The following is a 109,235-nucleotide window of genomic DNA, read 5'->3' as shown; positions in this document are numbered from 1 at the left end:
AATTATGAAGACATCATGAGCAGCGTCTGCGAGGCCTGGAACACCTTTATTGAAAGTGCCGAACGCGTGACACAAATGTGCTCCAGAGAGTGGATAAATCTGACCAGTTAATTTTACAGAATGGTATAAATATTTGTTCTATTGAAAATCTGCATAAAAGAGGAAACTGAGCTACCTCCCACGACACGCCACTGGGCTAGCCATCTTTGCTGGGTATGGCTGCGAATATTCACTGGATATTCGTTCCATTACCCAATAAAGATACACGCCAGCAAGCTGGCCCATACGGGCTCGGGAAGTGCCGTCCATGGCATTTCACGGTCATGGGAGCCGATCTCAGTCGCCTCTTATTGAGCTCTGCGTTGTCAATGAGGCCGCTAATAGGCGACTCAGTGGCTGATGGCCGGATAAAGGGAGTGACTCCACCGACCATCACATGACAGGGATGTCATGTGTTGAGCGTTACAGGGAGGTACTTGCAGCGTGTCGGTGGCGTTACCCCTTTGTTTGGCTTTTACAGGAAGTACAAACTGACTACTTAATTAGTACGATTGGTATAAATTTGACTCGGCTCACAATTTTTACTGTAATGGCTGCTCATTTTTAAAGAGAAGGAAGTTAGGATGCCGATTCTTAATATCGCGTTAATTGAAGGGCGCAGTAAAGAACAAAAAGAAGCGTTAATTAAAGAAGTAACGGATGCTTGTGTAAAAGCATTAGAAGTAAAGCCTGAAACAGTACGCATTTTGCTACAAGACATTGCTACTCAAGACTTTGGGGTAGCTGGTGAGTCGGTACAAGCTAAGCGTGAACGTTCAGCCTAACGATTTTATCATTGGCAGGGTGACTACCCTGCCGGTGGTATACTAGCCAGTTACCCCGCATCCCACCTCAAGCTCCTCTCTTCGCTGTCAATGCTATTAGGCTTTTCTCTGGCCTAAGCGTAAACTAAGCAAAATATTTATCGTTATTTATTCTCTGGCTTAACAGATGCAGAATTTATTGATTATTGCGTTAGGTGGCGCCTTAGGAGCCGTATTACGTTTTGGCATTACCGATATTATGGCGCGTGCGCTGGGTCGTACTTTTCCTTATGGCACACTCACGGTCAATGTACTGGGCTCTTTAATCATGGGGTCTGTATTTGTATTAGTACAGCAGCAAGTTTTGCATGAAAATAGTTGGCGACCTTTCTTAATGGTCGGCATGTTAGGGGCGCTGACGACTTTTTCGTCTTTCTCACTCGATAGTTTACTACTCCTTGAGCAAGGTCAATGGCTTAAGGCGATGTTGAATGTGTGCCTTAATGTCGTTTGCTGTATCATGGTGACCTACTTAGGTATGCAGTTAACGGCCAACATATTGGCGTCTCGTTAATTTAGGTTGCATATTTGCGCTACACTCACTTACTTTGACTTTATAGGTGCTCCCAGCATGTCAGAACAAGATAAGTCGACCACTCACTTTGGTTACAAAACAGTAGAAGCCAACGAGAAAGAGCAGATGGTTGCCGGCGTATTTCATTCGGTAGCAGCTAAATATGATTTGATGAATGATCTGATGTCGTTTGGTGTTCATCGCTTATGGAAGCGCTTTACCATTGATTGCTCCGGTGTTCGTAAGGGCCAGAAGGTGTTGGATTTGGCGGGCGGAACCGGTGATTTAACCGCTAAGTTTTCGCGTGTAGTGGGTGAAACTGGTCAAGTTGTCTTAGCTGATATCAACGATTCTATGCTAAAGGTAGGGCGCGATAAATTAAGGAACAAAGGCTTAGGGTGTAATATCTCTTATGTGCAAGCCAATGCGGAAGCTTTGCCCTTTCCTGATAACCATTTCGATTTAATTACTATTGCTTTTGGTTTACGCAACGTAACCAATAAAGATAAAGCGCTGGCTTCTATGCAGCGAGTGCTTAAACCTGGCGGTCGTTTATTAGTACTGGAATTTTCTAAGCCACAGCACGAAGTTATGAATAAGCTTTATGATTTTTATTCATTTAACGTATTGCCTAAAGTAGGCAGCCTAGTGGCAAAAGACAGCGACAGCTATCAATATTTGGCTGAGTCTATCCGTATGCACCCTGATCAAGAAACGTTAAAAGGCATGATGGAAGAAGCCGGTCTTGAACAAGTAGAGTACTTTAACCTCACCGATGGCATAGTGGCATTGCACCGCGGGTTTAAGTTCTGATGAAAGCACTGTTACACCCTTTGGTTAATGGCACCCTTGAACTGGCATTTAATCGCTTTATTCAGCAAGATGCTGAGCGACTAAAAAAAATGGCGCCCCTGCAAGGCAAAGTATTACAGCTAACGGTTACTGGCATCGTCAGTGTGTACATGGTCTTTGCTGATGATCAGCTGGTGCTGCTACAAAAATATGAAGGCAGTGCAGATAGTCACCTAAGTTTGTCACTAAATGCGCTAGGTTTGCTAAAAGACAAGAGTCTCTTGATGCAATACATACGTGATGGACGCATCGACCTGCAAGGTGATCCCATGCCTTGGCAAGACTTTTCTGCCTTAGTGAAAGATCCCAGTATTGATATTGAAGGTTGGTTGGCCACTTATACGGGAGACATTGCCGCACATTTATTGTGCCGTCATGCAGGCGAGCTAACAGCGGCGATTACGCAAAGAGGCATTAGCTTGCGCAATCAACTGAGCGATTATGCGCTAGAAGAAGCACGCTTGGCCGTTGGCCCTTTAGAGCTTGCTGACTTTAATGATGACGTAGGTGAGCTATATAACCAGGTGTCGCAGTTAGAGGTGCGCTTAGCGACGCTAATAGATAAAGTGAGACATTCATGAAGAAGTGGCGCGAATTAGTTCGGCTCTATCAGATTGGTAAAACCCTGTTCGACTACGGATTGGATGAGCTTGTTCCTGCGCGATTACAAATATGGCCGGCACGAATTGCGCGAAAAAGCTTATTTTGGTTGAAAAATCGCCACCCTAACTTATCCCGTGGTGAACGTATTCGGTTAGCATTGGAAGAGCTGGGCCCGGTATTTATTAAATTTGGTCAAATGCTATCGACACGCCGTGATTTATTGCCTCCTGATATCGCCGAAGAACTGGCGATGTTACAAGATAGAGTACCGCCTTTTGATGGTCGTTTAGCGCGCGAACAAATAGAAGCCAGTTTAGGCGCCCCAATTAATGAGCTCTTTGATAATTTTGATGAAAAACCGCTAGCCTCAGCCTCCATTGCCCAAGTACATACCGCTCGCTTGCATACGGGTGAAGAAGTGGTGGTTAAGGTGATCAGACCCAGCATTTATACCGTTATCGATGCAGATGTGAGCTTAATGAGTTCGGTGGCAGGTTTAGTGGCGCGTTTAGTACCAGAGCGCAGCAGCCGCTTTCGCCCAGTTGAAGTGGTTGAGGAATATCGTAAAACCTTATTTGATGAGCTAAACCTGTTGCGCGAAGGGGCGAATGCCATTCAATTGCGTCGTAACTTCGAGGGCTCAGGTACTTTGTATGTGCCTGAAATATACTCAAGTTACTGCCGTGAAAATGTGTTGGTTATGGAGCGCATTTACGGCATTCCAGTGTCGGATATTGCCGCATTAGAGGCGAACGGCACCAATATGAAGCTGCTAGCTGAACGTGGCGTTGAAGTGTTTTTTACTCAAGTATTTCGCGACAGCTTTTTTCACGCAGATATGCACCCGGGCAATATTTTCGTTTCTTATGAGCACCCAGAGGATCCTCAGTGGATTGGCATCGACTGCGGTATTGTGGGGACGCTAAATAAGGATGATAAACGCTATTTAGCAGAAAACTTCTTGGCGTTTTTTAATCGTGATTACCGCAAAGTTGCCGAGTTACATGTGGAATCTGGTTGGGTTCCTGCCGAAACCAAAATAGAAGAGTTTGAGTCAGCTATTCGTACCGTATTAGAGCCCATATTCGAAAAGCCGCTGTCAGAGATTTCATTTGGTCATGTGCTGCTTAATCTCTTTAGTACGGCACGCCGTTTTAATATGGCGGTACAGCCACAGTTGGTGCTATTACAAAAAACCTTGTTGTATGTGGAAGGCGTTGGACGTCAGTTGTATCCGCAGCTAGATTTATGGCAAACAGCTAAGCCCTTCTTAGAAGAGTGGATGCAGCGTCAAGTAGGTTACAAAGCCGTGATTAATGCGGTAAAAGAAAAAGCGCCGTATTGGGCAGAAAAACTACCTGAATTGCCTGAGTTAGTGTATGACGCTTTACGTCAAGCCAAAATGCAGCAGGGGCAAATGCAGGGGTTGTATCAAGAATTTGCACAGCATAATAAGCGTCAAGGAAAAGGACGTTTTTTATTAGCCATAGGGGCGTCATTGTTGTTAGCCAGTACCTTATTGCTCGGAATGGATAAAACCGAGTTAGCCATGTCTGGTCTAGTACTCACTTTGGTTGTATGGTTGTTTGGCTGGCAAAAAATAGCGCATTAATTTGATCTAACAGCAAAGCATTGGCATTAAGCTAAGATATTATACCGTTTTATATTATTGCAGAGGAAGAAACGACTATGGGTGGAATCAGTGTTTGGCAGCTACTTATTGTAGTGTTAATTGTTGTACTCTTGTTTGGAACCAAAAAGCTGCGCGGCCTGGGTGGAGACTTAGGCTCTGCGGTAAAGGGCTTTAAAAAAGCCATGAGTGATGATGAGAAAGACGGGGATAAGGATCAGCAAGATGCTGACTTTAAACAAGAGTCCTTATCTGCCAAAAAAGAGCAGTCAGAGACGGTTAACCCTGAGCATCAGGAAAAAACCAAAGATAACGATCGAGTGTAGTCATGTTTGATATCGGTTTCTGGGAGCTTGTGGTGATCGCTGTGATTGGACTATTGGTATTAGGGCCAGAGCGCCTACCGGTAGCGATCAGAACCGTCTCTCGATTTTTTAAAACGGTCAAAAGTACGGCCAATGCAGTCAAAACTGAGCTTGCTCAGGAATTGCGGCTAGATGAATTGCACCAAGACTTAAAAAAAGCCGAGCAGCTTGATATGAAAAAATTAAGCCCCGAGCTACAAGAGTCTATGGAGCAGCTAAAGGATGCCGCTGATTCTGTGACCCGCCCTTATGAGAAAAAGGCGGCGTCTACACAGATCAGCGAACCCACATCTTCCTCTAATTCAGAGCAGGATAAGTCTTAAATGAACAAAACACATCAGCCGCTGATCAGTCATCTGGTAGAGCTGCGCAGTCGTTTATTACGCGCATTTGCTGCTATTTTACTGGTGTTTTTGGCGTTAGTTTACTTTGCCAATGACATTTACAGCATATTAGCCGAGCCTTTGCTACGACAGTTGCCAGAAGGCACAAGTATGATTGCCACGGGCGTTGCGACCCCGTTTTTAACCCCCATGAAGCTCACCCTGATAGTGTCACTGTTTTTAGCTATCCCTTATGTGCTTTATCAAGTGTGGGCGTTTATTGCACCCGGTTTATATAAGCACGAAAAAAAGCTGATCTCACCTCTGGTGTTTTCCAGTGCCTTGCTATTTTATGCGGGTGCTGCGTTTGCTTACTTTGTGGTGTTTCCGCTAGCGTTTGCGTTTTTTACCAAAATGGCACCAGAGGGCGTGACCATTGCCACTGACATTGCCAGCTACCTCGATTTTGTATTGGGGCTGTTTGTGGCTTTTGGTATTGCCTTTGAAATACCCATTGCCACCATTTTGTTATGTTGGACCGGTGTCACTACTCCTAAAGACTTAGCCAGTAAACGCGCTTACGTGATTGTAGTGGTGTTTGTGGTGGGGATGTTGCTAACCCCGCCCGATATTATTTCTCAAACACTGCTCGCGATTCCCATGTGGTTACTGTTTGAGTTAGGGGTGTTTTTTGCTCGCTTTTATACACGAAAAACAGACGATGAAAGTGATGAAGCAGAGCAGGACGCATCATGATTGATATTGGCGTAAACCTGACTAATAACCAATTTGATCAAGACCGAGACCAAGCCATAGTGCGAGCGAAAGCTGCGGGTGTAACAGGCTTGATCTTAACCGGTACCAGTCTAGCTGAAAGCCAAGCGGTGGCTGATTATGCTGCCACTGAGCCCGGTTTTTGCTATGCCACTGCGGGTGTGCATCCTCATGATGCCAAAACCTTTAATGAACAGAGTATGGCGGAGCTTCGCAAGCTCGCACAGCGTCCTGAGGTAGTGGCAATAGGCGAGTGCGGCCTTGATTTTAACCGCGACTTTTCACCACGACCGCAGCAAGAAGCAGCCTTTGAAGCACAACTCGCTCTGGCCGCTGAGCTACAGTTGCCAGTCTTTATGCATTGCCGTGATGCCCATCAGCGCTTTATGGATATTCTTAAGCCTTGGCGCGCTAAATTGCCGGCGGCAGTCTTGCATTGCTTTACAGGCAGTGAGGTTGAGTTACGCGATTGTTTAGCCCTTGAATTACATATTGGTATTACCGGGTGGATTTGCGATGAACGTCGTGGAAAAGTCTTGCAAAGCATTGTTTCTTTGATCCCTAGTGATCGCTTAATGATAGAAACCGATAGCCCCTATTTATTACCTCGTGATCTGACGGCTAAGCCAAAAAGTCGTCGTAACGAGCCTGCTTATTTACCTCATATAGCCGAGCGCGTTGCCGCCCATCGTGGGGACAATCCCGATCAGTTAATGGCTGAAACGACCGCGACCAGTCGCGCCTTTTTCCGTATTTAGTTTTTGCTAGGAGCAGTTATGACTCAACAAATATTTGGTGGTTTCCCTTCACGCCGCCTGCGCCGTACCCGTAAGCATGATTTTAGCCGTCGCATGGTACGCGAGAATACGCTAACGGTGGACGATCTTATTTACCCGGTGTTTGTATTACCGGGTGTAGGGCGCCGTCAGGCTGTTGAGTCTATGCCAGGCATTGAGCGTTTATCCATTGATTTACTGCTAGAAGAAGCCGCTGAGTTGGTGAAACTTGGGGTGCCGTTAATTGCATTATTCCCTGTGGTGGATGCCAGCCAAAAGACCTTGATGGCGGAAGAGGCTTACAACCCTGAGGGGTTAGCACAAGAAGCAGTGCGCGCGCTTAAAGAAAACTTCCCTGAGCTAGGTGTCATGACAGATGTGGCGCTCGACCCTTTTACTGTACATGGTCAAGACGGCATCTTAGACGATGATGGTTATGTGCTGAATGACATTACCACTGAAGTGCTGGTGAAGCAGGCATTAAGCCACGCTCAAGCGGGTGCCGACATTGTTGCACCATCAGATATGATGGATGGCCGTATTGGCGCAATTCGCGAGGCGCTAGAAGACGCAGGCTTTATTAACACCCAAATTATGGCCTACTCGGCTAAATATGCCTCTAATTACTACGGCCCATTCCGCGATGCAGTGGGCTCTGCAGGTAACTTAAAAGGGGCGAATAAAGCCACTTACCAAATGGATCCGGCCAACAGTGATGAAGCGCTACAAGAGGTGGCCTTGGATATTGAAGAGGGAGCCGACAGTGTCATGGTGAAGCCCGGTATGCCGTACTTAGATGTGGTGCGCCGTGTTAAAGATCAGTTTGGTGTGCCGACTTTTGCCTATCAGGTGAGTGGTGAATACGCTATGCACATGGCAGCTTTTCAAAACGGTTGGTTAAAAGAGCGCGAAACTGTCATGGAGTCGTTAATGTGCTTTAAGCGCGCCGGTGCCGATGGCATTTTGACTTACTTCGCCAAACGGGTAGCTATTTGGCTTAAAGAAGAGCAAATGGCTAAATACGCTGATAAGTAACTATCAAAACCCGTTGTACGCCTTACGCTGTACGTATAGCGTAAGGCGTACCGCTTGGTTAGCCTTCTGCAATCACTAACGGCCAGCCCATTTCGGTTTGGCGTTGGGCTTCTTGTTGTAATTCACTGGCGCGTAAATGGTGAGTTTGGCGCCAATGAGCGGGAAGGGTGAGGGTGAGTTGCTGGCCTTGTGCAGAAATCTTAAAATCAGGCACTGTGCCTTGGGTGCGACGTAGGCATAAAATAATTGCTAAGCGTAATAACCGCGCTAGTAAAATTGCCTGATCAGCTGCAATCGCACTTTGTTTAGTAAGAGGCTCAAGCTGAAAATCCCCCCGCTGATTGAGTAACAAGGCGCCCAACAGCTGTTGTTGTGGGTGGGTAAAACCGGGTAAATCGATATGATGAATAATATAGGCGGCATGCTCAGGGGCACGCTTATATTCAATCCACAACCCTAACTCATATAACATACAAGCCCAAGCCAACATCGGCTTGGCGCTTACATCCAATGCTTGATTGTTAGCGACTTGCGCTAAAGCGTTCAGCGCGGTATTACGCACGCGCTCGGCTTGCTCTCTGTCTAGCTGATAGCGCTCAATTAAGCTGTTTGCCGTACGCTCACGGGCATCGCACTCTTGGCGATCACTTAATAACATGCCATACATTAATCCCTCGCGCAGGGCACCACCGGCCAACACCATATCGTTGATGGCGAGTAGATCAAATAACGCAATAAGGATTGCTAAACCCGATGGAAACACATGGCTGCGCTCAAGGGTTAACCCTGGCAAAGTAAGCTGATTAATATGCTGACAAGCAATGGCGTCTTGTTTAAGTTGCAGCAGCTTTTTGAGGGTGATTTGTTCATCTTGCCCCTGGCTTATCATGATCTCTTGAATCGCCTGTATAGTGCCAGAAGCACCAATGCAGGTTTGCCAACCGAGTGCGAGATACGCTGCGGCCACAGGCGTTAACACTTCACGTGCTGCGGCTATGGCGTTATCGAAGTTAGCGTCATTCAGTTGCTCATCACTAAAATAACGAGATAACCAAGTCACACACCCCATATTCAAGCTATTTAACAGCTGAGCTGATACACCTTCACCCACCACTAACTCTGTGCTGGCGCCACCAATATCAATCACTAACCGTCGGCCGGTGCCAGAAGAGGTCCAAGCTACGCCCTCATAAATAAGTCCGGCCTCTTGCTCGCCCGAAATAATGCGCACTGGGTGTCCCAGAATAGCCTCAGCCTTAGCTAAAAACACATCAATATTGCGAGCCAGACGTAAGGTGGCGGTGCCCACAATGCGAATATGATCGGCAGGAATATCCTGCAATTGTTCGGCGAACAATTGCAGGCAGTCCCAGCCCCGTTGTAACGAGGCGTCATCTAGGTTGCCATCCGCTTGTAAGCCAGCGGCAAGGCGCACCTTGCGCTTTACTTTCGCTAAGGTGCGACAAGCACCAGCCACCTCGTCTACCACCAGCATATGAAAGCTGTTTGAGCCCAAATCGACAGCGGCATAGAGGGCGGCATTATTCATTTGTTACTCCGTTAACGTTACGAACGCCGCCGGTAAGGGGCGGATCCTGAGCGGCCTTGTGCACCGGGTTTGCGATGGCTGTGCGCTCTGTGATGATGAATACGCTTGGGTGGCGTGACATCGTCTAATAGATTATTACGATCGTAATTACTCACTGCAATAGAGTGCTCAATATAAGCCTCTATTGCCGGTAAGTTAAATACATACTCTTCACAGGCAAAGCTAATAGAGTAGCCGCTAGCACCGGCCCGACCAGTACGGCCAATACGGTGTACATAGTCTTCTGCATCATCGGGTAAGTCGTAGTTAAATACATGACTAACATCAGGAATATGTAAGCCGCGCGCGGCTACATCCGTGGCCACTAAAATATCGAGTGAGCCTTGGGTAAAGTCATCTAAAATGGCGCTGCGTTTGCGCTGAGGCACATCACCGGTTAGCAAGCCGACACGATGACCATCGGCGGCAAGCCAAGCATGCACTTTTTCGCAACTGTGTTTGGTATTCGCAAATACGATGGCTTTATCTGGCCATTCATTTTCCATTAAGGTGAGCAATAATAAGAGCTTATCTTCTTGTGCAGGATAAAACAGCTCTTCTTTGATGCTAACGCCAGTTTTACGTTCAGGTTCAACTTCAACGTGCTCTGGGCTATTCATATGCTCATAGGCCAGCTCCTGCACCCGCAGTGATAGCGTGGCAGAAAATAGCATATTAATGCGTTGAGCAGCCGGCGGCATACGACGAAATAAAAACCGAATATCTTTAATAAAGCCTAAATCAAACATGCGATCAGCTTCATCTAGCACCACTACTTGAATGGCGCCCATGTCGATCACTTGTTTCTTTAAAAAATCGATAATACGGCCAGTGGTGCCTATTAAAATATCGACACCTGCATCTAATACGGCAGTTTGTTCTTCGTAACCTTCACCGCCATAGGCCAGGCCTAACTTTAAGCCGGTGCTGGCGCTGGTGGTGTCGGCATCATTATAAATTTGTACCGCCAGCTCTCGGGTTGGCGCCATTATGATGGCTCTAGGCTGGTTAAGTTTTCGTGACTCAGGGGCCGGAGTGGTTAATAGGTGATTAAAAGTGGCGGCTAAAAAAGCAATGGTTTTGCCGGTACCGGTTTGGGCTTGCCCTGCGATATCTTTGCCAGCAATTAAATGGGGTAACGACAACGCCTGTATTGGCGTGCAGTTGCGGAATCCTTTTGCATCTAAACCGGCTACAACCTGCGGCTGTAAACCCAGTTCGGCAAACGTGGTATCAGTTAAGTGTGTTTTGCTCATAACGTTCAGAATATCAGGTTAGGCTTGCAATAATAAACAGGATCATTTGAAATAGGGCAACTAAATTACCTCAACTTGCGTGTTGAGACAGAAAATAACGGATTGGAGTTGGAGATGAGTGATAAAATTATTCAGCTGACCGATGCCAGCTTCGAAGCTGACGTGGTTAAAGCAAGCGCCCCTGTACTGGTTGATTTTTGGGCTGAGTGGTGTGGTCCTTGTAAAATGATTGCGCCTATTCTGGCTGAAGTGGCTGATGAATATGCAGGTAAAGTGACTGTGGGCAAACTGAATATCGATGAAAATGCTGAAACACCACCTAAGTTTGGTATTCGTGGTATTCCGACTCTGTTACTGTTTAAAAATGGTGAAGTAGCGGCAACTAAAGTAGGTGCGCTGTCTAAGAATCAGTTAAAAGAGTTTTTAGACGCCAATCTGTAATGCTAAAAAGAGGTGCGCAACGCGCCTCTTTTTGTTTTTGCTAGACGTCACCATATTTTGATGCTAGTTTATTGCTCGTTTGCTAACCTACATTTGTGCCAATTAGTGGCCCTGCAATTTTAAGTCTCAACTCCAGCAGACTTTTTCCTCCTATTTTACATATCCTGGTTGATAGAAACCCACCACTATGAATCTGACTGAACTTAAGAATACCCCTGTTTCTGAGCTGGTTAAGCTCGGAGAAAAAATGGGCTTAGAGAACCTAGCTCGTTTACGTAAACAAGACATTATTTTCGCAATCCTTAAGGCTCATGCTAAAGGTGGCGCTGATATTTTCGGCAACGGTGTGCTGGAGATATTACAAGATGGTTTTGGTTTTTTACGTAGCGCCGACTCTTCGTACCTAGCTGGGCCCGACGATATTTACGTCTCGCCAAGCCAAATTCGACGCTTTAACTTGCGTACCGGCGACACCTTAGCCGGCAAAATTCGCCCACCTAAAGACGGTGAACGTTATTTTGCCCTGCTAAAAATCAACGAAGTTAACTTTGATCGCCCTGAAAATGCCCGCAGTAAAATTCTCTTTGAAAACCTGACCCCTCTACATGCCGACGAGCGCATGAAAATGGAGCGCGGTAATGGTTCTACAGAAGATATTACCGCCCGAGTACTCGACTTAGCCTCGCCGATTGGTAAAGGGCAACGTGGCTTAATTGTGGCACCGCCTAAAGCCGGTAAAACCATGCTGCTGCAAAATATTGCACAAAGCATCGCTTACAATCACCCCGAGTGCGTATTAATCGTGTTATTGATTGATGAGCGCCCAGAAGAAGTCACCGAAATGCAGCGCATGGTTAAAGGCGAGGTTATTGCCTCTACCTTTGATGAGCCAGCCCAGCGCCACGTACAGGTGGCCGACATGGTAATAGAAAAAGCCAAGCGTCTGGTTGAGCATAAAAAAGACGTGATTATTTTACTGGATTCTATTACCCGTTTAGCGCGTGCCTACAACACAGTTGTGCCTTCTTCTGGCAAGGTGCTTACCGGTGGTGTAGATGCGAATGCTTTGCACAGACCGAAGCGCTTCTTTGGTGCGGCTCGTAATGTAGAAGAGGGTGGCAGCTTGACTATTATTGCCACCGCCTTGGTAGAAACCGGCTCTAAAATGGATGATGTTATCTACGAAGAGTTTAAGGGTACCGGTAATATGGAGTTGCACTTGTCGCGTAAAATTGCCGAGAAGCGTATTTATCCTGCTATCGACATTACTCGCTCAGGCACCCGCCGTGAAGAGCTGCTTACCACGGCAGATGAGCTACAAAAAATGTGGATCTTACGCAAAATTGTGCACCCTATGGGCGAAAGCGACAGCATTGAATTTTTGATCGATAAATTGGCGATGACCAAAACTAACGACGAATTCTTTGATGCCATGAAACGTCAACAAAAGTAAGTATCCCCTTTATAAAACCGCGGCGCGCCCGCGGTTTTTTTATTGGTCAATACAAGCTAAGACGAAACGGGGTATACTCGAAATATTAGTCGTTGCTCTTGGAATAAACCTATGAAATATAAGGATTTGCGTGATTTTATTGCGCAACTTGAAGCTCAGGGCGAACTCAAGCGTATTCAGCATGAAATTGACCCCTATCTAGAAATGACCGAAATTTGTGATCGCACGCTAAAAGCGGGCGGTCCGGCACTGCTATTTGAAAACCCCAAAGGGTTTGATATGCCTGTGCTAGGCAACTTATTTGGCACCCCTAAACGTGTGGCCATGGGCATGGGCCAACAAGACGTGGATGCGTTGCGTGAAGTTGGGCGCTGGTTATCCTATTTAAAAGAGCCAGAGCCGCCCAAAGGCTTGAAAGAGCTAATGGAAAAGCTGCCTATTTTTAAGCAAGTGCTGAACATGCCCACCAAGCGGCTAAAAAAAGCACCTTGCCAAGAAGTGGTATTAGAAGGCGAGCAGGTAGATCTTACTCAGTTGCCAATTCAACATTGCTGGCCGGGTGATGCAGCCCCCTTGATCACTTGGGGACTGACCATTACGCGTGGCCCGCATAAAAAACGACAAAATCTCGGCATTTATCGCCAACAGTTGCTGGGCAAAAATAAAGTCATTATGCGCTGGCTGAGCCACAGAGGCGGTGCACTCGATTTTCGAGAGTGGCAAGAAGCCAACCCCGGAAAACCGTATCCAGTAGCGGTGGCGTTAGGGGCGGATCCGGCGACCATATTAGGTGCGGTAACACCGGTACCCGATACCTTATCGGAGTATGCCTTTGCGGGCTTATTGCGAGGCAGCCGTACCGAAGTGGTGCAATGCATTGGTAGCGATTTAGAAGTGCCGGCCAGTGCCGAAATTGTACTAGAAGGCTATATTTATCCCGATGAAATGGCACCTGAGGGCCCTTATGGTGATCACACCGGTTATTACAACGAGATAGATGAGTTTCCGGTATTAACCGTGGAGCGCATTACCCGTCGTAGTGATGCTATTTATCACTCAACCTATACTGGGCGGCCACCGGATGAGCCGGCGATTTTGGGCGTGGCACTTAATGAAGTCTTTGTCCCTATCTTGCAAAAGCAATTTCCCGAGATTGTTGATTTTTACCTGCCGCCCGAAGGCTGTTCATATCGGATGGCGGTGGTCACCATTAAAAAGCAATATCCCGGACATGCCAAGCGAGTGATGCTGGGTGTATGGTCATTTTTACGCCAGTTTATGTACACTAAGTTTGTCATTGTGTGTGACGATGACATTAATGCGCGCGACTGGAATGATGTGATCTGGGCCATTACTACCCGCATGGATCCAGCGCGAGATACCACCTTAATCGAACATACCCCTATCGATTACTTAGACTTTGCATCACCTGTATCGGGCCTTGGCTCTAAAATGGGCATGGATGCCACTAATAAGTGGCCGGGTGAAACCGACAGAGAGTGGGGCACTCCCATAGTGATGCCTGATGAAGTGATCAGCAAAGTTGATGGCTTATGGGAGCAGCTGGGCATTTTAGACACTCAGCATCAGCGCTAATACCCTTAAAGGGAGTTAAATCTAACTTGAATACAGGTTAGTCTAAAGAACAGTCAATATTAAATGAGCACTCAATAGAATAAACTCAAAGGATAGTCATGCAGAACGTAACATGTAGTGTGCAAGCCCTCGAAGAAATGGCCGATACCCTCTGGTATGTACGATTAAAGCCAGAAGTGCCGGTGGATTTTCTTCCGGGTCAGTATTTATTGGTAGTGATGGCAGAAGACGATAAACGCCCCTTTTCTATTGCCAATACCATGAATGATGAAGGCATTGTTGAGCTGCACATAGGGGCAACACCAGACAATACCTATGCCATGCAAGTGTTAAAACGCATGCAAGATCTCGGTGAAATTGAAGTACAGCTGCCAGCTGGTAAAGCGCACTTGCGTGAAGACGCTCACCGCCCTGTTATTTTAATGGCAGGTGGCACAGGGTTTGCGTATACCCGCTCTATTTTAAAGCAGCTAATTGCAGATGACTTCAAGCAGCCAATATTTTTATATTGGGGCGTGCGTCATACCGAGCATTTATATGCCGATCAAGAAATGAACGCTTGGGCGCAAGAGCATGAAACACTCACCTATATTCCCGTAGTACAAACCGGCGGTGACGATTGGCAAGGGCGTACTGGCTTGGTACACGAAGCCATTATGGAAGATTTTGTAAGCTTGTCTGATTATGACGTTTATATTGCCGGACGCTTTGAAATGGCGGGTGTTGCGCGTGAAGCCTTTAAAGAAAAAGGCATAGAGCCCGAGCAGCTGTTTGGTGATGCGTACGAGTTTATTTAAGTAAATCTAAGAATAGCGCAATAAAATAGGGAAGCTGGCTTCCCTATTTTTATGCCTGCTGCGTGTCAGCAGGCGGTGGCTGAGTGAGCGACGCCACATCGAGCGCGGCAATGGCATCCATGGCCAGCTCAAACCGACCTTGCTGGCATAACCCTAATAAGCCGCCTTCTTCGTAGGCCGCATATGCGGCTTGCAAACAGGCCTGTTGTACTTGCTTGGCCAGTAATACCGAAGAATTATTGATCATAATCCCGTGGCTGTTCTAATTTAGCTTGAGTGTCACCATTTAGCTGTTGCTCTAGCTTTGCCAAGGTTGCTTCCATTGCATTAAGCTTTTCACGGGTGCGCAGCAATACCTTAGTTTGCACATCAAACTCTTCTCGCGTCACCATATCTAACTTGCCCAATTGCGACTGTAATACGGTACGAAAGCGCTTTTCTGCTTCTTCCCCCATATTTTTAATGCTACTGGGCAGGCTGTTTTGGATCTGTTTTGCGATGTCTTCTAACTTTTTAGGGTCTAACATTATCGTCTCCTTAGGCTATGGTGGCATTCTAGCCTTAAATGACCCACCACGTCAGCCTTTAAGGCAGCTTTAAGCCGTAAGCTGTCAGCCGTAAGCTAGAAGCAAAAGACTAAAGATTTCTTCGCCACGGAACCCACGGAATTCACAGAAAAATTAAGGTGGGTTAAGAGTAAAAAATTTTGGGGTATGATTGATAATATAACGTCGATATTTGCCTTGTCCGTGCTTTCTGTGTATTCCGTGGCTAAATGTTTTTTTCTGATAGCTGACAGCTGACAGCTATGTTTAAACCGGTTCGAGTGCGGTTTGTTGGAAGGCTTGAATAAAGGGATCATCTAAACGCTTTTTCAATAAGCACACCCCCACTTCAATTGACCTAAGTGCCGGAGTGGGGGATAACACCCGAACCTTATCTCCCATAGGGCTGTGATCAATCACGGCTTTAGGCACCACACCAATACCAAACCCAAGTGCGACCATGCCAATAATGGCCTCGTTACCTGCCACTTCTGCATAAATATTGGGGTTAATTCCTTTCGCTTTAAACCACTGGCTGGCACGCTTTCGGGCTACCCCTTGCTCAGATAAAATCACCGGCAATGTCCGCCAGTCTAATGGTCGTTGCTCTAATAGCTCGCTTACCGGCCCAGCTAATGTGGGGGCAATAAATACCATGGGCACAGTTTGTAAGTTAATAAAGTGCACTTTAGCGGGCAGGGCATCGGGGCGTGCTGCAATGGCGAGCTCACTTTCATCACTTAATATCTTTTCGATAGCTAATGCCGGATCGCCGGTTTCTAAGCGAATTTCTAACCGCGGATAACGGCTGCGAAAACGGTCTAAAATACCGGGCAGTAAAAAGTAGCTGGCGGTAACCGAGCAATAGACACGCAACCGACCTTGCAGATTATTCTCACCGTGCTTGAGCTCTTGTTTAAGATGCTGCCAGTCACTTAGCCAGTTTTGGGCAAATAATTGCAAGCGAGCGCCTGCCGGTGTGAGTACCACAGTGCGGTTATCACGCACTAACAGCTCACAACCAGTATCTTGCTCTAAGCGCTGAATGGCGCGGCTTAAAGTAGAAGGGCTCACCGCCATGGCATCGGCGGTGTGGCCAAAGTGTAAACTCTGGCTTAAATGTACAAACAATTCCAGATGACGAAAATCCACGGCCCTTTCCTAAAAAATGAAAATATTTCTGCCACGGAACCCACGGAAGAACACGGAACAATCAAGCTAAGATAAAACCGAAAAAGGATCTTATTAGTAAAACCTAAGCTATAAGGTCAGCGATTTTTAACCTAGCTGTATTTCAGATTTGCTCACTATTTTTCAGTGGGTTCCGTGTTCTTCCGTTGCAGAATCGCTTTAGGTTTAGGCGTTTGAACTTATCTTGTCCGCTTTACCCTTCACGTTGCGGAAGATGCAACACTCTATTTCGAATATATCATTTTAAGCAATGACAAGCTTAAGGTATAGTAATCTTGTCGTCATCGCAGCTTTAAGTGCAGCGGTGCAGGAATTTATATTAAATGGATTAATAGGAAGATCATTCATGGCTAACAATTACTTTAATACCCTGACGTTGCGCGAGCAGTTAGAGCAGCTGGGCAAGTGTCGTTTTATGAACCGCAACGAATTTACCGACGGCTGTGATTTTCTAAAAGGAAAAAAAGTTGTCATCGTAGGTTGTGGCGCACAGGGTTTAAACCAAGGTTTGAACATGCGTGATTCAGGCCTAGATGTGGCTTATGCATTACGTGACGAAGCCATTGCTGAAAAGCGTGCATCATTCAAGCAAGCGACTGAAAACGGCTTTAAAGTAGGTACTTACAAAGAGCTGATCCCCACCGCCGACTTGGTAATGAACCTGACGCCAGACAAGCAGCACACCTCTGCCGTTAACGCTGTTATGCCGTTAATGAAAGAAGGCGCGGCATTAGGTTATTCTCATGGCTTCAACATTGTTGAAGAAGGCATGGAAATTCGTAAAGACATTACAGTAGTCATGGTTGCGCCTAAGTGCCCAGGTACTGAAGTACGTGAAGAATATAAGCGTGGCTTTGGTGTTCCTACCCTGATTGCCGTACACCCAGTAAACGACGCTAAAGGCGAAGGCTTAGCCATTGCTAAAGCTTGGGCTTCTGCTACCGGCGGCGACCGTGCTGGTGTATTAGAGTCTTCTTTTGTTGCTGAAGTTAAGTCTGACTTAATGGGCGAGCAAACCATTCTGTGTGGCATGCTGCAAGCGGGCGCGATTTTAGCCCACGACAAAATGCTGGCCGACGGTATCGACGCCGGTTACGCAGGCAAGCTTATTCAATTCGGTTGGGAAACCATCACCGAAGCATTGAAGCAAGGCGGCATCACCAACATGATGGACCGTTTGTCTAACCCTGCAAAAATTAAAGCCTTCGATCTGTCTGAAGAACTGAAAGAGCTGATGCGTCCCCTGTTCAACAAGCACATGGATGACATCATTCAAGGCAACTTCTCTGCCGGCATGATGGCTGACTGGGCGAACGACGACAAAGACCTGTTAACTTGGCGTGAAGAAACTGCCGACACTAGCTTCGAGCAGTATCCTGCCACTGACGTTGCCATTGACGAGCAAGAATACTTCGACCACGGCATTTTGTTAGTTGCCATGGTTAAAGCCGGTGTTGAGTTGGCGTTTGAAGCCATGACCGCATCTGGCATCATTGATGAGTCTGCATACTATGAGTCACTGCACGAGTTGCCACTGATTGCCAACACAGTTGCCCGTAAGCGTCTGTACGAAATGAACGTAGTTATCTCTGACACTGCAGAGTACGGTAACTACCTGTTCGCTAACGCCGCCGTGCCATTGTTGCGCGAGAAGTTTATGCCAAGCATTAGCACAAACGTAATTGGTAAAGGCTTCGAAGTTGAAACTAACTCAGTAGACAACCGTCGTCTAATTGAAGTGAACGAAGCGATTCGTAACCACCCAGTTGAAATCATCGGTAAGACCTTGCGTTCTTACATGACCGACATGCAAAACATCGCCGTTGGTGGTTAATTTCCGCTTTAACTAGCGTGAGATAAAAAAGGGAGCTTCGGCTCCCTTTTTGTTTTTTTAAATAAGCCCATTTGCAACGGAATCCGCTGAACCCACGGAAAAATAAAGATCAGATCTGAAAGAACCAAAACTATCTAAATTGTAAGGGCTAAGCACCAGAGCTGTTAGAGAGCAGCTCTTACCATTGATAGGATCTTGTTACTCGTCGATCTTATTTCAGATTAATTTTTCCGTGTAGTCCGCGTTCTTCCGTTGCAGATAGGCTCTGGTCTTAGCTCTTAATCATGGTGTGGTACACCAGACTTCCCCATTCCCCATTCCCTAATCACTAATCCCCATTCCCTGATATACTAACCGCACATTTAGGGGAGTAAATAATGAGTTTTGAGCAGCGTTTTGGGGGCATTGCCCGATTATACGGTAATACAGCCTTGGCCCACTTTAGCCAAGCCCATGTGTGTGTGATCGGTATTGGCGGAGTAGGATCTTGGGCGGCAGAAGCGCTGGCGCGATCAGGCATTGGTGCCATTACCTTGATCGATATGGATGATATTTGTATCACCAATACCAACCGCCAGATCCACGCGCTCTGCAACCAGATCGGCCAAGAGAAAACCCAAGCCATGGCGGATCGGATCAAGCTTATTAACCCCGACTGCAAAGTGACGATCGTCGATGACTTTATCAGCAGCAATAATCAGGCGGAGTATTTACTGCAAGATTTCGATTATGTGCTAGATGCCATCGACTCAGTTAAAGCCAAGGTGGCCTTGCTGGCCTTTTGTAAGCGCAATAAGATCCCGGTGATTACCGCAGGTGGTGCAGGCGGGCAAACCGATCCCAGTCAGATCATGATCCGCGATCTGAGCAAAACCATTCAAGATCCGCTAGCCGCTAAAGTACGGGGTGATCTGCGTCGTTTTCATCATTTTAGTAAAAATCCTAAACGCAAATTTGGCATCGATTGCGTATTTTCTACCGAGCAGCCTAAATACCCAGATGGCGACGGCGGCATTTGTAATGCCAAGCCAGATCTCGATGGCACTATGAAAATGGATTGTGCCTCCGGCTTTGGTGCTATCACCCACATCACCGCCACCTTCGGCTTCTTTATGGTCAGCCGAGTACTTTCAAAGCTTGCTGCGCAAGCGGTTGAAAGTAAGCTGTAAGCGATCAGCTTTAAGCTGTCAGCGTGGACTGACAGCTGACAGCTTACGGCTGACAGCTTTGTTTTATAGCGCTAACCACAGCTCTTAAGCCGTTGCCGCGTGAGGGGCTTAAATGATTAAGCAGCTGTAACTCAGCGAAATAGGCTTCCATATCAAATGCTTGGATCTCTGGCGCTGTCTTATTATTCAGCGCCGCTAGCACCACTGCCATTAATCCTTTAACAATGCGCGCATCCGAATCGCCGTGCAGTTGCCAATGTTCTGTATCATCCATTGTTGCCACCAACCAAGCTTGGCTTTCACAGCCGTGAATGGCATTAGCCTCGGTTTTATCGGCATCTGCCAATGGCGGTAACTGTTTTGCCAATTTGATCAGCGCTTTATAACGGGCTTCCCAGCCGTTTGCGGCGACAAATAATCCGCGAATATCAGTGTCGGTAATGGTATGGCCAAATGGTTGCATTAAAAAAACTCCCGTGCTTTATCTATGCCGGTCAATAAGGCGGTAATGTCGTGAGGCGTATTATAAAAGGCAATGGACGCACGAAGGGTGCCCTGTGGTAAACCTAGCGCTTGCATCAATGGCATGGCGCAATGGTGGCCAGTACGCACCGCTATACCTTGCATATCCAATAAGGTGGCCATATCTTGCGGGTGCACATCATCCATAATAAAAGACACAGCCCCCGCTTGTGGGCGGCCAATAATATGCACCTCGGGCAGGGCACTTAAGCCTGCCACTAATTGCTGCATTAACTGATGCTCGTGTGCCGCAACAGCGTTGCGATCTAGGCCTGAGATATAGTCGATTGCTGCGCCTAAGCCAATAGCACCGGCAATATTTGGGGTGCCCGCTTCAAACTTAAAAGGCAGTTCGCTAAAGGTGGTTTGCGCAAAGCTGACGTGTTTTATCATCTCGCCCCCGGTTTGCCAGGGCGGCATTTTTTCTAATAATTCTCGCTTGCCATATAAAACGCCGATACCGGTGGGGCCAAACATCTTATGACCCGAGAATACATAAAAATCACAATCTAGCGCCTGTACATCTACCGGCAAATGGCCCACCGCCTGGGCGCCATCAATCAGCGTGATAGCATCCACAGCTTTGGCCATGGTAATGAGTTCTTTAATCGGGTTGATCACCCCCAGCGCATTAGATACCTGACTGACTGCCAGCAGTTTAGTGCGCTCGCTAAATAAATCAGCGGCGGCTGCTAGATCTAATTCGGCATGTTCTGTTAATGGGATCACCTTAATGCTGGCGCCAGTGGCGGCCGCCACTTGTTGCCAAGGTACGATATTGGCGTGATGCTCCATGGTCGACAGCAAAATTTCATCACCGGCTTTAAGGTGGGGCATACCAAAGCTATAGGCCACTAAGTTAATGGCTTCGGTGGCGCCGCGGGTCCAAATGACTTGTTTGGAATCTGGCGCATTAATAAAGGTCGCCACCTTAGTACGCGCATCTTCAAATTCTTGGGTGGCTTGACCACTTAAGGCATGAGCAGCACGATGCACATTGGCATTTTGGTGTTGGTAATAATGCTGAAGCGCATCCAGCACGCTTTGCGGCTTTTGTGTAGTGGCAGCGTTATCTAAATACACCAGCGGCTGGCCATTCACAGTTTGGGCCAAAATAGGAAAGTCGAGTCTAAGTTTGTCTATATCGAGTGGCATCATCAATTCAGGTAAATAAGCGACAGGTAAGATCATGTGCGGTTAAGCAACAAGAGTAAAGCATAAACATAGCTATGCGCCATACGCTATACGCCGACCGCTGTACGAAAAATAAAAACCGTATTTTTGTTTAACGTAAGGCGTACCGCGTTGGTTTACACGGCTGATAGCTTGGTTCAATAAATTGGACCCTACAAAACTCCAAACACTTGTTTAGCTCTGATCTTTTGTAGGGTCGATTTCAATCGACCAAAAACTATAGTGCGGCCTAAAGAGGTCGCTATTTTCGGTGTGGTTTGTCTTTAACTGATAGCTGACGGCTGATGGCTTAAAGCTGTCCGAAGAAGGGCTTTCGCCTTTCCCCTAAGGTCGTCAACCGTTAGAATAGCGCTTTTGTTTTACTGTCGGAGTGCCTTATGAAACTCAATCCAGCCCAAGACCAAGCCGTGCACTTTATTGGCGGCCCTTGCCTAGTGCTGGCGGGCGCCGGCAGTGGTAAAACCCGGGTTATTACCAATAAAATCGCCTATTTAGTGCGAAAATGTGACTATAAAGCACGAAACATCGCCGCCGTTACTTTTACCAATAAAGCGGCGCGCGAGATGAAAGAGCGGGTGCTGCAAACCCTAAGCAAGAGTGAAGCCCGTGGGTTAATGGTATCGACTTTTCACAGTCTTGGGCTAGATATTATTCGGCGCGAGCATAAAACGCTGAACTTAAAAGCCGGCTTTACCTTGTTTGACGATCAAGATCAGCTGGCGCTATTAAAAGATCTTACCGAGCAAGAGTTAGACGGTGATAAAGAGGCGCTGAGTCGTTTAGTCAGCACTATTTCTAACTGGAAAAACGACTTGGTATTGCCCACCCGTGCCGCACGCATTGCCCAAGATCCCGAGCAAGTACTGTTTGCCGAGTGTTACGCTCGCTATCAGCGGCAAATGAAAGCTTATAATGCGCTGGATTTTGATGACTTAATCTTAATGCCCACCTTATTACTTAAAACCAACGATGAAGTGCGCCAGTTTTGGCAAAATAAAATTCGTTATCTGTTGGTGGATGAGTATCAAGATACTAACGCCAGCCAATATGAACTGGTGAAACTGATAGCCGGAGAGCGAGCACGCTTTACCGTGGTCGGAGATGACGATCAGTCCATTTACTCGTGGCGCGGCGCAAGACCGCAAAACTTGGTGTTGCTAAAAGACGATTACCCGCAACTTAAAGTCATTATGCTAGAGCAGAACTATCGCTCTCGCGGGCAAATATTGCAGTGCGCCAATATTTTGATTGCCAATAACCCCCACGATTTTGAAAAGAAGCTGTTTTCTGACATGGCTTATGAAGCTCCGGTGCGGGTGTTATTTGCTAAAAACGAAGAGCACGAAGCAGAGCGAGTAGTGGCCGAAATTATGGGCCATAAGTTTATGAATGGCGCTAAGTTTGGCCAATATGCCATTCTTTATCGGGGCAATCATCAATCCCGCTTGCTAGAAAAACAGCTGATGACCAACCGTATACCGTATAAAATTAGTGGCGGCACGTCGTTTTTCTCGCGCACCGAAGTTAAAGACATGATGGCGTATTTACGCTTGCTGGTTAACCCTGACGATGACAACGCTTTTTTGCGAGTGGTAAATACCCCACGTCGCGAAATAGGGCCTACTAGCCTCGAAAAGCTAGGAACCTATGCCAATAGTCGAGGAAAAAGTCTGTTTGCTGCCAGTTTTGAGATTGGCTTAGAGCAAACCTTAGATGGCCGAGGCTTAATGGCGGTGCGGGCCTTTTGTAATTGGTTGGTGCGCCGTGGCGAAGAGGCAGCCCGGGGTGGGGCGCAAGACGCAGTACGCGACATGATCAAAGATATTAACTACGAAGAGTGGTTATATGAAAGCTCCCCCAGCCCCCGCGCCGCTGAAATGCGCATGCAAAATGTGTCAACTATTTTCAAGTGGGTCAGCCAAATGCTGGAAGGTTCAGAGCTAGAAGATGCCATGACCTTACCCGAAGTGGTTATTCGCTTAACATTACGCGATATGATGGAGCGCGGTGAAGACGAAGATGATGGCGAACAAGTGCAACTAATGACATTGCACTCGTCAAAGGGTTTGGAGTTTCCTTATGTGTTTATGGTAGGCATGGAAGAGGGTTTATTGCCGCACCAAAGCAGCATAGATGAAGATAATATTGAAGAAGAGCGCCGCCTTGCTTATGTGGGCATTACTCGTGCTCAGCAAGCGCTTACCTTTACGCTGTGTCGCGAACGTCGCCAATATGGCGAGCAAATACGGCCAGAACCGAGTCGTTTTTTACTGGAATTACCACAACAAGAGTTAGACTGGGAACATAACCGCAAGCCCCCCAGTGAAACCGAACGCATGGAAAAAGGCCAAGCGAGTGTGGCAAACCTCAGGGCTATGTTTAAGAAGTAAGCCCTTCGGGCAGCGGTAAGTCGTCAGCTATAAGTGGTCAGTTAAAGGGCGAATGAAAAACAAAAAAGCCGCAGTAAGCGGCTTTTTTAATCGTAACGCATCGCTTAATGCTTAGATGGCATCCAGCATGTAGTCCACGGCGGCAATGACTTCTTCATCTGAACAGTCAACACAGGCACCACGAGCAGGCATTGCATTAAAGCCCTCTAGCGCATGCTTTACTAAGGTGTCGTGGCCTTTAGCGACATGAGAAGCCCATTGCTCGGCATTCCCTTTAATAGGCGCACCAGCGGCTCCGGTACCATGACACGCAGAACAAGATGCAGTGTACACGGCCTCACCAGAGCGCGGGCCGGCTGGCTCGTCATTGCTCTTAGCTGTACCTGAATCAATAATGCCTTCGAGATCGGCTGCGGTATAAACGTTTCCTACCGGCTTGGTACGCTCACTAATCGCTTCTGGCGACATTTCGTTGGCGGCATAAGCCATACCACTTAACGCGGCGGCGGCAGCACCGGCCAGCAATAGGTTCTTTAACAGGCTCACCTTTTTTATTCTCCCAGTTGGCTTATTTATATCATTTTTGCTAAACCAGCAGAGTATAACGCAACTATCACGGTCATTAAACGATCAGTGCAGGCCTTAGGCGACTTTCGGTGATTTTTATCTGTACGAGAAACCTGTCTCTTTACTCAGCCATGCGATTGTTTATGCTAAAATTAATGGATTTTGATATAAAAGCAGCAACACCATATAGCCCAGTAGCTAATGACAACGGATGATCATCAAATGCAAAATGTTTCTGAAAATGGACAAGATGAAAAGCTACCTTCTGAAAAGCAAGCGCTCTCTGTGCTTCAAGAAGATCAAATTGATCGTATTGTTACCTTATGGAAATCAGCTCGGCCCGATCTAGCGCTAAACAGTACCGAAGTGATTGGACGCATTGTGCGCTTAGAATACTTTATTACGCGTCGAGTACTGCAGGATTTGGCTCACTACGATCTTAACGTGGGTGAGTTTGACGTATTAGCCGCCTTACGCCGTCATCCACCTAGTTTTCAGCTATCGCCTAATCAATTGCAAACCATGGTACTTATCTCATCCGGTGCGCTTACTAATCGCATTAACCGACTTGAAAGTCGAGGGCTGGTCAACCGAACGCAGGCAGAGCATGATCGCAGAGGTGTGATTGTGACCTTAACTGAGCAGGGATTTAAGGTAATAGAAGAAGCCGTTAAGCATCACCTAGCTGCGGAATCTGAATTGGCTAATACCTTGTCAGATGATGAACAGCGACAAATAGCGGCCTTGCTAAAGAAAATGTTGCTGGTAATAGAAGACTAAATATAGCGACCGAGCTTAACAGTAATGTTTAGCGGCCTAAAGGAACTAGGAGACAATAAATTTGATTACACTATATTACAGACCCGGTACTTGCTCGCTGGCTACCCATATTATGCTGGCATGGATGGAAGTTCCTTATGAGTTGCAATTGGCAGACACTCGAGATCCTGAGTTTATAAAAATTAACTACTTGGCTACCGTTCCTGTGCTGTTCACCGAAGAACTCGGAGCCTTGTATCAAAGTAGTGCCATTTTGCGTTATTTAGCTCGGTTACCTGCAGGTGAACATTTAGGGCCAGGCTCTGATCCTATTATGCAAAGTCAGTGCGACTATTGGTTAAGCTTTTTTAATGCTGATCTCTATCGTGCCTTTGCACCTTTTTTTAACCCAGAAAAATACACTACAGACACCAGCCTAGAGGCAAAAAAAGCCATTAAAGCCGCGGTGCCTGCTCAAGTTGCGCCTTTGCTAAAGCGCATGGATATTCATTTAGCCAGCCGCGATTACTACTTAGAAGATGAACGTGGCATTGTGGATGCTTGTGCCTTTGTTTACTGCTACTGGGCAACTAAGGTGCTTAAAAATGACCTAACCGATTACCCAAATGTTGCGCGACACTTTACGCAAATGAAGGCCGATCCTGTGGTGCAAAAAGTGATGGCCATTGAGGGATTAGCGTAATATTTTTTGAAGCTTAAAAGGAAAAGCACGGCGGTTAAGAGCCGTGCTTTTTTAATAACCAATACTTAACTTTAATAACCAAAACTAGGCTGTGACAGGGTCTTGGGTTTTAAGAGCTCCACTGCGCACTAATTGATCGGTGACTTTATGCACGGCTTTTTCGGTGCGCTCGACTATGTCGTCTATATCGTCTTTGCTGACCACTAACGGGGGTGCAAAGCCCAAAATATCGCCGTGAGGCATGGCGCGGGCAATAAGGCCTTGCTCTAAGCAGGCGGCAGCAATCTGTGGGCCTACTTTTAATGTTGGATCAAAGCCTTGGCGCTGACGTTTGTTGCTAGAAAACTCCAAAGCGTGCATTAACCCCACACCCCGAGTGTCGCCAACTAACGGATGATCAGCAAAAGTTTGCTGCATACGTTGCTGAAGATACGCGCCTGTCACGCGGGCGTTGTCGGTTAAATTTTCTCGAGCAATAATATCTAAATTACATAAGGCTGCCGCGGCTCCCATAGGGTGGCCAGAGTAAGTGTAGCCGTGACCGATAGCGCCCCAAGCATCTGTGCCATCTTCTAGTACTTTCCAGACTTTATTGCCGACAATCACTCCAGATAAAGGCTGGTAAGCTGAAGTTAACCCTTTGGCAATGGTCATTAAATCAGGCTGCATATCGTAGTGTAAAGAGCCAAAATCGGATCCTAGCCGGCCAAAGCCACAGACGACTTCGTCGGCAATTAATAAAATATCGTATTTATTTAGCACCTGATTAATGGCAGCCCAATAGCCTTCGGGGGGTGGCACTATGCCGCCTGTACCCAGTACCGGCTCGCCTATCATGGCGGCTATGGTGTCTGGCCCTTCAGCCAAAATCATTTTTTCTAGCTCATTAGCGCAGTGCTGAGAAAATTCACCTTCACTCATATCGTGATCGGCTCTGTGATAATAAACAGGTGCGAGAGTGTGCTTTACCCGTGGCAAAGGTAAATCAAAATGAGCATGAAAGGTGTCTAACCCTGTTAGTGAGCCCGCAGCAATAGTCGAGCCGTGGTAGCCACGGTCTCGAGAGATAATTTTCTTTTTCTGTGGCAAGCCGCGCACATTGTTGTAGTACCAGACTAATTTCATTTGTGTTTCGTTGGCATCACTGCCCGACATGCCGTAATAGACTTTGCTCATGCCAGCGGGGGCCATTTTGATGATGCGCTCTGAAAGCTCTATCAGGGCCTCATTAGTGTGACCCACATAAGTGTGGTAGTAGGCCAGTTTTTTGGCCTGCTCGTATAAGGCTTCGGCCATTTCAAGACGGCCATAGCCAATGTTCACACAGTAGAGTCCTGCAAAGGCATCGATAAGCTCGATACCGGTGGAGTCGGTAATACGAATGCCTTGTGCACCGGTAATAATGCGTCCCTTTATCTCGCCACTGGAATATTGTTTAAGGTGAGTGGAGGCATGAAAGATGTTTTGCCGGTCCATTTCTAACCACTTTTGAGTATCTAATGTCATAACGCACTCCTTGTAGCCATAGCTCTTTAAAATACAAGACTGCTTGGCCACGGAATACACAGAAATACACGGACGTAGAGCAATAAAGTAAGTGCGAAATAGATACTTCTTTTATTAAGCTCTTACCAAGTAGAAATTTGTTTGTCTGTTAACTTGATTTTTCCGTGTTCTTCCGTGTATTCCGTGGCAAAAATAGCTTTTCTGGGGATAGTGTTAAATGTCGTCCCCTTTACTCTTCACCCTTCACCCATTGAGTCCGCCGAGGCAGTAGTATTTAATTTGGCTATACTCATCAAACCCATGGCGGCTGCCTTCGCGGCCGAGGCCAGATTGCTTAACGCCACCAAAGGGAATGCTGTGGCCGGTCATTTTGACTGAGTTAACTGAGACCATGCCAAATTCTAGCCCACTCAATAACTGCCAAATGGTGCGAATGTCGTGACCATATACATAGGCTGCAAGTCCATATTCAGTATTGTTCGCTTGAGCAATTAGGCTTGGGATATCCTCGTAAGCAAGTACGCCTGCTACAGGGCAAAAGTTTTCTTCGTAAAATACCTTCATCTGTGGCGTCACATCGGCCAACAAGGTGGGCATAAAAAAATTGCTGCCCGGAGCCTTGTCTTGGCTGCCTGCCACTAAACGTGCGCCTTTAGCAATGGCATCATCAACTAAGGCTTGGGCTTTATCGACCGCTTCGCGAAAGATAAGTGGGCCCATGGTTACGCTTTTATCAAAGCCATTTCCAACTTTAATGTGCGCCATTTCTTCGGCAAATGCGGTCAAAAATTCCTCGTAATACGCGTTAGGCACAAAAATACGATTGGCGGCTAAGCAGTCTTGGCCAGCCGTTTGAAACTTAGCGGCAACTGCCGCTTTGGCCGCAGCGGTAATGTCCATATCGGGCAGCACAATAAATGGTGCGTTACCGCCAAGCTCCATGGAGCACTTTTTAACTGTGTTGGCTGCTTGTTCCAGCAATATTTTGCCCACTCGAGTAGAGCCGGTAAACGATAAGGCGCGTACGTTTTCGGCCTGACAAAGCAGTTGACCAATTTGGCTGCCATCACCGGTAATGACGTTATAAACCCCAGCCGGAAAACCAGCACGTTCAGCGAGCTCTGCTAAGGCGAGTGCAGAGAAAGGGGTTTCACTGGCAGGCTTAATAAGCACGGTACAACCTACCGCTAATGCGGCGGCGGCTTTACGGGTGATCATGGCATGGGGAAAGTTCCATGGGGTGATCAGTGCCGCCACGCCTATGGGCTCACGCATTGTTGCCAGTTGGGCATTGGGAATATGGCTGGGTAGGGTGTCGCCATTGGCCCGGCGCGCTTCTTCGGCAAACCAGCGCACAAAAGAGGCCCCGTAATCCACCTCGCCACGGGCGTCGCTCAATGACTTGCCTTGCTCTAATACCATGAGTGTGGCGAGATCTTCTTTGTTTTCTAAAATTAAGTCGTGCCAGCGCATGAGCATATCGGCACGCTCATCGGGCAGGAGTGCTTTCCAAGGAGCAAAAGCAGACTCGGCCGCGGTAATGGCTTGATGTACTTGTAAAGGTTCAAGCTGAGTGCAGTGGCCAATCACGTCTTCGTTAGCAGGGTTGATAACGGCAATGTCTTGTTGGCCGTGCACCCACTTGCCATTGATATAGGCCAGCTCGCGTACTAAGCGCGGATCTTTTAAATACGGCATGATGGCGTCGGTGACTTTGCTGGTGATTATGGGTTGGAGTTGTAAGTTCATAAGCGCACCTCGTGTTGCTGGGCCTAAATCAATAAGCTGGGTGGTGGCAAGTCTGTGCTGACTTGCTATGCCTATGAGTGTACTGAGTTTGTTTTAGGTTACTTTTTGTTAGCAGGCTTAAAAATGTGTGTTTCTTCTGTTTGTTGATGATAAACAGTGGCTTTTTTCTGATGGTGGGTATGAAGGGGAGTGCTAAAAGAAAGCCGTCAGCTATCAGCGGTAAGCTGTCAGTCCACCAGCGTCTGTTTGTTGGCTTATGGCCGCTCTGCGGTCGGTTTGTTTTTTGTTTGTTTGTCTGATAGCTGACGGCTTAAAGCTGATCGCTGCCCGAAGGGCCTGGATTGCCGCGTCGTTTCACTCCTCGCAATGACCAAAGGGTGGCTCCGGCTTTTCGTAGGCGGTATTTTCTTTTAGCTTGGCGCTGTGTTTTAACTGACGGCTGACAGCTCACAGCTGGGGTCTTTCGTGTTTAATGGTTTTGGTGACTATGTAAGTAAAGTACTTATCAATGGCCAAGTCGGAGTCGAGCCAGCTATCAATTAAACGCTGATATTGATCAATACCATCACACAAAATGCGTAACACATAATCGACCCCGCCGCCGGTGGCGTAACAGTCGGCTACCTGCTCACAGTTTGCCATGGTTTGTTCGAAGTGCTTCATGGTGCTGGCGCTGTGGTTGTTTAAGCTAATTTCCACTAACACGGGCGTTTTAGGGCTCAGTAGCTGTGCGTTAATACGAGCGCCGTAGCCTTCGATGATACCGGCTTTCTCTAAGCGTTTTACGCGCTCCCAACACGGGCTTATCGATAAGTTAATGGCCTCGGCAAGGCCAGATTTAGTAATGCGCCCGTGTTGCTGCAATATTTGTAAAATATGTAAGTCGTACTTATCTAAACGCATAAAATGGCTGCTCCCTCTGCTTACGCTGACCGCCTTTTCTGTCACCCGTCAGTGATCACTCTTTAACAAACAGCTGTCTTGGATATTGGCTTAGGGTTTCTACTCCCGTTTTGGTGATCACTATGCTTTCTGTGGTTTCCATGCCCCAATCATCTAACCAAAGACCAGGCATAAAGTGAAAGGTCATGCCGGGCTTTAAAATCGTTTGGTCGGTATTACGCAAACTCATGGTGCGCTCACCCCAGTCAGGTGGATAACTTAAGCCAATAGAGTAACCACAGCGAGCCCCTTCTCGGTTAAAGCCGTATTTGGCTAAGGTGGAGTTAAGTGCATCGGCAATATCGGCACATCTATTACCCGGTTTGGCAGCGGCAAGGCCGGCTTCTAACCCAGCATTAAGTGCATCATCGGCACGTTTAAAGTTGTCTGTGGGTTGGCCCAGATAAATAGTGCGCGACAAAATACAGTGATAACGACGATGACAACCGGCCAGCTCTAAAAATGTGCCTTCATTAAGATTAATAGGGCGCTCGTCCCAAGTTAAATGAGGAGCGGAAGCATCTCTGCCAGAGGGGAGCATGGGCACAATGGCCGGGTAATCACCGTAGTGCCCGTCGTCCCCTAACATGGCGGTACGATAAATTTCGGCCACTAATTGGTTTTTGGGTAAGCCGGGCTCAATGATCTCTAGCGCTTTTTGATGCATATTTTCGACAATGCGCGCGGCAATGCGCATATAGCGTAATTCGGTTGCTGATTTTATAGAGCGGCACCAGTTGACCAAGGCGGTGGCGTCTACTAGCTCAGCATCAGGCAGGTTGTCGCGTAAAGAAAAATAGGCAGTAGGACTAAAATAATAATTGTCCATTTCCACCCCTATATTGCCATAAGCCCAGTCACGAGGCTTAAGCTCCTGGTTGGCTAGGTACTCCATAGCATGCAGCAAGGGGTTCATTACATAGTAATCGGGGTAGTAAGTAATATTTTCTGGTTGCAAGTAAACGGTGCGCTTAGCGCCGCTTGCATCCATGTGCCTGCCATACCAAAGCGGCTCTCCTGTTTGACCAACCACCACCACTTGTGGCGTATAAAACGACCAGCCGTCGTAACCTGTTAACCAGGCCATATTAGAGGGGTCGTGGACGATCAGCGTTTGAATATTGCGCCGTGCCATGGCGGCTCTTACTTTAGCTAAGCGCTGCCGATATTCTTTTAGAGTAAAGCTAGGTTGTGGTTTGTGCATATCATGCCTCACTTTATTGAAGGTTAGAGGCCAAACTCCAGCCACAAGCACAGGCTAGAGCGATGACAATAAGGGCAGTATAGACAAGGTGTTATCGCACTATATTAGCCACTGTAACTTGATTGTTTTTATAGGTCGCGCTTGGCTGTGAGTTGCTCGCCAAGGCGTGGCCTAATGCTGATTAAGCCACCATGACTATTGTTGCGAAGTAAAGCAATAGCTGAGCTTTATAGTCGGTCACAAAATGTAAAAAAATATAGTGTTAATGGTATGGCTATCAAACTTAATGTTGGATCTTGCTCACTAAGTTTTGTGATCTATGTCACGGAGTGGTGGCCTGTGGCAGTTATTTGGTTGCTGAGCTGTTTTTTAAATGTAAAATTCTGAAAAATATTTATTTGGTAGTTGTCATTGCTGTTTTAGTGCATTTAGCAACAGTATTGTTTTGCCTTACTAAGGAATACACCATGCAAGGTTCTCTCTCTACTCGCATCTTTGTCGGCCTATTTGTCGGTCTGGTCATTGGTAGCGTTATTCAGTATCTATTTGCTGATATTACCTTTTTAAACAATAACATAGTGGGGGTAGCTGAAGGATTAGGTGGCATGTTTGTGTCATTGATCAAACTGATGGTGGTGCCCTTGGTGTATATTTCTATTGTAACGGGCATTTGTGAGTTACGAGATATTGCCAGTTTTGGTCGTTTGGGCAGCAAAACCTTTGGTTTATATATTGTTAATACCATGCTGTCTATTGCCGCTGCTATTTTGGTGGGGCAAATCTTTAAGCCGGGTATGGGAGCAAGCTTACCCAATGGCGCTTCTAAAACAGTAGAGCTTGCCACTACAGAAACCCCAGATATTGGCGCACTATTAATTAATATTGTGCCAAGTAATCCGGTGCAAGCTTTTGCATCTGGCGATATGTTGCAAATTATTTTTATGGCCATTATTACCGGGCTTGCGATTCAGGCAATGGGCAGTGGTGGTGCGCCAGCAATGCGTACTTTTCGGGTGGCTAATCAGGTTATGATGAAACTGGTTGGCTTAGTGATGACATTGGCGCCTTATGGTGTTTTTGCACTTATGATTAGCTTAGGGGCTACCCTTGAAGCGAACACCTTAATGTCGGTGGCCGGTTATGTTGGCCTAGTGGTATTGGTATTAGCATTTTGGATTTTAGTGGTGTACCCGTTGGCGGTATGGATGTTTACCGGTATTCGCCCTAAGGTGTTTCGCCAAGCAACCCGCGAGCAATTATTGTTTTCTTTATCTACAGCCAGCTCCAATGCCACTATTCCAGTGACTATGCGTACCCTAACCGATAAGTTAGGTGTGTCTAGAGCCATTGCCGGTTTTGGTGTGCCATTAGGGGCAACCATTAATATGTCGGGCTCGGCGATTTACATTACCTTGGCTGCGATGTTTGCCGCTAACATCTCTGGCACGCCTATTCCGACCGGTGATTTATTAACTGTTGGCTTTACGGTGTTGCTGATGTCGGTGGGTGTGGGTGGTGTACCCGGGGGCGCTGTGGTTATGGCAGGGGTGTTATTGCTGCAAATGGGGCTGCCTATTGAAGCCATGGCAATCATTATGGCGGTTGATCGTATTAATGATATGTTTTGTACCTCTTCTAATGTGGTGGGGGATACAGCAGTCAACACTATAGTCGCTAAAATGGAAGGTAACCCTGATCCTGTTAACGAAGGTGACTTGCCATTAACGTCGGCAAAAGAAGAGGTTAACTCGTAACCTTATATCAAGGTGATATTAACAGCGGCCCTTATTAGGGCCGTTTTTTTTGCTTTGTCATTATGGCTCTTTAAGCAGCATAATCATAAGTATGAGTTTTAATTTGATGAGGACGGCGAATGAAGCACATTGCCAGTCAGACACCACAAGGTTATATCCGTCGTATCACAGCTTGGCTTACCGGGACTGAGCCTGACACTCATATGACTTTCAACAAAGGCGAGTGGTTTATGAGGGGCGCTGATGTGGTTCGCTTATTGTTGATGGGGTTACTTTATGTGGTGTCGCTAACCGTATTTAGTGCAGAAGAAGAGCCGACTTCTACTTGGTATGAAGCCGAAACTACCGCCACTCAGGCCACGCCGGCTGCGGGGATTAATAGGCGCACGCCAAGAGAGACGGTACGTAATTTTGTGTCACTGACCGAAGCTGGGGAATATAAGAAAGCGGCTGATTTTTTAAATTTAGCCGATTTACCCCCTGCTGATAGGCGTACCGACGGCGCTGACCTTGCTCGGCAATTAGGCTTAGTGATTGATCGCCAACTTTGGATTGATTGGTCTGGGTTATCGGCTCGACCAGATGCCATGCGGGATCAAGGCCCGGCAAACCATCCGCTAGCAGGCCAAGCAAGGCGCGATATTGGCTTAAAAATGGTTAAGCTAAAAGGGCAAACATACGAGATTCGCTTGGGGCGCTATAAATCAGAAAATACTGATCCTGTTTGGCTATTTACGCCGCAAACGGTGGAAAATATCCCTATTTTATATGATGCATTTGGTCCGCATATATTTGAAGCTTATATACCCAGTGTACTAAAGCAGCGCATGGGAGGCTTGCGCATTTGGGAGTGGGTAGCGCTGCCAATATTGCTGTGCATATTACTAGGGTTAGGGTATGTGATTAACCGCATCATTCATTGGTTAGGACGCTACTCTAAAAGCGCGATTTTGCGCCAAGCCGCCGAAAAAGTACGGGTGCCGTTAGCCTTGGTGGTGATGGCCATAGCCGCTCAACTCTTTTTTAAGATGGGGGTGTCTTTTTCTGGGCCCGCGACCAATATTGTGCGCCCATTTTTGATCATTATTATTGTCTCTGGGCTCGGCATTACGGCATTGAATGTGATTGATGCCATCTTGAATCGCGTGACTTTACGGGTGATTGGGGAAATTGATGATACCCGCAGTATAAAAGAGCGTGAGTTGTATACCTCTATTTATGCACTGCGCCGCGTGGTCGTACTGGTTATGGTGGCGGTATCTATCATAGTGGTGTTGATTCAGCTGAACTTATTTGAGTCGTTAGGGATTTCTTTGCTGGCTTCAGCCGGTGTAATGACAGTGCTATTAGGGATTGCCGGGCAGGCGGTATTGGGAAACATTATGGCCTCGTTGCAAATTGCATTAGCTAAACCGGTACGCATAGGAGACAGTGTGTTATTTGAAGGCAATTGGGCCTATGTAGAAAGTATTTTTTATACCTTTATTCGTTTGCGCACTTGGGATGAGCGGCGAATTATCGTGCCGGTAAAACACTTTGTGTCACAGCCGTTTGAAAACTGGTCGGTAAAAGATGCCCGCATTATGAAAACCATTACCTTATTTTTGGATCATAAAGCGGATATTCGCCCCTTGCGAGATGCCTTTATTGAGATGGCGAAGCAAGATGAGGGGGTCATTGATCATAATACGCTGGCGGTTAATGTGACCAAACATAGCCGTTGGGGGCAAGAGATATCCTTTTATGCGATGTCTCCCGATCCTTCTAGTGCTTGGTCTATGGCAATGCGCTTACGTGAAGGCATGTTAGATTATGTGCGTGTACATCATCCGGATTGGTGGCCTTATGAGCGCTTTGATGCACAGGGCGTTGAAGAAACTGAGGATCATTCAGCCAACACACCGGGTGATAAGATGAAATAAAAAAGCCATTGAATGACAATGGCTTAAATAAAAAATAAGGGGCGACTATTATTAGTTTCTGGCTAAAGAGTGGGTGTTAGGAATAGGAAATATTTTGTCGTATAGCAGGTTATATACGAACGCATAAATAACGTAAAACGCCGACATCGCAATGCCCATAGTAAAGGCTTGCCAAAGGGTGATGCTAAAATACCAAGCAATCATGGGTAAGAAAAACACCAGTAAACCGCCTTCAAATAATAAAGCGTGAAAGACCCGAATCGGGGTGTTTTTATGTACGCTACCACGCAGTTTTACCATGGCGTGATCAAAGAGTAAGTTGTAAATATAGTTCCAGACGGTGGCAATAATAGAGCCCACTATTGCCATGGCCCCCATTTCAAACATATTGTAGCCAAAGGCTAAGGTCGCAAAGGGGGTGAAAATAAATAGACCGATAAACTCAAACCCTAAGGTATGGCGAATACGGTCGGCTGTAGTACGCATTTCAACTCCTTATTGTGATAACCGCACTGTTATGGCGCACAGTGCGGCATTGATAACTCAAGTGCGCAGAGCCTTAGTCTATCAGATCGTAGGGCAAAGGTTGTAAAGACAGGCGGCTGTTGTCTTGGCCTTTAATTCTAAATACCGCATCTGACTCAAGGCCTTTATTGAGCACAGAGGTCAGCTGACAGGCGCCGTCTTTTTGGTACACACTTAGCACAGTGCCGGCTCGGCGCCAGTTCTCTCCCAGTTGCATTTCTATATCTTGGTTAACACTAATCGGTTCATCGCTGTGGCCAGCTAATACAAACATGGCTTTTTTATTGGCGCCACGATATTTAGCGCGCGCTACGGTTTCTTGGCCCATATAGCAGCCTTTGGTAAAACTAATGCCGTTAAGTGCCTGTAAGTTGAGCATTTGTGGAATATATTCGCCCTGATGTTCTGCACTCATATCTGGCAGCCCGGCTTGAATCATCAGTCCTTGCCACTCTTGCTCGTCGCCTTGTGTTAAATCTGGGGTTGCGGTGCTGGCAGGCAGGAGTAACAAGGCATGTTCAGCGGCCACCGGAATAACCACGCCGCCGCCAGGCCACTGATTATCACCCTCTAACTCTTCATTCAGCCATTGCGATAAGCCTTCTCCGGCCAAACCATATACATGCCAGTTGTCAGAGGTGTCTTCTACTTCTGCTTTAGAAAAGACGGCAAATTTTTTAAGCTCTGGTAGCTGGCGCTCAATAAGGCTGTTATTGAGTACTAATACCAGCTGTTCGTTTAACTTTGCCAGCCAAAAAGACGCCCATAGTTTGCCTTTGCTGTCACAGTGCCCCGCTAAACTGGCTTCGCCCAGTTCAAGCTGGTCTATATCACAGGTCACTTGGCCCTGTAGGTACTTAACGCGATCTTCACCGGTAAGGCTAATGACGGCTCTATCGGTGAGCGGATAAAGTACGGGAGAAGAAGAAAGAGTCAACATAGCGCTCCCCTTAAATAATAGTTAATGAATGAAGTGTGACCTTAATGGTAAAGATGACCAACACATTTGTCAGTACTCACTAGACCTTATACTATGAGCTTTATATTATTTTTTGGATACCAGCATGCTCAATTCTTCTGATAAACCGCGTTTAATTTGGGCTTGCCGTCGTGGCATGCTAGAACTGGATGTTATTTTAGGTCCATTTGTTGAACATGAATATGATGACTTAAGTGAGGGGCATCAAGCGACCTTTCGTCGTTTATTAGAATGCGATGATCCGGATTTATTTGCTTGGTTTATGGGCCATCAGCAATCTGAAGATGCCGACTTTCAGGCGATGGTAGAATATATCCTTGAGCGCAACCAGATTCGTAATCAGCGCTAAAGCGTCTAGGCTACATGCTTGTTACTTGGTGGCTGCCGCCAGTCTATGGTGGTTACCGGCCAGCCTACTACTAACAGCCGAACGACTTATTTGGTTTATGCCTGTGTGGATATTGGTGTCTATTGTGTTGTGTTATCGCAGTACAGGTTACCAGTTACAAGGGGAGTATAACCAAGGTGTATTGAGCCTAAATGGCCGTAGCGGGCCATTATCCACTTACAGTCGTGCTGGGCCTGGCTTTTTATTGCTGGTATTAGAAGGCGATATTTGGCGCCCCTTTTGGTTATTTCAAGACGCCGTGTCTGACGATACGTTTCGCCGTTTATCGCAACAGGTATTACTGGCGGAAAAGCCCAAGCGATAGCTCCAAGCCATATTGAAACGGGCAGTACCGCACTGCCCAATTGGCTATTCAGGTTTCAATATTGTTGGTTTGGGATTGTCCTGTTGCTCGGGGTAATCCAGAGTGTAATGCAGCCCGCGAGACTCTTTGCGCTCCATGGCTGAACGAACGATAAGCTCGGCCACTTGTACTAAATTGCGCAATTCGAGCAAGTTATTGCTGACCCGAAAGTTGGCGTAATACTCTTGAATTTCTTGCTGTAATAAGTCGATGCGCCGCTTGGCCCGCTCTAAGCGTTTGTTAGAACGTACTATGCCCACGTAATCCCACATAAATAACCGCAATTCATGCCAGTTATGGTGGATCACCACTTCTTCATCTGAATCGGCCACTTTACTCTCATCCCACAGCGGTAAAATGGGCGGTTCAGGAGTGGTGGCTAATTTAGCCAATATATCTTGGCCTGCGGCTCGGGCAAACACGATACATTCAAGTAATGAATTAGACGCCATGCGATTGGCGCCGTGTAAGCCTGTATAAGAAACTTCACCAATTGCATATAAACCGGCAATATCAGTTTGGCCCTTATCATCCACCATAACACCGCCGCAGGTGTAGTGTGCGGCCGGCACAACGGGCATAGACTGGCGAGTAATGTCGATACCTACTTTTAAGCAACGTTCATAAATGGTGGGAAAGTGCTTAAGAATAAAGTCGGGTGCTTTATGGCTAATATCTAAAAACATGCACTCGGCACCTAAGCGCTTCATTTCATGATCAATGGCGCGGGCCACAATATCGCGAGGAGCCAGCTCGCCACGTTCGTCATAATCGGGCATAAAGCGGCTGCCATCGGGGCGTTTAAGTAAGGCACCTTCGCCGCGCAGCGCTTCGGTCAGTAAAAAGTTACTATCGTCGGGGTGAAACAAGCTGGTGGGATGAAACTGATTAAACTCCATATTGGCCACCCGACACCCTGCACGCCAGGCCATGGCTATGCCATCTCCTGAGCTTACGTCTGGGTTTGACGTGTATTGATATACTTTAGATGCGCCGCCGGTGGCCATGGCAATAAAGCGCGCGCGCACGGTTTCTACCCGTTCTTTATCACGGTTCCATACATAGGCACCCAGCACTTTATTGTCTTTCTGTGAGTGAGATAGCCCAAGCTTTTCACTGGTAATTAAATCAAGGGCATTAACCCGTTCTAGAATATGAATGTTAGGATGTTGCTGGACTTGTTGATTGAGTGTGAGTTGTACGGCTCGCCCTGTGGCATCAGCAGCATGGAAAATACGCCTGTGGCTGTGGCCACCTTCTCGGGTAAGGTGATAAGAAGGTTGTGCTAGAGTAGACTCTTCAGTATCAAAGGGGACGCCTAAGTCAATTAACCATTGTATGGCCAAGGGGGCTTGGCAGGCGGTAAGCTCAACCACTTTAGGGTCGCATAAATCGGCACCGGCAATTAAGGTGTCATTAACATGAGACTCAATACTGTCGGTTTTATCGAACACGGCGGCAATGCCGCCTTGGGCGTATAAGGTGGAGCCTTCGGCAAGTGGCCCTTTGCTAAGCACATGAACATTAGCATGATCGGCCAGTTTTAATGCCAGAGACAGCCCAGCAGCACCACTGCCAATGATGAGTACGTCGCAAAGGTATTCAACGGGATCCTTCATAAGTATCATTGGGTCAATAGGGATAGTTTTTCTATATTATCCCAAGCGGGCAACAGGTGCAGCCAGAATTGCCATTCTCAAACGAGTTCAGAATATTTTAGAACTTTTGTCGGCATCTATAGTCTATATGGGTGCGTTTATTACGTGCTGGTGCAGTAATGTATCGGATTATTCGGAGGCTACGCGGCTCGCATGAGCGATAATTTAACAGACCAGCAGTTGGTTGAACGAGTACAGCGTGGCGATAAAAACGCATACAACCTGCTGGTAAAAAAATATCAACATAAAGTGGCGAACCTAGTGTCTCGATACGTGTCTAACTCAGGAGACATACCTGATGTGACACAAGAAGCCTTCATTAAAGCGTATCGAGCCTTGGCTGGATTTCGCGGTGATAGCGCTTTTTACACTTGGTTATATCGCATTGCCGTTAACACCGCCAAAAACTATTTAGTGGCGCAAGGCAGGCGGCCACCAGGGCGAGATGTCGAAGTTGAAGATGCAGAATATTATGATGGTGGCAGCGGCTTACGGGATCAGGCGTCACCAGAACGACTCATGTTATCGGATGAGATCAAGCGTGCGGTGTTTAGTACGATAGAAACATTGCCGGAGGATCTAAGAACGGCGATAACCTTACGAGAGCTAGAAGGGATGAGCTATGAGGATATTGCCAGCGTGATGGACTGTCCAGTTGGCACAGTTCGTTCTCGAATTTTTCGAGCGCGCGAGGCAATAGATAAGCGAGTCCAGCCTTTACTTCAGGGTTGAACGAGGAATAATTGTTATGGCAGATGTGATGGCAAATAAAGAGCAGATCTCAGCACTGGTAGATGGCGAGATCCAAGATAAGGTCTTGCTTGAGCAATTAAGTGATGATCAAGAGCTGGCTGATACCTTTGGCCGCTACCATTTGTATGGCGATGCGCTACGCAATGACTTGCCCCAAGATATACAGCTAGATGTAAGTGATAACATTGCCATGGCGTTAGCGAGTGAGCCAAGCTTGGTGAGCGCTCCTGCAACTCAACCGCCATTGGCTGACGCAGCCCCTGTCGATATGCACGCTCAGGCGCAAAGTGCCAAAGTGGTACGGCCACGCTTTGGTAAAGTGTCCCCTATGCTGCGCTACATTGGGCAGTTTGCGGTTGCGGCTTCTGTGTCGGCCGCCGTTATTGTGGGCGTGCAACAATATAGCCAACAAGATTTACAATCACCTGTGCTTAATACTATTCCACTTAATGGTGGGGCTGCGCCAGTTAGCTTAAATTATCAAACACAGTCACCTCAGCAGGTGAGTGAGCAAACGCGTTTAGAGCAGCAACGTCGTATTCATGAGCTGCTAATGGATCACGAGTTGCAGCAACGACTGCGCCATAGCGAAAGGTAATAAGTTTGAGAATTCAGGGGTTACAAGCCGCTATTCTGATGATTATTGGGCTAGTTACTAGCTCTGTAATGGCTGAAGAAGATTCAGCTGAGGTTGCATTACAAAGAATGCAGCAAGCTTATCAGCAACTTAACTTTGAACTCACCCTCATTGAGTTTAGCCAAGGGCAACTTGAGCCTAAGCGTTTAACTCGTGGCCACCTTAATGGCAAGATACTGACCCATCTCACTCACCTTAATGGGCGGCCAAGAGAGTTTGTACAACGTGATAATAAAACCAGTTTTTTTGATGCCAACCACAGTGGTTATACCCTGAAAGGTGCCAACCTGCCGGGGCTTTTTTATCGGCTACAAGTTGTACCTCTCGTTCCCATATTAGAACATTATGATGCTGTGTTTGCAGGGCGTAGTCGTGTATTAGGGCGTGTAGCGCAGGTAGTACGCTTGGTACCTAAAGAGCCTGGCTACTATGGTTATGCGCTGTGGTTAGATGAAGAAAGTGGCTTGCTGGTGAAGCTTGATACCTTATCGAACCATGCCAGTGTGGTTGAACAAAGCATGGGCGTGGCGCTAACGATAGGTGAGCAACCCGGTCTACTCATTAATGAGCTGGCAACGGCTTCTTTGCCACCAGTTATGTCTGTTGCGGATGTTTATCCTAAGCCTCAGCCTCCTTTGCCTTGGCAGTTAGGCTGGTTGCCTGACGGATTTGAGCTGAGTTCGCAAGATACTCATAAGTTGCCGATTACCGAACAAGCCGTAGATTATTTAATGTTGTCTAACGGTTTGGTTGAGGTATCGGTATATATAGCCAAAGCAGGGCGTACTAATGATCTTAACCAACAGTTAGTGCGACAAGGGGCAACCCATTTACTGAGTTTGGTAAATAATGCTCAGCTTGAAGTGACGGTAGTGGGGGCGATTCCTGCTGACACAGCACGTAAAATTGCCGAGTCAATTACGGCGAAGCATGAGCAAAACGTAGAAGCACAAGCAGCCTCTAGTCCCAAATCGAACTAGCGCTAAATGGCGGCGTACCACCGAGTATCCAAAGTGCGTAATGGTCGCCAAGTTACGCTTGTATCTCTAAGAATGCTTAGATATTTGAGTCATTATTATGATTGAAGAAGTCGCAACCGTCTCTGCTGTGTATGAGGGAGGCGTAGAAGTAGTGTGCTTTAGTAAATCCGCCTGTGGCCAGTGCCAGCAAAATAGCCAGTGCGGTACTGGTATTGTTTCTAAAGCGCTACCGGGGCGTGACCATAGATTTGTGGTTAGCACAGACTTACCACTCACCGTTAACCAACAAGTGCGCATTGGTATTCCTGAGCGCAGTTTAATTGGCAGTGCCATTGTGGTGTATCTCTTTCCTTTATTGTTACTACTGGGCGGCGCCTTATTAGCGAGCGTGGGGCTGGGCATGGGAGATGGTGGCACATTGCTGGGTGCAGGGGTGGGCGGTGTGATTGGTTTTTTGCTGGCATCAGGCTATGCAAAAGGGAAACATGGGTTACAGACAGAGCCAATTATCATTAGTCCCGTGCTTAACGTGGTGAATCTCGACTAAGGATTGGCCACGGTAGGGCTAATCCAGTAGAATCTGGCCTCTGACTCTCGCTTTTTAGACTACGGACTCCTTAATTGCATTATGAAGCATATTCGTAACTTTTCCGTCATCGCTCACATAGACCACGGCAAGTCCACCCTGTCCGATCGTTTGATCCAGGTGTGTGGCGGCCTATCGGACCGTGAAATGCAGCAGCAAGTGCTCGATTCTATGGATCTGGAGCGTGAGCGAGGCATTACCATTAAAGCCCAAAGTGTGACCTTAGATTACAAGGCCAATGATGGCGAAACTTATCAGTTAAATTTTATCGACACCCCAGGGCATGTGGATTTTTCTTATGAAGTTTCTCGATCTTTGGCCGCCTGTGAAGGGGCGCTTCTGGTGGTGGATGCGGGGCAGGGCGTAGAAGCACAAACCCTAGCCAACTGCTACACAGCATTGGATATGGAGCTTGAAGTGGTTCCTATCCTTAATAAAATTGACTTACCGCAAGCTGAACCTGAGCGGGTGGCTGCAGAAATTGAAGATATAGTCGGTATTGATGCCATGGATGCGGTGCGCTGTTCGGCAAAAACCGGCATCGGCGTTGATGATGTACTAGAACGATTAGTACAGCAAATTCCGCCACCTGAGGGTGACCCTGATGGTGCATTACAAGCCCTGATTATTGACTCCTGGTTTGACTCCTATTTAGGGGTGGTGTCTTTGGTGCGAATTAAGCAAGGTCGCCTAAAGCGTCATGACAAAATTAAAGTGATGAGTACTGGGCAAGTGTGGGGCGTAGACCGCATTGGTATTTTTACCCCTAAACAGCACGACACCGAGGGTTTAAATTGTGGTGAAGTAGGCTGGGTAGTCTGTGGTATCAAAGACATCAACGGCGCACCTGTGGGCGATACCCTAACTCACGCTAAGCATGGCTCTGAAGATGCACTGCCTGGCTTTAAGAAAGTGAAGCCTCAGGTGTATGCAGGTTTATTCCCAATTTCTGCCGATGATTATGAAGCCTTTCGTGATGCGCTAAATAAATTGTCTCTAAACGATGCTTCTTTGTTCTATGAGCCTGAAACCTCTAATGCCCTTGGCTTTGGTTTTCGTTGTGGCTTCTTAGGCTTATTGCACATGGAGATTATTCAGGAGCGGTTAGAGCGTGAATATAACCTAGACCTGATCACCACAGCGCCGACCGTGGTATACGAAATTGTGCAAACCGACGGTGAGATTATTTATGTCTCTAGCCCATCGGGGTTACCGGCACTTAATAATATTGAAGAGCTGCGTGAGCCCATTGCTGAATGCCACATATTAGTGCCGCAAGAGTACTTAGGTAACGTCATTACCTTGTGTGTTGAAAAACGTGGCATGCAAACTAATATGGTGTATCACGGTAACCAAGTGGCACTCAGCTACGATATTCCTATGGCGGAAGTGGTGCTCGATTTCTTTGACCGTTTGAAGTCGTGCAGTAAAGGCTATGCGTCACTCGATTATAGCTTTAGTCGTTTTGAAGCCGCCGATATGGTACGCCTCGACATTATGATTAATGGCGACCGTGTTGATGCACTAGCGGTGATCACTCATAAAGACAATGCTCTGTATCGTGGCCGCTTATTGGTTGATAAAATGCGTGAGCTTATCCCTCGCCAGATGTTTGATATTGCCATTCAGGCCTCTATTGGCAGCCAGATTATCTCTCGTAGTACGGTTAAGGCCTTGCGTAAAGACGTGACCGCTAAGTGTTATGGCGGTGATGTTAGCCGTAAGAAAAAGCTACTGGCTAAGCAAAAAGAAGGTAAAAAACGCATGAAGTCATTAGGGCGAGTTGATATCCCCCAAGATGCCTTCTTAGCGATTCTCCACGTTGGAAAGGATAAATAATTATGGCAAGTAACTTTGCCTTGATTTTAGTACTGGTCACGCTGGTGACCGGTATTATTTGGGCTTTTGATAAGTGGCGATGGGCTCCGGCTCGCGCACATAAAATTGCTAAAGCACAGCAGGCTCACGGTAATAAAGTGGATGAAGCGGCATTAGCCAAAGCGGCTAAAGTGCCGGGTTGGATTGAGCAAGCCCGCTCTATTTTCCCCGTGATTGCTGTGGTGCTGGTGCTGCGCTCATTTATCTATGAGCCTTTTCAAATACCTTCTGGCTCTATGATGCCGACCTTACTGGTGGGTGATTTTATTTTGGTAGAAAAGTTTGCTTATGGCTTAAAAGAGCCGGTTAGCAACACCACCTTAATTCCCACAGGTCAGCCGAAACGTGGCGATGTCGTGGTATTTAAATACCCTGAAGACACCCGCATCGATTACATTAAGCGGGTGATTGGTTTGCCAGGCGACACTGTGGTTTATCAAGATAAACAGTTATTTGTTAAGCCTGCTTGTGAGACAGAGCCTTGTGCTGACTTTGCACCCATAGCGTTAAGTGCAGCCCAACAGAGTGAATTTTCGCAAATGGGGGTTAACCTTGAGCGCTTTAATGAAGAATTAACCGAGCAAACCCATGATATTTTACGCAATCCTATGCTGCCGGATCGGATCTCTCGCTATTATCGCCAGCCGAATACGGCAATGAATGAGTGGGTGGTGCCACAAGGCCACTACTTTACGATGGGTGATAATAGAGATAACAGTACCGACAGTCGGTTTTGGGGATTTGTACCAGAAGAAAACTTAGTCGGTAAAGCGGTCGCTATTTGGATTAGCTTTGAATTTGAACGTAACGCCGACAGCTGGCTGCCTGCTTGGGTGCCCAGTAATGTCCGTTTTAGCCGCATAGGCGCAATTCATTAATGAAAAAACTGCATATATTAGAAAAAAAGCTGGGATATACCTTTAAAGACCAAAGCATGCTGGTGCGTGCATTAACGCACCGCAGTGCCGGAGCTCGTCATAATGAGCGCTTAGAGTTTTTAGGGGATTCTTTATTGAGTATGGTGATTGCCGACGCCTTATTTCATCGTTTTCCTAGGGTGAATGAAGGCGATATGTCACGCATGCGCGCCACTTTAGTGCGAGAAAAAACCTTGGCTGAACTGGCTCGAGAGTTTGAGCTAGGTGAGTACTTAATTTTAGGCCCTGGTGAGCTAAAAAGTGGCGGCTTTCGCCGAGAATCAATTTTGGCCGATGCGGTAGAAGCTCTGATTGGCGCTGTATACTTAGATGCCGATATTGAGCAAATGCAAGCCATGTTGCTGGCTTGGTATGACAAGCGTCTTAATGCTATTCAGCCAGGTATCGAGCAAAAAGATCCTAAAACTCGGCTGCAAGAGTTTTTACAAGGCAAGCGTCAGCCACTGCCTACCTACACGGTAGTAAATGTAGTGGGTGAAGCTCATAACCAGAAATTTACCGTACATTGCCAAATTGAAGGTATGCCAGAGCCGGTTGTCGGGCTGGGTACTAGCCGCCGTAAGGCCGAACAATCGGCCGCTGAACATGCCTTGGAAGTATTGCTATGACAGCTGAAGAACAAACTTATTGTGGGTTTATTGCCATAGTAGGGCGACCGAATGTGGGCAAGTCGACCTTGCTTAATCATCTATTGGGGCAAAAAGTGAGTATTACCTCACGTAAGCCGCAAACCACGCGCCATCGTATTATGGGGATTGATACAGAAGGTGCCTACCAAGCCATTTATGTGGATACCCCAGGCCTGCATATTGAAGAAAAGCGCGCCATTAACCGCCTAATGAATCGCGCGGCGTCAAGCTCTCTGGGTGATGTTGAAATGGTGATCTTTATGGTAGAAGGCACCAAGTGGACCGACGACGATGAAATGGTGCTTAACAAGCTGCGCCGCATGGACAGCCCTGTAGTGTTAGCCATTAATAAAATTGATAACGTTGAAACCAAAGAAGAGCTGTTGCCACACATGCAGTGGTTGGCAACTAAAATGGATTTTGCCGACATAGTGCCTATTTCTGCTGAAAAAGGCACCAATGTTGACACGCTTGCCAAATTAGCTCGCCAGCGTTTAAGCCCGTCTTTGCATTATTTTCCTGAAGACTATATTACCGACCGTTCATCACGCTTCATGGCGGCAGAAATTATCCGTGAAAAGCTAATGCGTTTTATGGGTGATGAATTGCCTTATTCGGTAACGGTTGAAATTGAGCGTTATCAGGTTGATGAGCAAGGTATAGTGCATATTAATGGTTTGATCTTAGTTGAACGCACCGGGCAAAAACGCATGGTGATTGGCAACAAGGGTGAAAAACTGAAGGTGATTGGCACCGAAGCACGTCTAGATATAGAAAGCCTACTTGAACAAAAGGTCTTTCTTGAACTTTGGGTGAAGGTGAAGTCTGGTTGGGCGGACGATGAGCGAGCTCTACGCAGTCTAGGGTATGGTGAAGATTAATGACGGCGCATGCCGCCTTTGTGATCCATAGTCGGCCCTACAGTGAAACCAGTCAGTTGGTTGATGTGTTTACGCGCGAGCAAGGGCGACAAAGTTTAATTGCCAAAGGAAGTCGGCGCCCACGCTCTGCCCTTAAAGGGCTGTTACAGCCCTTTGTGCCGCTCGATATTCGCTTTTCTGGTAGAAGTGAGCTGAAAACCTTATTAAAAGCAGAAGCCACGGCTCCGGCGATTCGTTTAACAGGAACAGCACTCTATAGCGGCTTATACCTTAATGAGCTGATATTTTATCTACTAGAAACCCACACTCCGTTTGATGAAGTATTTGATGCCTATTATCAAACGCTAACCAGTTTAGCGAGTGGGGTGGGCATTGAGCCTTGTTTGCGTCACTTTGAGTTTTATCTGCTTAATATATTAGGCTATGGCGTCGACTTTACCCTTGATGCCGATAGCGGACAGGCGGTTAAACCCGATGCTTGGTATCAATATCAATCAGAGTCAGGCTTTATGCAGCTGGCTAAGCCAGAGCCAGGCGCTTATGCTGGTGAGCATCTTTATGCGTTGGCTGAACTCGATTTAACCCGACCCGATGTCTTAGTGTCGGCTAAGCGTTTTAGCCGCCAAGCACTGGCACCTTATTTGGGAGGCCGAGCCTTGCGCAGTCGCGCTTTGTTTATCAAAGGAAAGAGAGGAAGTCGCAGTGAGTGAATTATATTTAGGTGTAAATATCGATCATATTGCCACTTTGCGTAATGCTAGAGGCACTAATTACCCTGATCCCGTGCATGCGGCTGCAATCGCTGAACAAGCTGGTGCCGACGGTATTACCGTGCACTTACGCGAAGATAGGCGCCATATTATCGATCGCGACGTAGATATTTTAAGCCAGACTATTGAAACGCGCATGAACCTTGAAATGGCCGTCACCGATGAGATGTTGGATATTGCCTGTCGTATCAAGCCTGCCTTTGTGTGCTTAGTTCCGGAAAAGCGCGAAGAGCTAACCACAGAAGGTGGGTTAGATGTCGCGGGTCAGTTAGACAAGGTTACAGCGGCGGTTACTCGTTTAAAAGAAGCAGGTGTAACAGTCTCTTTATTTGTGGATGCCGACAGAGTACAAATTGATGCCGCCGTTAGTGCTGGCGCCCCTTATATTGAAATTCATACCGGCCATTATGCTGATGCCGAGAGTGAGTCGGAGCGAGGCGCTGAGCTAAAGCGCATTGCGGCTTCTGCATCTTATGCTAATGATGTGGGGTTGAAGGTGAATGGCGGCCACGGCTTGCACTATCATAATGTAAAACCGATTGCGGCAATCCCTGAGATGCTAGAGCTTAATATTGGCCATGCCATTATTGCCCGAGCCGCCTTTGATGGTTTAGAGAAAGCCATTCGCGATATGAAAAGTCTCATGCGCGAAGCCCGGCAAGGCATTTAATCGGCACAATTAGCTGAAGTAAAAAATAAAAACCAAGTCTAGCGACTTGGTTTTTTTATACCTTTAGCCGACACTTTTTAATAAAATTCGCTATGCTGAACAACACTTTGTAGCTTAGTGAGGAGATAGTATGAGTGGTAAATTACATATAGTGGCACTGTCGGGTAGTTTAAGAACTGCTTCTTACAATAGCGCAGCCATTCGAGCGGCCATGGCGTTAGCGCCGCAAGATTGTGACATTGAGCTGCTGGATATCAGTCAACTCCCTCTCTATAACGAAGAGCTTGATGGCGAGCATGTGCCTCAAGCGGTATTAGCGTTAGCGAAAAGAATCGCCAGCGCCGATGCGATTTTATTTGCTACGCCTGAGTATAACTATTCAATTTCTGGGGTATTAAAAAATGCCATCGATTGGTTATCTCGGCAAAAGCCCCAACCCTTTGCTGATAAACCAGCAGCTATTATGAGCGCCAGTATGGGGATATTAGGGGGCGTGCGAGCACAGTATCAGTTACGTCAAATGATGGTTTCGATGGACGTGCACTTTGTAAATAAACCCGAGGTGATGATTGGCCAAGCCCATGAGAAGTTCTCGGAACTTGGCGCGCTTAATGATGGCCAAACCGCTGAGTTTATTGAAAAACTAATGCTTGCCCTAAGAGACTGGACCCTAAGAATTCAGCGCTAATCGTTGAAAGCTCTGATCTTTTGTAGGGTCGATTTCAATCGACCAAACGCAACAGAGCGGCCTAAAAAAGTCGCTCTGTTTTCTTTTATCTGGGCGCTGTATTTTTCGTTAATCTGACAGCTGAAAGCTGATAGCTTACGGCTTACAGCTCGCCGTTAGGCGCTTATTCTACAGCCAATAGCTCAACTTCAAAAATAAGCAAAGAGCCTGGGGCTATGGAGCCTGCGCCATTGTTGCCGTAGGCTAATCGTGATGGAATAAAAAACTTAAACTTATCTCCCGCCACCATTAACTGCACACCTTCTGTCCAACCTCTAATAACGCGATTGAGCGGAAAGCTAATCGACTCATTACGTTCTACTGAGCTATCAAATACGGTGCCATCTAATAAGGTGCCATGATAATGCACTTCAACGGTAGATTTAGCACTAGGGTGGGTGTTGCCTTCACCTTTTTGTAGCACCTGATACTGTAAACCCGAGGCGGTTTCTATCACCTCTGGTTGTGCCTTATTTGTGGCTAAAAACTCTTTACCTGTAGCGATATTTTCAAGGGCTATTTTTTTATTATTAGACTGCCTAACAAAATAAAAGACCGCCACTAGAACCACTATGGTCAATAATACAAATTTCATTATCTTTCCTATTAATGTCGAACCACTGATGTCGAACTATTGAATCTAAGATGACCTATTCTAGCACTCGTTTTTTACAGGTGCAGCTAAATCGCCACTGGCGCTATAATTGATAAGGTGAAGGCGGTAGGATAGTCAGTTAAATACGCAGTAAGTATGGGTAGCTCAAGTGAGCATTAACGTTAAAAACATCCCTGAAACTGAGGTGACTTGTGCCAGTTGTCAGGCCTGCTGTTGTCGTCTAGAGGTGATGTTAATTACCGACACCGGCGTGCCACAAGAGCATATAAGCGAAGATAAGTGGGGAGCCCAAACCATGCGGCGCTTAGACGATGGTTGGTGTTCGGCCATTGATAGAAAAACCTTTCTATGCACTATTTATGAACAAAGACCATGGATTTGTCGCGAGTTTGAAATGGGCTCAGATGAATGTTTAGATGAAAGAGCCATGTTGGGTAAAGACTGAGCCTATTAAAGGAAAATGTTATGGCCCTTGTTGGCGCACAAACAAAGCCGCTTGTTGATGAAAAATCCATTGTTGATGACTTTGTGGCACCAATATGCCACGATTTTGTGCAGATTTTATATCAAGATGACGATATCTTGTTAATCAACAAACCCAGCGGTCTATTGAGTTTGTCGGGCAAACACCCCCTTAATTGGGACTCGGTACATTATCGCTTAGTACAGGGCCAACCTGGGGTAACACCGGCCTTTGCTGAGGCAAAACTGCCGCATCGTTTAGACTTTGGCACCTCAGGCATTATGGTGGTGGCACTGAATGCGGCATCGGCAAAGCAGCTGAATAAGCAATTTCAGGCAGGCGGTATACAAAAGCGTTATCTGGCGATATTAGAGGGATGGCTAGAGCAAGACCAAGGCGCTATTACGGCGGCAATCGCAAAAGATAAGGCTTTGTTTCCTCGAGTTAAAATTTGCCAAACCACAGGTAAAGCGGCCATTAGTGAATATCAAGTGTTGGCCCGTTTAGCACAGCCTTGCCTAAGCCGAGTCGCCTTTACTCCATTGACGGGGCGCACTCATCAATTGCGGATTCATAGCCAATTTATCGGCCATGCTATTGTGGGTTGCGATTTATACTCCAGCGCCACCAGTCAGCGCCTTGCCGAGCGTTTATTGCTCCATGCCAGTGACTTATATTTTGAGCATCCCACCCTTAATACGCCAATGCACGGACATTGCCCCTGTCCATTTTAGTGGGGGCCCAGCCATTATTACTGCAGGATAGTCACTATGTCTAAAGAAGAGCGGCCACTACTTTCTGTTATTGTGCGCCGGTTTCCTAAAAAGCTGATGGCAAAAATTGAGCGATCACTAGGGAAAACCCAACAAGCCATGGCCAATCAACCCGGGTTTGTGGGGCTGCAAAATAGTTTCTCTCATCACGCTGATTACAGTGAGCTGGTCACCGTATTTGCGTTTGATTCAAGCGAGAGCTTAAATCAGTGGGAAACATCGCCCCTTCGTAACAGCTTTGTGACCGAGCTTGATTTGTACTCACAAGACAGCGTGACTCATGCGCAATTTGATGACCTTGCTTTATTGTTGCACCCCAGAGCGCAGTTAAGAAAGATAGAAACAGTGGCGATTTTAATCTTTTGGATTTTATTACTCGGCAACATTTTACGCTATTTAGCCGATGAATATTTACCCGGCCTATTGGCACCACACTGGCGTAACAGTATTTTAGTGTTAATTAATGTGGTGCTGATTAGTTATGTCTTTTTGCCTTGGTCGAGCATGATAGCGACCAAAATTAAGGCCTATTGCACTAAGTAGCCAGCTAGCCCAGCCACCATACGACTTTGTGGTACAAGGGAGGATAAAGGGATCTACTCCACCGACCATCACATGACAGGGACGTCACGTGCAGAGCGTCACAGGGAGGTGCTTGCAGCGTGTCGGTGGAGTAGACGCTTTATTCGATTTCTACAGGACAATAAGTAGATTCAGTTACTTTCTCAGAGTGGTATAAAGATTCCCTTTAATTTAACAAAGAGTCATTCATGCGTATTTTGCACACCTCCGACTGGCATCTTGGCCAGCACTTTATGGGTAAAACCCGTTTTGCAGAACATCAGGCTTTTTTAAGCTGGTTAGTAGAGCAGGTACAGGCACAAGCCGTTGATGCCGTGTTGGTGGCCGGAGATGTGTTTGATACTGGCACGCCGCCCAGCTATGCCCGTGAGTTATATAACGACTTTATTGTTAAATTGCAGCAAACGGGCACGCAATTGGTGATTTTAGGCGGCAATCACGACTCGGTGGCAATGCTTAATGAATCCCGAAGCTTGTTGGGCTGCTTAAATGTGCAAGTGATCCCTGGCGTATTAGCCGACATAGAACAACAAGTATTAACACTCACCGATCGCACAGGGGAACCTGGGGCCGTGTTATGTGCAGTGCCCTTTATTCGCGCCCGAGAAGTGATGAGCAGTGAGTCAGGGCAAAGTGCCAGCGACAAACAATACAGCTTACAAGCGGCCATTGCCCAGCATTATCAGCAGTTATTTGATCGCGCTCAGCAACAAAGCCAACGCGCTGCTACTCCTTTGCCGATTATAGCCACCGGACATTTAACTACAGTGGGTGCCAGCACCAGTGACTCGGTACGCGAAATCTATATTGGCACCTTAGATGCCTTTCCTGCCAGTGCCTTTCCGCCAGCTGACTATATTGCCTTAGGCCATATTCATCGGCCGCAAAAAGTGGGGGGCCAGCAACATATTCGCTACTGCGGCTCGCCTTTGGCATTAAGTTTTGACGAAGTCGGCCAGCAAAAAGAAGTGCTATTGGTCGATCTTGCATCAAGCGGGCTCACCGCGATCACCCCTTTACCGGTGCCTGTTTTTCAGCCAATGGCCAGAGTGAAGGGCAACTTGCAAGAGATTGGTGAGGCGATGCGCACCCTAGCCGCTGAGCACGACGAAACAGAGCAAGACTTGCCTGTTTGGTTAGAAGTGACGGTGACCGAAGGTGACTACTTAAGTGACTTACAACCAAGAATTGAACAACTGGCCGAAGGGCTAGCGCTAGAAATATTATCGGTGCGTCGCCAGCGCACGCTACAACAAGATGGCTTAACCGCCGAAGCCGGGGTGACCTTAAGTGAGCTGACACCGCAACAGGTGTTTAGCCAGCGCCTTGCCAGTGAAGAGTTAGTGCCAGAGCGCGAGCAAGCACTGCATGACTTATACCAAGGGTTATTAGTCGATATGGAGCAAGATGCATGAAAATCCTCAGCCTGCGGCTAAAAAACCTGAACTCCCTAAAAGGGGAGTGGAAAATAGACTTTACTCAAGCGCCTTTTAATAACAGCGGCCTGTTTGCCATTACTGGGCCAACCGGGGCGGGTAAAACTACCTTGCTGGATGCAATTTGCTTGGCCTTGTATCACGAAACACCGCGCATGAAGCAAGTTTCTGCCAGCAGTAATGAGCTGATGACCCGCCACACTGCCGATTGCTTAGCCGAAGTAGAGTTTGAAGTTAAAGGCGAAGGCTATCGGGCTTTTTGGAGCCAACGCCGCTCGCGGGATAAAATAGACGGCAAGTTGCAAGCGCCTAAAGTTGAGCTGGCAAAACTTGATGGCAGTATTATTAGCACCAAAATTAATGATAAATTGCGCCTCACTGAAGAATTAAGTGGCTTAGATTTTGGTCGTTTTACTAAGTCGATGTTATTGGCCCAAGGGGGCTTTGCCGCTTTTTTACATGCTAATGCCAACGAGCGGGCCGAGTTACTGGAAGAGCTGACCGGTACCGATATTTATGCGCAACTCTCAAAACGCGTATTTGAGAAAACCCGCGAGCAACAAGGGGCGCTAGCTGAGCTTAATGCGCGAGCCGCGGGCATGGAGCTGCTCAGTGACGAGCAGCAACAACAAATACAAGAAGACATAGCCGCCGCGGAATTAGTGCTGGCCCAGCACCAGCAATCTTTAGTGCAAAGCCAAGCCAGTGTGCAACGTATTCAGGCTTATCAGGGGGCACAAGAGCAACAAGCGGCAGCTAATACCGCGCTTACGACTGCCAAGGAAGCATGGCAAGAGCAGGCTGCAGCGCGTCAGCAGTTAGCACTGGCAGAGCCCGCTCGTCGCCTACAAGCGACGTGGCAGCCATGGCAAGATGCCCAAGCGCGGCTAAAAAAATATCAGGGCCAATTAAGCCAAACCCAAGCCGAACACGAGCAACAGCTAGCGGCGCAACAGTTGCAATGCTGGCAAGGGCTGCAAGTGAGTCGCAAGCTAAGCCAAGCTTTAACCGCTAATGAACAGGCCTTGCGAGCAGAGCAAGCGTCACTTAACCAACAAATGGCCACTAACCCGGTAGCCGAGCGCTTAGGTGAATATTTAGCAGGATGGCGCGAGCAGGTGCACAGCAACGCCAGTGAGCAGGAAAATTTAACCCGGGCACAAGCAGGGCAAGCCAAGTTACAAACCAAGCAAGAGACCTTGGCCCAGTCTTATCAGCAAACCCAGCAAGAAGTCACGCAGGCAGCGCGCACTGTCGATCAGGCAAAGCAGGCACTTAATACGCAACAACAACAACTGACTCAGTTATTAGCCGGTGAGTCTTTACCTCAGTTGCGTCAAACCTTGCAACAGCTTAATCAGCAACAAGGGCTATGGAGCCAAGTGCGCCAATGCTGGACGCAGTCTGCTAAGTTAACCAAGGCGCAGGCTAAGCTAAACCAAACGCTGGCCGAGCAAATGCCCCAAGCGAGTGAGCTTGAGGCGCAATTAGTTCAATCACGGGCGCACTATAAAGCGCTACAAGAACAAATTCGCGATAAAGAGCAGCTACTCAAGCAAGAGCAGCGAATTCGCGCGTTAGAAGAGCACAGAGCACGCTTGCAACCCGATGAGGCCTGCCCTTTATGTGGCAGTGAGCAGCATCCGGCCATTGAGGCTTATCAAGCGCTCGATGATGCCACCGCCAACAGCTTGGCCGCTAAAATACAGGAACGCGAAGCTTGTGAACGCCAAGGCACGCAGCTTAATAAGGCCTTAGCCAACTGCCAAGCCGCTATTGGGCAACAGCAAGGGCAATTACAGACACTAGGCGATGAGCTCAAAGAATTAGAGGCGGAGTTAGCGCGCCTATTAGCAGAGCTTGAGGTAACGGCCAGTACGCCTGCTGAGCAAGAAGTGCAGTTAGTGCAACGCCAGCAGCAGTTGCAAGTGCTCACTGCGCAATGTCAGCAGCTTGAGCTACAAAAAGAGGCGCTATATCGCAGCCAAGAGCAAGTGCAACAGGCTGAACGTGCGCTGGCTCAGGCGCAAAGCAAGCAAAGCCTGCAAGGCCAAGAGTTGGCTTCCTTAACCGAGCAACAAACCCAATTACAGCAAGAAATTGCGGCGCAACACGCGCGAGTTGCCCAGCAAGAGGCCGAGCTTAGCGCGTCACTCAGCGGACTTAATTGGACTGTTCCTCATGATTGGCTCGCTTGGCTTAACGAGTGCGAGCAGCAATGGCTGAACTGGAAAAAGCAGCAAGCCCGAGTACAGGCTATTACCGAACAATGCCAGCAGTTAGCGGTCAGTTTACACACCGCCTATGCTGAGCAGGCCCAGTGGCAAGCGCGTTGGGCGGCGTTGAATATTCCAGACTTAGCAGACAGTGAGCCAGTGGCGGATACCGAAGCCGAGCTTGGGCAGTTAAATGAGCAGTGGCAAAACCGCCAGCAGCAGTTACAGCAGCAGATTGCTCGCATCGATACCTTAAAATCGCAAACTCACGAGTTAACAGTCGAGCTAGAAGAGCGCTTAAAAGTGTGGCAGCAACAATTAGCTGACAGCCCGTTTAGTGATGAAAGCGCATTTTTGGCAGCCTTATTAACTGAGGCAGAGCAAACCGCGTTGGCCGAACAGCAGCGAACATTAGAGCAGGCGTTACATAAGGCGCAAACCTTGGCAGAGCAAGCCCAACAGGCCGCAGACACCGCCAAAGCTGACTTGGGTGAGCTAGACCCAAGCACGGCGCCTGCCTTGCAAGAACACATACAAGACTGCCAAGCGCAATATAATGCGCAGCACCAACAGATTGGTGGCTGGCGCGCGCAGCTCGACACCAATACACAGCGTCGGGCCCGCCAACAAGCTTTATTCGATGACATTAGTGCTCAGCAACAAAGCCTGCAGTTGTGGGAGCAACTGAATCATTTGATAGGCTCCGCCGACGGCGCCAAGTATCGCCGTTTTGCGCAAGGGCTAACCCTTGAGCATTTAGTGCAATTGGCCAACCAGCGCCTAGCGCGCTTACATGGTCGTTATCAGCTAGCTCGCCAAGCAGGCGGTGAGTTAGAACTGTCGGTTATCGACACTTGGCAAGCCGATGTGGCGCGCGACACCCAAACGTTATCTGGCGGCGAAAGCTTTTTAGTCAGCCTGGCGTTAGCGCTGGCGCTGTCAGATTTAGTGAGCAGTAAAACCCGTATCGACTCGTTATTTTTAGATGAAGGCTTTGGCACGCTCGATGCCGAAACCTTAGAAGTGGCATTGGATGCGTTAGACGCCCTTAATGCCAGCGGTAAAATGATTGGCGTGATCAGTCATATTGACGCACTAAAAGAGCGAGTACCGGTGCAGATAAAACTCAGTAAAAGCCAAGGCTTAGGCTTAAGCCGACTCGGCCCTGAGTTTGAGGTTTAAAAGCTCCGCCGCGCCATCTGACCGCCAAGGATGGCGAGAATGCAGAAATGTCAGGAGCACTTTTCTGCCCTGGCGCGGAGGGTCGACGGAGCAGACACCCTCTGCCTTCCCATTAGCACCGAGCTGCCTGTCACTACAAACAGCCGACACCAAAACATGAAGAAGAGACAGGAGGCATTGCCGTAGCCAACCGTCAAATGCCAGGGACGGCATTTGCCGAGCGCCGCAGGGATGCGGTTTAAGCGAGTTGGCGCAGGCAAGCCTGCTGGCTCTTCATACACTATGGCACTTTATATACTTGTGACTAAGTGACAGGCTTAAAGGCTGTCACTTAAAGTCATATCCGTCAGTGTATTAAATAAAAAAGCCCGAGTCTGTGATTACAGGCTCGGGCTTTTTAGTTGGGGGCTTAGTGTATATTAATGTGCAATAAAGCCTGGAATACCTGGCAACATATCAACCCCTGCCATAATAACTAGCAGTACGATAAAAGTGATGCCTGGAATAACCCAGCGGTCGGTGCGGCGCAGCGTTTTACCGCGCTCTTTATCACCAATAAGACCTAAGTTATCGAGCAACATTGTCATTGACCAGCCAAATACCGGATTAACAAATGCAGAGGCAAATACCACTATGCCTGCCGACTGACTACTGGTGGTGCTACGAGTCATTTGCATACCTGCTTCAAGTAGCGGCATAAACACCCCAACAATCAGCGCTACACTGAGTACCGGAGGCCATACCGCTAAGTCCATTGGGTAGCCCCAAAGTGCTGCAACAATACACATCACACCGGTTAAAATAGCCCCTGCTGGAATAGGGCGCTTAGCAATAGCGGCAGGAATAATATAAGTCCCCCATGAAGAGGCTAAGTTACCCCCACCCAAGGCGCTACCAAATGCTTGGCGAATGGCAGCCACGCCCATGGTGTCGTCTACGTTCATTAAGACTTTGTTGGCTTTTTTAGGGTAATTCATTTCTTGGAATACCCGCTGGCCCATTACATCCGGTGACCACATGGCGACGGCTAAGATAGCAAACGGAGCCACACTAATAAAAGCGCCTAAATCAGGTAGGCCCATTTGCCAACCGGTGTCTGCTCCCCACCAATAGGTAGGTGACAGTGGTGGAATGCCAGGTTCGGTAACAAATTCAAAAGGGGCGCCTAATGCTAGGGCGATCAGCAGCGCAATACCTGAGCCTAACGGAATAGACAACCAGCGCATGCCCCAGCGAGCCAGCAAGGCATACATAATAATGGTGCTTATTATCACCACAAAAGCGATGTAGCCCATTTCTATGCCGTTAGCCCAGTTGGTGATTGACTTTAACTGGCTCAGTAAGCCGATGGCGCCAAGATAAATTAATAGTCCGCCTCGCACCCCATCACTGGTTAAGGCCATTAATTTACTGCCGCCCTTACTTACACTGAGTAAGAGACCAAAAAAGCCCACTAATAACCCTAATGCCAGTGGGTGCCCCCCAGAGGCAACAATCAAAGGAATCAGTGGGATCATGGGGCCATGAGTACCGGCCAAGTTCGCGGTAGGGTTAATAAAGCCCGAGAATAAGATCACAAAAAAGATGGCCGCAATCAGCATCTCAAAGCGCGTATTTTCTACTACAAAGGCATCTGACAAACCTAGAGGTCCAGCAAAAGCCGCAACCACAGCCGCGACCATTACTATTTTACCAATAGTGGCCGCAAGAGCAGGGATTAAATCTTCCAGTTCAAAACGGTAGTCTTTAAATGGAAGATTTATACGCCAACGCTTAGGCTGCATAATTGATAATTCATGCTCAAGGTAGGCTGCGCGGCTTTCAAATTCGCTACTTGGCTTGTGTTGAGCTTGGTAACTACTTTCAGATTCGCTACTAGTCTGATTCGCTTGGTAACTATTTTCGTTGGTGTGTGACACGTGACTCTCCTTGATGCTGACCATCTTAATGGTGTCATTTTGAGGCTGATAATAGGGGGTGTTATCAGCTTGTTCTATTGGACATAAGTCTTAACTTTTATGAAACATCTCGTAAAAGAGCTTGCCGAATAGACTTACCTTTAACTATGAGCCTGAGTAGCCTGCTTTGAGACTTGGTTGTTGCGTTCATTGGTAGCGTTTTAACGAAGACATTTATGATATGTTTTGTGCAGTGGAGCACACTTCTGGTAAGACAATATTGATAAATAAATTCCATAAACAATAAGGAAGCTTGCACGTGATAGAGCTACACCACCTTAATGATTCTCGCTCACAACGTATTGTCTGGATGCTAGAAGAACTGCAGCTAGATTATGATATTAAGTGCTATCAAAGAGATGCCGATACCAGCTTGGCGCCGGCCAGCCTTAAGCGTATACATCCTTTGGGCAAGGCACCGATATTAACTGATAATGAGATAACTCTGGCCGAGTCGGGGGCTATTATTGATTACTTAGCACACAAATATGGTGCTGCGCTTTTACCAGAGGCGGATACGCCTGCATGGTGGGATTATGTTTATTGGCTACATTATGCGGAAGGATCGCTAATGCCACCGCTATGGATGGGCCATGTGCTAGACAAAGTGCAGCAAGCGCCTATGCCCTTTTTTGTGCGCCCGGTTGCTAAAAAGTTAGTGGCAGGTATTTATGATGCTTTTTTGAGTCAGCAATTACATGCCCACCTTAATTTTGTGGCAGATCATCTCGCCTGCCATGAGTGGTTTTTAGGGGATAGCTTTAGTAGTGCAGATATTCAGATGAGCTTTCCATTAGAAGCCGCCATGCATAACCCTAGATTGGCAGATAGCTACCCAAGAATTCACGCCTATGTGGCTCAGCTACAAGCAAGGCCTGCTTATTTACAAGCCTTAGCCAAAGGCGGGCTTTATATGTACGGGCCTAAAGTTACCTCTTAATGGTGGCCATCAATATCTGCATCAGTAATCTTTAAAGAGAGACAGCCCATGAATGAAACGAGCGATCTAGAAAACTTGGTAATGCCTGTTCTGGATAAGTATGTGCCACAGTATTCTGATTTGTTATACACAGCCGCGGCCTTATTGCTGATTGCGATACTGTCGGCAGTTATTCATTTTTTATTGCATAAAGTGATCCTGGCTTGGGTGGAGAGTCGAGCCAAAAGCGACCGTCGAGTTTGGCGTAAGGCGTTTTTTGCACGCAAGTTATATAGCCGTATCGCCTTACTCTTACAGGGGATTATTATTTATACCCAAGCCGGACTTTGGCTAGAAAGCAGCTCTGGGTTACTGCCTCTCATTCAATCGGTCGCGCATATTTGGATCTTGTCATATAGCCTGCTGGTGCTGTTTTCTTTGCTAGATTCTTTATTGGATATTTTTCAGTATAAGCCGTCTATGATTAACTTTCCGCTGCGGGGAATTTTTCAAAGCATTAAGTTAATGGCGAGTATTTTTATCGGTTTACTGGTTATTTCAACCCTAATTGGTAAGTCGCCGCTGATACTGTTGAGTGGTTTAGGTGCCATGACGGCGGTATTAATGTTGGTATTTAAAGACCCTATCTTAGGCTTGGTGGCAGGCATTCAATTATCCGCTAACAATATGTTAACGGTGGGAGATTGGCTAGAAATGCCTAAGTACGGTGCCAATGGTGCCGTGATTGATATCGGTTTAACTACGGTAAAAGTACAAAACTGGGATAATACTATTACTACTATTCCCACTTATGCCCTTATTTCTGACTCCTTTATTAACTGGCGTGGCATGAGTGAGTCTGGTGGCCGTCGATTAATGCGTAATATTTTGATTGATAGCAGCAGCGTGCGCTTTTTAGAAGAGGCGGATATTGAGCGTTTACGCCGCACGCAAATGCTGGCGCCGTATTTAGATAAAAAAATGGCAGAGCTTGCTGAGTATAACGATCAGATGCAACCGGATTTAACGTCGTTAGCTAATGGCAGACGATTGACGAACTTAGGGACTTTTCGGGTTTATTTAGAAACCTTATTACAAAATCATCCTGATATTCATCAGCGTATGTTGCTGTTAGTGCGTCAGTTAGAGCAGACTCCTAATGGAATACCGGTTCAGGTTTATGCTTTTACTAAAAGTACCGGCTGGGTGAATTATGAGGCAACACAAGGCGATATTTTTGACCATATCTTTGCTGTGTTACCCGAGTTTGGCTTACGTGCTCATGAATCTCCAACCGGCTACGATATGCGAATGCTGGCTGGTGGGCACTCAGCGGCAGATAGTACAGCGCAGAATATTTATACCAAACACACTAAATAATTGATCTATTTAAAATCAGTATAAAGGCGGCAACAGAGTCACCTCCCACGACACGCCACTGGGCTAGCCATCTTTGCTGGGTATGGCTGCGAATATTCACTGGATATTCGTTCCATTACCCAACAAAGATACACGCCAGCAAGCTGGCCCATACGGGCTCGGGAAATGCCATCCCTGGCATTGTCACGGTCATGGGAGGCGATCTCTGTTGCCGCTTCTTGAGCTCAGTGCTGTCTGTTGGGCTGCTAACAGGCGGCTCCACAGCTTATGGCCCTTTGTTCGGCTTTTGCAGTAAGTAAAGCTGACTGCTTCTTTAGTGCGATTGGTATAACTTGGGGAAATAAAAAAGGGCCATTAGGCCCTTTTTTTATGATTCAGATGTTCGCTTATTCGGGTTTTCTTGGGTGGTTAGGGTAGCTTTCGCTGCCTAATACCTTGCCATCTACTTCTTTGCCGTAAAATATTTCTACGTTTTTATGCTGGTGAAAGGTATCACGCGTAGCCTGTATATCGCCTTGGTTACGGGGGTCTTGTGGACGGTCATGAGAGTTTAAGTAGGTCGCCACATCCCATGCTTGTTGGTCGGTGAGCTTACCCGGCATGCCTAGCGGCATATTGTGTTTAATAAAGTTAGCCGCAGTGTTCACCCTGTGCATACCTGCGCCCCAGTTGTAGGTTTCTGGGCCCCATAAGGGTGGGAATACATAATGGTCATTAACCTGTTGGCCTTGACCATTTTCACCATGGCACACAGAACACTCTTGTTCAAAGACGGTTTTACCGCGCGCAATATCCGGTATTAGCTCGGGCTGTTCAAGTTTAGGATAGCCACGGCCAGGTAGCTCAGGCTCGGTACTGCCGCCATTATCTAAATAGGCTTGAGTAAAGGGAAAGTCGTCACGCTTACCGCCTTTTAGTAATTCGGCATCAGAGGGCACTGGCATGTCGGCCACATCAAAGTCTTTCCCTGTTAGCGTGCCTTGAGCTAACCAATAAGCATAAGCCGATAAGTCGACTAACACATCATCGTCAGTAGGTGGTGGGGTACCGTTCATCGAGAACAAGAAGCAACCTTGAATACGCTCTTGAAAGTCATTAATTTTATTATTTTTACTGCGATAGGCAGGGTAGCTCATATAAGCGGCCCATAAAGGTGCGGCATTTTCTTTTTTACCGCCATCCATGTGGCAGTTGACACAGTTTAGATCGTTACCGTTAAATTTTGGTGCCAGCTTTTGGGTATCAACAAAGTACTGATAGCCACGTACCACTTTTTCACCTAATTCACCTTCGGGCAGCTGATCCCAGCCGGGTGCCTTGGGGTATTCACTAAGCAGTTTACTGTCTGGTAATTCATCTTGTACGGCCAATTTGGCAGTATCAACTTCCGCCGCATAAGTGTTGCTGACAAAAACTAACGATGCGCTTAGCAGTAACGTCACAGAAGATAGTTTCATCATTATTTTGTCTCCACGTTGGCAAAGTAGCTAGCAACCGCGGTAATTTCTTCGGCGGTAAGTTTTTCTGCGATATGACCCATTAGATCATGACTATCGCCGGTTCGCGTACCTTTTTGCCAAGCATGCAGTTGACTTTCAATGTAGTCGGCATGCTGGCCTGCTAAATGAGGAAAGGTATCACCCACGCCTATGCCTTCTGGCCCATGGCAAGAAACACAACTAGGTATATTACGCTCCCAGGCGCCTAAATAAGCGAGCTTTTCACCTAAATCAGTGATCTCTTGCGGGGCTTTTTCACCGCGAGGCGTTAAGGCTACTGGCTGTGGAAGTGGCAGACTGGCAAACCATTCACTCACCGCCTTAATTCCGGCTTCGTCTAGGGCTGCCACCATAGGTTGCATAATGGCGTTTTTGCGCTCACCGGTTTGAAAGTGCCTAATTTGTTCCGCGATATAAGTGGCAGGCATGCCGGCCGTGGCGGGTGCCAAGTGTGGCATACCCAAGCCGGTGGTTTGGTGACAAGCGATACAGGCCGCCGCTTGAGGAGGTATGTCGGCTGAAGCCGGCATGGCATTAAGCGCCAGGGCACTGGCTAAGAACATGAGTTTTTTCATAATTATTATCCTAAGTTGTGCTTCTGAGCGTATTCTATGAGGGTCGTCACAAAGACGGTATACGTACTTACCACATAAGAGGGGAGTTTTTGATCTAACCTATACATTTTAGTTACATAAAAGCAACATTGTCGACAATAAAGGTAGATGGCAGCGCATACTGATGCAACTCTCACCAAATAGACGGCGCTCGCTCATGGGTAATAAGCGTAATAACAGTCACTAGATAAACAGCGGCTTAAGCAGCATCCAAAGCCCCATAGCGACCATTAATAGGTTTTCAGTTAAAGAGACAAACCCCAAGGGCACTTGGCTATCGCCCCCCGCGCAGGCACATTTTAGCTCACGTTTATCAATATAAACGGCTTTAATTACCGACACACTACCAATGCCGCCAATCACGATAGCGACCGGAGAAGCGAGCCAAATGAAGGCGCCTGCTGTCATTAATATACCGGCCAGTGCCTCGCCAAACGGGTAGAGCTTGCCATAGCGTACCCAGCGTTGTGCCAATAGGTCGTAATTAAGAAACATGGTAGAAAACTGCTCAATATCTTTGAGCTTTTGTAGCGCCAGCAAGCACATCGAAATAGCAATAAACCACTCAAATGCGCGTAGCGTAAATAGGTTATTCGTGTGGTACCAAGACAGCCCCAGCGCCATGAGTAGCGCCATAGTAAAAATAGCAATCACAGCTTGATATGAGGTATCTGAGCGTTCACTTTCTGGTTTGGCATCGCCCAAGTAGACTTGTAGCTCATCGTAACCGCCGATGCGTTTACCTTTGATAAAGGTTTGTGGCGTTGTCTCTACCTGATGCTCTTTCATAAAGGCATCCGTTTGCTCGCGGGTGGTCAGGTGCTGGTCATCCACCGTAAACCCTTGGCGTTCCAGTAGATCTTTTGACTTTAGACCATAAGGACAAGTGTGTTTGGGCATGACCATGCGATAGAGAGTAGCGTTTTTTTGCGGCTGACTAACAGGCATTTTACTTCTCCTATTATTAGTGACAACTTTAACGACATATCATAATGACCATAGCATTAATAAAGGGAGGCAGTAAAAGCAGCTATATTCGCTAACAGCTAAAGATAGCTTAGCGATTGATATCTAGGGTGTAGCCCATGCCTCTAATGGTTTGGATAAGTTTAGGCTCATAATCTTCATCTATTTTGGCTCGCAGGCGGCGAATAGCCACGTCGATAACATTGGTGTCACTGTCGAAATTCATATCCCACACCAGAGAGGCTATAAGCGAGCGCGGCAACACTTCTCCTTGGCGGCGTACTAACAACTCCAGCAGCGTAAACTCTTTATTGGTTAAGTGAATGTGGTTTCCGGCGCGCACTGCGTGGCGACGAGGTAAATTGAGAGTGAGATCAGCCACTTTTAGATGATTGCTGACAGCTTGTGGACTGCCGCGACGTAGTAGGGTTCGTACCCGAGCCAGTAACTCGGCAAAGGCAAAGGGCTTAACGAGGTAATCGTCGGCACCCAGTTCCAGCCCGCGTACTCTATCTTCTACGCTGTCTTTAGCGGTTAAAAATAACAGTGGCATATTTCGGCCTTGTTCGCGCAGCGCTTCTACAATTCGCCAGCCATTAAGATCGGGCAACATGACATCAATAATGATCAAGTCATAGGGCTCTGAGGTCGCAAGATGCAATCCATCTAAACCGTTGCGAGCAAGATCCACCACAAACCCCGCCTCATTGAGTCCTTTTTGTAGATAATCTCCCGTTTTTTGTTCATCTTCGATGATCAGAATTTTCATATAGCCTCTTTGTACTGTCATTAATGACCATGATGGCGGCCATGGCTGGCTACTGCCAGCGTTATATCTATAGGATGAGGCCGACTTGCTGCCAGTTATATGACCATTAGATGACAATTTTGTAATCTTGCGGTCACCTTAACGACAGGCTGACTCTCTATTCTCTTCTTATAACAAAGATCCCTAATGAGAAAAATACTAAACAGGAGAGGAGCTGCGATGGAGGTCATCAAAAACAGTCCAAATTTGCCCCGGCGTAGATTTGTACAAGGCCTCGCGGCGGGTGGCGTGGTGTTGGGCATGGTGCCCATGTTGAACCCCGCTCAAGCTGCAAGCCGAGGTACAGTAACCGGCGATGTCCCGATATTGACCGGTAATGAATTTGAGCTAATTATCGATGAAACGCCCGTTAACTTTACCGGTAAAACGCGTATGGCCACCACCATTAACGGTTCCATTCCTGGCCCAACGCTGCGTATGCGTGAAGGCGATGAGGTGACGATTCGGGTGACCAATCGGCTGAAAGATCCCACCTCCATTCACTGGCACGGTATTATTTTGCCCTATCAGATGGACGGCGTGCCGGGCATCAGCTTTCCTGGTATTGCTCCCGGTGAAACCTTTACTTATAAATACACATTGCAGCAAAGCGGTACCTATTGGTATCACTCGCATTCGGGCATGCAAGAACTCACCGGTATGTACGGGGGCTTGATTATCGACCCCGCAGAAGGCGATAGCATTGAAGCCGATCGCGAACATCTGGTGTTGCTTTCCGATTGGACTGATGAAAACCCAATGCGGGTGTTTGGTAAGCTCAAAAACCAGGGTGATCTCTATAACTTTAATCAACCGACGGTATTCGATTTCTTTCGTGATGTGTCTAATGGCGGCGTGATGGCGGCGCTAAGCAAGCGGCAGATGTGGAATGAAATGCGCATGAGCCCGACCGATCTGGCGGATCTATCCTCTGAAACACTGACCTACCTAATGAATGGCACGGCGCCAGCTGGCAACTGGACGGCCTTATTTAAGCAGGGCGAGCGCGTGCGTTTACGCTTTATTAATGGTGCCGGTAATAGCTTTTATGATGTGCGGATCCCTGGGCTTAAAATGACGGTGGTACAAGCCGATGGTCAGAATATAGAGCCGGTGACCGTGGATGAATTTCGCTTTGGGCCCGGCGAAACCTATGACGTGCTGGTAGAGCCCCAAGCCGAGGCTTATACCTTGTTTGCCCAAGCGATGGACAGAACCGGTTATGCCCGAGGTACTTTAGGTACGCAAGCTGGACTGAGTGCTGCTGTACCCGAGCTGGACCCGGCTGAATGGCTGACGATGGCCGATATGATGGGCGATATGGGGGGGATGGATCACGGCAGCATGGATACGGGCGCCATGGCAGACATGGACCATAGCAGTATGAATATGAGCGGCATGGATCATAGCGCCATGAGCATGGGCGCTATGGCTGGGGGATTAAGTAAGGCGAGCAGCGAGGTGAATCATGCCAGTAGTGAGTATGGTCCTAGTGTGGATATGCGGGTAGATACGCCGCGCACCAACTTGGACGATCCTGGTATTGGCTTACGCAACAACGGCCGTCGAGTCCTGACCTTGGCCGACTTGCGCACCCCGGGCGGCGTCATGGATCCACGGCCACCTGAGCGGGAAATTGAGCTGCATCTGACCGGTAATATGGAGCGCTATACTTGGTCGTTCGACGGCGTTGAATTTGGTAGCTCCACACCCGTTCACCTGAACTATGGTGAACGGGTACGTATTATTTTGCATAACGATACCATGATGACCCACCCTATGCATCTGCACGGTATGTGGAGTGAACTAGAAAGTTCGGACGGAAGCTTTCAGGTGCGTCGTCACACCATACCAGTGCAACCGGCGCAACGAATTAGCTTTTTAGTCACAGCAGACGCACTTGGGCGCTGGGCCTGGCACTGCCACCTAATGTTTCATATGGATGCGGGTATGTTCCGTGAAGTGGTGGTGTCATGAGCGTAATCAACGGAAGGAAAGCGACCATGAAATCCGGATTAAACAGTATATTGCTGGCTTTAACGGTGCTGCCAGTTGGCGCTGCATTGGCTCAAGGCGCGCATGCTGGGCACGGCTCAGCACCGGAAAACAGTCAAGTGAAGGACATGGACCACAGCCAGATGCAGGGTATGGATCACGGTAGCATGCAGATGCAGGGGGGCTCAGCGCCCGCCGATGCCAGAGAGCCCCATGACTATTCCGGTGGTTTCACTTTGGAAGACGGGCCCTATGCGTTGCCCGGCTCTCGTCAGTTAAGATTGGCTGACGAGCATACTTTTTACGGTGTGCTGGTTGATAGGTTAGAGCGAGTGGATAACGATAAAAGCTATACCTTAGCTTTTGACGCCCGCGCTTGGATTGGTCGTGATTACAACCGAGCCGTACTAAAAGCAGAAGGTGACATAGCGCAAGGCAAGTTGGCGGAAGCCAGCACCGAGCTGTTATGGAGTCATGCACTGAGCACATTTTGGAACAGTGAATTGGGTGTGCGTTATGACACGGGTCACGGACCGGAACAGGGCTGGTTGGCCTTAGGCGTGGCGGGCTTGGCGCCTTATTGGTTCGAACTCGATGCTACAGCCTATTTGGGTGACGATGGACAAACGGCGTTAGCCGTTGAAGGAGAGTATGAGCTTCTCTTAAGCCAGCGTTGGGTATTACAACCCAGAGCAGAATTGACCGCGTATGGTAAAAATGATGCTGAACGCGGCCAAGGTCAAGGTCTATCTGAACTAGTAGTCGGTGCGCGCCTGCGCTATGAAATCGATCGTCAGTTTGCGCCTTATTTAGGCTGGGAATGGGCTGCGACGCTGGGTAATAGTGCCGATATAGCACGAGCAGAAGGCGAAGCTAGCGAAGAAACGCGCTGGTTGGCTGGGGTTAAACTCTGGTTTTAAACGCATGAAAGGCCTGATACAAGTGCAATAAAAAGGGTAAGTTATCATGAAGAGAAAAGTGAATAAAAAGCAGGGTTGGCTATGGGTTTTGGCCGTGATGGCGATTGTGTTACTGGCGGTGGGGGCAAATTATTTTTTGCAAGTCGATTTATCGGCTCGCACAACACAAGGAAAGCAAGCCTATAATGATAATTGCGCCAGTTGTCATGGTGTTAACCTAACAGGTACCGGTCAAGGACCTTCCTTTATTCATCCTGTGTACGTGCCCTCACATCACAGTGATGCATCATTTTATCGTGCGATTGCTAATGGGGTGCGCGCCCATCATTGGCGCTTTGGGGATATGCCACCGATAGCCGGAGTCACGAAAGCAGAAGCCGAGGATATTATTGCTTATATTCGTCAGCAGCAGCGCGAGGGAGGCATAAAGTAACTGTTATATTACAGAGGCGCAGGTGCTGTGTTATCAATCATTAAGTATGAGGAAGCCAAACGCTAAAGCAGGTAGCTTGTGCATCTGAATGGACGGAAATGGTGCCGTGGTGGGCGGTGATAATCGCGTGGGTAATGGCTAAACCTAACCCGGTCCCTTCTGTGGTGGGCTGGCGAGCATGATCAGCTTGGTAGAAACGATCAAATAAGTGTGCCCACTTCTCTGGTGGGATCACCGGTCCGGGATTCTCAATCGCCACAGTGACACCTTGCCGATGCTGGCTAATCTTGATGCGCACTTCTCTTTGTGCTGGCGTATAACGAATCGCGTTAGTAAGTAAGTTGCTAAATGCTCGTTGTAACATAGATTTGTCACCCAACAAGGAAGCTTGGCCTTGTCGGTGCAAGCGCACCTGATGTTCACTGGCCAACGGCTCAAAAAATTCAATTAACTCATCTAACTCATCGTCTAATGCCAGTGGTTTAGTCTGCATGGTTAATTGACCTTGTTCTGACTTAGCTAGAAATAGCAGTTCACTGATCATGCGTGCCAATCGTTCTGCGGTTTCTAGATTAGCGTAGAGTGTTTCTTGGTACTCTTCACTATGGCGCGGTTGTGCCAAAGCCACTTGGGTTTGCATCATTAGACTGTTAATGGGGGTACGCAATTCGTGAGCAATATCTGAAGAGAAAGCCGTTAGTCGCTGAAAAGAATCTTCTAGCCGATCTAACATATCATTAAATGCCTGAATCGACGGATGTAGCTCAGGGGGAGAATTAGCAAGAGAAAGCCGATGATCAAGCCGGTCAGCTGTTACTCTTGCCGATAGTGAAGCTAGGCTACGTAAGGGCTTTAGGCCGGTACGCGAGGCCAACCACCCCAGCAGTATTGAGATCAAAGCAATGGCGCCGGTTAGCCAAGTTAAACCTAGTTTTATTTCATTAATAAAATGTTGGTGATAGCGAGTATCTAGCGCGACGCTTATTGAGATAGTGTGCATATCCTGTTTATTTTCTGTCGGGATATTTGCTAGAGCCGTGTCAAACAAGGCCAAGTCAACGGCCATCGATGCTGTCATACTGCGATAGCGCCTCCCACCTTGATGACAACCTTTGGTGAGTTGCCTTATTTTAGTACCTATATATAAGTTGGGCTCTTGATACCCTGTGGGAGCTGCACAGGCTAGCGTTTGACCCTGCTGGTCGCTCACTAATAAATAGTAGCCGCTGTGGCCGACAAGCATCTGGTTTAAGTTGTTTTCAATGGCCGGCCAAGTGGGCTGGCTGCTTTGTAATTGCTCAGAGATAAGCTGTTTGGCTAACACAATTTTACTTTGAATATCACTTTTATCTTGTTGAGCAAAATGATGATCGAGAGCTTGTATTAATACCAGACTCACCACTCCCCAAATCGCTAGCATAGCCATGCTGAACATTAGGCTAAGTCGTGCTGTTAAAGAGAGGTGGCTGAGCATAACTGTGCCCTTTATTAACAAAAAATATAATGGCTGTGCGGGTTAGAGCTATTATCGCTTATCTAAAATGACTCACGCCAATGTAACCACAGCCGAGTATCAAACTCCAGTTGATGATAGTCTGGTTCCATATGGCAGCAGAGTTGGTAAAAAGCTTTGTTATGATCTTTTTCTTTAAAATGCGCCAGTTCGTGCACCACTATCATGCGTAAAAAGGCGGGCGGTGCTTCCTTAAATAAACTGGCCACAGTGATGCTGTTATGGGATTTAAGCTTATTGCCTTGTACTCTCGACTGAAAGGTATGAACCCCCAGCGCATGTTTAAGCACCTTGAGTTTACTGTTGTAGCTAACGTGAGAAAGCGGACCACTCTTGCGCATATATTGATTTTTTAGCTCAGTCACATATTGATACAAGGCTTTATCGTTTTGTATGGGGTGGTTTTCTGGGTATTTTTGCTCAAGGTAGGGGCCAAGTTTGCCACTGTCGATAAGCCGTTGGGCCTGTGCTTGAATGAGTTCGGGATAGTGAGCTATGTATTTTAATGAAGTCACGGAGGGTAAACCTGCAAGGTTAGAAGGCTGCGTCAAGTTAAGAAAAAGCGGTACGCTCTACGCCATACTTTAAAACGAAGTCGAGCATTTTTAGTATGGCGTATCACCTAACGCTGTTTGTTTGAGGGTTTGCAGAGCGTTAAGCGAGATTGAGCAGTTGTTGCGACTGCGCTTTAGCAGCTTGGCCATAGACGCCGGCAATCACTTGATTTCTTTGCTCCATTTGGCCATTGGCATCTTTTGCGGTTGGCGTGTCTGTAGCAATGTCAGTGGGCGACTTAGTTACAGGTGTTGAGCTAGTGGCAGCCTCGGTGGGGGCCGTATTAGTCGTCGCGGGCTCACCATCAAGTGGACTGTCTTCAGTTTCCGGCTCATTGGCTTGCTGAAGCTCGGCTCTGGCTTCTACTATCAGCTGATCGGCACGGGCTGCGGCATCTTTATCGGCACTTGAGGGCTCAGCGGGCGCCAGCGCGGCCGCTTTAATTTGCTGCATTTTTTCTATGGTGGCATTAGGGTCGCCGGCCACAGGGGATAAGTCTACCGATACGGATCCCTCAACCACATATTGCTTACCATCGGGGCCAGTTTCATATTCATAACTGGCTGAGCCTGTGTGCTGGCCGCCTACGCTGGCATGTTGTTGCTCATGTACCCGCACTTCTTGATCGCGTTGTTGAAGTTGTAATAACTCTTCTTGTTGCTCGGCCGTTAGCTCTTTACCCGCCACATTTTTCTGGCCAGTAGCTTGAGACTGGTATGCTTCTTCAGGCGCTTTAGCACTGTTAGTAGCACTGGCTTCGTCAGTTTGCGTGTCGGCTTGGGCTGTTTTATCCGTTTGGCCTTGGCGGTTATAAAGCTCAGGCAGATCTTTTTGCTCAGAGGCGGTAAAGCCGTCTGTTGCCGATTGCTGTTGCGATGAAGCGTCGGTTTCATTAACCGGAGTGATCAATGGCTGCTGTGCGTTATCTTGTTTGATCTGGCTGGCCGCCATGGGCTCAGCAAGAGGAAATAAGGTTTGGTTAGCTTGAGGTATTTGCATATTACACCCGAATATCAATCAGTGTGCCGAGCATGCCGTCTGCTGTTTTAATACTTTTGACATTAGCTTGTGCGTGTAACTCAGCTTCTTTAAGTTGAACAAGATTATCGGTCATGGTTTTTTTGCTGGCATCAACAAATTGATCAGGATTCACCTCTGGGCGAGCCTGAGACTCATTCGCCAGTGTATTTACGTTGGCACGGCTAATATTAAGAGACGCATCTGTCACGCTATCGGCGGCTCTTTGATAGCCCTGTAAACCTGCCGAAAATGGCGATTGAATATTCATAGTACGCCTCCTATATTATTTGTATCCTGATGTTTAATTATTAACCATTAGCACTCTAAATGAAAGTGCCGTACTGTTTTATCTAAGCTTAGCGTATAAAAAAGACCGCCGTAGCGGTCTTGATATAAGGAGGCTGGCTAATGTTACTTAGCAGCCAGCTCTGGGGTGTCTTGCTCTGCTATATTATCGTGCTCAGCTTGTTTGCCGCTTGAGTGTAAGCCAATAATCACCTGCCAGGTTACGGCTAAGGCACCCACGATAAATACGATATCACCAAAGGTGCGTATCCAACGCAGTGTTTGCAATAAACCTTGTTGCATAAAGCTCTCGCTGCGGGCATACCATAAGCCTTCGCTGGCACTGGCTATAAACTGGATCACGCCAACCGGTAATAAACTGGTGAACAACATCAGTATTAAGCCACCATTTAACCACCAAAAAGCGGTTTTCATTAAACTGTCGCTAAACACTAGGTTAGGGCGAATATAGCGCAGCACCAAGAGTGTGAACCCTAAAGCCAAGAAACCGTACACCCCAAATAAGGCAGCGTGGGCGTGAGCGGCTGTGGTGTTGAGACCTTGAATGTAATAAAGCGCTATAGGTGGGTTGATCATAAAGCCTAATACCCCAGCACCTAGCATGTTCCAAAAAGCCACGGCCACAAAGAACATTAAGGGCCACTTCATTTTTTCCATCCAAGGAGCACTCTTTCTTAGGCTCCAGTTTTCCCACGCCTCGTAGCCCATCACCACCAGTGGCACTACTTCTAGCGCACTAAAGGTAGCACCCACCGCCATCACTGGCGTTGTGGTGCCTGAGAAGTACATATGGTGGAAAGTACCAGGAACACCGCCGACTAAAAACAAAGAAGCAGACGCTAAGCTGGCAACCGTGGCCATACGTTTAGAAATTAACCCCATATTGTAGAAGATAAAGGCTAAGGCGACGGCGGCAAATACTTCAAAGGAACCCTCTACCCACAGGTGAACAATCCACCAGCGCCAGTATTCCATTACCGAGATATGAGTACGTTCACCGTAGAAGAAGCCGGCACCATAAAATAGCCCAATGGCAATTACTGAACAGGTTAGCAGTAGTAACATGTGTTTTTCGCCGGGTTGGCGCAATGCGGGCACCATGGCACGCAGCATTAACACTAGCCATAACACTAAGCCGATAAACTTACCAATCTGCCATGCACGGCCTAAATCGACATATTCGTAACCTTGATGGCCCCACCAAAAGTTCCAGTTTTCAGGCATCACTTGTGCAATGGCTAAGTAGTTACCGGCAAAGCTGCCGACCACTACCGCAACCAGTGCCCAAAACAGGATATCGACCCCTAGCTTTTGGAACTTGGGATCCTTACCACCATTAATAATGGGCGCAAGAAATAAGCCAGCGGCTAAAAAGCCGGTAGCAATCCAGAACAAGGCGCTTTGTAAGTGCCAAGTACGTAGCAGGCTGTAAGGGAACCACTTAGAGAGCTCAAAGCCGTAAAAATGCTGACCCTCTACCGTGTAGTGTGCGGTGGCGCCACCTAACATAATTTGGAAGGTAAAGAGCGCCACTACCAAGAATAGGTATTTGCCTAATGATTTTTGTGATGGCGTGAGTTTAAAGTTGGTTAAGGGATCTTTTACCGGGGCCTGGGGGGCTTGTTCGTCTTCTTTACGTAAGAAAGCCCAAGCCCAAATAAAGCCACCGACACCAGCCACCAGTAACACTATGCTGACTAATGACCAGACTACATTTTCAGCACTGGGCTTATTATCAATCAGCGGCTCAGGTGGCCAGTTATTAGTATAGGTTGCCTCACCTGGGTAGCGTTCTGTACTCGCCGTCCAGGCTGTCCAAAAGAAGAAGTTGGTTAAGTCGGTACGACGCTCTGCACTGGGTAAGGTATTTTCTTTCATGGCAAAGCTTTCCCGTGAGTTGCGATACTCAGGATCATTGCCAAACAAGCTGTGATAATACTCGGCGGTTTTTGCCATGGCCGCAGTACGCAAGTCTGAAATAACTAACACCCCAGTTTCATCGTTATAGGTATTAGTGCGGTATTCTTTTTTCAAGCGGCTGTTGAGTACAGCTTGTTGATCACCGTTTAAGTCGGCGAAGTGTAGGCCGTACTCTTTAACACTGGCTAACTCTAACCAAGCTAATAGCTCGCGGTGTAACCAGTCGGCGGTCCAGTCGGGCGCTTGATAAGCCCCATGACCATAAACAGAGCCTAGCTGCATGCCGCCCACAGACTGCCATGCGGTTTGGCCATCTAAAATACCCTCTTTGGTCGTCAGTAAGGTGCCACTGTCACTGATCACCTGAGCCGGAATAGGAGGCGCAGTGCGATAAACTTCTCGGCCAAAATAGCCAAGAATGGCAAAACTAATAGCAAGAACGATGATTAATATCGTCCACAAACGGCGATAATTAGCCATAAAACACCTCCTGGTGCGATAAAGAAAAAGCAAGAAAATGAGAGTGAAGCAAGGTGTAATTCTCCAGATAAATGGGCTGATGAGGTCGTGAATAAAGTTCAGAGAAAACTAATGAGTTACACTCTTAATTAGCAAGCAATATGCCACTTTTAAGTTATTGATTTTTATTGTATAGAATATTTAATGGTTTTATTTACCCCAATGTAATAGGGTAAATAAAACCCCGTAAAGGTATAAAAGACCATGATTTACGATAGGCTATTAGCCGAACTCACCACTGAGCTCCCTAGTGCCGTGCGGCTCCAGAATTTGGTACGCATTTTGCGAGAGTATTTTGGGGCTGGGGCTGTGTGTTTATTACGCCTAGAGAGTGAGGCGCTGATGCCGGTGGCGGTTGATGGGCTAGTACAAGACGCGATAGGGCGGCGCTTTATTATTGCTAAGCACCCTAGGTTATCGGCGATATTGGCTCAGCGAGAAACCGTGTCTTTTCCTCCTGACTCTATTTTGCCTGATCCTTACGATGGGCTATTAGCATTGAATGTGGGAGAGCCTTTGCATGTGCATGACTGCATGGGTATTAGCCTTTATGTAGAAGGAAACTTATGGGGCGCGCTTACGCTAGATGCCCCCAAGGTGGGGATTTTTAATGACGATGCCAAAGACTATTTGCAGCGTTTAGCATTACCCGTGGCCGCGGCCATTAGAATGACGCAGTTAGAACAAGATGTGCGCAGTTTGCGACTGGTGCGCCAAGATATGCCTGAAGAGAGTGCCAAACGCCAGCAAAGGGGAATTTTAGGCCAAAGTGCGCGCTTAAATGCATTATTAAAAGAGCTGGATGTGGTAGCGGACTCTGAGTTACCTGTGTTGTTAACCGGTGAAACTGGGGTGGGAAAAGACTTATTTGCTCATCGACTCCATCAAAACTCACGACGTTGTCAGCAGCCATTGGTACAAGTTAATTGTGCGGCTTTACCTGAGTCTTTGGCCGAAAGTGAATTATTTGGCCATGTTAAAGGGGCATTTTCAGGGGCGCATCAAGCGCGAGCGGGGCGCTTTGAAGCCGCAGATGGCGGAACCTTATTTTTAGATGAGGTAGGCGAGCTTCCGCTAAGCACTCAAGCTAAGTTATTGCGAACCCTGCAAAATGGTGAAATACAACGTTTGGGAGAAGATGCGCCGCGCAAAGTAAATGTGCGCATTATTGCCGCCACCAATCGCCAGCTACACGAGAGTGTGCGTGAGGGACACTTTAGAGCCGACTTATATCATAGGTTATCTGTGTATCCGGTACCGATTCCTGCTCTTCGTGAACGGGGGCGAGATGTATTGGTGTTGGCTGGGCACTTTTTGGAGCTTAACCGAACCCGACTTGGGATGCGCAGTTTACGTTTGTCTCCTGCCTCTGAGGCGGCATTATGTCATTACTCTTGGCCCGGTAATGTGCGGGAGTTAGAGCACGTGATCAGTCGAGCGGCAATTAAAGCCATTAGTCAAGGCGCGGTGCGCGAAGACATTATTACCCTAGAGCCAGCCTTGCTTGATTTGTCTGCCGGCTTAGTGGATATGTGCGCAATGGAAGGTGCAGCTCAAGGCTCAAGCCTAACAGCAAGCAGGGCGGCTGCGACTGCTAGCGAACCTGCGGTTGATCATCTGTGCCCGGTTAGTTTGCAGTTGGCAACCAGCCATGCCCAACGCCAAGCGATTGAGCAGGCTTTAGCCCACAGCAAAGGCAACTGGGCGAAAGCCGCCCGTGTATTAGAGGTGGATGCCAGTAACTTACATAAACTGGCCAAGCGTTTAGGGATGAAATGATAGCGCCAAGCGCCTAGCACCAAGCTTACAGCCTGTCACTACAAACAGTCGGCACCGAAACATGAAGAAGAGACGGGAGGCATTGCCGTAGCCAACCGTCAAATGCCAGGGATGGCATTTGCCGAGCGCCGCATGGATGCGGGTTAAGCGAGTTGGCGAAGGCAAGCCTACTGGCTCTTCCTACACTATGACATTTTACAGACTTGTGACTAAGTGACAGGCCGTCAGCTATAAGCGATAAGCTAAAGCCACTAACTGACAATAAGCACTGGTCTTATAAGAGCTGAGTGTTAAACGACGAGTACTGGGCATTTGGCGGCGCTGGTCACGCGATGGGACACACTGCCCAGCAGCATACCGTCTTTATCACTGTGAGTACCGCGTGTGCCGATAATAATTAAATCGGCTTCTTTTTCGCGAGCAAATCGGACTATCACTCTTGAAGGGCGACCACTTTTAACAAAACCACGTACTTGAGTCGCCCCTGCAGACAAAGCGTGCTCTTTGGCATGGGTGACCACTTCTTTAGCGTAGTCAGATAACACCTTATCGGGAATATCCATGTCCACAGGCCGCCCTATCGATAAGCTAGCTTCAAATAGGCTATGGTGCTTATAGACGCAAATAAGAAAAATCTCGGCATGGGGGATTAAGCCTTGTAAATGTACTGCTTTTTCTACAGCCCTAAGTGATAAAGCAGAACCATCTACCGCTACTACTATTTTATTAAACACGCAGCACTCCTTGGTCAAAAATAGTTCTAGGTTAAGGGACCAGAGGTCCCTTACGCTTAAGCTTACTGTTCAGCATTATTCATCTGGAAAAGCCACATCACGTAAAAATAGCGCGATGTCGGGGAAGGCAATAATTAACCCAGCCGCTACGACTAGCATAAAAATAAAGGGCGGCGTACCACGAATGACGTCCATATAAGGGCGTTTAAAAATAGCGATGGCGGTGAAAATATCACAACCAAAAGGTGGGGTCGCCGAGCCAATGGCTACTTGTAGCGTAATCAATACCCCGACTAAGACGGGATCCAGTCCGGTGGCTGCAATGGCAGGAGCAAATATGGGGGTTAACACCAAGATCACCACTATGGGGTCAACAAACATACAAGCAATAAAGAAGGCGATACAAATGGCCACTAAAACGCCTACAGGGCCGGCATCGTTTACCCCAACCGATTCTAAAATGACTTGCGGTACCTGAGCAAATGACAACACCCAAGAAAAGCCATTACCCACAGCGACTAAAATAAACACCACTGCAGTGATAAGCCCCGTCGATTTAGCTATTTGATACACTTCGGGCAGTTTAAGTGAGCGGAAAATTAAAAACTCTAAGATAAAAGCGTATAACACACATACAGCCGCAGCTTCGGTAGGGCTAAAGATACCGCCATAAATCCCGCCCACAATAATGACTGGGAAGAAGAGTGGCCATAAGGCTCTGCGAGAGGCGGTTAAGCGCTCAGACCAGCTGGCTTTGGGCTCAGTAGGCACTTTATTCTTGTGAGCGTAATATAAGCAATAGCAAGAGAACATCGCCAAAATCAATAAGCCTGGGCCGACACCGGCAATAAAGAGCTCAGCAATAGAGGTTTTAGAGATCACCCCATAAATAATCATACCAATGCTTGGCGGGATCAAAAAGGCAATATCACTGGCGTTAATAATCAGTGCCAAGGTAAAAGAGTCAGAATAACCGGCTTTTAGCATTTTAGGGCGCAGCGGTGAGCCAACCGCCACCACAGTGGCTTGCGTTGAGCCAGATACAGCACCAAATAATGTACAAGAGGTGGCTGTACTAATGGCCAGCCCGCCTTTAATGTGGCCAATAAAGGCCATTACCATATTGATCAGGCGGTCTGCCGATTGGCCCCGGGTCATAATATCCGCCGCTAAAATAAACATGGGCACCGCAATTAACGAGGCAGGACGTATGCCGGCCATCATTTGCTGCACAAAGGTGCCCATTTGGCCGAAGCCATCAAAGATCATTACAAAGCCAACCACTGAGGCGGTGATCAGCGGTATCATCATAGGAAAGCCTAATAAGAGCAGGACAATCATGATGGCCATTAATATAGTTGCCATGGTTTATGCCTTTTTTATGGTGATTAATACCAAGTTATACTTCCGTTTCGGTATCGGCGTAGCCGTCTACCACACCGGTAGATAAATACACATCTGGGCTAGTGATATTTTTAACAGCTGTAAGTAAATATTGGATACCCGTTACGGTAAAACCGATAGGAGCCCACACATAAATCCACCAAATTTTAAAGCCTAATGCAGGTAAAATACGGCCGCGGCTATACAGCGTCTCTATATATTCATAAGAATGGTAGGCGAGAAAAAACATCACAGATGCGGTGAATAAGGCGATAAGAATCATCAGTAATTTTCTTAATTTTGCCGGTAATGAGTCGTACAGTGCAGACATACGAATATGGCGCCCATGACGTGCGGCATAACCAATACCAGCAAAAGTAATAAAAATAATTAGAATGCGGTTAATTTCACCAGAGAAAAAGAAACCTTCACCAAAAATAAAACGAGCAATCACGTTAGCACAGGTATTCAGTGCCATTAATAATACACCAGCGGCTAACATCACAGATTCGCCACGGGCGATCCATTCATCGATTACCCCTAAAATACCAGGCAAGCCTGATGTATAGGCAGGAATATCATCTTCTAACTCAGGGGTAGGCTCAGACATAGCTATACTCCAATATAGTGATAAGCCATTATAACAAGACCTAAAACAGCACTGTCATTAGGCTGGGTAGCCAAGTGCTTACGGTTATAGAGCCATTTATCACAGCAAGGGTAGGTTAAAATAAAGCCCCACCAAGCGGGGCTTTATTCGCGACGCGTTATTACAAGTCTTTAAGGTCTTGCTTAAACTGCTCTAACAATGCTTTGCCACTGTCGCCAGCCATATCGATGAATTTTTCTTCAACTTGTGGTGAGCGCTCTTTAAAGGCTTCAATTTGTTCATCAGTCAAGCGTGTGACCGTCACTTTACTGCTGCTATCAGTGATTTTCTTCAGCGAGCTATCGGCTAACCCGTCGATATGACCTAAGATTTCTTCAAAGGCATAATCTGCAGCTTCTTGAACCAAGGTTTTGTCTTCACTAGACAGGCCATTATAAAAGTCTTGGTTGGCCATCATAGCGGTGGTAAACCAGCCGTGACCGGTAAAGATCAGATTAGGTGATACCTCATATAATTTGCCCGATTCAATCCAAAAGATAGGATTCTCATGCCCCTGGATCATATTGGTTTGCAGGGCACCATAAACCTCACCCCAAGGAAGTGGCGTGGGGGTGGCGCCAAAGGCCGAGTAAGTTTCTGACAGTAATGGGTTAGTCATTACTCGAATTTTCTTATTGTTTAACTCTTTTGGCGTGGTTGCGACTTCATCGAGCGTCACTACCATTTCGCCTTCAGGATACATCTTCAGTAGCTCTAAGCCTTTTTCTGAATATAGCTTAGGGAAGTCTTCATTAATGGCCTTACTTTCACGGAAAAACTTCACCACAGATTTCATATCAGTGGGCATTAAGTAAGGAATAAAAAAGATTTGTGCTTCAGGAATTAGCGCACCGGTAAAGCCTGGGGATTGGTTTACAAAGTTAAGAATACCAGCCTGAGTTTGCTCCATAATATCGTCAGATTCACCCAGTTCGCCAAAGCGGTACACCTTTAAGGTGTGGTCTGAGTTATCTTCGATATATTCTTTAAACTTATAGGCATACACGTCTTGTACGTCGCCTGCGTATTCTTCGTGAGCGTAACGCCAGTTATCTGCATAGGCAGAGCAGGTGAATAATGCCAGCGCAGATAGTCCAGTGAGCTGTTTTAAAGTACGCTTTAATCTGTGTTGCTTGTTCATTAAGCACTCTCCATGGTGTCGATCAATTGATTCGAGTTCTAACATCCTACAGGTAATAATAGACTGGCAAAAGAAGTAGCAAGGCGCAAGGACTTGACGTGAATAAGTCTACTTTATTGATATAAATCGAGTTTTAGCTATTTTGTTGGTCGTTTTTTATCCAGTTCAGGTATGTGCTGTTTAAAATGCGTGCAGTTAAACGATTTTTCATTTTGAAAAAGTAAAGAAGTAAGATAAGTTGCTAATAAAAAAGAGAATTAAATTGTGTGACTGCCAACATAAGATAGTTTTGCCTCTAATGATTATGGCATATACAGCAGTTAACATTGAGGTACCCAAGAAAAAAGCAACCAAGTAAGTTGCCTTTATAACAATAAGATAAAACAGATTTAAAGGTGTTTGCTATTAAAAGCTGTAGTTGATAGCGACACCTGTTAGCAGCTGAGTCGCATCTCCAACTTGTTTAACGATGGGGCTATCTTTTGCATCACCAGTTAGTTGAGTCGCTCCTGCAACACCGGTTAGGTTCCAGTGTTTGGTAAATTGATAAGTTACACTGCCGATTAACCCTAAACGTAAATGACCAGAGCTTGCCTGATACTGTCGTAGGCCGCTGTACGCTGAGTCGCGCGCGGAAACATTAAACATATCTTGGGTCCAGCTACTGCTGCTATAAGATAAAGACGGTGTTATACCCATATGCCATTTGGGGGCTATTTGCTGTCGTAAGTTGGCATTAAGAGAGAGCTTGTAGCCGCTTACATCACCAGTAACAGGGGTTTGTGCCTTTAGGCTATAACGCCACATATTGGGTTGGTAGCTCACTCGAACCCCAGCGGTCATACCCGCATCTACTTTTTCAAAGGCGCTGATATTCCCTTCGTTATCTCTCCCTACATGAAAGCCTAAAAATGGCGATATGGTCCAATTTTGCTGTTGATATAGATTGATCCCTAAGCCATCTCGCCAGCTTAAATAAGCAAAATCACCGTAGTTAAGCTCAATATCGGGCACGGCTCGGCTGGTGTAATCATTACTGCCTAAATAATCAGGCGTCATCATTAACCCAGCGCCAATGCTACCGCTCCAAGGGCCTTGTGCCAGTGCAGGGGCGGCTAATAATGGGGTGAGTAGGGCCAGAGAGCACAGAGAGAAACGAGACATAAAGTGATGATCCTTTTATTATTTTTACTGTATATGTCTGTTAGTTTACCATGAGGTAAAGAGAGGAAATGTTTGTAACCGCCCGTTATGGGTATAGAAAACTTGACTATATTGAACAGTACAGGGCTTACACGTTATTTATATTGTAGATACACTGTTGGACGTCAAGGCTTTGCACTACATTGTTATGCGCCCTTATTTCGTCTTTGCCGCGTCGTAGACTCCTCGCAATGACCAAAGGGGGCCGTTCTGACTTTTCGTCGGGGTGGGTATGAATCTAGTTTTGAAACGCGCTTATGAGAGCGCCCAGTCTCAAGATGGTTACCGAGTATTGGTGGATAAATTATGGCCGCGAGGCGTCAGTAAAGAAGACGCAAAGTTAGATGATTGGTTAAAAGAGGTCGCGCCAAGTGATGCTTTGCGCCAAGCGCTTCATGATGAAGAAGTGACTTGGGGCGAATTTAGAAACCGCTATTTAAGTGAGCTGACCCACCATAAACAGAGCTTGCGAGACTTGGTAGACAAAGCTCATCAGCAGCAAGTTACCCTAGTGTATGCCGCCAAAGATGAGCAGCACAATAATGCGGTGGTATTAAAGCAATACTTAGCCATGCTGGATTAACTAACGCAGGCTGAGGCAAGCTTAGTCTTTCAATAAAAAAACCCAGCCGAAGCTGGGCTTTAAGTCATGCTTTAGCGCTTGTAAACTTAGTTGCTAGATAACGCTTTATTGAATGTTGCACTTGGGCGCATTACTTTTTCTAAGGCAGCCGGATCAAGGTGGTAGTAACCGTTTAGGCCGGCCGACTTACCTTGAACTTGATTCAACTCATTCACTATTTGCTGTTCATTATCGGCCAGTGACTCGGCTAATGGCGTAAAGTAAGCGGCTAACTCTGTGTCCTCTTGCTGCGTTGCCAATTGCTGTGCCCAGTACAGGCTCAGATAGAAGTGGCTGCCACGGTTGTCTAACTCGCCAGCTTTGCGTGAGGGAGACTTTTCATTATCCAGCAGTAGCTCGGTGGCTTTGTCTAAGCAAGTTGCCAAAACTTTCGCCTTCGCATTGCCTTCTTTAATACCCAGCTCTTCTAATGATACCGCCAGCGCCAAAAACTCACCTAGAGAGTCCCAGCGTAGGTGGTTTTCTTCTAATAGCTGCTGTACATGCTTAGGAGCAGAGCCACCGGCACCGGTTTCGTACATGCCGCCACCGGCCAACATCGGCACAATAGACAGCATTTTAGCTGAAGTTCCTAACTCTAAAATGGGGAACAAGTCGGTAAGGTAGTCACGTAATACGTTACCGGTCACCGAAATGGTATCTTGGCCACGAATAATGCGCTCCATTGAGAAGCGAATTGCTTCGTTGTAAGACATAATTTGAATATTGAGACCGTTCAAGTCATGTTCTTGCAAATAAGCTTCCACTTTTTTACGTAGCTCATTGTCGTGAGCGCGCTCAGCGTCTAACCAAAATACGGCTGGCGTTTCAGATTGACGAGCGCGAGTGACGGCAAGTTTAACCCAGTCGCGAATGGCTGCATCTTTAGTTTGGCAAGCACGCCAAATATCACCAGCTTCTACTGCATGCTCCATTAGTACTGTGCCGTCCTCGGCAAGGATACGCATGGTGCCGTCTTGAGTCATTTCAAAGGTTTTATCATGCGAGCCATACTCTTCGGCTTTCATGGCCATTAAGCCAACGTTTGGCACAGTACCCATGGTAACAGGGTCGAAAGCGCCGTTCGTTTTACAGAAGTTGATCACTTCTTGATAAATACGAGCATAGGTACTTTCTGGCATTACCGCTTTGGTATCTTTGAGCTTACCATCGCGCGCCCACATTTTTCCTGAGCTACGGATCATGGCTGGCATAGAAGCATCCACAATCACATCACTGGGGATATGCAAGTTAGTGATGCCTTTTACTGAGTCGACCATGGCAATTTTTGGACGGTGCTCATAGCAGTCGTGAATAGCCTCTTCAATTTCTTCTTGGGTGGATTGTGGCAGACTCTTGATTTTGTCTAATACGCTGTTCATGCCGTTATTAGGATTAACGCCTAATTTTTCAAACAAATCACCGTATTTTTCAAATACTTCACGGTAAAAAACCTTCACCGCATGACCAAAGACGATGGGGTGAGATACCTTCATCATGGTTGCTTTAACGTGCAAAGACCACATTACGCCTGTGTCTTTACAATCTTGCATGGTTTGCTCAAAGAACTCAGACAAGGCTTTAGCGCTCATAAACATACCGTCTAGCACTTCGCCTGCTTGTAATGGCAGTGATTTTTTAAGTTCTACATTGCCTGCGTTATCAACAAACTCAATGCGCACAGTTTGTGCTGTATCTGAGGTAATTGATTGTTCACTGGCAAAGAAGTCGCCGCCATTCATGTAATCTGCGTGAGAGCGAGAAGCTTTGCTCCACTTACCCATTGAGTGTGGATATTTGCGCACAAAGGCTTTAACTGCGCTAGGAGCGCGACGGTCGGAGTTACCTTGACGCAATACGGGGTTAACGGCGCTGCCAATAATACGAGCATAACGCTCAGTGGCGCTCTTTTCTTCTTCAGTATTTGCTTCTTCTGGCAGGTTGGGAATATCAAACCCCTGACCTTGTAGTTCACTAATACAGGCTCTTAGTTGAGGAACAGATGCACTGATATTAGGTAATTTAATGATGTTAGCACTCGGGTTTTGAGTAAGCTCACCCAGTTCAGCTAAACCATCAGTCACACGCTGCTCTTCAGTTAAGCGCTCAGGAAATGCTGCCAAAATGCGAGCAGCAAGAGAAATATCGCTAAGCGTAACATCAATACCGGCACTGCTGGCAAAGGTGCGCACGATTGGCAGTAAAGAATAAGTAGCTAAAGCGGGGGCCTCGTCGGTCATGGTATAGACAATGGTCGAATTTTTTTTGGTCATTATTTCGCTTTTTCCCTGCTTGATAGTTGGACTAGCAACGGCTTACTGGATTTCAGATACAGCGAAACAATAGCGCTGATTTAAGCTGTTGCAGTAAATACTCAAGACCATTGTATGACAAATGGCCCCAAAGGTTTAAGTCACTTAGGTCAATTCTGTGCTTTCAAGCTAGTAATCGAGATAAAAGTTAGCTGATTGCGCTGTTAAATGAATGTCTCTTCAGAGTATGCGCATTAAGCGTACAAGCTGGGCGTCAATATGGCGTAGAGAATTAAGAGGACATTTGCGAAGGAAAAGCTCGAATTTTTCCTTATCTTCCGGCTGTAGGATCATTAAACCGAGCCACATCCATTACCCCTTCACTTTTTCCTATAGTGCTGGTCACAACAGAGTCATACGGTAATATTGACGGCAGTGCGTATCATGCCCAACAGGCGGACAACACCAGTAATTAAAGCTATTCCTTCTACGGGCAGCCCCACCTGATTTAGTACCATAGCGAGCATAATCAGCCCTATACCAGGCACACCAGCGGTACCATCCATGTTAATGCTTGCACCCAAGGGAACAGTAAAAGCGGCCACTTTATTCTTTACTCTCCCATTAAATTGACGATAGCGTCTAAGCCCAAATCACTAAGCAGCGCAGCAATTCACTCACCAAGCTTGGTCGGGAACATACCCACTACTAGACCCCTAACAGACAGTAATACCGGAATAGGCCTAGTATTACAGGGCAGATGATTGTTGAGGAATCTCTTCTATTTCAACTATTTTAGATCGACTCATTACCACCTTCCAACGCTGTACTGTGGGTGGATTGTGGCCCTGCACTTCACGAGTAACTAAGTTGATTAAATAGCGTTTTTCAACGGGATGACGAGCGACTTGCCCCTCTTTTAATTGATAAACATGATGTGAACCTTTTTCCATCAATTTAGCTAATAAACTTAAATCTAACTGTAAAGTTTCTCGGGTTTGCTCATAACCACTTAAAAATCGAGTAGGCAGCATGCGCGAGTGACTGCCATAGTGCATTACTACTTCTTCTTTTTGCGTCACGTTGGCATGACGAGCCGCCAAAATATCTGACTTTAGCTTGGCGGGGCGGCGGTAATCGAACCACTCAAGTTGACGGCCAACAAGCTGGTTACTGTGTACATCAAAGTATTGCCGACGCCACTTAGGGCGATTTTTACGTAGCCAACGCCAAAGAGTATTACGTAAGTCGTCTTTAAATATCTCACGTAAGGCATACATTAATGCCAACACTAAAATAACCAATAATGAGATGCTGCCTAAGGTTTCGCGCACTTCAAATACTGCAAGCGACATGGCGGTCATGACCACGGCAGTCACACTGGCTTTTAGTGCTTTTTCTTCACCACCACCCAGCTCTTGCGTTTTTTCTTTCAAAGTAACGGGATATTCAATAAGGCGGCGTAGCAAACGCATTTTGTTAGAAATACGCGACAGAGCCTCTGTGGTGTGACTAGAGTTATATTGTAGCTTTACTCTATGTTGATGTTCTGCCTCGCATACGGCTAATAGCAATGCTTTGTTTATTTTGTATTCTTTAGTGCGGGGTAGGTGAGCGACCAATGATAATAACCGCTGCTCGGTAAACCAAGATAAGTAGTTATCAATATTAACGTAATATTTACGTAGAGTTTGATCGCTCGGTACGTTACGGCGTAAACGACGTAAAATATCTTGAGTCAGTGTAATGAGCTCAGTCAGGGCTTCTTGAGTTGCGCCTTCTTTTTCATTACGCAACTCCTGACAAGATTGCTCTAAACCAATGGCATACTGATAGGCATACAAGCTCAGGCTTAGGCGATATTGCTCCGAAGACAGCTCTCCACGACGCGCCAATCGACTCAAAATTAAGGGTAAATAAGGCCTGTCACTAAAGTAAGTTCGCTGCACATGAATCGCGCTGTGATAAAACTCTTCTTCTGGCACCACATTGGTATTAAGGCCCAATTCACCAGGCACGAATAAGTAAATATCTAACTGATGCTCGGTTGCTTCTCGCAGAATACGAGATATTTTAAGCGAGAAGCCGTCTTTACGTTCAACGCTGATCATTAATAAATGTCACCCCATAAACATCAATGATGACAGTATCTTAACGTATTTTTGTGATAGGTGCTTTCTATTGCTAGCGCTCTAATACCTTATGGGTCACGCTTTTAGCCTAAGCCCTTTAGGCTGCGGTATGCCGTAAGTTAATAAGAAATGGCCATCTTAACTTACGGCCTATGACGTCTCGCGATGTGTAGACTTTACGATAATTGATGATCTAATAAACTTGCACGACATAGATTGTCGTGAGCAGGGCAGCGCTTACAAACTAACTCAAGAAAAGCCAGTTTTTGTTGGTCATTCAAGTCGGCATTAATATCCGCTTTAATATCAATATGTTTAAAACCTACAGGATCCTCGCTAGGGCGTCCGGCTAAGCCTGCTGGATTAATAGTGCCTTCAACTTCAACATTAATACCATTCAGCACAAAACCTTGTTCGCGGGCCACCATTTTGGCAATGGTTGATACGCAGCCTGCTAATGAAAACAAGAAAGTATCCAAAGGGTTAGGGCCTGCATCCCCCGCCGCCTCTTGGTCGATAATGAGTTTATGATTACCTATTTGTGCGCTCACTTGCCAGTTATTGGCCATATGTGTGCTCACTTTATACGTTTTATCTGCCATGGTAGTGCTTCCTTATATTAGTTTATCTCTATATTCTAATGTAGTGGCAGTAAAAGCAAGCTAATCAACTCATTCACTTCTCTCCTGCCACTTTTTTATTTGCGGTTAGCGTAAGCAAAGCTTGAGTTAAGGCGATGATTGCGGTGACAATGTCATTTTACATGGAATATTAAGTATGGCCTTTCGCATTCGCTATCATTATGGCAAGCAACTGAAAGAAATGGGGTACGCTAATGACAAACATCACAGCGTATATGACGCAATAGCCAAAGCGGAAGGAGTGGATTTGACTGAGTACCACCGCATGGAAGATCAGCTGGCCGGTGTATGTCGCAATGATCGCAAGACCCTTAAAGATTTTCGTGAAGAATACTTTAGAAAGCTGGGGTTTAGCGACATAGTGATAGAGCGTGAATTTTAAACCTTAATGATTATTGAACGCGTGTTTTTAACAGCCAGAAAAAGTAGTAGAAGCATATGCTGGAGACCGCCAGTTTTTGCTATCTATGGTAGTCGACAATAGACAGTGCCCAGTGTGTTTGCCATTATATCGTGGCCCTAACAGTTAATGGATTATCTGTGGAACAAATTACAACTTTCTTTAGCTATCATAAAGCGCTACTGCAGCTGTTACACAGCGCAGGGTTTAGTAGGCTAAATAAAAGCGATAAGCTAAAAGAGCTAACAGCTCTTTGTAGTCAACTACTTAACATAGATAGTGTGGCGATTTGGAGCATGAATTATTGCGGTGATAGCATGAGTCGAGAGCTTTGCTACCAACCACAATATGGCCATCATCATCGGCCTTATCGCTTAGAGCGTCATGAGCACTTAATTTACTTTAAAGTATTAGAAGCGGCTGATATCTTCTTTACACACGATGCTTTTCACGATCCTCGTACTTGTTCCTTAAGAAAAAGCTATTTAAACAACGACTCCGCAATCTTTGCCATGCTGGATGTGCCCATTTATGACGGTAATCGCTTATATGGTGTTTTGTGTTTAGAAAGTCACACCGAACGTTATTGGAGCCTGACTGATACAGCATGCGCCACTGCCTTTGCCGATACCATTAGTTTAATTAATACCCATGAAGCATGGCTAAGTAGCCGTAAAGAGCTAGATTACATCACCTCTTATGATGACTTTACGGGTTTGTATAACCAAAGCTCTTTACGCCATCGTATTCAGCAGTTAATTCATCAAGAGCAACCGGCTCAATTTGCGTTACTGTGGTTTGATATTGATCGCTTAAACGCCATTAATAATGGCATGGGGGGGCATGTAGGTGACGCCGTTATTAGTGAAATAGCGATACGGTTAAGGGGCATGGTGCTCTCGGGTAAAGATATGGTAGCAAGAGTGGGGGGAGATGAATTTGCTATGCTTTACCACCTTCCTGAGCAAAAGGATCAGATGCATGATGCCATTGCAACCATTATGCATAGCATTAATCAGCCTATTCATCTTGGCACGCAAGACTTGCAGATCAGTTCCAGTGTTGGTATTGCACTTTATCCTAATGATACCAAAGACTTATCGACATTGATTCGTTATAGCGAGTCGGCTATGTATCAGGCTAAAGCCGATGGTCGCCGACAAGCACAGTATTTTAATCAAAAAATATCGGCAACAGCGAAAGCTAGCTTTTTGATGAAAAACCAATTAATTGAAGCTCTTGCTCACGGTGATTTGAGTGTGGCGTATCAACCTGTGATGTCTGGCAATGCACAAAATATTGTAAGTTGTGAAGCTTTGGTTCGCTGGCAGCATCACAGCTTAGGTTTTTTATCCCCCGGTGAATTTCTTCCCCTTGCTTATGAAGCTGGCCTGATTGCTGATATCGACTTTTGGATGTTGGAGCAGGTATGTAAAGACATTAAATTAAGCCGTACGCGGGGTGTAGCTATGCCCAGTGTGGCCGTTAACTTGTCAGCAGATGCCTTGGTGGATCCCTTATTGGCAGATAAAATATGGGATTTGCTAGAAAAGTATCATGTATCGGGCGCACAAATTGAGTTAGAAATGATCGAAGACGCCATTAAAGGCGACTCTAATCAGCTGCAACAAACGCTAGAGCAGCTGGTGCGTTTAGGTATCAAACTATCGATTGATGATTTTGGTACCGGTTACTCTTCTCTGCTTAGGCTGAAAAACCTTCCCTTTACCAAACTTAAAATAGACCGCTCATTTATTGATGATTTACCGCAAAATGCGGATGACTGTGCCATTACTTTATCAATACTAGGTATGGCCGCCGGCTTGGGGATTTCTGTGGTGGCTGAAGGGGTAGAAAACGACGAGCAAGAACAGTGGTTGCAGCAACAAGGTTGTGATTATCTGCAGGGCTTTAAATACTATAAACCAATGAAACTCGAAGACTTATTGAGTGTATTAAAGACATAATCTTTTGCATAGCCCCGCGCTTAATCAGAAAGATCGGTGTACAAAGAACTAACATAGCTAGATCTTTAGCAGCTATATCAGATAGTTAAAGGTGTTATCTTAATACTACTTTTGCTAGCTTTATTGTGTTTTAACATCATAAGGAATAGAAGATGACCGCATTGAAAGTGTTATTAACCTCGGCGCTGCTGTTGGGTACTGCTGCAGTATCTGCGCACGATTATCATGCCGCAGACTTAGATATTGCTCACCCTTGGGCTCGTCCACTACCGCCAGTGGCAACGGTAGGAGTGACCTATTTTACCGTGTCTAATCAAAGTGATACAGATGACGTATTATTAAGCGCCGAGAGCCCAGTCTCTGAAACGGTTGAGATTCATACTCATGTCAAAGAAGGCGACATGATGAAAATGCGTAAATTAGACGAGTTAGCTATCCCTGCACATAAAGAAGTCATACTAGCACCGGGCGGCCACCATTTAATGTTAATGAACCTGAAAGAGGTACCAACAGAGGGCGAGCGCTTTCCGGTTACCTTGCACTTTAAAGAGGCGGGTAGCGTAGAGGTTGAGGTGGCGGTTGAAACACCATCAGCCTCAAGGCAGCATAATGCTGCCGAGCACAGCCATCACTAGTCGGTTTTATAAGGGGGAAGTCCCCCTTATATTATTCGCTTGCTGATTTAGTTAGTAATTGATGTACTTTTTTAATACAAATATCTTCAATGTAATCTAGCTGTCCGGCCTTGGCCGATGCCGCGGCGTCAGCATTTATTACCTCCTCTTGTAACCAGACAGAGCGCGCATTTATGGCCACTGCCTCATCGGCAATCTGGGCGGCAAACTCACTGCGACGAAATACATTAACCAAATCAACCGGTAGTGCTAATTTGTCAAGCGAAGCAACACAAACTTGGCCGAGGATCAGCGAACCCGCTAACTGTGGGTTGACCGGCTGCACCTCAAATCCCTGTGCTAATAAATACTGCATTACCTCAAAGCTGGCTCGTTCTGGCTTATTAGAGGCCCCTACTAAAGCAATGCGCTTAGTTTGCTCTAATATTCGTGCTAAGCGCTGTTTTTCGAGTGGATTTAGTTCGAATTGATCCATCATGTCCCCCTAGTGATAACGCGCCTTACGCCTTATGCCTTATGCCTTAAGTATTATGTCTTTGACGTTACGGCGTACGGCTTATAGCGTACTGCTGCCCGAAGGGCTTAAGCTCTCGAGCCATTGGCGTAATTGCCCTGCCGACAGTGCACCAGACTGGCGCGCGACTTCTTTTCCTTGAACAAAGACAATTAAGGTAGGAATAGAGCGAATACCAAATCGACTGGCCGCGGCTTGATGCGCTTGGGTATCTAACTTAGCCAGACGCAATTGACTTTTTACCTCACTGGCAGCAGCACTAAATACGGGGGCCATTTGCAAGCAAGGACCACACCAAGGAGCCCAAAAATCAACCACTAACGGCAGTGTTTCATTTGCCAATAGTCGATCTAGTTTTGGGCCATCCAAGGTGAGTGGCTCATCCGCCATAACAGGCGCCTTACATTTTCCACATAATGGCGCTTGCTGTAAGCGTGTATAAGGCACCCTGTTTTTAGCTGAGCAAATAGGGCAAATTAGAAAGTGCTCGCTCATTGATTACATCCAGTCAGCAAGATCATAAGTTAGCGTATGCTTATCGCCTATAAGCTGAAGAGTTTGGCCTTGGTTATCGACCTCTGCGCCAGTACCCAGAGTATGAAGCACAGCCGTTTCTACAGCTTGCGCTGCAGGTGAGCAGGCCATTTTGGTGCTGGCGAGAGGATCGGCACTAATACGATTTTGCTTTAAGGTGGCGCTACCAAAAAAACGGTTACAGCCTGCTAAACCGTTAATAGAAAAATGTTCGCCAATTTCTAAGTCAGATTTAATATTGTCATCTATCTGTGCACCATCAATTGCCACCAAGTTCCAATGGTGATGTTTTAAATCAGACTCCACTACGTTAAGGCCACTACTACATGCACTAAGAAGTAGGGCACTGCTAACTACAAGTGCTAGTTTCATAATGACTCCTTAAGTCAATCTTATGGGGTAACACCGAGCTTCTTCTATATGATAGCTCAGGCGTATATGCTGTTATCGATAATAGTGACGACTTGGCTATATTTTTTCAAGTTCAATGGACTTACGGTCAGGTTAAAGATCATCAACAAAGCGTCATCGTGATTATCTAAGCATCATTATAGAGAGCTAAGTGTGTTTCGCGAAAAAAGCGCGTAAGCGATAGCGAGTTAGTGGAGATAGTATGCAGGTCAGTATTTTGGTGGGTAAGGCCGCCATGTTAAACAGCACCATCAGTAGTGCCATACATAAACAGCCTATTTTAACGCGTCAATATTGCGATTTCACGGGCTTGGTGGACGACACGCAAGTTTCAACCGCTTATCACGGTGGTGTAGAACGGGCTTTACACTACTACCCCAAAGAGCATTACGCTTACTGGCAAGCATGGTTTTTGGGAATGGGACTGAAAAGTGCGAAACCTTTACTTAGCGCAGGGGGCTTTGGAGAAAATATCTCAGGTACAGGGCTGATAGAGCAAGAGGTCTGTATCGGTGATATTTATCGCCTAGACAATGCGTTAATTCAAATCAGTCAGCCCCGCTCGCCTTGTTATAAGCTCAATGCCCGCTTTAGCTATCCGGCCTTTTCGGTATTAGTACAAGCTAATGGTCGCACCGGTTGGTTATTACGGGTGTTAGAAACCGGTGAAGTTGGGCCTGAAGCAAACTTAGCCTTAGTAGAGCGCCCATACCCTAATATAAGTGTTAAGCGCGCAGCCGACATTGTTTATAATCAGGCTTTTAACCCAAGTGGGCTAGCAGAGCTGGCTGCGCTCACCAGTTTATCACCCAGTTGGCGAAAAAAAGCGCGTGAGTACTTAGCCGCCGGCCAAGTAACCGACTGGAGTATGAGACTCTTAGGCCCAGATCTTCCGGCTAGCGGTCAGCTATAAGCCGTAAGTTATCAGCTAAGTTAAGCCCGATAAAGGTGGTGTTTATGTTTTACTTACGGCGTACAGCATAAGACGTATCGCTTTGTTTTTAAGCGATCACTTCCACTTGTTGACCGTTAAATTCAACCACTTGCCCGAGGATAATCTTACAACGTTTGCGTAACTCAACGTTTCCGTTAACGGTGACCAGCCCCTCATCAATCACGGTTTTGGCCATGGCGCCAGACTCGCACCAGCCTAATATTTTCAATAGGTTATGCAGGGGAATAAAGGGGTGCCCTTCTAAACTAAATTGTTCTTGCATGAGTATGACTCGAGATAAAAATAATGCGCTATTATAGCGTATATAGCTTTTGTCGTCTTCCTTCGTATAGCAAGACTCCGCTAGGTATGAGAGTAAGAGTTTTGTTATTTATCCTTATATTAGGCATTATTAACAGACTCAAGTTTGGCCGTTTAATTTGGTCTATACTCGGTTTACTCCCATCATTAGACTGCTGCTGCTTCGATGGTGACACAAAGTCGTGGTGCCATCGCGCAGCATGGAAAGCGGTGATACCGCAATGGCAAGGAGAGGTTCGATCCGTAAGGTTTGTTGACCGGCGCCAAGGGCAATGACACAGGGTGTGATTGTTAACGTTATTATTTATTTACGAGGTTTTTATGTCCGGACTCCTACCCCATGTTGATCCTGAAGGTCTGCTGGAATATTCAGTGGTGTATACCGATCGTGCTCTTAATCATATGTCGCAGCGTTTTCAGCAGGTTATGCGCGATATCTCCAGCAACTTGAAAGACTTGTATCAAGCTTATTCAGTGGTCGTGATCCCTGGCAGCGGTACCTTCGGCATGGAAGCCGTAGCACGTCAGTTTGCCACTGATCAAGATTGCTTGATTATTCGTAATGGCTGGTTTAGTTATCGTTGGAGTCAAATATTTTCCGCCGGCAAAATCCCTGCTTCCGAGACAGTATTAAAAGCACGAGCGATAGAAAACGGCCCTCAAGCCGCACTGGCTCCGGCCCCTATTGATGAAGTCGTAGCTGATATTAAAGCCAATAAACCAAGTCTGGTTATTGCCGCTCATGTAGAAACAGCGGCAGGCATGATTTTGCCAGACGAATACCTTAAAGCGGTGAGCCAAGCGGTGCATCAAGTGGGTGGCCTGTTTGTGCTCGACTGTATTGCATCCGGGGCAACCTGGGTTGATATGAAAGCCTGCGGCGTTGATATTCTATTAAGCGCCCCACAAAAAGGTTGGAGTAGCTCCCCTTGCTGCGGTTTGGTGATGATGAGCGAACGCGCGCGGGCCCGTATTGACGAGACGCAAAGCACCAGCTTTGCTTGTGACTTAAAGCAATGGCTACAAGTGATGGAAACTTATGAGCAGGGTGGCCATGCTTATTACACTACTTTACCCACAGATGCGCTGGCTCACTTTCGCGATACCATTAACGAAACTGGTGGCTTAGGTTTTGCTGAAATGAAGCTACGCCAGCAGCAGCTGGGCGAGCGGGTACGAGCCTTGTTAGCAGCACGAGGTATTAAGAGTGTGGCTGCCGACGGCTTTGCCGCCCCCAGTGTTATTGTGTGCTACACCCAAGATGCAGACATTAACAATGGGCGCAAGTTTGTCGACCAAGGCTTACAAATAGCATCGGGCGTGCCGCTGCAATGTGATGAGCCTGAAGATTTTCAAACCTTTCGCATTGGTTTGTTTGGATTAGACAAGTTGCAAGATGTAGCCGGTACCCTAATGCGGTTCGAGCAGGCATTAGATAGAGTGATTCCTGCTTAGCGCTATAGCTCGTTATACTAAATACACTAAATATTTGTTCTACTGAAAACCTGCATAAGAGAGGAAGCTGAGTCACCTCTTTGTTCGGCTTTTGCAGCTATTAAAGCTGACTACTTCTCTAGTGCGATTGGTATTAGATAAAATAAGGCCGCATCAAGATACGGCCTTATTGTTATTAAGCTGGCTGTATTACAAGTTTGCGATTGTTCTTCTCGTTTGCAGCAGGGGTATGATGCTCTTCTAGCGTAAAGTGCGTAATCTGCCGGCTCAAATCCTGTGAGGCCTCAAGTACTTTATCACTGGTCTGTGAAATCAGTTCGCTGACTTGAAGTGCCTCTTCTGATCCTTTATTTATTTGTGTCAGGTTACGATTAATTTCTTCAGCAACGGCAGATTGCTCCTCTGATGCCGTGGCTATTTGTGCATTCATATCATTAATGCGTTGCACCTCTTCTAAAATTCTTTCTAAATCATGACCAGCAGCGCGTACTATTTCGACACTGCTCCCAGCTTGCTCTTGGCTAGTGTGCATGTGTGCAACAACAGTGGTGGCATGGTTTTGTAAGTGCTGGATCATCGATTGAATTTCGCCGGTCGACTCTTGAGTTCGCTGCGCGAGTGAGCGAACCTCATCTGCTACCACAGCAAAGCCTCGGCCAGACTCTCCGGCTCTTGCTGCTTCAATGGCAGCATTGAGTGCGAGCAAGTTCGTTTGCTCAGAGATATTACTAATCACCTCTACCACTGAGCCTATTTGCTGAGTTTGTGTTTCTAATTCACGCATAGCCTGATCTGCTTGCGTTACCGTTTCAGCAAGTTGCAACATACTACTAATACTGCGAGTCACGTCGTCATGACCCATGCGCGCTTCATTATTAGCATGATCTGCCGCAGAAGAGGCATCATTGGCATGGCGCGCTACTTCATTAACGGTGGTATTCATTTCATTCATTGCAGTTGCGACTTGATCTACTTCAGAAAACTGAGTTTGCATACTGGCCCGCGTTTGCTGACTTTTTATACTTAGACCTTCAGCTTCGTGATCTAATAAGCTAGATGCATTGCGCACCTGCAGCAATAATCCACAAAGCTGCGCTCCCATATTATCAATTTCTCGAGACAGCTGGCCTATTTCATCGGTACGGGTCGCATGAGTACGTGCACTTAAATTGCCTTCACCAAATTGACGTACCACATGGTGCACCCGCGCCACAGAAAAGGTGAGCGAGCGGCTAATGAGCGCTACAACAATAAGTGCAAGTACCATAACTAGCGCTGTTAATAGTAGAGACTTAGTGGCTTGTTGCCAGAATAAAGCGTTAACATCGCTTAAATAAATACCACTGCCAATCACCCAGCCCCAAGGGGCAAAGCCCTGCACATAAGACACCTTAGGTTGTGGTTCGGTAGATTGAGGGCCTAAGTAGCTATAGTCAACAAAGCCGGCACCCTGTTGTTTTACTTGCTCTACCATACTCTGCCAGTGGTACTGACCATCTGCATCTGTGACTTGAGTCATGTCTTTGCCTTCAGACTCAGGTTTGATCGGATGTAAGATAAGCTTATGTTGCATATCGTTAATCCACATATAACCTTCATTACCATAACGTAATGTGCCTAAGGCTATTTTGGCCAAACGTTGGCTTTCTTGCTTTCCTAAGCGCGGGCTTTGCGCATAATAATGCTGTACTAAAGAGGCTGCGGTTTCTACTTGTTCTTGAACGCTGGATTTTCGTGTGTCCATTATTTGTTGTCTTAATCCGATAAGCGCTGAACTTTGTACTAATAGTATGCCAATAAATAAACTGGCCACCATGGCCGATAATTTATAGCGAAGACTTAAGTTATTCAGTAGTTGCATGTCCATTCCCAATGATAAAACCGCTAATAGCGACCTGATATTGAAGCTGAGGACAGATGATGTCTATGAGGAGAAATAACAACAATACCAACCTATGCTGATATTCCATTCATTAGATTAAGCGTCCCGTGCTTATTATTGTATTGTTTTATTTGCGCAGTAAGATGTTATGTAATTGTTGCTGCTGCATGCAAGATTAACAGTGCCAATCAATAATATATAGCATTAAAATACTATTTTTATTGATAGTAATCATGGTAATCAGCACTAAGTTAACTGAACTATTCATTTTATCTAGATACTGTGTACTCTAAGCAGCCTGATAGCTTCTATTGTGATGGTTAGCTAAGATAGTTGTTTATATTTTGTCGTCACCGTGGAGATCTGAAATGGCAAAAATACGATTGCTGGCTAACTTAAATTGTGATCATGTGTTGCTGTTAGATGAGCCGTTACACGCGGGGGGGCGCCTACATTACAAAGATCAGGGGCGCCGCTTAGGGGGGGGCGGCGCGAATACCGGCACCGGCTTATTGTGGGCAGGGCACGAGGTGAGTATTTTGGCGCAGGTTGGCCAAGACGCAACGGGAAACTGGTTATTGCAAGAAGCCAGCAATCTTGGGCTAGATATCCGCCATATAGAACAATTTGATGGAGAAACCGGTGAGTTGTTGGTGTTAGTGGATGACAGAGGCGAGCGTACTATTTTACGCCAGCACAGACGCTTAGCACTCCCTAGCAGTTTACCTAGCAGCCCAGTTGATTGTTTATATGTAAATTATGAGGGGGCTGAAGTCGCCACTTATATGGCGCAAATGGCTAAGCATAGCTTGGTGGTCAGTCAATACCCTAAAGGCGGTAAAGATGCTCGGCCTTGTCAGGTAATGATTGCCTCTGCAACAGATTTAGCACAGCAACAAGATCTTTGGCAGCATGCTCAACAACTTGCAGGCCCCGGCTTACAATGGCTGGTGGTGACCCATGGTGAGCAAGGGGTAGAAGCCTTTTCTGCCCAGCAGCACCTACAAATTCCGGCGCGCATGGTGTCTGTGGTGGATGCCACGGGAGCCGGAGATGCGTTTGCCGGTGGGGTGATCCACGGCTTATTAGCAGATTTACCCATGGCCACCGTATTAACCCAAGCCAGCCAATGGGCGGCTTATACGTTATCTTCCAGTAGCTCAATTCCCTCTGAGCAGCTAAAGCATTATCTGCATACCAATGGCTGAATTATGTAGCTGTCACTGTTAAGCTGACGGCTGCTTATTAGACCGAAAGTGGACGGTTACCTTGAATAACGCCTTTATCATTTCTTTGCTGAATCAGTGCTGGCGCTGGTCGGTATTTTTGATGTTTCCCCTATTGCTGCTCATTTATGTACAAGTGCGCGGCATTCCTTTGTCCGCCTTCGATAATGGCGTGAATCAACATAAGTGGTTAATTATCTTAATTTATCTACTCTATGTACTGTTGTGGCTGCGTTTTAACCGCCGCGTTACCATGTTGCTTGAACAGCGCAGGCGCTAATGATGATGTTACTTACCACTTATTGGCCATACATATTCGCTGCGGCATCCGCGTTTGCTGCATGGGGGCTTACCCAACTAAAATTGGGTACGCGCTTACAATTGCAAGCCCAGCAAAATCAGCAATTACGCAGTGGGTTACAAGATAAAAGTGACGAATTACAGGTCACTCAGCAAAAACTTGAGCAACAGCAACAGCTGGTGCTTAAAATGAATGGTCGCTTAAAAGAGTACGAAACGCTACTGCGCCAAGAGCGCCAGTGGGCTGCAGAAAAGCAGACCGAGTTAGCCAATAACGAAGCGCGCTTACAGCAACAGTTTGAAAACTTAGCACAGCGTATTTTTGAGAAAAAAACACATAACTTTCGTGAATTAAACCAAAATAGCCTAGATGGGTTGCTATCTCCATTGCGTGAGCAGCTAGAAGGTTTTCGGCGCAATATGCAAGAAACCTACTCAGACGAAAGCCGCCAGCGACATAGCTTAAAGTTTGAAATTGAGCGTTTAGCTGAATTACACCAACAAATGAGTGCTGATACAGTGGCGCTCACTCGCGCGCTTAAAGGCGACAGTAAACAACAAGGTAACTGGGGCGAGGTGGTATTGGCGCGGGTATTATCTGAGTCGGGCCTGCGTGAAGGACACGAATATAGTACGCAAATGAGCTTAAATAATGCCCAAGGCAAGCGCTATCAACCCGATGTGATTGTGCATCTGCCACAAAATAAAGACATTATTATTGATGCTAAAGTCTCACTCACCGCCTATGAGCGCTACTATAACGGCGATGATGCCCCTGCCCGTGAACAAGCGCTGCGTGATCATGTAGCCTCGGTACGCGGCCACATTAGAGAGTTAGGCCGCAAAGACTATCAGCAGCTAAAAGGCGTTAGAACCCTAGATTATGTTTTGATGTTTGTGGCCGTCGAGCCGGCCTTTTTAGTGGCGGTAGAAGCCGAGCCTGCGCTGATTAAATATGCCCTCGACCATAATATTTTACTGGTGAGCCCCACTAACTTACTGGTGGCGTTACGTACCATAGAAAATCTGTGGCGGGTTGAGCGACAGAATCAAAATGCGCGTAAAATTGCTGAGTCAGCAGGTAAAATCTATGAAAAGCTGCGCTTATTTACAGAAGATATGGAGGCCGTCGGTCAATCTTTAAATAAGGCGGAAAGTCATTATCAAGGTGCGATGAAAAAGCTGAGTAGCGGTCGCGGTAACTTGATCCGCCAAGCCGAAGCCTTTCGCGAACTCGGCGTAGAAGTCACCAAGCCGCTACCCGAGCACCTACAAGAAAGAGCCGCAGCCAAAGAACGTCTAGCCGCAGAAGACTAAAGACTTTCTTGCCACGGAGTCCACAGAACCCACGGAAAAATAGAGAGCAAATCTGAAAGATCTTTTTATTATCGGGTTATGCTGTCTTACTGGACTTACCCTGGTATCTGTTTTGTATTTACTCTCGAATCCATGCTCCGCATAGATGTGCATTGGTTTCGTTCTTCGTCAGTGTTCTTCCGTGTATTCCGTGGCAAAAAGTGTGTTCAAGCTCACCCTTAAAGGAAAAAGGGGCTGGGTTGGAACAAGCGTTCTACTTCGGGAATAAACTTCTTGTTAACCAAAAACAAAATCACATGGTCGTTTTGTTCAATCACAGTTTGATCGTGACCAATAATCACCTCGTCACCGCGCACTATTGCACCCACAGTGGTGCCCGGCGGTAACTTTAGCTCGCCTACTTGCCGACCCACTACCTTAGAGGTGGAATCATCGCCATGGGCAATGGCTTCAATGGCCTCGGCCGCACCACGACGCAGTGAGTAAACATTAACGATATCAGCGCGCCTAACATGAGTTAATAGTGCCGATATAGTGGCTTGCTGCGGCGATATAGCCACATCTATGCTGCCGCCTTGTACTAAATCAACGTAGGCGCTGCGCTGAATCAGCACCATGGTTTTTTTAGCGCCCAGTTTTTTGGCCAACATGGCCGACATAATATTGGCTTCATCTTGGTTGGTAACCGCAATAAACACATCAACTTGATCAATATGCTCTTCTATTAATAGTTCTTCATCAGCGGCATCACCACAAAAGACGATGGTATTTTCTAACTGCTCTGATAATTGCTCGGCGCGTGCTAACTTGTGCTCTATCAATTTAACAGAATAATGCTTTTCTAGTCGCCTTGCTAAACCGGCGCCCACATGACCGCCGCCCACAATCATAATGCGTTTATAGTTACTTTCTAAACGCTGTAACTCAGACATGACTGCGCGAATATGGCCGCTGGCCGCCACAAAGAATACTTCGTCATCCGCTTCAATAATGGTGGTGCCTTGAGGGCGAATCGGTCTGTTTTGGCGAAATATCGCCGCCACGCGAATATCGATGCCTGGCATATGATCACGCAAGCTCGACAGCGCATTCCCCACTAAAGGGCCCCCGTAATAGGCTTTTATGGCCACCAAACCGACCTTACCTTTAGCAAAGTCCACCACCTGTAATGCACCTGGGTATTGAACGAGGCGATAAATATATTCTGTTACTAATTGCTCAGGAGCAATCAGGTTATCCACGGGCAGGGCTTCATTGAGGAAGAGCCGCTCGCGTTCGGCTAAAAACTCCGGCGAGCGAATGCGCGCCACTTTATTTGGTGTATTAAACAGCGAATATGCGACCTGACAGGCAATCATATTAGTTTCGTCGCTACTGGTTACCGCCACTAGCATATCGGCGTCTTGGGCGCCGGCCTCACGCAATATATTGGGGTAAGAGCCGTGGCCATTAATCACCCGCAAGTCATACTTATCTTGTAATTCGCGCAAGCGTTCAGTGTTGGTATCAACAATAGTAATGTCATTATTTTCGCCCACTAAATTTTCGGCGAGTGTGCCTCCTACTTGTCCTGCACCTAAAATAATAATTTTCATGCCGTTTTACTCAACTTGGCATAATAAAAGCCGTCTCTTTGTTCAGCGCCGGGTAATAATTGCCAGCCGGGGTTGTCGGGAGTGTCATTGGCGTGCAAGGGCTTAAGAAGCGCATTAGGCGTTCGATTTAAAAAGGCGGTAATTTGCTGACTATTTTCGTCGGGCAATATAGAGCAAGTGGCATAAATTAAGGTGCCGCCGGGCTTAAGTTGCTGCCAAAGCGCATCTAAAATTTGTCCCTGTAGTGTGGCCAGCTGAGTTATATCCTCGGGGCGGCGCAGCCATTTAATGTCGGGATGGCGTCGAATAACTCCAGTGGCAGAGCAGGGCGCATCCAACAAGATGCGATCAAACTGCTCGCCTTGCCACCAATCAGCAGGCTGAGCGGCATCACCTTGTAATACGGTGGCTGCTAAGCCGATGCGATCTAAGTTTTGATGCACGCGCTTAAGACGATCATTATCCAGATCAACCGCCACCAGCTGTGATAGTGCTGGCTGGCGCTCCAGTATGTGCGCCGTTTTCCCCCCGGGTGCCGCGCAGGCATCTAAAACAAGCTCACCGGCTTGGGCATCTAACAATTGGGCGGCCAATTGTGCTGCACCATCTTGTACTGAACTATGGCCTTGCTCAAATCCTGGCAGACTAGTCACATCGACCGGTCGTGCTAAGCGTAATGCGCTTTGGGCAAGCTCATCTGGGGTCGCGTCTAGTTCTGCTTGTTGTAACAGCGCGAGATATTGTTCGCGGCTGTGCTGACTTTGATTAACCCGTATCCACATAGGTGGATGCTGATTATTGGCGGTTAAAATATCTTGCCACTGCTCAGGGTAAGCCTGCTGTATGCGCTTTAATAGCCAATTGGGGTGGGCTAGCCGTAGCTGTGGCAAGGCATCAACCTTAGTGGTGAGCTCATCTTGCTTGCGCTGTACATTACGCAGTACGCCATTCACCATGCCCTTAAAAGGTTCGACTTTGAGCACTTTGCAGGCGTTCACGGTTTCGGCCAATGCTGCATGGGCAGGAACACGGGTATAAAGTAGCTGATAGATGCCAACCAATAACAGTGAGTGCACCACACGGTATTTTCCCTTAAGCGGCTTTTCTAATAGCGGCTTGGTCATGGCATCTAATCGGCTATACCAACGCAGTGTGCCAAAGCACAGCTCTTGCAGTAGGGCACGATCTTTGGCAGCAACCTTAGACTGATAACGCGGTAGCAGGGTCGATAACGACTGTCCTTGGTTAAGCACTTGATGCAAAATATTAGCGGCGGCGGCACGGGTTTTCATAATATATCCAATAAATTAAAGGCGTTTACGCGAGGCGAGTACCAGGTTGAAACCAGTCTTTGCGCGCATTTAGCAAATCTTGGCAGCCCATGGCTTTTTTGCCGGGAACTTGTAGGCTTAGCAGACGTAATATGCCTTGGCCTGTGGCAATATCAATCCCTGCTTTATTGGCCTGAATAATGGTACCTGGCGCTAAGTCAGTGGGCTCGTCTATTGCCTTACTTTGCCATACCTTAATATTGTGTTCAGCGACGGTAAAATAACTAAAGGGCCAAGGGTTAAAGGCGCGTACGCAACGGGCTATGTGGCTTGCGTCTTGTTGCCAGTCGATACGGGCTTCTTCTTTAGATAGCTTTTTAGCGTAGTTGGCCTGAGTGTCGTCTTGCACCACGGGCGTGGCCTTACCTTCGCTAATCTCTGCCAAGCTGTGTAGCAGTGCTTGGGGGCCAATATGAGCCAGCTTGTCATATAAGCTGGCAGAGGTGTCGTCAGCCTCAATGGGTAAGCTTGCAATGTGCAGCATATCCCCAGTATCTAGGCCTTCATCCATCTGCATAATGGTGACACCCGTGGTGTTATCATCGGCCCAAATCGCCCGTTGAATGGGCGCGGCACCCCGCCAGCGAGGCAGCAAAGAGCCATGCACATTAATGCAGCCTAAACGAGGAATATCTAATACCGGCTGAGGCAAAATTAAGCCATAAGCCACCACCACCATAATATCGGCATTAAGGGCTGCCAGCTCTTGCTGTGCCTCGTCATTACGCAAACTTATGGGTTGTAACACCGGGATGCCGGCTTGCTCAGCCGCTACTTTTACAGGGCTTGGGGTCAGTTTTTTACCTCGTCCCGCCGGGCGGTCGGGCTGGGTGTATACCGCCACAACCTGATGCTCAGAGCCGAGTAGGGCTTGTAAATGACGAGCAGCAAAGTCCGGGGTGCCGGCAAAAATGATATTGAGTGGGCGCAAAAGATATCCTTTTATAATTAAAGACCTTGGGCTTCTTGTTTGGTGAGCTTTTCCATTTTTTGGCGAATACGCTGGCGCTTAAGTGGCGATAAGTAATCAACAAAGAGTTTGCCTTTTAAATGATCCATCTCATGCTGAATACAAATAGCCAATAAATCGTCGGCTTCTAGCTCAAAGGTTTCCCCTTGCGCATTTTGTGCACGTACTTTTACCCACTCGGCTCTTTCTACTAAGGCGCGAGCTCCCGGAACTGACAAGCAGCCTTCTTCAATGCCGGTACTGCCGCTTTGTTCTAAAATTTCTGGATTTATCAACACTAAGCGCTGATCTCTGTCTTCAGAAACATCCATCACTATTAACTGTTGATGAATATCCACCTGAGTCGCAGCCAGACCAATACCTTCTTCTGCATACATGGTTTCAAACATATCATCTACAATTTGTTGTAGGGCAGGGGTGAACTCAGTAATGGGCTTAGCGACGGTGCGCAGGCGTTCATCAGGAAAACGTAATACTTTTAATACTTGTGCCATGGTGACCTAACTCTGTTATCAATCGATATTGCCTCTATTTTAACTGTGTCAGCGCACAAAAAACAGCAAGACTTAATAGAAGCGCGCTAAGTCACTAAAACACCGAGTGTTAATGCGTCTAGTTGTGAGTGCGGCGACTGGATGTGAGATAAGGAGTGGCACATGACGGCGACTAACTTACAGCAACACCCATTGTTGCCTTGGCTGGCACTACAGCAAACCCATGGCATAGGGCCAGTGCGGGCGATTCAGTTATATCGAAAGCTCGGATCTCAGTGGTATCAGCCAGAGCAACTGGAGCAATGCCATTTAAGCCAAGCGCAGCGATTACAATTAGTTACGGCGCATTTTGAACTGCTCGATCCCATATTAGCGTGGCAAGAGGGGGCGGCAAACCGCCATGTATTACCTTGGGATCATGCCGATTATCCCGCACAACTAAAAGCCATTCCTGCTGCGCCCTTATTGTTGTTTGTGGAAGGAGACGTACACAAACTCACTCAGGACCAAATCGCGGTGGTGGGCAGCCGACATCCCTCATATGTGGGCAAAGAAAACACCCGCAATTTAATACCTGAACTGGTGCGCGCCGGTGCCATTATTACCTCAGGCTTAGCCATAGGCGTAGATGGCCTTAGTCATAAAGCGGCATTAGACGCAGGCGGAACTAGTTTTGCGGTGCTAGGCTCAGGGTTAGATAGATGTTATCCCAAGCGCCATCAGCAGCTTGCAAGGGCGTTAATTGACAGTGGTGGGGCGCTATTATCCGAATGTTACCCCTGGCTTGGTCCCTTAGCTCATCATTTTCCGCGACGTAACCGTATTATTAGTGGTTTAAGTTTAGGGGTACTAGTGGTGGAGGCGGCTGAGCGAAGTGGCTCTTTAATTACCGCACGTTATGCAAATGAACAAGGTCGGGAAGTTTTTGCCATTCCTGGCGCTTGGCAAAACCCTTTAGCGCAAGGCTGTAACCTCTTAATTCAAAAAGGCGCTAAATTAGTGATGCAAGCTAATGATATACTGGAAGAGTTAACAGCATTTTCCGTGGCTGCTGTTAAAATAATGCCATCAACACAGGCAGAGTTATTGCCTTATCCTGAGTTGTTGGATAACGTAGGATTAGAGGTAACGGCGTTAGATCTCATTGCGTCTCGTTGCCAGCAGCCGGTACAAGAGGTGCTAACCCAGCTGGTTGAACTAGAATTAGCAGGTTGGGTTGAAACCGTACCGGGGGGCTATGTCAGAGCGAGGAGGGATTGATCATGTTCGAGGTACTGATGTACTTATTCGAAACCTACATTCATACCGATGTAGATGCAGAGGTAGAACAAGATGCTCTCGCCGATGAGTTAACCCAGGCGGGTTTTCATAAACAAGAAATTTTAAAAGCGCTGGCATGGTTAGAACGTTTAGCCGACTTGCAAGTTGCCGAAGAAACACCCAAGTGGGCTCGATCTGAGCCTGACTCTTTTCGAATTTATACCCAAGAAGAGTTATATAAGATTGATGCCGAAGGCCGAGGCTTCTTGCTGTTTTTAGAGCAAATTAAAGTACTGAACTCAGAAACCCGAGAAATTGTTATCGACCGGCTTATGGAGCTAGACTCCCCCGAAATAGAGCTAGACGATCTGAAATGGGTTGCCATGATGGTGCTCTTTAATATTCCGGGTAGTGAGTCGGCTTATCATCAATTAGAAGAACTTGTTTTTGAAGAACCAGAAGGGGTAGTTCACTGATAGCGGCCGCGCTGGTAGTATTTAGCCAATAATAATGGAGGCGCGGCATGTCAAAAATTGATTCCAGTTTATTTAATACCCAAGAGTCTGCTTCTTGGGAGCAAGAAGCCTGCCCTCAATGCGGTGCTAACCTTGAATTACGCCACGGTAAACACGGCGCATTTTTAGGGTGTGCCGCCTATCCTGCCTGTGACTATTTACGTCCCCTTAAAGTAATAGAGCACGATCAAGATATTGAAAAAGTGCTTGAAGGCAGTGAATGCCCACAATGTCAGCATTCGTTAGCCATTAAAAAAGGCCGCTTTGGGCTCTTTATTGGTTGTACTCATTACCCCGACTGCAATCATATTGCCGATATTAACGATCAAGGCCAAGCTGAGCCTAGCTGTCCCATTTGCAGTAAAGGTCAGTTGGTCGCCAGAACCTCCCGCTATGGCAAGCGTTTTTATGCCTGTAATCATTATCCCGACTGTCGCTTTGTGGTAAACGATAAGCCCCTTGATAAGCGCTGCCCGAACTGTGATTTTGCTATTTTGGTTGAGCGCAAAGGCCAAGTTCAATGCCCCAAAAAAGGCTGTGGCTATCAAGAATAATAGACTTCGATGTTCAGTCACAAAGCTTATCTCAAGTCATGCAAGGTTATATTTAATCAATGAGTACTTTAATGAATGCACAATCATTGCAATTTGCCCTAGAGCAGCTACGCCAAGGGGGGGTGATTGGTTATGCCACCGAAGCCGTCTTTGGTGTAGGCTGTGATCCCGATAATGGTGGTGCAGTACAGCGCTTACTTAATATAAAGCAAAGGCCCATCGACAAAGGGTTAGTCTTAGTTGCTGCAGATATTAGCCAGCTACTGCCTTACCTTGATTTAAGTGCACTGCCACAAGGGCGTTTGGCCGTTATATTAGAGAGCTGGCCTGGCCCAAATACTTGGATTATTCCCGCTAAGCCCGAGGTGCCCGCTTGGTTAACGGGGCGTTTTAACTCCTTGGCTGTGCGCGTATCCGCTCATCCCCAAGTGCACGATCTTTGCTTAGGCTTTAATAAGCCCTTGGTTTCAAGCAGCGCTAATAAAAGCGGTGCGCCGCCGGCAAGAAGTGTTAGCGAGCTTGCGCAAACAATGGGGAGTGAGCTGGATTATATCTTACCCGGGCAGACAGGGGGTATGATCAATCCATCCCTAATAAGAGATGGCAGTACTGGTGCAGTACTACGTCCTGCATGATGACTAACTTAGAGGAACATAATGAGCACTCAACCTGATATTAGTGCTGTAAAAGCGTTTTTATTACAGCTGCAAGACACCATTTGTGCAGGACTCGAGCAGGCAGACGGTGTGGGTCAATTTGAAGAAGATAGCTGGGATCGCGCCGAAGGCGGTGGTGGCCGTAGTCGCGTGATGCGAAATGGAAGTGTGATTGAGCAAGGCGGCGTGAACTTTTCTCATGTATATGGCACTGAAATGCCCGCCTCGGCAACCGCACACCGACCTGAATTAGCAGGGCGCTCGTTTGAAGCCATGGGGGTCTCCTTAGTGATCCACCCCAACAACCCTCATGTGCCTACTAGTCATGCCAATGTGCGCTTTTTTATTGCCGAAAAAGAAGGCGCGGATCCGGTATGGTGGTTTGGTGGTGGCTTCGATTTAACCCCTTTTTATCCTGTAGAAGAAGACTGCGAGCATTGGCATCAAGTGGCCGCAGATTTGTGTGCTCCTTTTGGTGAGCAGGTTTATCCTGAGTATAAAAAATGGTGCGATGATTACTTCTACCTTAAGCATCGTGATGAAACTCGCGGTGTGGGCGGCTTGTTTTTTGATGATTTAAATCAATGGCCATTTGAACAGTGCTTTGCCTTTATGCAGGCCGTGGGCAATGGCTACTTGGATGGATATTTGCCGATTATTGAACGACGTAAAGACACCCCCTATACCGAGCAAGAACGTCAATTTCAATTATACCGCCGCGGACGTTACGTTGAGTTTAACTTGGTGTATGACAGAGGCACCTTATTTGGCTTACAAACCGGAGGGCGTACCGAGTCTATCCTAATGTCGATGCCGCCGCTGGCGCGTTGGGAATACGACTGGCAACCTGCAGCGGGCACCCCAGAAGCCAAGCTGAATGACTTTTTAGTACCGAGAAACTGGGTTTAATACGAGTTATGGGGGGGGCGCAAACAGAGCAACCACGCGATCGATAAGCTCTTGGCGCTCCCCGCCGGGTAAATAGGCGGCATAAACCTCACGGTTAATAGAGGGGGTGTCGGCCACAACAAACAGCTGCTCTTGTTGCTGGTAATGGCTGATCATCGAGCTTGGCAAAAAGGCACTGCCGCCATGATGCAATAAATATTCAAGCGCAATACGCACCGACCCCGTATGCAATATAGGAGGGGTTGCAGTATTAAACAGCTTGGCATGTTGCGTATTAAACGCTGTTCCCCAATCGATACGAATATAATCCTGCGCCATGGCCTTGGCGGTATCTAAATGTTGGTAACTTGATACCAACTGTAACTCCATCGTATGAATAGCCACATGATACACGCCCTCGATGCGTGCCGGGTCGGTTAAAAATGCCACATCCAGCGTGCGGCCCAGAAGGGCGCGGGTCATTTGCTCAGGAGTACGTATATCGGCGCGCAACGACAATGCCGGCAGTTCACCATATAAACGATGTAAGCCTTCTTGTAGGTAGGCATCCCACAAATTCGCCGTACCTGCCACGGCCAGTTGTTGCGTTTGTTGTTCACTTAAGGCCACTTCATGTTGGGCCCTCGCCCACGCCAATAGCATAGACTCGGCATGAGGGACTAACGCCTCGCCCGAAGAGGTGAGTTGAATATTATTACGCAAACGCGTAAACAAGGTAACACCCAGCTGACCTTCTAGCTGACGAATACGAAAGCTTACTGCTGAAGGGGTCAGATAAAGGTGTTCCGCCGCTTTACCAAAATGACGGGTGCGGGAAACCTCAAGAAAGGTTTTTAAAAGTTCAGTATCCAAAGCAAGCCACAGTGATGTTGTTAATTAGCGCAAAATCTATTCGTTTTGATATTATTTGCAACCTAAAAAGCCGAGTAGGTAGCAATATCTTATTGAATATCGTCTACTTGATTTATAAATTCTGAGTTTATTGTAAGTGAGAGCCAGCATCATGGACAGATATGCCGTTATCGGTCACCCCATCAAACACAGTCAATCTCCCTTTATTCACCATCAGTTTGCCGAGCAAACTAGCCAAGCGATTGATTATCAGCGCTTATTGGCTCCGCTTGATGGCTTTGCTGATAGCCTGCAGCACTTTGCCCGCGAGGGCGGACAAGGCTGTAATATTACCGTGCCTTTTAAAACCCAAGCCATGGATATTGCAGATGAACTAACAGAAAGAGCCGAGCTGGCAGGTGCTGTTAATACATTGCAGTTATTACCCGATGGTCGTTGGTTAGGTGATAATACCGATGGCGCGGGCTTGGTGATGGATCTGAAACGTTTAGGATTTGAGCTGGCCGGTGCCAATATCTTATTACTCGGAGCCGGTGGCGCGGCCCGTGGGGCTGTATCGCCTTTGCTTGATGAGCAACCGGCAAAGTTAGTGGTAGCAAATCGCACCCCGGCTCGGGCCACTGAGCTGGCGCAACGTTTCTCTCATCTAGGCAATATTATTAGTGAGCCTTTAGCAGCACTAGACAGTGGCTTTGATATTATCATTAATAGTACTTCTGCCAGCTTACAAGGTGAAAACCTGTCACTAGACCCACAAGTATGCCATGGCCAAACACGGGTGTATGACATGATGTATGGGCAAGAAGAAACCCCCTTTATGGCATGGGCCAGAGAACTTGGGGTTGAGCACAGGTTTGACGGTTTAGGTATGTTGGTTGGCCAAGCCGCAGAAAGTTTCTATTTATGGCGTAATGTAAGGCCCAACATTATGCCTGTATTAGTATCATTACGCGCCAAACTAGACGCGGCGAAATAACATCTCAGTGGAGTAAGTGGGTTAACCCTTACTCCTCATTTAATTTATCACCTGTATTAGGTACTAACTAATAGGTACTAACATGAACCAAGATGTGATTGTGAATGATGATCTTAACTGGCAGCCCGAACAACAAAGAGTGGCTTTTAGTGCTCAGTGGTCTGGTGGACAAGTTATTTGCTACCTTAGCTTATCGGCACTCGAGCATCTGAGTGAACAACCCTTACTGGACGAGGCGAGTATTATCCTCGCCTTTGAGTCAGTACGCTTCGACATAGAAGAACAGGTGAGCGATCTTATTGCTCAAGAAGCTTTTAGCCCAGATGGTAGCCTCTTGTTATAGCTCTACGGGAGCTTAAAGCTGTCAGGCTTTAAGTGAATAGCTAAAGAGCGCCACCGCTTTTCTTATCTTTAACGGGCAGCGTACGGCTGACAGCGTTACCTTAACGTTCACTTCTGCTGACGATATTCATCTTTCAAGCGAACATAATTCGCTGCCGACTCTGGTAAAAACGCTTTCTCTTCAGCAGTAAGCCGGCGCGCTTGCTTAACTGGGCTACCCACATATAAGTATCCCGACTCTAATTGCTTACCCGGTGGCACCAAACTGCCTGCACCAATAATCACATCGTCACCCACAATTGCGTCATCTAGCACAATTGTGCCCATGCCAATTAAAACTCGGTTACCAATAGTACAAGCATGCAGCATGGCCTTATGACCAACGGTCACATCATCTCCAATAAGTAGAGGTAACCCCTCGGGAAAGTGAGCACTTGGCCGAGACACATGCAATACACAGCCATCTTGAATATTAGTGCGCCGACCGATACGAATTTTTTGCACGTCTCCCCGCGCTGCAACCAAAGGCCAAACACTCGCGTGCTCTGCAAGTCTAATGTCGCCATATAAAACGGCAGAGGCTTCCACAAACACACCTTCAGCTAATGTTGGGCTAATACCTTGATAAGAGTTAAGAGGAGTCATTATTAGTGCCTGTCTCTATTATTGAGTGAGTCACCCATAGTAACGGCTTATAGATAAATAAATCCATACATCTTAAGCCGTACAAACCCAACCTGTGTCCCTTTTTAGCCTATTGCTGATAGCTGACGGCTTAAAGCTTCCCAAAGGGAGCTGTGTTTCTTTAGCGTAGGGCGTACAGCGGTCGGCGTATAGCTTTCTGTTAGCTCGGCGTTTTGTATATTTTTGTAGGCTCTGCTTCAGCTGTGCAGTGTTTAGGTTTGGTATTGGGCGTTTGTTATTGGTTTTTACATTTTCTCGCTGACGCTCGGTGCGAGCTAAAGCGGCACGCTACAAGTGAGCGCTGTGTGCTTTAGCTTTTAAACGGTCATTGCGAGGAGTGCAAGGACGCGGCAATCCATTCAAACAGAAAGCGGTACGCTTTACGTTATACGCTGTACGAACAAATCAAACCTGTATTTCTTTAACGTAGGGCGTACAGCGATTGGCGTAAGGCGTCATTTTGTGGGTAACTCTGTATATAGGTTGTGTTTTTGCTGGGTGTTTAAGCAATCAGTCACTAAATGCGTATTTTTGTCACTTTAGGGGTTGCGCTTAAACGCGGCTTCCCTATAATGCGCATCCACTGACACGGGGCAACTCGCTCACGGTCACAAGGGTTTGCAGACAACGAAATAAAGTTTGAAACAAACACTTGACGAACAATACGGAATGCGTAAAATACGCATCCCTGACCTGAGCAAGGTCAAACGCTCTTTAACAATTTATCAAGCAAACTGTGTGGGCACTCGCAGAGCGTTGAGAACAAAAAAATATTGTTTTTCAATGTCTTGTGAAGTGCAACTAGAAATAGCAGTACATCAGTAATTCATTGAGCTAGAACTTTTAATTGAAGAGTTTGATCATGGCTCAGATTGAACGCTGGCGGCAGGCC

The 109,235-nt window shown here is 47.0% G+C and carries 107 protein-coding genes; 61 read left to right on the top strand and 46 right to left on the bottom strand.

From position 1 onward, the window contains the following. The first annotated feature begins 623 nt into the window (after positions 1-623). From J3U76_RS11185 to hemB, 10 genes are all read left to right on the top strand, one after another. Complete coding sequence (locus tag J3U76_RS11185; protein WP_208006048.1) at positions 624-824, top strand: tautomerase family protein; 201 nt, start codon at positions 624-626, stop codon at positions 822-824. Positions 825-990: 166 nt separating this feature from the next. Next, the gene (gene crcB / locus J3U76_RS11180; RefSeq protein WP_208006047.1) at positions 991-1,377 is read left to right on the top strand and encodes a fluoride efflux transporter CrcB; all 387 of its coding nucleotides are present in this window, start codon (positions 991-993) and stop codon (positions 1,375-1,377) included. A gap of 57 nt (positions 1,378-1,434) precedes the next feature. Next, a complete protein-coding gene (ubiE, locus tag J3U76_RS11175; RefSeq protein ID WP_208006046.1) occupies positions 1,435-2,190 on the top strand; it encodes a bifunctional demethylmenaquinone methyltransferase/2-methoxy-6-polyprenyl-1,4-benzoquinol methylase UbiE in 756 nt (251 codons plus the stop codon). Next, a complete protein-coding gene (locus tag J3U76_RS11170) occupies positions 2,190-2,810 on the top strand; it encodes a ubiquinone biosynthesis accessory factor UbiJ (RefSeq protein WP_208006045.1) in 621 nt (206 codons plus the stop codon). The genes ubiE and J3U76_RS11170 overlap by 1 nt, the downstream gene beginning before the upstream one ends. Then, a complete protein-coding gene (gene ubiB / locus J3U76_RS11165; protein ID WP_208006044.1) occupies positions 2,807-4,444 on the top strand; it encodes a ubiquinone biosynthesis regulatory protein kinase UbiB in 1,638 nt (545 codons plus the stop codon). The genes J3U76_RS11170 and ubiB overlap by 4 nt, the downstream gene beginning before the upstream one ends. A 77-nt stretch (positions 4,445-4,521) precedes the next feature. Further along, positions 4,522-4,788: a Sec-independent protein translocase subunit TatA gene (tatA, locus tag J3U76_RS11160; RefSeq protein WP_208006043.1), complete on the top strand. Its 267-nt coding sequence runs from the start codon at positions 4,522-4,524 to the stop codon at positions 4,786-4,788. A gap of 2 nt (positions 4,789-4,790) precedes the next feature. Continuing rightward, positions 4,791-5,150, top strand: a complete 360-nt coding sequence (tatB, locus tag J3U76_RS11155; RefSeq protein WP_208006042.1) for a Sec-independent protein translocase protein TatB — start codon at positions 4,791-4,793, stop codon at positions 5,148-5,150. Then, positions 5,151-5,906, top strand: coding sequence for a twin-arginine translocase subunit TatC (gene tatC / locus J3U76_RS11150; protein ID WP_208006041.1), 756 nt, complete (start codon positions 5,151-5,153; stop codon positions 5,904-5,906). Further along, on the top strand, positions 5,903-6,682 hold the full coding sequence (gene tatD / locus J3U76_RS11145) for a 3'-5' ssDNA/RNA exonuclease TatD (protein WP_208006040.1): 780 nt from the start codon (positions 5,903-5,905) through the stop codon (positions 6,680-6,682). Before tatC ends, tatD begins: the two co-directional genes overlap by 4 nt. Positions 6,683-6,700: 18 nt before the next feature. After that, positions 6,701-7,735 (top strand): porphobilinogen synthase, encoded by a 1,035-nt coding sequence (gene hemB, locus J3U76_RS11140; protein WP_208006039.1) that lies wholly within the window; start codon positions 6,701-6,703, stop codon positions 7,733-7,735. 58 nt (positions 7,736-7,793) lie between these two features. On the opposite strand, the gene gppA is transcribed toward hemB, so the two are convergent. Both gppA and rhlB read right to left on the bottom strand, forming a co-directional pair. Further along, the gene (gene gppA / locus J3U76_RS11135) at positions 7,794-9,284 is read right to left on the bottom strand and encodes a guanosine-5'-triphosphate,3'-diphosphate diphosphatase (RefSeq protein ID WP_208006038.1); all 1,491 of its coding nucleotides are present in this window, start codon (positions 9,282-9,284) and stop codon (positions 7,794-7,796) included. A 17-nt stretch (positions 9,285-9,301) separates the two neighbouring features. Next, the gene (gene rhlB, locus J3U76_RS11130) at positions 9,302-10,579 is read right to left on the bottom strand and encodes an ATP-dependent RNA helicase RhlB (protein WP_208006037.1); all 1,278 of its coding nucleotides are present in this window, start codon (positions 10,577-10,579) and stop codon (positions 9,302-9,304) included. A gap of 114 nt (positions 10,580-10,693) precedes the next feature. On the opposite strand from rhlB, the gene trxA reads away from it, so the two are divergent. From trxA to fre, 4 genes are all read left to right on the top strand, one after another. Then, positions 10,694-11,020: a thioredoxin TrxA gene (trxA, locus tag J3U76_RS11125; protein ID WP_208006036.1), complete on the top strand. Its 327-nt coding sequence runs from the start codon at positions 10,694-10,696 to the stop codon at positions 11,018-11,020. Between the two features lie 187 nt (positions 11,021-11,207). Further along, positions 11,208-12,473, top strand: a complete 1,266-nt coding sequence (gene rho / locus J3U76_RS11120; protein WP_208006035.1) for a transcription termination factor Rho — start codon at positions 11,208-11,210, stop codon at positions 12,471-12,473. A 111-nt stretch (positions 12,474-12,584) separates the two neighbouring features. After that, entirely contained in the window at positions 12,585-14,069 is a 1,485-nt protein-coding gene (gene ubiD / locus J3U76_RS11115; protein WP_208006034.1) for a 4-hydroxy-3-polyprenylbenzoate decarboxylase, read from the top strand. A 98-nt stretch (positions 14,070-14,167) separates the two neighbouring features. Continuing rightward, complete coding sequence (gene fre / locus J3U76_RS11110) at positions 14,168-14,866, top strand: NAD(P)H-flavin reductase (RefSeq protein ID WP_208006033.1); 699 nt, start codon at positions 14,168-14,170, stop codon at positions 14,864-14,866. 49 nt (positions 14,867-14,915) lie between these two features. Here the strand turns inward: fre and J3U76_RS11105 are convergent, their stop codons facing one another. From J3U76_RS11105 to ilvY, 3 genes are all read right to left on the bottom strand, one after another. Next, on the bottom strand, positions 14,916-15,113 hold the full coding sequence (locus tag J3U76_RS11105) for a hypothetical protein (RefSeq protein WP_208006032.1): 198 nt from the start codon (positions 15,111-15,113) through the stop codon (positions 14,916-14,918). After that, positions 15,103-15,393, bottom strand: coding sequence for a ubiquinone biosynthesis accessory factor UbiK (gene ubiK, locus J3U76_RS11100; protein ID WP_208006031.1), 291 nt, complete (start codon positions 15,391-15,393; stop codon positions 15,103-15,105). The genes J3U76_RS11105 and ubiK overlap by 11 nt, the downstream gene beginning before the upstream one ends. A 285-nt stretch (positions 15,394-15,678) precedes the next feature. After that, positions 15,679-16,563: an HTH-type transcriptional activator IlvY gene (ilvY, locus tag J3U76_RS11095; RefSeq protein WP_208006030.1), complete on the bottom strand. Its 885-nt coding sequence runs from the start codon at positions 16,561-16,563 to the stop codon at positions 15,679-15,681. A gap of 385 nt (positions 16,564-16,948) precedes the next feature. Here ilvY and ilvC point away from each other — a divergent pair, with 385 nt between their 5' ends. Then, positions 16,949-18,436, top strand: coding sequence for a ketol-acid reductoisomerase (gene ilvC / locus J3U76_RS11090; protein ID WP_208006029.1), 1,488 nt, complete (start codon positions 16,949-16,951; stop codon positions 18,434-18,436). A 377-nt stretch (positions 18,437-18,813) separates the two neighbouring features. Next, positions 18,814-19,605 (top strand): tRNA cyclic N6-threonylcarbamoyladenosine(37) synthase TcdA, encoded by a 792-nt coding sequence (tcdA, locus tag J3U76_RS11085; protein ID WP_208006028.1) that lies wholly within the window; start codon positions 18,814-18,816, stop codon positions 19,603-19,605. 43 nt (positions 19,606-19,648) lie between these two features. Here tcdA and J3U76_RS11080 read toward each other — a convergent pair whose 3' ends face one another. Both J3U76_RS11080 and J3U76_RS11075 read right to left on the bottom strand, forming a co-directional pair. Further along, positions 19,649-20,068 carry a SufE family protein gene (locus J3U76_RS11080; protein ID WP_208006027.1) on the bottom strand — a complete coding sequence of 140 codons (420 nt, stop codon included), beginning with the start codon at positions 20,066-20,068 and terminating at the stop codon, positions 19,649-19,651. After that, complete coding sequence (locus tag J3U76_RS11075) at positions 20,068-21,282, bottom strand: aminotransferase class V-fold PLP-dependent enzyme (protein WP_208006060.1); 1,215 nt, start codon at positions 21,280-21,282, stop codon at positions 20,068-20,070. Before J3U76_RS11075 ends, J3U76_RS11080 begins: the two co-directional genes overlap by 1 nt. Positions 21,283-21,698: 416 nt before the next feature. On the opposite strand from J3U76_RS11075, the gene rep reads away from it, so the two are divergent. After that, positions 21,699-23,711: a DNA helicase Rep gene (rep, locus tag J3U76_RS11070; RefSeq protein ID WP_208006026.1), complete on the top strand. Its 2,013-nt coding sequence runs from the start codon at positions 21,699-21,701 to the stop codon at positions 23,709-23,711. A 111-nt stretch (positions 23,712-23,822) separates the two neighbouring features. Here rep and J3U76_RS11065 read toward each other — a convergent pair whose 3' ends face one another. After that, entirely contained in the window at positions 23,823-24,200 is a 378-nt protein-coding gene (locus J3U76_RS11065; protein WP_208006059.1) for a c-type cytochrome, read from the bottom strand. 300 nt (positions 24,201-24,500) lie between these two features. Here J3U76_RS11065 and J3U76_RS11060 point away from each other — a divergent pair, with 300 nt between their 5' ends. Then, a complete protein-coding gene (locus tag J3U76_RS11060) occupies positions 24,501-25,058 on the top strand; it encodes a MarR family winged helix-turn-helix transcriptional regulator (RefSeq protein WP_208006025.1) in 558 nt (185 codons plus the stop codon). A gap of 61 nt (positions 25,059-25,119) precedes the next feature. Then, positions 25,120-25,740, top strand: coding sequence for a glutathione S-transferase family protein (locus tag J3U76_RS11055; RefSeq protein ID WP_243454214.1), 621 nt, complete (start codon positions 25,120-25,122; stop codon positions 25,738-25,740). Positions 25,741-25,824: 84 nt separating this feature from the next. On the opposite strand, the gene J3U76_RS11050 is transcribed toward J3U76_RS11055, so the two are convergent. The 4 genes from J3U76_RS11050 to J3U76_RS11035 all read right to left on the bottom strand — a co-directional run bounded on the left by J3U76_RS11050 (position 25,825) and on the right by J3U76_RS11035 (position 31,141). Beyond that, entirely contained in the window at positions 25,825-27,246 is a 1,422-nt protein-coding gene (locus J3U76_RS11050) for an aspartate aminotransferase family protein (RefSeq protein ID WP_208006024.1), read from the bottom strand. Positions 27,247-27,489: 243 nt separating this feature from the next. Then, entirely contained in the window at positions 27,490-28,995 is a 1,506-nt protein-coding gene (locus tag J3U76_RS11045; protein WP_208006023.1) for an NAD-dependent succinate-semialdehyde dehydrogenase, read from the bottom strand. Between the two features lie 447 nt (positions 28,996-29,442). Continuing rightward, positions 29,443-29,898 (bottom strand): Lrp/AsnC family transcriptional regulator, encoded by a 456-nt coding sequence (locus tag J3U76_RS11040; protein ID WP_208006022.1) that lies wholly within the window; start codon positions 29,896-29,898, stop codon positions 29,443-29,445. A gap of 55 nt (positions 29,899-29,953) precedes the next feature. Further along, on the bottom strand, positions 29,954-31,141 hold the full coding sequence (locus J3U76_RS11035; protein ID WP_208006021.1) for a M24 family metallopeptidase: 1,188 nt from the start codon (positions 31,139-31,141) through the stop codon (positions 29,954-29,956). Positions 31,142-31,608: 467 nt separating this feature from the next. Between J3U76_RS11035 and J3U76_RS11030 the strand changes: the two genes are divergently transcribed. Beyond that, positions 31,609-32,895, top strand: coding sequence for a dicarboxylate/amino acid:cation symporter (locus J3U76_RS11030; RefSeq protein ID WP_208006020.1), 1,287 nt, complete (start codon positions 31,609-31,611; stop codon positions 32,893-32,895). 1,421 nt (positions 32,896-34,316) lie between these two features. Beyond that, positions 34,317-34,817 (top strand): mechanosensitive ion channel domain-containing protein, encoded by a 501-nt coding sequence (locus J3U76_RS14730; protein ID WP_424022310.1) that lies wholly within the window; start codon positions 34,317-34,319, stop codon positions 34,815-34,817. A 51-nt stretch (positions 34,818-34,868) separates the two neighbouring features. Here the strand turns inward: J3U76_RS14730 and J3U76_RS11020 are convergent, their stop codons facing one another. Beyond that, positions 34,869-35,303, bottom strand: coding sequence for a PACE efflux transporter (locus tag J3U76_RS11020; RefSeq protein ID WP_208006018.1), 435 nt, complete (start codon positions 35,301-35,303; stop codon positions 34,869-34,871). A 73-nt stretch (positions 35,304-35,376) separates the two neighbouring features. Continuing rightward, positions 35,377-36,282, bottom strand: a complete 906-nt coding sequence (ygfZ, locus tag J3U76_RS11015; protein ID WP_208006017.1) for a CAF17-like 4Fe-4S cluster assembly/insertion protein YgfZ — start codon at positions 36,280-36,282, stop codon at positions 35,377-35,379. 124 nt (positions 36,283-36,406) lie between these two features. On the opposite strand from ygfZ, the gene J3U76_RS11010 reads away from it, so the two are divergent. After that, on the top strand, positions 36,407-36,670 hold the full coding sequence (locus tag J3U76_RS11010) for an FAD assembly factor SdhE (RefSeq protein ID WP_208006016.1): 264 nt from the start codon (positions 36,407-36,409) through the stop codon (positions 36,668-36,670). Next, the gene (locus J3U76_RS11005; protein WP_208006015.1) at positions 36,639-37,034 is read left to right on the top strand and encodes a hypothetical protein; all 396 of its coding nucleotides are present in this window, start codon (positions 36,639-36,641) and stop codon (positions 37,032-37,034) included. The genes J3U76_RS11010 and J3U76_RS11005 overlap by 32 nt, the downstream gene beginning before the upstream one ends. A gap of 44 nt (positions 37,035-37,078) precedes the next feature. Here the strand turns inward: J3U76_RS11005 and nadB are convergent, their stop codons facing one another. After that, positions 37,079-38,692, bottom strand: coding sequence for an L-aspartate oxidase (gene nadB / locus J3U76_RS11000; protein ID WP_208006014.1), 1,614 nt, complete (start codon positions 38,690-38,692; stop codon positions 37,079-37,081). A 192-nt stretch (positions 38,693-38,884) separates the two neighbouring features. On the opposite strand from nadB, the gene rpoE reads away from it, so the two are divergent. The 11 genes from rpoE to J3U76_RS10945 all read left to right on the top strand — a co-directional run bounded on the left by rpoE (position 38,885) and on the right by J3U76_RS10945 (position 48,141). After that, positions 38,885-39,463 carry an RNA polymerase sigma factor RpoE gene (gene rpoE / locus J3U76_RS10995; RefSeq protein WP_208006013.1) on the top strand — a complete coding sequence of 193 codons (579 nt, stop codon included), beginning with the start codon at positions 38,885-38,887 and terminating at the stop codon, positions 39,461-39,463. A 16-nt stretch (positions 39,464-39,479) separates the two neighbouring features. After that, the gene (locus J3U76_RS10990) at positions 39,480-40,082 is read left to right on the top strand and encodes a sigma-E factor negative regulatory protein (protein ID WP_424022309.1); all 603 of its coding nucleotides are present in this window, start codon (positions 39,480-39,482) and stop codon (positions 40,080-40,082) included. A gap of 5 nt (positions 40,083-40,087) precedes the next feature. Next, positions 40,088-41,101, top strand: coding sequence for a MucB/RseB C-terminal domain-containing protein (locus tag J3U76_RS10985; RefSeq protein WP_243454213.1), 1,014 nt, complete (start codon positions 40,088-40,090; stop codon positions 41,099-41,101). Positions 41,102-41,198: 97 nt separating this feature from the next. Continuing rightward, positions 41,199-41,648, top strand: coding sequence for a SoxR reducing system RseC family protein (locus tag J3U76_RS10980; protein WP_208006012.1), 450 nt, complete (start codon positions 41,199-41,201; stop codon positions 41,646-41,648). Positions 41,649-41,729: 81 nt separating this feature from the next. Further along, positions 41,730-43,526 carry a translation elongation factor 4 gene (gene lepA / locus J3U76_RS10975; RefSeq protein ID WP_208006011.1) on the top strand — a complete coding sequence of 599 codons (1,797 nt, stop codon included), beginning with the start codon at positions 41,730-41,732 and terminating at the stop codon, positions 43,524-43,526. 2 nt (positions 43,527-43,528) lie between these two features. After that, complete coding sequence (gene lepB / locus J3U76_RS10970) at positions 43,529-44,443, top strand: signal peptidase I (RefSeq protein WP_208006010.1); 915 nt, start codon at positions 43,529-43,531, stop codon at positions 44,441-44,443. Beyond that, positions 44,443-45,111, top strand: coding sequence for a ribonuclease III (rnc, locus tag J3U76_RS10965; RefSeq protein WP_208006009.1), 669 nt, complete (start codon positions 44,443-44,445; stop codon positions 45,109-45,111). The genes lepB and rnc overlap by 1 nt, the downstream gene beginning before the upstream one ends. Further along, positions 45,108-46,013 carry a GTPase Era gene (gene era / locus J3U76_RS10960; RefSeq protein ID WP_208006008.1) on the top strand — a complete coding sequence of 302 codons (906 nt, stop codon included), beginning with the start codon at positions 45,108-45,110 and terminating at the stop codon, positions 46,011-46,013. Before rnc ends, era begins: the two co-directional genes overlap by 4 nt. Next, on the top strand, positions 46,013-46,723 hold the full coding sequence (recO, locus tag J3U76_RS10955; RefSeq protein WP_208006007.1) for a DNA repair protein RecO: 711 nt from the start codon (positions 46,013-46,015) through the stop codon (positions 46,721-46,723). Before era ends, recO begins: the two co-directional genes overlap by 1 nt. Beyond that, complete coding sequence (gene pdxJ / locus J3U76_RS10950; protein ID WP_208006006.1) at positions 46,716-47,453, top strand: pyridoxine 5'-phosphate synthase; 738 nt, start codon at positions 46,716-46,718, stop codon at positions 47,451-47,453. Before recO ends, pdxJ begins: the two co-directional genes overlap by 8 nt. A gap of 130 nt (positions 47,454-47,583) precedes the next feature. Beyond that, on the top strand, positions 47,584-48,141 hold the full coding sequence (locus J3U76_RS10945; RefSeq protein ID WP_208006005.1) for an NADPH-dependent FMN reductase: 558 nt from the start codon (positions 47,584-47,586) through the stop codon (positions 48,139-48,141). A 163-nt stretch (positions 48,142-48,304) separates the two neighbouring features. On the opposite strand, the gene bamJ is transcribed toward J3U76_RS10945, so the two are convergent. After that, entirely contained in the window at positions 48,305-48,775 is a 471-nt protein-coding gene (gene bamJ / locus J3U76_RS10940; RefSeq protein ID WP_208006004.1) for a BamJ family beta-barrel-assembly machinery protein, read from the bottom strand. A 190-nt stretch (positions 48,776-48,965) separates the two neighbouring features. Between bamJ and J3U76_RS10935 the strand changes: the two genes are divergently transcribed. From J3U76_RS10935 to J3U76_RS10915, 5 genes are all read left to right on the top strand, one after another. After that, on the top strand, positions 48,966-49,241 hold the full coding sequence (locus J3U76_RS10935; RefSeq protein WP_208006055.1) for a YkgJ family cysteine cluster protein: 276 nt from the start codon (positions 48,966-48,968) through the stop codon (positions 49,239-49,241). 20 nt (positions 49,242-49,261) lie between these two features. Further along, positions 49,262-49,993, top strand: a complete 732-nt coding sequence (locus J3U76_RS10930) for an RluA family pseudouridine synthase (RefSeq protein WP_208006003.1) — start codon at positions 49,262-49,264, stop codon at positions 49,991-49,993. Positions 49,994-50,029: 36 nt separating this feature from the next. Then, complete coding sequence (locus J3U76_RS10925; RefSeq protein WP_208006002.1) at positions 50,030-50,575, top strand: putative antibiotic biosynthesis monooxygenase; 546 nt, start codon at positions 50,030-50,032, stop codon at positions 50,573-50,575. A 227-nt stretch (positions 50,576-50,802) separates the two neighbouring features. Next, entirely contained in the window at positions 50,803-52,029 is a 1,227-nt protein-coding gene (gene sbcD / locus J3U76_RS10920; protein WP_208006001.1) for an exonuclease subunit SbcD, read from the top strand. Then, a complete protein-coding gene (locus tag J3U76_RS10915) occupies positions 52,026-55,448 on the top strand; it encodes an AAA family ATPase (RefSeq protein WP_208006000.1) in 3,423 nt (1,140 codons plus the stop codon). The genes sbcD and J3U76_RS10915 overlap by 4 nt, the downstream gene beginning before the upstream one ends. A 419-nt stretch (positions 55,449-55,867) precedes the next feature. On the opposite strand, the gene J3U76_RS10910 is transcribed toward J3U76_RS10915, so the two are convergent. Next, entirely contained in the window at positions 55,868-57,367 is a 1,500-nt protein-coding gene (locus tag J3U76_RS10910; RefSeq protein WP_341534340.1) for a DUF3360 family protein, read from the bottom strand. Between the two features lie 298 nt (positions 57,368-57,665). On the opposite strand from J3U76_RS10910, the gene J3U76_RS10905 reads away from it, so the two are divergent. Together J3U76_RS10905 and J3U76_RS10900 are read left to right on the top strand one after the other, a co-directional pair. Then, entirely contained in the window at positions 57,666-58,346 is a 681-nt protein-coding gene (locus J3U76_RS10905) for a glutathione S-transferase N-terminal domain-containing protein (RefSeq protein WP_208005998.1), read from the top strand. Positions 58,347-58,394: 48 nt separating this feature from the next. Then, on the top strand, positions 58,395-59,705 hold the full coding sequence (locus tag J3U76_RS10900; protein ID WP_208005997.1) for a mechanosensitive ion channel family protein: 1,311 nt from the start codon (positions 58,395-58,397) through the stop codon (positions 59,703-59,705). Positions 59,706-60,091: 386 nt separating this feature from the next. Here the strand turns inward: J3U76_RS10900 and J3U76_RS10895 are convergent, their stop codons facing one another. The 4 genes from J3U76_RS10895 to J3U76_RS10880 all read right to left on the bottom strand — a co-directional run bounded on the left by J3U76_RS10895 (position 60,092) and on the right by J3U76_RS10880 (position 63,553). After that, the gene (locus J3U76_RS10895) at positions 60,092-61,165 is read right to left on the bottom strand and encodes a c-type cytochrome (RefSeq protein WP_208005996.1); all 1,074 of its coding nucleotides are present in this window, start codon (positions 61,163-61,165) and stop codon (positions 60,092-60,094) included. After that, a complete protein-coding gene (locus J3U76_RS10890) occupies positions 61,165-61,779 on the bottom strand; it encodes a c-type cytochrome (RefSeq protein ID WP_208005995.1) in 615 nt (204 codons plus the stop codon). Before J3U76_RS10890 ends, J3U76_RS10895 begins: the two co-directional genes overlap by 1 nt. 222 nt (positions 61,780-62,001) lie before the next feature. Then, the gene (locus tag J3U76_RS10885) at positions 62,002-62,766 is read right to left on the bottom strand and encodes a MauE/DoxX family redox-associated membrane protein (RefSeq protein WP_208005994.1); all 765 of its coding nucleotides are present in this window, start codon (positions 62,764-62,766) and stop codon (positions 62,002-62,004) included. 109 nt (positions 62,767-62,875) lie between these two features. Continuing rightward, complete coding sequence (locus J3U76_RS10880) at positions 62,876-63,553, bottom strand: heavy metal response regulator transcription factor (protein WP_208005993.1); 678 nt, start codon at positions 63,551-63,553, stop codon at positions 62,876-62,878. A gap of 219 nt (positions 63,554-63,772) precedes the next feature. On the opposite strand from J3U76_RS10880, the gene J3U76_RS10875 reads away from it, so the two are divergent. Genes J3U76_RS10875 through J3U76_RS10865 form a run of 3 tightly spaced genes read left to right on the top strand, consistent with a single transcriptional unit; the run spans position 63,773 to position 66,940 of the window. Next, positions 63,773-65,569, top strand: coding sequence for a copper resistance system multicopper oxidase (locus J3U76_RS10875; protein WP_208005992.1), 1,797 nt, complete (start codon positions 63,773-63,775; stop codon positions 65,567-65,569). A gap of 26 nt (positions 65,570-65,595) precedes the next feature. Further along, positions 65,596-66,507 (top strand): copper resistance protein B, encoded by a 912-nt coding sequence (locus J3U76_RS10870; protein WP_243454212.1) that lies wholly within the window; start codon positions 65,596-65,598, stop codon positions 66,505-66,507. A gap of 46 nt (positions 66,508-66,553) precedes the next feature. Then, a complete protein-coding gene (locus J3U76_RS10865; RefSeq protein WP_208005991.1) occupies positions 66,554-66,940 on the top strand; it encodes a c-type cytochrome in 387 nt (128 codons plus the stop codon). Positions 66,941-66,980: 40 nt separating this feature from the next. Here the strand turns inward: J3U76_RS10865 and J3U76_RS10860 are convergent, their stop codons facing one another. The 5 genes from J3U76_RS10860 to J3U76_RS10840 all read right to left on the bottom strand — a co-directional run bounded on the left by J3U76_RS10860 (position 66,981) and on the right by J3U76_RS10840 (position 72,734). Continuing rightward, positions 66,981-68,414 carry a heavy metal sensor histidine kinase gene (locus J3U76_RS10860; protein ID WP_208005990.1) on the bottom strand — a complete coding sequence of 478 codons (1,434 nt, stop codon included), beginning with the start codon at positions 68,412-68,414 and terminating at the stop codon, positions 66,981-66,983. Positions 68,415-68,476: 62 nt separating this feature from the next. Then, positions 68,477-68,968: a YgjP-like metallopeptidase domain-containing protein gene (locus J3U76_RS10855; RefSeq protein ID WP_208005989.1), complete on the bottom strand. Its 492-nt coding sequence runs from the start codon at positions 68,966-68,968 to the stop codon at positions 68,477-68,479. 139 nt (positions 68,969-69,107) lie between these two features. Beyond that, positions 69,108-70,007, bottom strand: a complete 900-nt coding sequence (locus J3U76_RS10850; RefSeq protein ID WP_208005988.1) for a putative metalloprotease CJM1_0395 family protein — start codon at positions 70,005-70,007, stop codon at positions 69,108-69,110. Position 70,008: 1 nt separating this feature from the next. Next, a complete protein-coding gene (locus tag J3U76_RS10845; RefSeq protein ID WP_208005987.1) occupies positions 70,009-70,296 on the bottom strand; it encodes a flagellar biosynthesis protein FlgE in 288 nt (95 codons plus the stop codon). 143 nt (positions 70,297-70,439) lie between these two features. After that, on the bottom strand, positions 70,440-72,734 hold the full coding sequence (locus tag J3U76_RS10840) for a nitric-oxide reductase large subunit (protein WP_208005986.1): 2,295 nt from the start codon (positions 72,732-72,734) through the stop codon (positions 70,440-70,442). Positions 72,735-72,977: 243 nt separating this feature from the next. Between J3U76_RS10840 and norR the strand changes: the two genes are divergently transcribed. Then, entirely contained in the window at positions 72,978-74,552 is a 1,575-nt protein-coding gene (gene norR, locus J3U76_RS10835) for a nitric oxide reductase transcriptional regulator NorR (RefSeq protein ID WP_208005985.1), read from the top strand. Between the two features lie 290 nt (positions 74,553-74,842). Here the strand turns inward: norR and J3U76_RS10830 are convergent, their stop codons facing one another. From J3U76_RS10830 to J3U76_RS10810, 5 genes are all read right to left on the bottom strand, one after another. Then, a complete protein-coding gene (locus J3U76_RS10830) occupies positions 74,843-75,286 on the bottom strand; it encodes a universal stress protein (protein WP_341534339.1) in 444 nt (147 codons plus the stop codon). A gap of 75 nt (positions 75,287-75,361) precedes the next feature. After that, entirely contained in the window at positions 75,362-76,651 is a 1,290-nt protein-coding gene (locus J3U76_RS10825) for a TRAP transporter large permease (RefSeq protein WP_243454210.1), read from the bottom strand. A 34-nt stretch (positions 76,652-76,685) separates the two neighbouring features. Further along, positions 76,686-77,279, bottom strand: a complete 594-nt coding sequence (locus J3U76_RS10820; protein WP_208005984.1) for a TRAP transporter small permease — start codon at positions 77,277-77,279, stop codon at positions 76,686-76,688. A 160-nt stretch (positions 77,280-77,439) separates the two neighbouring features. Continuing rightward, positions 77,440-78,459, bottom strand: a complete 1,020-nt coding sequence (locus tag J3U76_RS10815; protein ID WP_208005983.1) for a TRAP transporter substrate-binding protein — start codon at positions 78,457-78,459, stop codon at positions 77,440-77,442. 405 nt (positions 78,460-78,864) lie between these two features. Continuing rightward, positions 78,865-79,623: a MipA/OmpV family protein gene (locus J3U76_RS10810; RefSeq protein ID WP_208005982.1), complete on the bottom strand. Its 759-nt coding sequence runs from the start codon at positions 79,621-79,623 to the stop codon at positions 78,865-78,867. Positions 79,624-79,894: 271 nt separating this feature from the next. On the opposite strand from J3U76_RS10810, the gene J3U76_RS10805 reads away from it, so the two are divergent. Further along, positions 79,895-80,245: a DUF488 domain-containing protein gene (locus J3U76_RS10805; RefSeq protein WP_208005981.1), complete on the top strand. Its 351-nt coding sequence runs from the start codon at positions 79,895-79,897 to the stop codon at positions 80,243-80,245. Positions 80,246-80,331: 86 nt separating this feature from the next. Here J3U76_RS10805 and J3U76_RS10800 read toward each other — a convergent pair whose 3' ends face one another. The 4 genes from J3U76_RS10800 to J3U76_RS10785 form a co-directional block, all read right to left on the bottom strand. After that, positions 80,332-82,557, bottom strand: coding sequence for an NADP-dependent isocitrate dehydrogenase (locus tag J3U76_RS10800; RefSeq protein WP_208005980.1), 2,226 nt, complete (start codon positions 82,555-82,557; stop codon positions 80,332-80,334). Positions 82,558-82,949: 392 nt separating this feature from the next. After that, complete coding sequence (locus tag J3U76_RS14675; RefSeq protein WP_341534338.1) at positions 82,950-83,141, bottom strand: cation:dicarboxylate symporter family transporter; 192 nt, start codon at positions 83,139-83,141, stop codon at positions 82,950-82,952. A gap of 144 nt (positions 83,142-83,285) precedes the next feature. Then, positions 83,286-84,647, bottom strand: coding sequence for a hypothetical protein (locus J3U76_RS10790; RefSeq protein WP_208005979.1), 1,362 nt, complete (start codon positions 84,645-84,647; stop codon positions 83,286-83,288). 197 nt (positions 84,648-84,844) lie between these two features. Further along, entirely contained in the window at positions 84,845-85,270 is a 426-nt protein-coding gene (locus tag J3U76_RS10785) for an OsmC family protein (protein ID WP_243454209.1), read from the bottom strand. 175 nt (positions 85,271-85,445) lie between these two features. Between J3U76_RS10785 and J3U76_RS10780 the strand changes: the two genes are divergently transcribed. From J3U76_RS10780 to J3U76_RS10770, 3 genes are all read left to right on the top strand, one after another. Next, on the top strand, positions 85,446-85,691 hold the full coding sequence (locus J3U76_RS10780) for a DUF2960 domain-containing protein (RefSeq protein ID WP_208005978.1): 246 nt from the start codon (positions 85,446-85,448) through the stop codon (positions 85,689-85,691). 158 nt (positions 85,692-85,849) lie between these two features. Next, complete coding sequence (locus J3U76_RS10775) at positions 85,850-87,676, top strand: EAL domain-containing protein (protein ID WP_208005977.1); 1,827 nt, start codon at positions 85,850-85,852, stop codon at positions 87,674-87,676. Positions 87,677-87,828: 152 nt separating this feature from the next. Continuing rightward, the gene (locus J3U76_RS10770; RefSeq protein ID WP_208005976.1) at positions 87,829-88,311 is read left to right on the top strand and encodes a copper chaperone PCu(A)C; all 483 of its coding nucleotides are present in this window, start codon (positions 87,829-87,831) and stop codon (positions 88,309-88,311) included. A gap of 31 nt (positions 88,312-88,342) precedes the next feature. Here the strand turns inward: J3U76_RS10770 and J3U76_RS10765 are convergent, their stop codons facing one another. The 3 genes from J3U76_RS10765 to J3U76_RS10755 all read right to left on the bottom strand — a co-directional run bounded on the left by J3U76_RS10765 (position 88,343) and on the right by J3U76_RS10755 (position 89,731). Further along, on the bottom strand, positions 88,343-88,789 hold the full coding sequence (locus J3U76_RS10765; protein ID WP_243454208.1) for a CoA-binding protein: 447 nt from the start codon (positions 88,787-88,789) through the stop codon (positions 88,343-88,345). 78 nt (positions 88,790-88,867) lie between these two features. After that, the gene (gene trxC / locus J3U76_RS10760) at positions 88,868-89,320 is read right to left on the bottom strand and encodes a thioredoxin TrxC (protein ID WP_208005975.1); all 453 of its coding nucleotides are present in this window, start codon (positions 89,318-89,320) and stop codon (positions 88,868-88,870) included. A gap of 3 nt (positions 89,321-89,323) precedes the next feature. Continuing rightward, positions 89,324-89,731, bottom strand: a complete 408-nt coding sequence (locus J3U76_RS10755) for an META domain-containing protein (RefSeq protein ID WP_208005974.1) — start codon at positions 89,729-89,731, stop codon at positions 89,324-89,326. A 241-nt stretch (positions 89,732-89,972) separates the two neighbouring features. On the opposite strand from J3U76_RS10755, the gene J3U76_RS10750 reads away from it, so the two are divergent. Further along, positions 89,973-90,683, top strand: coding sequence for an MOSC domain-containing protein (locus tag J3U76_RS10750; RefSeq protein WP_208005973.1), 711 nt, complete (start codon positions 89,973-89,975; stop codon positions 90,681-90,683). 88 nt (positions 90,684-90,771) lie between these two features. On the opposite strand, the gene ybcJ is transcribed toward J3U76_RS10750, so the two are convergent. Continuing rightward, entirely contained in the window at positions 90,772-90,987 is a 216-nt protein-coding gene (gene ybcJ, locus J3U76_RS10745; RefSeq protein ID WP_208005972.1) for a ribosome-associated protein YbcJ, read from the bottom strand. Between the two features lie 359 nt (positions 90,988-91,346). On the opposite strand from ybcJ, the gene J3U76_RS10740 reads away from it, so the two are divergent. Then, positions 91,347-92,480: an aminotransferase class V-fold PLP-dependent enzyme gene (locus J3U76_RS10740; protein ID WP_208005971.1), complete on the top strand. Its 1,134-nt coding sequence runs from the start codon at positions 91,347-91,349 to the stop codon at positions 92,478-92,480. A 175-nt stretch (positions 92,481-92,655) separates the two neighbouring features. Here the strand turns inward: J3U76_RS10740 and J3U76_RS10735 are convergent, their stop codons facing one another. Next, positions 92,656-94,341, bottom strand: coding sequence for a methyl-accepting chemotaxis protein (locus J3U76_RS10735; RefSeq protein WP_208005970.1), 1,686 nt, complete (start codon positions 94,339-94,341; stop codon positions 92,656-92,658). Positions 94,342-94,730: 389 nt separating this feature from the next. Between J3U76_RS10735 and J3U76_RS10730 the strand changes: the two genes are divergently transcribed. The 3 genes from J3U76_RS10730 to rmuC all read left to right on the top strand — a co-directional run bounded on the left by J3U76_RS10730 (position 94,731) and on the right by rmuC (position 97,205). After that, positions 94,731-95,570: a PfkB family carbohydrate kinase gene (locus J3U76_RS10730; protein WP_208005969.1), complete on the top strand. Its 840-nt coding sequence runs from the start codon at positions 94,731-94,733 to the stop codon at positions 95,568-95,570. A gap of 61 nt (positions 95,571-95,631) precedes the next feature. Further along, on the top strand, positions 95,632-95,868 hold the full coding sequence (locus J3U76_RS10725) for a hypothetical protein (RefSeq protein ID WP_208005968.1): 237 nt from the start codon (positions 95,632-95,634) through the stop codon (positions 95,866-95,868). Positions 95,869-95,870: 2 nt separating this feature from the next. Then, positions 95,871-97,205, top strand: coding sequence for a DNA recombination protein RmuC (rmuC, locus tag J3U76_RS10720; protein ID WP_208006049.1), 1,335 nt, complete (start codon positions 95,871-95,873; stop codon positions 97,203-97,205). A gap of 218 nt (positions 97,206-97,423) precedes the next feature. Here the strand turns inward: rmuC and trkA are convergent, their stop codons facing one another. From trkA to def, 4 genes are read right to left on the bottom strand one after another with little or no spacing between them, the layout of a single operon-like run. Beyond that, complete coding sequence (gene trkA / locus J3U76_RS10715; protein WP_208005967.1) at positions 97,424-98,800, bottom strand: Trk system potassium transporter TrkA; 1,377 nt, start codon at positions 98,798-98,800, stop codon at positions 97,424-97,426. Continuing rightward, complete coding sequence (gene rsmB / locus J3U76_RS10710; protein WP_208005966.1) at positions 98,797-100,092, bottom strand: 16S rRNA (cytosine(967)-C(5))-methyltransferase RsmB; 1,296 nt, start codon at positions 100,090-100,092, stop codon at positions 98,797-98,799. The genes trkA and rsmB overlap by 4 nt, the downstream gene beginning before the upstream one ends. Before the next feature lie 25 nt (positions 100,093-100,117). After that, positions 100,118-101,062, bottom strand: a complete 945-nt coding sequence (gene fmt, locus J3U76_RS10705; RefSeq protein WP_208005965.1) for a methionyl-tRNA formyltransferase — start codon at positions 101,060-101,062, stop codon at positions 100,118-100,120. Between the two features lie 17 nt (positions 101,063-101,079). Then, positions 101,080-101,595, bottom strand: coding sequence for a peptide deformylase (gene def, locus J3U76_RS10700; protein WP_208005964.1), 516 nt, complete (start codon positions 101,593-101,595; stop codon positions 101,080-101,082). A 162-nt stretch (positions 101,596-101,757) separates the two neighbouring features. On the opposite strand from def, the gene dprA reads away from it, so the two are divergent. From dprA to hemF, 5 genes are all read left to right on the top strand, one after another. Continuing rightward, on the top strand, positions 101,758-102,855 hold the full coding sequence (gene dprA, locus J3U76_RS10695) for a DNA-processing protein DprA (protein ID WP_208005963.1): 1,098 nt from the start codon (positions 101,758-101,760) through the stop codon (positions 102,853-102,855). A gap of 2 nt (positions 102,856-102,857) precedes the next feature. Then, positions 102,858-103,331, top strand: a complete 474-nt coding sequence (locus J3U76_RS10690; protein WP_208005962.1) for a DUF494 family protein — start codon at positions 102,858-102,860, stop codon at positions 103,329-103,331. A gap of 47 nt (positions 103,332-103,378) precedes the next feature. Continuing rightward, positions 103,379-103,924 (top strand): DNA topoisomerase family protein, encoded by a 546-nt coding sequence (locus J3U76_RS10685; protein ID WP_208005961.1) that lies wholly within the window; start codon positions 103,379-103,381, stop codon positions 103,922-103,924. A 71-nt stretch (positions 103,925-103,995) separates the two neighbouring features. Next, positions 103,996-104,559: an L-threonylcarbamoyladenylate synthase type 1 TsaC gene (gene tsaC, locus J3U76_RS10680; protein ID WP_208005960.1), complete on the top strand. Its 564-nt coding sequence runs from the start codon at positions 103,996-103,998 to the stop codon at positions 104,557-104,559. Positions 104,560-104,580: 21 nt separating this feature from the next. Continuing rightward, complete coding sequence (gene hemF, locus J3U76_RS10675; protein WP_208005959.1) at positions 104,581-105,489, top strand: oxygen-dependent coproporphyrinogen oxidase; 909 nt, start codon at positions 104,581-104,583, stop codon at positions 105,487-105,489. A 6-nt stretch (positions 105,490-105,495) separates the two neighbouring features. On the opposite strand, the gene hdfR is transcribed toward hemF, so the two are convergent. Then, complete coding sequence (gene hdfR / locus J3U76_RS10670; protein ID WP_208005958.1) at positions 105,496-106,341, bottom strand: HTH-type transcriptional regulator HdfR; 846 nt, start codon at positions 106,339-106,341, stop codon at positions 105,496-105,498. A 151-nt stretch (positions 106,342-106,492) separates the two neighbouring features. Between hdfR and aroE the strand changes: the two genes are divergently transcribed. Together aroE and J3U76_RS10660 are read left to right on the top strand one after the other, a co-directional pair. Continuing rightward, positions 106,493-107,317 carry a shikimate dehydrogenase gene (gene aroE, locus J3U76_RS10665; protein ID WP_208005957.1) on the top strand — a complete coding sequence of 275 codons (825 nt, stop codon included), beginning with the start codon at positions 106,493-106,495 and terminating at the stop codon, positions 107,315-107,317. An 82-nt stretch (positions 107,318-107,399) separates the two neighbouring features. Beyond that, positions 107,400-107,660: a DUF1488 family protein gene (locus tag J3U76_RS10660; RefSeq protein WP_208005956.1), complete on the top strand. Its 261-nt coding sequence runs from the start codon at positions 107,400-107,402 to the stop codon at positions 107,658-107,660. Between the two features lie 107 nt (positions 107,661-107,767). On the opposite strand, the gene J3U76_RS10655 is transcribed toward J3U76_RS10660, so the two are convergent. Then, positions 107,768-108,304, bottom strand: a complete 537-nt coding sequence (locus J3U76_RS10655; RefSeq protein ID WP_208005955.1) for a gamma carbonic anhydrase family protein — start codon at positions 108,302-108,304, stop codon at positions 107,768-107,770. Positions 108,305-109,235: the final 931 nt, after the last annotated feature.

The organism is Oceanisphaera pacifica (genome assembly GCF_017498065.1).
Lineage (GTDB): Bacteria > Pseudomonadota > Gammaproteobacteria > Enterobacterales > Aeromonadaceae > Oceanimonas > Oceanimonas pacifica.
This window is presented reverse-complemented; position numbering and strand designations above follow the sequence as displayed.

Excerpts from the sequence above, each read along its gene's own strand:
- J3U76_RS11170 (WP_208006045.1), top strand. The coding sequence starts at position 2,190 with ATGAAAGCACTGTTACACCCTTTGGTTAATGGCACCCTTGAACTGGCA.
- J3U76_RS10820 (WP_208005984.1), bottom strand. The coding sequence starts at position 77,279 with ATGTCTGAGCCTACCCCTGAGTTAGAAGATGATATTCCTGCCTATACA.
- tatD (WP_208006040.1), top strand. The coding sequence starts at position 5,903 with ATGATTGATATTGGCGTAAACCTGACTAATAACCAATTTGATCAAGAC.
- J3U76_RS10660 (WP_208005956.1), top strand. The coding sequence starts at position 107,400 with ATGAACCAAGATGTGATTGTGAATGATGATCTTAACTGGCAGCCCGAA.
- ubiK (WP_208006031.1), bottom strand. The coding sequence starts at position 15,393 with ATGTTAGACCCTAAAAAGTTAGAAGACATCGCAAAACAGATCCAAAAC.
- ubiE (WP_208006046.1), top strand. The coding sequence starts at position 1,435 with ATGTCAGAACAAGATAAGTCGACCACTCACTTTGGTTACAAAACAGTA.
- ygfZ (WP_208006017.1), bottom strand. The coding sequence starts at position 36,282 with ATGTTGACTCTTTCTTCTTCTCCCGTACTTTATCCGCTCACCGATAGA.
- recO (WP_208006007.1), top strand. The coding sequence starts at position 46,013 with ATGACGGCGCATGCCGCCTTTGTGATCCATAGTCGGCCCTACAGTGAA.
- J3U76_RS10925 (WP_208006002.1), top strand. The coding sequence starts at position 50,030 with ATGTCTAAAGAAGAGCGGCCACTACTTTCTGTTATTGTGCGCCGGTTT.
- crcB (WP_208006047.1), top strand. The coding sequence starts at position 991 with ATGCAGAATTTATTGATTATTGCGTTAGGTGGCGCCTTAGGAGCCGTA.
- trkA (WP_208005967.1), bottom strand. The coding sequence starts at position 98,800 with ATGAAAATTATTATTTTAGGTGCAGGACAAGTAGGAGGCACACTCGCC.
- J3U76_RS10740 (WP_208005971.1), top strand. The coding sequence starts at position 91,347 with ATGTCCGGACTCCTACCCCATGTTGATCCTGAAGGTCTGCTGGAATAT.
- J3U76_RS10790 (WP_208005979.1), bottom strand. The coding sequence starts at position 84,647 with ATGATCAGCGTTGAACGTAAAGACGGCTTCTCGCTTAAAATATCTCGT.
- trxC (WP_208005975.1), bottom strand. The coding sequence starts at position 89,320 with ATGAGCGAGCACTTTCTAATTTGCCCTATTTGCTCAGCTAAAAACAGG.
- J3U76_RS10685 (WP_208005961.1), top strand. The coding sequence starts at position 103,379 with ATGTCAAAAATTGATTCCAGTTTATTTAATACCCAAGAGTCTGCTTCT.
- ubiB (WP_208006044.1), top strand. The coding sequence starts at position 2,807 with ATGAAGAAGTGGCGCGAATTAGTTCGGCTCTATCAGATTGGTAAAACC.
- J3U76_RS11050 (WP_208006024.1), bottom strand. The coding sequence starts at position 27,246 with ATGACATTAGATACTCAAAAGTGGTTAGAAATGGACCGGCAAAACATC.
- era (WP_208006008.1), top strand. The coding sequence starts at position 45,108 with ATGACAGCTGAAGAACAAACTTATTGTGGGTTTATTGCCATAGTAGGG.
- hemF (WP_208005959.1), top strand. The coding sequence starts at position 104,581 with ATGAGCACTCAACCTGATATTAGTGCTGTAAAAGCGTTTTTATTACAG.
- rnc (WP_208006009.1), top strand. The coding sequence starts at position 44,443 with ATGAAAAAACTGCATATATTAGAAAAAAAGCTGGGATATACCTTTAAA.
- J3U76_RS10755 (WP_208005974.1), bottom strand. The coding sequence starts at position 89,731 with ATGAAACTAGCACTTGTAGTTAGCAGTGCCCTACTTCTTAGTGCATGT.
- rhlB (WP_208006037.1), bottom strand. The coding sequence starts at position 10,579 with ATGAGCAAAACACACTTAACTGATACCACGTTTGCCGAACTGGGTTTA.
- rpoE (WP_208006013.1), top strand. The coding sequence starts at position 38,885 with ATGAGCGATAATTTAACAGACCAGCAGTTGGTTGAACGAGTACAGCGT.
- J3U76_RS10750 (WP_208005973.1), top strand. The coding sequence starts at position 89,973 with ATGCAGGTCAGTATTTTGGTGGGTAAGGCCGCCATGTTAAACAGCACC.
- tatB (WP_208006042.1), top strand. The coding sequence starts at position 4,791 with ATGTTTGATATCGGTTTCTGGGAGCTTGTGGTGATCGCTGTGATTGGA.
- def (WP_208005964.1), bottom strand. The coding sequence starts at position 101,595 with ATGGCACAAGTATTAAAAGTATTACGTTTTCCTGATGAACGCCTGCGC.
- J3U76_RS11185 (WP_208006048.1), top strand. The coding sequence starts at position 624 with ATGCCGATTCTTAATATCGCGTTAATTGAAGGGCGCAGTAAAGAACAA.
- bamJ (WP_208006004.1), bottom strand. The coding sequence starts at position 48,775 with ATGAAATTTGTATTATTGACCATAGTGGTTCTAGTGGCGGTCTTTTAT.
- J3U76_RS10980 (WP_208006012.1), top strand. The coding sequence starts at position 41,199 with ATGATTGAAGAAGTCGCAACCGTCTCTGCTGTGTATGAGGGAGGCGTA.
- fre (WP_208006033.1), top strand. The coding sequence starts at position 14,168 with ATGCAGAACGTAACATGTAGTGTGCAAGCCCTCGAAGAAATGGCCGAT.
- J3U76_RS11035 (WP_208006021.1), bottom strand. The coding sequence starts at position 31,141 with ATGCACAAACCACAACCTAGCTTTACTCTAAAAGAATATCGGCAGCGC.
- J3U76_RS10885 (WP_208005994.1), bottom strand. The coding sequence starts at position 62,766 with ATGCCTGTTAGTCAGCCGCAAAAAAACGCTACTCTCTATCGCATGGTC.
- J3U76_RS10800 (WP_208005980.1), bottom strand. The coding sequence starts at position 82,557 with ATGACCAAAAAAAATTCGACCATTGTCTATACCATGACCGACGAGGCC.
- J3U76_RS10845 (WP_208005987.1), bottom strand. The coding sequence starts at position 70,296 with ATGAATATTCAATCGCCATTTTCGGCAGGTTTACAGGGCTATCAAAGA.
- J3U76_RS10735 (WP_208005970.1), bottom strand. The coding sequence starts at position 94,341 with ATGCAACTACTGAATAACTTAAGTCTTCGCTATAAATTATCGGCCATG.
- J3U76_RS10915 (WP_208006000.1), top strand. The coding sequence starts at position 52,026 with ATGAAAATCCTCAGCCTGCGGCTAAAAAACCTGAACTCCCTAAAAGGG.
- J3U76_RS10890 (WP_208005995.1), bottom strand. The coding sequence starts at position 61,779 with ATGAAAAAACTCATGTTCTTAGCCAGTGCCCTGGCGCTTAATGCCATG.
- J3U76_RS10990 (WP_424022309.1), top strand. The coding sequence starts at position 39,480 with ATGGCAGATGTGATGGCAAATAAAGAGCAGATCTCAGCACTGGTAGAT.
- J3U76_RS11010 (WP_208006016.1), top strand. The coding sequence starts at position 36,407 with ATGCTCAATTCTTCTGATAAACCGCGTTTAATTTGGGCTTGCCGTCGT.
- J3U76_RS10770 (WP_208005976.1), top strand. The coding sequence starts at position 87,829 with ATGACCGCATTGAAAGTGTTATTAACCTCGGCGCTGCTGTTGGGTACT.
- tcdA (WP_208006028.1), top strand. The coding sequence starts at position 18,814 with ATGAGTTTTGAGCAGCGTTTTGGGGGCATTGCCCGATTATACGGTAAT.
- ybcJ (WP_208005972.1), bottom strand. The coding sequence starts at position 90,987 with ATGCAAGAACAATTTAGTTTAGAAGGGCACCCCTTTATTCCCCTGCAT.
- J3U76_RS10875 (WP_208005992.1), top strand. The coding sequence starts at position 63,773 with ATGGAGGTCATCAAAAACAGTCCAAATTTGCCCCGGCGTAGATTTGTA.
- J3U76_RS10805 (WP_208005981.1), top strand. The coding sequence starts at position 79,895 with ATGAATCTAGTTTTGAAACGCGCTTATGAGAGCGCCCAGTCTCAAGAT.
- tsaC (WP_208005960.1), top strand. The coding sequence starts at position 103,996 with ATGAATGCACAATCATTGCAATTTGCCCTAGAGCAGCTACGCCAAGGG.
- J3U76_RS10655 (WP_208005955.1), bottom strand. The coding sequence starts at position 108,304 with ATGACTCCTCTTAACTCTTATCAAGGTATTAGCCCAACATTAGCTGAA.
- J3U76_RS10850 (WP_208005988.1), bottom strand. The coding sequence starts at position 70,007 with ATGCAAATACCTCAAGCTAACCAAACCTTATTTCCTCTTGCTGAGCCC.
- lepB (WP_208006010.1), top strand. The coding sequence starts at position 43,529 with ATGGCAAGTAACTTTGCCTTGATTTTAGTACTGGTCACGCTGGTGACC.
- J3U76_RS10825 (WP_243454210.1), bottom strand. The coding sequence starts at position 76,651 with ATGGCAACTATATTAATGGCCATCATGATTGTCCTGCTCTTATTAGGC.
- sbcD (WP_208006001.1), top strand. The coding sequence starts at position 50,803 with ATGCGTATTTTGCACACCTCCGACTGGCATCTTGGCCAGCACTTTATG.
- rep (WP_208006026.1), top strand. The coding sequence starts at position 21,699 with ATGAAACTCAATCCAGCCCAAGACCAAGCCGTGCACTTTATTGGCGGC.
- J3U76_RS10785 (WP_243454209.1), bottom strand. The coding sequence starts at position 85,270 with ATGGCAGATAAAACGTATAAAGTGAGCACACATATGGCCAATAACTGG.
- J3U76_RS10895 (WP_208005996.1), bottom strand. The coding sequence starts at position 61,165 with ATGATGAAACTATCTTCTGTGACGTTACTGCTAAGCGCATCGTTAGTT.
- J3U76_RS11080 (WP_208006027.1), bottom strand. The coding sequence starts at position 20,068 with ATGCAACCATTTGGCCATACCATTACCGACACTGATATTCGCGGATTA.
- J3U76_RS10865 (WP_208005991.1), top strand. The coding sequence starts at position 66,554 with ATGAAGAGAAAAGTGAATAAAAAGCAGGGTTGGCTATGGGTTTTGGCC.
- tatC (WP_208006041.1), top strand. The coding sequence starts at position 5,151 with ATGAACAAAACACATCAGCCGCTGATCAGTCATCTGGTAGAGCTGCGC.
- J3U76_RS11045 (WP_208006023.1), bottom strand. The coding sequence starts at position 28,995 with ATGAACTTACAACTCCAACCCATAATCACCAGCAAAGTCACCGACGCC.
- rmuC (WP_208006049.1), top strand. The coding sequence starts at position 95,871 with ATGATGTTACTTACCACTTATTGGCCATACATATTCGCTGCGGCATCC.
- lepA (WP_208006011.1), top strand. The coding sequence starts at position 41,730 with ATGAAGCATATTCGTAACTTTTCCGTCATCGCTCACATAGACCACGGC.
- J3U76_RS10840 (WP_208005986.1), bottom strand. The coding sequence starts at position 72,734 with ATGGCTAATTATCGCCGTTTGTGGACGATATTAATCATCGTTCTTGCT.
- J3U76_RS11030 (WP_208006020.1), top strand. The coding sequence starts at position 31,609 with ATGCAAGGTTCTCTCTCTACTCGCATCTTTGTCGGCCTATTTGTCGGT.
- hemB (WP_208006039.1), top strand. The coding sequence starts at position 6,701 with ATGACTCAACAAATATTTGGTGGTTTCCCTTCACGCCGCCTGCGCCGT.
- J3U76_RS11060 (WP_208006025.1), top strand. The coding sequence starts at position 24,501 with ATGCAAAATGTTTCTGAAAATGGACAAGATGAAAAGCTACCTTCTGAA.
- J3U76_RS11020 (WP_208006018.1), bottom strand. The coding sequence starts at position 35,303 with ATGCGTACTACAGCCGACCGTATTCGCCATACCTTAGGGTTTGAGTTT.
- trxA (WP_208006036.1), top strand. The coding sequence starts at position 10,694 with ATGAGTGATAAAATTATTCAGCTGACCGATGCCAGCTTCGAAGCTGAC.
- tatA (WP_208006043.1), top strand. The coding sequence starts at position 4,522 with ATGGGTGGAATCAGTGTTTGGCAGCTACTTATTGTAGTGTTAATTGTT.
- J3U76_RS10930 (WP_208006003.1), top strand. The coding sequence starts at position 49,262 with ATGGCCCTTGTTGGCGCACAAACAAAGCCGCTTGTTGATGAAAAATCC.
- nadB (WP_208006014.1), bottom strand. The coding sequence starts at position 38,692 with ATGAAGGATCCCGTTGAATACCTTTGCGACGTACTCATCATTGGCAGT.
- J3U76_RS10765 (WP_243454208.1), bottom strand. The coding sequence starts at position 88,789 with ATGATGGATCAATTCGAACTAAATCCACTCGAAAAACAGCGCTTAGCA.
- norR (WP_208005985.1), top strand. The coding sequence starts at position 72,978 with ATGATTTACGATAGGCTATTAGCCGAACTCACCACTGAGCTCCCTAGT.
- J3U76_RS10810 (WP_208005982.1), bottom strand. The coding sequence starts at position 79,623 with ATGTCTCGTTTCTCTCTGTGCTCTCTGGCCCTACTCACCCCATTATTA.
- J3U76_RS10870 (WP_243454212.1), top strand. The coding sequence starts at position 65,596 with ATGAAATCCGGATTAAACAGTATATTGCTGGCTTTAACGGTGCTGCCA.
- J3U76_RS11065 (WP_208006059.1), bottom strand. The coding sequence starts at position 24,200 with ATGGCTTATGCCGCCAACGAAATGTCGCCAGAAGCGATTAGTGAGCGT.
- J3U76_RS10730 (WP_208005969.1), top strand. The coding sequence starts at position 94,731 with ATGGCAAAAATACGATTGCTGGCTAACTTAAATTGTGATCATGTGTTG.
- J3U76_RS11075 (WP_208006060.1), bottom strand. The coding sequence starts at position 21,282 with ATGCCACTCGATATAGACAAACTTAGACTCGACTTTCCTATTTTGGCC.
- J3U76_RS10880 (WP_208005993.1), bottom strand. The coding sequence starts at position 63,553 with ATGAAAATTCTGATCATCGAAGATGAACAAAAAACGGGAGATTATCTA.
- J3U76_RS10815 (WP_208005983.1), bottom strand. The coding sequence starts at position 78,459 with ATGAACAAGCAACACAGATTAAAGCGTACTTTAAAACAGCTCACTGGA.
- ubiD (WP_208006034.1), top strand. The coding sequence starts at position 12,585 with ATGAAATATAAGGATTTGCGTGATTTTATTGCGCAACTTGAAGCTCAG.
- ilvC (WP_208006029.1), top strand. The coding sequence starts at position 16,949 with ATGGCTAACAATTACTTTAATACCCTGACGTTGCGCGAGCAGTTAGAG.
- rsmB (WP_208005966.1), bottom strand. The coding sequence starts at position 100,092 with ATGAAAACCCGTGCCGCCGCCGCTAATATTTTGCATCAAGTGCTTAAC.
- J3U76_RS10860 (WP_208005990.1), bottom strand. The coding sequence starts at position 68,414 with ATGCTCAGCCACCTCTCTTTAACAGCACGACTTAGCCTAATGTTCAGC.
- gppA (WP_208006038.1), bottom strand. The coding sequence starts at position 9,284 with ATGAATAATGCCGCCCTCTATGCCGCTGTCGATTTGGGCTCAAACAGC.
- dprA (WP_208005963.1), top strand. The coding sequence starts at position 101,758 with ATGACGGCGACTAACTTACAGCAACACCCATTGTTGCCTTGGCTGGCA.
- J3U76_RS10900 (WP_208005997.1), top strand. The coding sequence starts at position 58,395 with ATGAATGAAACGAGCGATCTAGAAAACTTGGTAATGCCTGTTCTGGAT.
- J3U76_RS11040 (WP_208006022.1), bottom strand. The coding sequence starts at position 29,898 with ATGCGTTTAGATAAGTACGACTTACATATTTTACAAATATTGCAGCAA.
- rho (WP_208006035.1), top strand. The coding sequence starts at position 11,208 with ATGAATCTGACTGAACTTAAGAATACCCCTGTTTCTGAGCTGGTTAAG.
- aroE (WP_208005957.1), top strand. The coding sequence starts at position 106,493 with ATGGACAGATATGCCGTTATCGGTCACCCCATCAAACACAGTCAATCT.
- J3U76_RS10690 (WP_208005962.1), top strand. The coding sequence starts at position 102,858 with ATGTTCGAGGTACTGATGTACTTATTCGAAACCTACATTCATACCGAT.
- J3U76_RS10945 (WP_208006005.1), top strand. The coding sequence starts at position 47,584 with ATGAGTGGTAAATTACATATAGTGGCACTGTCGGGTAGTTTAAGAACT.
- J3U76_RS11105 (WP_208006032.1), bottom strand. The coding sequence starts at position 15,113 with ATGATCAATAATTCTTCGGTATTACTGGCCAAGCAAGTACAACAGGCC.
- J3U76_RS10780 (WP_208005978.1), top strand. The coding sequence starts at position 85,446 with ATGGCCTTTCGCATTCGCTATCATTATGGCAAGCAACTGAAAGAAATG.